Raw genomic sequence first — 82,402 nt, 5'->3', positions numbered from 1 at the left:
TATGCTCGTCGGTGTGCAGCGGCGTCGGGGTGAGGCGGATGCGCTCGGTGCCCTTGGCGACGGTCGGGTAATTGATGGGCTGTACGTAGATGCCGTAATGGGCCATCAGCATGTCGGTGACGAGCTTGCAGTGGACGGGATCGCCGACCAGCACCGGCACGATATGGCTCGGATTGTCCATCACCGGCAGGTCGCGGCCCTTCAGCTTGGCCTTCAGCGTGCGGGCGCGCTCCTGGTGGCGGGCGCGCTCGATCTGGCTGACCTTCAGATGCCGGATGCTGGCGAGCGCTCCGGCTGCCAGCGTCGGTGCAAGCGATGTCGTGAAGATGAAGCCCGGCGCGTAGGAGCGGATGGCGTCGCAGCAGGCGCGGCTGGCGGCGATATAGCCGCCCATGACGCCAAAGCCCTTGGCCAAAGTGCCGTTGATGATGTCGATGCGGTGCATGACGCCGTCGCGCTCGGCGATGCCGCCGCCGCGCGGCCCGTACATGCCGACGGCGTGGACCTCGTCGAGATAGGTCAGCGCGCCGTATTTCTCGGCGAGGTCGCAGATCGCCGCCATCGGGGCGATATGGCCGTCCATCGAATAGACGCTTTCGAACACGATCAGCTTCGGCGTCGATGCCGGATAGCTCGCCAGCAGCTCCTCGAGATGGCTGACGTCATTATGCCGCCAGATCCGCTTCTCGCCGCCGCCATGGCGGATGCCGGCGATCATCGAGGCGTGGTTCTTCTCGTCGGAGAAGATCACCGTGCCGGGGATGAGCTTGACGAGGGTCGAGAGCGTGGCATCGTTCGCCACGTAAGCGGAGGTGAACAGCAGCGCCGCTTCTTTGTCATGCAGGTCGGCGAGCTCGGCTTCGAGCTCGACATGATAATGGGTGGTGCCGGATATGTTGCGGGTGCCGCCCGAGCCCGCGCCGACTTCGTCGATGGCCTCATGCATCGCCGCGCGCACCAGCGGATGCTGGCTCATGCCGAGATAATCGTTCGAGCACCAGACCGTCACCGGGCGCGCCTGGCCGTCGGCGAACTGGTCGGCCTGCGGATAGGCGCCGCAGCGGCGCTTCAGATCGGCAAAGACCCTATAGCGGCCTTCGGCGTGGATCTGGCCAAGCCGGTCGTCGAAAATCCTGTTGTAGTCCATGCTCGCCTCCCTTCGGGCGTTTGCCGCGGCTGTGCGCTGGCCGTTCTTATGCTTGATCGTTTGCAGGTTCGGGGCGGATGCAGTGTCGCTGCGACGATGATGCCCATCGCCGGGGGGCGGAGCGTCGCTGTCAGGGGCGGGCTGGCGCGAGGAGAGCCCCCAATCCCATAGCCGCTCGGCCGGCAGCGGCAGCACCAAAAACCAATGTTCGAGCACGGCGAGCGCCATCAGCGCGGTGAGGAAACTGAATCCGGCCGCCTCCGCCTGCGTCGGCGCGGCCCAGGCCAGTTGCGCCACCCACATGGTGGCGAGCGTCGAGACAGTCACCGAAAAAGGGAAGAGCAGGTTCATCGGCTTCTTGTTGAGGAAGCTCTTCAGGAAGGCCATGTGCTCGGGCAAAAATTCCTCGGTGACGTTGCGCACGCCGAGAAAAACGTTCAGCCGCGCGCTCTCATGCATCCACCACAGGATGAGGAAGGTCCACAGGCCGATCTGGTTGGGCGCGCCCCAGGTCAGCACGAGGCAGAGGCCGAGCGAAAGGGCGATCGAAGTCTCGTGATAGAGATTGGCCTGCAGCGCGTGGCCGAAATGCGGCCAGCCGGAACAGCCCTCCCGGCACATCACCTTGCGCGGCCCGGTCAGGTAACCGGTGTAGAAGCTGATTTGCTGCCACGCCCAGATCAAGAGGCCGCAGGTGAAGGCGGCATAGGTGCCGCCGATGCTGCTGTCGTCGGAGGACTGGTCGAGGCCGTAGAAGGCCCCGGCGGTCACCGCCGCCGCGCCGATCATGCTCCATTTAAAGGTGCGGCGCGGCAGTCCGTCCAGATAGAGGATGGCCCCGGTCGAGAACCACCAGAGGAACAGCGCGTAAAAGGCAGGGAGGACATAGGCCGCCATGTGGATGCGATTTCCTTACCACGCCGGGACGAGCCGCGCCTTGGCGGGCAGCTCGTTGGTTTTGGTCGGTAGCAGATAGAGGCGGGCAAAAGTCGCCGCCGCGCGGACGACGAGGCCGGCGAACCGGATGCGGCCGACGATGCCGCCGCGCTCCTTGGCCGCGTTCATGCGCTCATTGGTGTCGCGCAGCCGATCGAGTCCGGCGCGGAAGGCGGGATGGTCGAGGTCGAGCATCAGCGGGAAGACCTGCCGCGAGATCTCGGACGTGATGCGGAAGACCTTGAAGCCGTAATCGGACGGGTCCATGCCGAGCGCCTTGTGGAATTCCGGCCGGGCATGGTCGCGCACATACATGGTGGCGAAGACGGCCAGCAGGAAAAACCGCACCCAGAGCTTGTTCAGCCCGGTCAGTACCTGCGGGTTGGCGCGCATCAAGAGCGCGAACGCCTCGCCGTGCCGGAACTCGTCATTGCACCAATTCTCGAACCATTTGAAGATCGGGTGGAAGCGCCGTTCGGGGTGCTGCTGGAAATGCCGGAAGATGGTGATGTAGCGCGCATAGCCGATCTTTTCCGAGAGATAGGTCGCGTAGAAGATGAATTTCGGCTTGAAGAAAGTGTATTTCTTGGTCTTGGTCAGATAGCCCAGATCCACGCCGATATCGAATTCCTTCAGCGCGTCATTGATGAAGCCGGCATGGCGGGCCTCGTCGCGGCTCATATATTTGAAAAGCTCGACGATATCGGGATTGCTGCCGCGCTTCTTCATCTCGGCATAGAGCACGCAACCGGAAAATTCCGCCGTCAGCGATGAGACCAGGAAATCGACGAATTCCTTGCGGAGGCCCTCCGGCAGGTCTTCGAGCCGGATGTGATCCCAATCCTTGGTCTGCTTGAAGTGGTTCTTATTCGGGTCGGAGCGCATCTCGGCGATCAGTTCGTCCCACTCGGCGCGCACGCCGCTGACGTCCATCCGGTCGAGTTCGTCAAAATCGGTGGTGTAGAAGCGCGGGCTCAGCATGGTGTCCTGCCGGGCCGCCTCGGTCGTGTCCTTGGACAGCGACAAATGCTCGATTGTCATAATTTCCTCCCCGAGGAGAAGCTGAACTCGCACAGTTCCATGAATTCCAGATCGCCCGTCGCGCGCGTCCAGAGGCGTTCGATGGCGCTCGCCCGGACGACGGTGGCGCGGCGGCGGATCACCGCCTTTTCGCCATAGGGCACGCGGATCGGATCGCCATGCACGCGGACTTCGTCGCCCGGCTCGATCTTGATGCCGCCATCCAGCTCGACATGGGCGTGCAGGCTGTCAAAGGTGTTCTCGACCTCGATGGTGCAGGGCACTTCGAAGGCGCTGCGGGTGAAAAGGCTCATTGCGGCTTGTTCCCTGACGTCGGCAAGAGGCCGGCGAAGACGGCCGAATTGGTGGAACCGAAGGCGCCCAAATGCAGCCGGCGGCCGGTGGCGAGATCTTCCAGCACGACGGCGCCATCGGCGAGGCGCATCAGGCGGAAGGGTTCGGCATCGCCGGCGCCGTTCAGCCGCCTCTCGCGCACGAGCGCGCGCAAGGTGCCGCGCAGAAATCCGTTGCTGCCGGGATCGACGGTCACGATGCGCCGCCCTTCCGGCACCGCGAAGACGCCGACGCCGCCGCCCGGCTCGTCGACGAAGCGCAGATCGCGGGTCGCAACCGCTCCGGCGACCGAAATCGCCCCGTTCTCGCCGCCGAACAGGCGCACGCCCGCGATCAGCGAAATGGTGAGAGCGACGAGCAATCCCGCCGCGATCAGGAACCCTTGCGGAACCTGCTCCGATTGGGCTCTGTCCTGGCCTGCGTTCATGGCTTCGTCTCCTATGCGATGCGCGCGATGCGCGGCTCGGCGCCCGCGTCGGAAGCGGGGCGCAGCGGCTTGACGTTGGCTGCGGGCGCGATTTCCTCGCGCGTCGCGGGCCGCGAGGCGTAGGTGGCGAGGGCGTGCGCCAGCAAGGCGGAGACGACGGCGGCATCGGGAATGCCGCGCAGCATCGGCTCCGGCCGGCTGACCCGCCAGGGGCGCGCATGCGGCCACAGCACCAGATAGGAGATCACCTCGCCCTTGCGCAGCGTCACCGGCAGATCGCCATAGCCGCCGGGATAGATCCGCGCCGCCGCCTGTTCCACGATCCGGTAGGGGATGTTGATCGCCATGGGCAGCGCGATGCCGATGCCGAGCACCAGCCGCTCGCTGGTGATGGTGTAGATCGTCGTGCGGGCCGTGGCATAGGCGAGCCCGCAGAGGATGCCGGTGCAGATCGCCGCCAGCAGCGACGTCCAGGCGACCGCGCCCGCCGTTTCGCTGAGCGGGCGGCCGTCATAGAGCGCGCTCGCGACATGCCAGACGATCAGCAGGCCGAGATAAGCGCCCACGAAGCCGGCATGGTAGACGCGCCGCGCGAGCACCCACCAATCCGGCTTGCCCTGCCAGAGCAGCACCTCGCCGTCGGGCAGTTTTTGCGGCAATCCGGGAACGGGCTCGAAATCGAAATCGCTCACAGCCAGGACTCCTGCCGCTGCGGCGTGGCGTAGAGATAGCCGCCGCCGTAATAGGCGCAGATGCGCTCCTCCTCATCCATGGTCACGAGGTCCGGCTCGGCCTGGCGCGGCACATTGGCGAATTGCGAGGCAAGGATGGAGGTGACGAAGACGGCGTTGTTCGCGCGGCTGATCTGCGAGGCGAAATTCACCGGCAGCAGGACGCGGTTGTCGAGGAGCGGGGCGGTCTCGTCGTCATTGTCGAAGCGGCGGCCGACGCCCGGCAGTTCGACCTCGAAATAGCGCAGGATGAAATCCGCCGTGTCGGCCCAGGCGTCGATGATTTTGCCGACCGGCTCGCCATCGGCGCCGTAGACGGTCATGCCGCGCGGATCGGCATCCTCGACATCGATCGAATATTCGGTGGCGATGCGCAGGGGCACGATGCGCGGGCGGCCCTCATAATTGACGTCGGGGCGATGGGAACGCGGCGTGTCGGCTCCCGGCCCGACGCCCGCCCGAATCGGATCGCCGACCGGCACGAAGGCATTGCCGGTGCCCGGCATCGCGGCTTCCAGGTTCACCACCTGGCGGTCCTTGGAGACGACCGGCACGGTGACGGTGGTGCCGTCCGATATCAGGAAGGTTTTCGGCCCCGGCATCCAGATGCCGTGATCCATCGGCGTGCCGTCGATCTCGGAGACCAGCGGATAGCCCTCGCGGCGGCTCTCGCGCTGGAGATAAATCAAGAGGCCGGCGAAGAAGATCCAAAACGCGTAGAGCACGAGTTGCGCGACGTCGATATGCTGCGTGATTGCGCCCGTTCCCATGAGCTTACCTCCCTTTTGCCTAGCTGGGCATGTCTGCCAGGCCAAACTTTCTTTGATAGGTGGATGACGATTGCTGGCGTGAGCCGACCAGCGGTCCGATCGCGATCAGCGTTGCGAAGAGCAGAATGATTTCGATGTTGTAGACGACGCCGTAGCCCGCCGCCGGCGTAGCGAGCCCTTCGCCGAGCGCGCCCGACCGGGCGAGCGCCGCCACCCCGTCGCGGATCAGGCCGCCGAGGGCGATGGCGAGACCGGCGGATGACGCTTGCACCGCGCCCCAGGCGCCGAGCGCCAGCCCGCTCTGGCCGCCTTGCGACAGCGCCATCGCGGCGGTCAGCGAGCAGACCGCGAACAAGCCGCCGCCGAAGCCGATCAGGGCGGTGCCGCAGCGGAAGAGCAGGGCGGTTTCCAACGGGCCCGCCAAAGTGATCAGCGCGAAGCCCGTTATGCCGATCACCGCGCCATAGCCCGCGAGCCGGTAGGGATCGAAGCCCTGGGTGAGTTTTCGCGCGGCATAGGCGAAACCGGCGAGGCTGCCGCCCGCCAGCAGCGCCGTGAGCGCGGTGGTCGCGCCGACCGTCAGATGCAGGATTTCGCCGCCATAGGGCTCGAGCAGAATGTCCTGCATGCTGAAAGCCGCGCTGCCGAGGCCGACCGCGACGAGCAGACGGCTGGCGCGTCCGCCGCGAGTGAACTCGTTCCAGGCATCGCGGAAGGCCGGGCGCTCTTCGTCGAACGCCGTGCGGGACGGGTCGCGCGGTTCCTGTTTCCAGAGGGCGACGATGTTGACCACCATGGTCAGCAGCGCCACGCCCTGGATGACCTGGATCAGCCGTTTCGGACTGAAATCCTGCAATAGCGCGCCGAGCACCAGGGCGCTGGCCACCATGCCGACCAGCAGCATCATATAGAGCAGCGCGACGACGCGCGGGCGCACATTGGCCGGCGCGAGGTCGGTGGCGAGGGCGAGGCCGGCGGTCTGAGTGGTGTGGACGCCAGCGCCGGTCAGCAGGAAGGCGAGGCCCGCGCCGATCATGCCGACCCAAGCCGGGCCGTGCGCATCGGGCGTCAGCACCAGCAGCGCGAAGGGCATGATGGCGAGGCCGCCGAATTGCAGGAGCGTGCCGAACCAGATGTAGGGCACCCGCCGCCAGCCGAGGAAGGAGCGGTGGTGGTCCGAGCGGAAGCCGATCAGGGCGCGGAAGGGGGCGAAGATCAGCGGCAGCCCGACCATCAGCGCGACGAGGCCCGCGGGCATGCCGACTTCGAGGATCATCACCCGGTTCAGCGTGCCGGTCAGCAGCACCATGGTCATGCCGACCGTGACCTGGAACAGCGACAGCCGCAGGATGCGGGACAGCGGCAGTTCGGCCGTCGCGGCGTCGGCGAACGGCAGCAATTGCGGCCCGAGCGCGCGCCAATAGGTCCAGAGCTGGGTGCGGGTTGCGCTCACCGGGGACGAAGCTCCATGGCTTGCGAGATGTAGAAGCCGCCCGAGACGCGCTCGCTGCGGGTCGCCTTCCAACTGCTCAGCGTGTCGTTGCGGATGATCGCGGTGCGCATCCCGATGTCGCTGACGGGCTCGATGGCCGGCGCGCGATCGGTGCGCGGAAAGAGCCGCCCGACCGCGTGCATGGTGGCGAGCAGGGGCGTGCGCGGGGCGAAGGTGAACAGGATCGAGCGCTCGGCGCGATCGGCGAAATCGGCGAGCACGGCGGCGATGTCGCCGGCCTTGTAGTGGATGAGCGAGTCCATGGCGACGATATGGTCGAAGCGGCCGAGCCGGGGATCGCGCATGTCGCCGACGATGAAATCGATGCGGCCGGTTCCGTGCTTGCCGCGCGAGATGTCGGTCGCGAAATCCACCAGCTTGGGCGACAGATCGACTGCGACGACCTCCGCGCCGCGCTGCGCCGCCTCGCGGGCGAAGGCGCCGGTGCCGCAGCCCGCATCGAGCAGGCGGGCCCCGCGCAGATCCTCCGGCAGCCATTTGAGCAGCGTCGCCCGCATCCGGTCGCGGCCGGCGCGGACGGTCGCGCGGATGCCGCTGACGGGGGCCTCCGAAGTCAGCCGCTTCCAGGCATCGACCGCCGTGTGATCGAAATAGGTCTCGAGCTGGTCGCGCCGTCGCTGGTAGGTGGCCTCGGGCATCAATCGAACCCCAGGAAGTCGAAAATTTCGCGGTCCTTCATGGCCGATCCGGTGAGCGGCTCTACGCCCGCCCAGAGCGCGGCGGCAAGGCGCATATATTCCTTCTGTACGGCTTCCAGCTCCGGCGACGGCTCCATCTCGAACAGCGTCGATTTCTTCAGCCGGCTGCGGCGGATGATGTCGAGGTCGGGGAAATGGGCGATGCGTTTTAAGCTGGTCGCCTCGCAGAAGCGGTCGATCTCGTCGGTATTGGCGCTGCGGTTGGCGATGATGCCGCCGAGCCGGACGTTGTAATTGCGCGCCTTGGCCGAGATCGCCGTGATGATGCGGTTCATGGCGAAGATGGAGTCGAAATCGTTGGCGGTGATGATCAGCGCCCGGTCGGCATGTTGCAGCGGCGCGGCGAAACCGCCGCAGACCACGTCGCCGAGCACATCGAAAATCACCACGTCGGTGTCTTCGAGGAGGTGATGCTCCTTGAGCAGCTTGACCGTCTGGCCGACGACATAGCCGCCGCAGCCGGTGCCGGCAGGCGGACCGCCCGCCTCGACGCACATGACGCCGTTATAGCCCTCGAAGACAAAGTCCTCGACGCGCAGCTCCTCGGTGTGGAACTCGACGGATTCGAGCACGTCGATGACTGTTGGGCAGAGTTTCTTCGTTAGCGTGAAGGTGGAGTCGTGCTTGGGGTCGCAGCCGATCTGCAGCACGCGCTTGCCGAGTTTCGAAAACGCCACCGACAGGTTCGAGGACGTCGTGCTCTTGCCGATGCCGCCCTTGCCGTAGACGGCGAACACCTTCGCCGTGCCCAGATTCACCTTCGGGTCCAGATGCACCTGGACGCTGCCTTCGCCGTCGGGCGGCAAGGTGGCGCAGCCTCCACAGCCGGATTTCAGATCGAGACTCATGCCGCTTCCTCCGCGTGGATGCCTTCAAGCCGGTCCTCGAGCTCATCGCCCGCTTCGCGCAGGGCGTTCAGCGTGTCGGCGTCGGGGGACCAGTAGTTCCGCTCATGCGCCTCGATCAGCCGGTTCGCCAGCTTGGCCGAGGCGGTGGGGTTGAGTTCGGCGAGACGCGCGCGCATGGCGTCGTCGAGCACAAAGGTTTCGCTGAGGCGCTGGTAGACCCAGGGCGCGACCTGGCCCGTGGTGGCCGACCAGCCCATGGTGTTGGTGACATGCGCCTCGATCTGGCGGACGCCCTCATAGCCGTGCTTGAGCATGCCCTCGTACCATTTCGGGTTCAGCATGCGCGTGCGGGCTTCGAGCGTGACCTGTTCGTTGAGGGTGCGCACCGCGCCCTCGCCGCGCGTCTGGTCGCCGATATAGACGGGGGCCGCCTTGCCGCCGCGCGCCCGGCCGACCGCCCGGCTGATGCCGCCGAGCGTGTCGAAATAATTGTCGATGGTGGTCACGCCGAGTTCGACCGAGTCGAGGTTCTGGTAGGACAGCTCGACACTTTTCAGCACGGCGTTGAACAGCGCGGGCTGCTCGACGGGCTTGCCCTTGAGGCCATAGGCGAAGCTTTTGCGCCGCGTGTAGGTCTCCGCGAGTTCGTCCTCGTCGTCCCAGCGCCCGCTTTCCAGCAGGTTGCCGACATTGGCGCCGTATGCTCCATCCGCATTGCCGAAGACGCGAAGGGCGGCGGTTTCCAGGTCGCAGTTGTGGGCGCGCTGATAGGCGAGCGCGTGCTTGCGGATGAAATTCTGCGCGTCCGGCTCGTCGGCGGAGGCGGCCATGAAACTGGCTTCGGCGAGCAGCTTGATCTGGAGCGGTAAGAGGTCGCGGAAGATGCCGGACATGGTGATGACGACATCGACGCGCGGGCGGCCGAGTTCGGCGAGCGGGGTGAGCGCCGCGCCGCAGAGGCGACCATAGGAGTCGAAGCGCGGCTTGGCGCCCATCAGCGCGAGCGCCTGGGCGAGCGGGCCGCCTTCGGATTTCAGGTTGTCGGTCCCCCAGAGCACCATGGCGATGGTTTCCGGGAAGGCGTTGCCGTCTTCCATGTGGCGGGCGATCAGCCGGTCGGCCTGGCGCGCGCCATCGGCGACGGCGTAGGCGCTCGGCAGGCGGAAGGGGTCGAAGCCGTGCAGATTGCGGCCGGTCGGCAGGATGTCGGGCGTGCGCAGCAGGTCGCCGCCGGGGGCCGGGCGGATATAGCGGCCGTCGAGGGCGCGCAGGACGCCGCCGGTCTCGTGGTCCTGGCAAAGCAGGCGGTCGGTGGTCGCGAGGGCGCGGAACATGGTGAGGTTGGCTTCCCCCGCGTCCATGCCGGCGGCGGTGAGGGCGGCTTCGGGTGTCTTGCCGCGTACCAGGGCGGCGACGGCCTCGGCGGCGGGTCGCGCGCCGTGCGAGCTTTCGGCGATGGAGAGCAGCGTGTCGATGCGCTCCTGTTCCGTGGGCACTTCGCCGACCACATGCAGGCCGTGCGGGATCAGCGTGTATTCCAGTTCGAGCACGGCGGCACTGAGCGCGGCGATTTCCGCGTCGCAATCGGTCCAGGCCGGTTCGGCGGGGGCGAGATCGACGGTCGCGGCCTGCGCCTGGATCAGCTCGGCGAGGGGCGCGCGCTCGGCGGACTCCTCCGGGCCGATGCCCCGCCAGCGCTCAATGCTGGCCTTCAGGTCGATCAGGCCGCGATAGAGCCCGGCATGGGCGACGGGCGGCGTCAGGTAGCTGACGAGGGTGGCCGCGCCGCGCCGCTTGGCGATCATGCCTTCGGACGGGTTGTTGGCGGCGTAGAGGTAGAAGTTCGGCAGGTCGCCGATCAGGCGGTCGGGCCAGCATTTGGCCGACATGCCGGATTGCTTGCCGGGCATGAATTCGAGCGCCCCATGCGTACCGAAATGCAGCAGGGCGTGGGCGCCAAAGTCTTCGCGCAGCCAGCGGTAGAAGGCGGAGAAGGCGTGGGTCGGCGAAAAGCCTTTTTCGAACAGCAGGCGCATCGGGTCGCCTTCATAGCCGAAGGCGGGCTGCACGCCGACGAAGACATTGCCGAAGCGCGCGCCGAGCACGTGGATGGTCGTGCCGTCGCTCTGCTGCTTGCCGGGAGCCGGTCCCCACTGGGTTTCGATCTCGCGCAGATGCGGCTCGCGGCGGACGTGGTCGTCGGCGGTGATGCGCGCCTCGACATTGGCCAGTGCGCCGAAGCGGGCGGCGTTGCCGTGGATGATGCGCTCGCGCAGGGCATCGACGCTGGGCGGCACATCGACTGCGTATCCGGCGCGTTTCATCGCGGCCAGCGTGTTGTGCAGCGAGGCGAAGACGGAGAGATAAGCGGCGGTGCCGGTGTTGCCCGCATTGGGCGGGAAGTTGAACAGCACGATGGCGACGCGGCGGTCGGCGAGGCGCGAGCGGCGCAGTGCAACCAGCTTTTCGACGCGGGCGACGAGTGTTCCGGCGCGCTCGGGGCATGAATGCATGTCGCGCGCCTTCGTCACCGGGAAGGTGCAGGCGCGGGCGCAGCCGGTGCAGGGCGCGTTGGTCCCGTCCGAGCGGCCGCCGAACACCATCGGGCCGGTGGCGCCGTCGAGTTCGGGGATCGAGACCATGATGGTGCTCTCGACCGGCAGCAGACCGCGATCAGAGGCGCCCCATTGCTGAAGCGTCTGGAACTCGATCGGGTGGGCGGCGAGATAGGGCACGTCGAGCCGGGCGAGGATGGCTTCGGCGGCTTTGCTGTCGTTGTAGGCCGGGCCGCCGACCAGCGAGAAGCCGGTCAGCGAGATCACCGCATCGACGTTCGAGCGGCCGTTCTTCATGAAGAATTTTTCGATGGCGGGGCGCGCGTCCAACCCGGCGGCGAAGGCGGGGATCACCCGCAGGCCGCGCGCTTCAAGCGCCGCGATGACGCCGTCATAATGCCCGGCATTTCCGGCCAGCACATAGGAGCGCAGGATCAGCAGGCCGACCGTCCCCTGGTTGCCCGCGACCGGCAGCTTTTCGAGCCGGTCGGCGATGCGGCCGGGCAGACGCGGATGATAGACGCCGACATCGGGATAATCGGTCGGGTCCTTCACCGTCAGCCGCCCGCGCAAGGCCCGCCGCTCGCCATCGGCATAGCGGTCGACCAGCATGCGGATCATGTTGGCGAGGTTTTCCTGAGAGCCCGCCAGCCAATATTGCAGCGTCAGGAAATAGGCGCGCACATCCTGCGCCGAGCCGGGGATATATTTTAAGATCTTCGGAACCCGCCTGAGCAGCGCCATCTGCTGCGCGCCGCCCGGCTGGCCCGGCTTGCCTTCCTTCGGCTTGGGCTTGAGCTTCTTCAGAAACGCCAGCGCGCCGCTCGACGAGCCGTCCATGGTGAAGGCGCCCATGCGGGTCATGCGCATGATCTCGCCCGCCGACATGCAGCACACCAGCGCGTCGCAATTATCGCGCCGGGCCTGGAGCGCCGGGGCGATGGCGCGGATATGGTCCTCCATGAACATCATGGTGGTGACGATGATGTCGGCCTCGGCGATGTCGGCATGGCAGCGCGCCAAAGCGGCGGCGTCCTCACCCCATTCGGAGGCGGCGTGCAAGGCGAGCGACAGGCCCGGCAATTCGGCGCGCAGGCCGTCGCGGGCGCGCTCGGCGGCGGAGGCCAGATGGGTGTCGATGGTAACGATGACGACGCGAACCGGCGCAGCCCTGCCGGCCGCGCGGGAGGACGTCGCCTCAGCGGCCGAAATGGGCTTTTGCATCGTAAAGCGTCTCCACGCTGATCGTTCCAAGGCCCTGTTCGCGGGCATAGCTTTCGGTGTTTCGGCGCGCCTTGCCGCGCACGAAGAAGGGGATTTTTTTCAGCTCGGTCTCGGCGTCCGGGTTCCAGACGATGATGGCGTCGGGCGTCGGGGCGGGGGCTTGCGGCGCGCGCTCGGCGGTGCCCTCGACCGAGGCGAGGTGCGATGCCTTGGCGTCGTCGTGAAATTCGGGGTCGTCGCGGAAGAGCACCAGCAAGTGTTCTTCCAGGCCCATCATCAGTGGGTGCACCCAGCTGTCGAAGATGACGTTCGCGCCCTCAAAACCCATTTGCGGCGAGTAGCGGGCCGGGAAATCCTGCACATGGACGGGAGCGGAGATCACGGCGCAGGCGATGCCGAGGCGCTTGGCAATGTGGCGCTCCATCTGCGTGCCGAGCACCATTTCCGGCTGCAATTCGACGATGCGCTGCTCGACTTCGAGATAGTCGTCGCTGATCAGCGCCTCGACGCCGTATTTTTCCGCAGCCGCGCGCACGTCGCGGGCGAATTCGCGGCTGTAGGTGCCCAGGCCCACGACGGCAAAGCCGAGTTCTTCGCTGGCGATGCGGGCGGCGGCGATGGCGTGGCTGGCGTCGCCGAAGATGAAGACGCGCTTGCCGGTGAGGTAGGAGGAGTCGACCGAGCGGGAGTACCAGGGCAGGCGCGACTGGGCTTCGAGCGCGTCGGCCTTGCCGATGCCGGCGACGCTGCAAACCTCTTCGATGAAGTCGCGCGTGGCGTTGACGCCGATCGGGATGGTCGTGACCATCGGCTGGCGGAATGTGCGCTTCAACCAGGTCGCGGCGGTGTGTGCGATCTCGGGATAGAGCACGACGTTGAAATCGGCCTCGCCGAGGCGGGCGATGTCGGAGGGCGTGGCGTCCAGCGGGGCGACGACGCGGACATCGACGCCGAGCTTTTCCAGCAGCCCGCGAATTTCGGTCACGTCATCGCGGTGGCGAAAGCCGAGCGCGGTCGGGCCGAGGATGTTGCAGCTCGGGCGGGCGCCGTCCGCGCGCGGGGCACGCTCGACGCCGGGAGCCGGCGCATTCGGTCCGGCGACGGTCCGCACGAGCTGGTAAAAGGTCTCCGCCGCGCCCCAGTTTTCCTTCTTCTGGTAGGCTGGCAATTCCAGCGCCACGACCGGGATCGGCAGCGCCAGCGCCTTGGCCAACCCGCCCGGATCGTCCTGGATCAGCTCCGCCGTGCAGGAGGAGCCGACCAGCATCACCTCGGGCTTGAAGCGCTCATAGGCGTCCTGCGCGGCGCGCTTGAACAGCTCGGCGGTGTCGCCGCCGAGGTCGCGCGCCTGGAATGTGGTGTACGTCACCGGCGGGCGGTGATTGCGCCGCTCGATCATCGTGAACAGCAAATCCGCATAGGTATCGCCCTGCGGCGCGTGCAGCACGTAATGCACGCCCTTCATGGCCGTCGCGATCCGCATCGCGCCGACATGCGGCGGGCCTTCATAGGTCCAGACGGTGAGTTGCATGGCCTAGACCCTCAGCCTTTGGCCGCGCACCAGCGGGCGTGCAAATAATTCGGCCAGATCGCCGGCCTGCTCAAAGCCGTGCACGGGCGAGAACACCAGCTCGATCGCCCATTTCGTGGTGATGCCCTCGGCCTCCAGCGGATTGGCGAGGCCAAGCCCGCAGACCACCAGATCAGGCTGGGCGGCGCGGCAGCGGTCGAGCTGCATTTCCACGTCCTGGCCCTCGCTGATGGTGACGCCCGGGGGCAGCATCGCGAGGTCCATGTCGACGAGCTGGCGGTTCAAATAGGGGGAGCCGACCTCGATCAGCTCCGCCCCGAGCTCGCGGTGGAGGAAGCGCGCGAGCGAAGGCTCCATCTGGGTGTCGGGGAAGAAGAAGATGCGCTTGCCCGCCAGCGTCTCGCGATAGTGCTGGAGCGCGCGCTGGGCGCGTTCGCGGCGCGGGGCGATGGCTTTGCGGAATTCGAGGTCCGGGATCCCCCAGGCGTCGGCGGCTGCTTTCAGCCAGAGCGCGGTGCCCTCCGCGCCGAAGGGGAAAGGCGCGGGCAGCAATTGCGCGCCGCGCTTGGCCAGCGCCTGCGCCGTCTCGCCGAGGAAGGGCTGCGCGAACAGCACCCGCGTGCCGCGCCCGACCGTCGGCAGGGCAAGGCTGCTGCGCGGCGGCAGGAATTGCACCGGGCCGATGCCGAGTTCCTCAAAAATGCGGCGGAACTGGTCTTCGACGATGTCGGGCAGGCACCCGGCGACCAGCAGCGAGCGCTCATCGGCGGGCGCGGTGTCCAGATGCTCGGTGAGCGCGGCGAGGCAGGTGTCCTCGCCCTGCGTAAAAGTCGTCTCGATGCCGCTGCCGCTGTAATTCACCACCCGAACTTGCGGCATGTGGATCTGCGACAGCCTGGAGGCCGCCCGCGACAGGTCCAGCTTGATGACCTCGGACGGGCATGACCCCACCAGGAACAGCATCCGGATGTCCGGCCGGCGCGCCAGCAATTGCCCGACGACGCGGTCCAGCTCGACATTCATGTCGGCGAGGCCGGCGAGGTCGCGCTCGTCGATGATGGCGGTGGCGAAGCGCGGCTCGGCGAAGATCATCACGCCGGCGGCGGATTGGATCAGATGCGCGCAGGTGCGCGACCCGACCACCAGGAAGAACGCATCCGGGATCTTCCGGTGCAGCCAGACGATGCTGGTCAGGCCGCAAAACACCTCGCGCTGGCCGCGCTGTCTCAGAATCTCCGGCTCGGGGCAGCCCGTCCCCTCGCGCGCGATCGCTCCTGCCCCCGATGCACTCATCCAGTCACCTCGGCGAAAGCGGCCCGATGGGCGGCTGCGGACTGATCGAGGCGGGCGGCGCGCAATTTCAGCAGAAACTGTGTCGCATTTATCACATAGGCCGCATAGGCGGCGAGGGCGAGCACCATCTGCTCGCGCGGGCTGAGGAAGCCGCCGAACAGCGCCGCGAGATAGGCCGTATGCAGTCCCAGCACCAGCATGCTGAAGACGTCTTCCCAGTAGAAGGCGGGGGCGAACAGATAGCGCCCGAACACCACCTTCTCCCAGATCGAGCCGGTGATCATGATGGTGTAGAGCACCAGCGTCTTGGCGACGATCGACCAGCTCGCCAGCGCCAGCCCTTCGCCCGTCGACAGATAGCGCAGCACCAGGGCAAGGCTGGCGAGAAACACCAGGAACTGAACCGGCGCCAGCACGCCCTGCACGAGCGTCCAGACCGTTGCATCGCGGCGGCGGCGCTCCTCGGCGGTGTAGAGCGGCGCCCTCCGCCCTGACGTGCTGCGATGCTTCATGGCTCCCCTCCCGCGCGCCAGCGAACTGGCGCGCGATTTGCCATGTCAGTCTAAGTGCGGGGAAAACCGACTGTCAACCATACCTGACAGTACGTATGTAAATAAATTTTGACATAGCGTGCCCTGTGCATATGATGGTTAAGAGCCAGCTCTCTTGTCCGTCTCCCGAGTTTTGAATTTGCCGGGCAATAATCTTCGTGCATAATTTGCATGGCTAAAGAGCGCAGCAATCAATGAGCGCTCAGAAAAATCTTCGAGGGAACGGCCTGAATGTGAGTTTTGACTCATGTTCTCCCATCCGAAAGAACGGGGGAGTGGTTTCCAATGGTGGGCTCTAGACAACCCCACATGGCCGGAGGCGCCGCGAAAAGCGGACCGGCTTCAGGGGGCGGAGCACTAGAAGACGAGATATGTTTCGACCGGCGCTATTTCCTCGCCGGTCAGGAGGTCCGCAAAGAGGACCAGCAGCTTCAGGAACGCCTCGAAAACGTCGTCGAAGGCGAGATCATTCCGCGGCTGATGCTGCTGCATCAGGATGCCGAGACGGCGGGCGCCGCCCATCGCAACGGCACGCGGCGAACGGATGTCGCCGATCATCTGGCGGATTTTACGCAGATCGTATTGACACAGGAGGCCGATGTCGCGGCGGCTTACGTCAATGCGCTGTTACACAGGGGCGTGAAGCTCGAGGCCGTCCTGTTGCAGCTAATGGCGCCGGCCGCGCGCCGGCTTGGCGAACTTTGGACAGCGGATGCGATCGACTTTGTTGACGTGACCGTCGCCACGTCGCGATTGCAGCAGGTATTGCATCGGTTTACCTTCGAATTCGAAAAGAGCGCTCACCTGCCGGCGCGGCGCGTGCTGCTGCTGCCGACGCCGAGCGAACAGCATACGTTCGGGCTGCTGATGGTGTCGGAGTTCTTCCGCCGCGAAGGCTGGCACGTCGTCGGCGCACCGGTTCTCGAACGCGATGAGTTGCGCGCGCTGGTCGCGGAGCAATGGTTTGCGCTGATTGGGTTTTCGTTGAGCTGCGAGCGCTTGCTTGACACTCTGCGTTCCACTATCAACGATGTGCGCAAATTTAGTAAAAATCTGTCCGTGCAGATCATCGTCGGCGGCAATATATTTTCGCGATCGCCGGAGCTGAGGCCGGCCGTCGGAGCCGATCTCGCCGTCGGTGATGTCCGGGAGGCCATAAAACTTGCCGAAAGCGCCTTGGAAAGTTCGGCGGGAAGACCAATGTGAGACGTCGATGATGGAAGGTCGGGTTCCGGCTTTGCGGCCGCTGCCGAATGGACAGCCGTGAGACACTTCAAAGCGCCCAAAAAAACCTTTGCCGATTTGGACGCCGGGACCGTCGCTCACCTCGTTTCCGCCTCATCCGACCTCACTCTGCTCATCGACAAGAAGGGCGTCATCCGCGATCTGGCCTTGCAGGGCGGCGACCTCCTCGAGCGCGAATGCGGCGAATGGGTCGGGCGGCCCTGGCTGGATGTCGTCACGGTCGAGAGCCGGGTCAAGGTGGAAGAGATGCTGGCGGAATCGCGGGCCAACACCGCTTCGCAATGGCGTCATGTCAACCACCTCGCCAAAGAGGGCGGCGACATTCCGATCCGCTATTCCGCCATCCGCGTCGGCGATGAGGGCAATGTGCTGGCAATGGGCCGCGACCTGCGCCCGATGGCCGCGATGCAGCAGAAGCTGGTCGCCGCCCAGGCACAGATGGAGCGCGAATATGCCAAACTCCGCCAGGCCGAGACGCGCTACCAGACGCTGTTCCAGCTCTCCGGCGAACCTGTCATCGTTCTCGACGCCGCCAGCCTGAAGATCGTTGACGCCAATCCGGCGGCAACCCAATTCATCGTCAACGGCTCCTCGCGCGTCGTCGGCCGCTCCTTCCTCGAACTGCTCGACCGCGCCAGCGCCCGCGACGCCGAAAAGCTGTTCGCTGAACTGCGCTCCGCCGTGCGCGGCCGCGAGATCGGCATCCGTCTCGCCAATTCGAAGAAGCAGTTCTCGCTGCAGGCCTCGCTGTTCCGCCAGGACAATGGCGTGCATTATCTGCTGCGCCTGTCGCCCCCCGGCGGCGATGACGAGATCGAGCACCTGCCCGTGAAATCCTCGCTGCAGGCGGTCATCGCCAACATGCCGGACGGCTTCGTGGTGATCGATGAGGCGGCCCGCATCCTGATGGCCAATGCCGCCTTTTTGGAACTGGCCCAACTCGTCACCGAAGAGCAGGCCAAAGGTGCCAACATCGACCGCTGGCTCGGCCGGGTCGATGTCGACATGGACGTTTTAATCGCCAATCTTCGCGCGCATGGCTCGGTCCGGCGCTTCGCCACCGTCGCACGCGGCGAATTCGGCGCGCGGGAGGAGGTGGAGCTGTCCGCCGTCGCCGTCACCGGCGGTGACGCGCCCTCCTGCTACGGCATCACCATACGCAAGGCGCAGGCGCCGCTGAGCGTCGCCAGTGAGCGCGCGCCGGCCGGCCCGCGCTCCTTCGAGGAGCTGAAGGACCTCGTCGGCCGGATGCCGCTGCGCGACCTCGTCCGCGAGACGACCGACATCATCGAGCAGATGTGCATCGAGGCGGCGCTGGAGCTGACGGGCGACAACCGCGCATCCGCCGCGGAAATGCTGGGGCTCAGCAGGCAAAGTTTTTACGTGAAGCTGCGCCGCCATGGGCTGGGCGAGCTGGACAGCCAGGAGAGTCACTGAGGCTTCAGGCTTTACGGGCCGCCAAAAGAAGCGCCCTCACTCCCTCGCGGGGGAGGGCAAGTGGCGCAGCCGGCAAAGCTGTGACTGCCATCCGGCACGGCTCCGCCCTCTCCCCTCGCGGGAGCGGGCGGACGCGCAGCGGCCGGTGAGGGGGAGTCACCGGCTCGACCTCTCCACAACATCCCCGCGCCCATCATCCCGATGTGTAAACTTTAGTTGACGCATCGAGACTGTCACTTTTATCATCGCCCCATTCGATTTGCCCGGATCAGGCGCTGCAATGGACCATACCGCTCTGACTGCTTCCCTGACCGGACGGCCCACGCCGGGCGCCGTGCTGGAGCTGTTGAAGCCGATCACCTGGTTCGCGCCGATGTGGGCCTATGGCTGCGGCATCGCCTCGTCGGGCGTTCCCGCCAGCGAGCGCTGGGCCGAGGTTCTGCTGGGCGTCATCCTCGCGGGACCGCTGGTCTGCGGCACCAGCCAGGCCGTCAACGACTGGTTCGACCGCCATGTCGACGCCATCAACGAGCCGAACCGGCCGATCCCCTCCGGGCGCATCCCCGGCCGATGGGGCCTGCACATTGCGCAGATCTGGACCGGACTTTCGCTCGCCGTCGCCGCCGTGCTCGGCTTGTGGGCCTTCATCGCCGCCATCATCGGTCTGGCGCTGGCCTGGGCTTACAGCGCGCCGCCCTTCCGCCTGAAGCTGAACGGATGGTGGGGCAATGCCGCCGTCGGCGGCTGCTACGAGGGCTTGCCCTGGTTCACCGGCGCGGCGATCATGGCGGGCGCGTTGCCGGACTGGCGCATCATCACGCTGGCCGTGCTCTATTCCATCGGCGCGCATGGCATCATGACTCTCAACGATTTCAAGTCCATCGAAGGCGATCAGCGCATGGGCGTGCGCAGCCTGCCGGTGCAACTCGGCGCGGCGAAGGCCGCCTATCTGGCCTGCGTGGTGATGGCCGTGCCGCAAATCGTCGTCGCGGGCCTGCTTTTGTCCTGGGGACGGCCTTGGCACGCGCTCGCAATCGTCGTTTCGTTGTTGGCGCAGCTCGGTCTGATGCGCTGGTTCGTGAAAAAACCGCGTGAGCGCGCGCCCATCTATAACGCCACCGGCACCACGCTCTATGTCACCGGAATGCTGATCAGCGCCTATGCGGTCAGCTCGGTCGCGACGGGGGCGGCATGACGCGCGGCCCGCTCGGATGGTTCGGCATCGTCAAGCTCGGCCTCGTGCAGACGGCGCTCGGCGCGGTGGTCGTGCTGACGACCTCGACCTTGAACCGGGTGATGGTGGTTGAATTGCAGCTTGCGGCGCTGCTGCCCGGCCTGCTGGTCGCGCTGCATTATGCCGTGCAGATCACCCGGCCGCGCATGGGCTACGGCTCCGATGTCGGCGGACGGCGCACCCCCTGGATCGTCGGCGGCATGGCGGTGCTGTCGCTCGGCGGCGTGCTGGCGGCGGGCGGCACCGTATTGATGGCGACGCATTTCGCCGCCGGACTGGCGCTCGCGACATTGGCCTTCGCCATGATCGGCGTCGGCGTCAGCGCGGCGGGCACGTCGCTGCTGGTGCTGCTGGCCAAGCGCGTCGCGCCGCGCCGGCGAGCCGCGGCCGCGACCATCGTCTGGGTGATGATGCTGGCCGGGTTCATCGTCACGGCAGGGGTTGCCGGGCATTTCCTCGATCCATTTTCCCCGGAGCGGCTGCTGACGATCTCGGCCACTGTTTCGGCCGCCGCCCTGGCGATTGCGCTGATCGCCGTCTGGGGCGTCGAGCCCCGGCACGGCCTGCCGTCCGACGAGCCGGAGACCAGCGCGGCGTCCCAAACCCCCTTCTTCGTCGCCTTGCGCCAGATCTGGGCCGAGCCCGACGCGCGCAACTTCACCCTCTTCATTTTCCTGTCCATGCTGGCCTATAGCGCCCAGGACCTCATCCTCGAGCCCTTCGCCGGCTCCGTCTTCGGCTATACGCCCGGCGAATCGACCCAGCTCGCGAGCGTGCAGCATAGCGGCGTCCTCGCCGGCATGGTGCTGATCGGCTTCATCGCCAGCGCCGTCGGCGGACGCTGGCTCGGCTCCTTGCGCAACTGGACGATCTTCGGCTGCCTCGCCTCCGCCGCAGCTCTCTTCGCTCTTGCCCTCGGCGGCCATGCCGCGCCGGACTGGCCGCTGCGCCTCTCCGTCGCCCTGCTCGGCTTTGCCAATGGCGCTTTCGCCGTCGCCGCCATCGGCTCGATGATGGCGCTCGCCAGCGCCGGCCGCGAAAAGCGCGAAGGCGTGCGGATGGGCCTGTGGGGCGCGGCTCAAGCAATCGCCTTCGGCCTCGGCGGCTTTCTCGGCGCGGCCTCGGTCGATCTCGTCCGCGCCCTGACCGGCGACCCGCTCACCGCCTATTCCACCGTCTTCGCCTGCGAGGCGGTGCTGTTCATCGCGGCGGCGTTCCTCGCCACCCGCACAGGCGAAACGCGTTCTGTAGCCGCGCCGCGCGTTTCATCGATTGGCGAGAACATGCTGCCGGCTGGCTTGAGGGAGCTCATGATGCAGAGACGGGATGTTTTCGACGTCGCGGTGATCGGCGGCGGGCCGGCCGGCGCGACCGCCGCCACGACGCTCGCGCGCCAGGGCCGCTCCGTGCTGTTGCTCGACCGGGCCGGGCGGATCAAACCCTGCGGCGGCGCCATCCCGCCCCGCCTCGTCAAGGATTTCGCCATTCCCGACAGCTTGATTTGCGCACGCATCTCCGCCGCCACCATGATCTCGCCCTCCGACATCCGCGTCGACATGCCGATCGATGCGGGCGGCTATGTCGGCATGGTCGACCGCGAGATTTTTGACGAATGGCTGCGCGACCGCGCCGCCCTCGCCGGAGCCGAGCGCCGCACCGGCAGCTTCACCCGCCTCACCCGCCAGAGCGACGGCACCGTGCTCGTCCAATATAAGGACGCCGAGGAATCCCGCAGCATCCGGGCGCGGGCGGTGATCGGCGCGGACGGCGCCAATTCCGCCGTCGGCCGCAGCGCGCTGCCGAAAGTGAAGAAATCGCCCTTCGTCTTCGCCTATCACGAGATCGTCGCCGTGCCGGAAACGCCCGCCGCGACCTATGACGGCTCACGCTGCGAGGTCTATTACCAGGGCAGGCTGTCGCCGGATTTCTACGCTTGGGTGTTTCCGCATGGCAAGACGGCCAGCGTCGGCGTCGGCAGCGCCAATAAGGGCTTTTCCCTGCGCGACGCAACCAAAGCCACCCGCGAAGCCGCCGGCCTTCGCGACGCCAAGACCCTCCGCCGCGAAGGTGCGCCGATCCCGTTGCGCCCGCTCAAGCGCTGGGACGATGGCCGCAATTTCGTCCTCGCGGGCGACGCGGCGGGCGTCGTCGCGCCGGCCTCGGGCGAGGGCATCTACTACGCCATGGTCTGCGGCGAGATGGCGGCGGATGCCGTCGGCAGCTTCCTGGAAACCGGCGATGCCCGCGCCTTGGCGACCGCCCGCAAGCGCTTCATGAAGGCGCATGGCCGCGTCTTCCTCATCCTCGGCATCATGCAATATTTCTGGTACCGCAGCGATAAACGGCGCGAGCGCTTCGTGAAAATCTGCCGCGACCCGGATGTGCAGCGGCTGACCTGGCAATCCTACATGCATAAGGAGTTGGTCCGCTCGGACCCGATGGCCCATATCCGCATCTTCTTCAAGGATTTGGCGCATCTGCTCGGCCTCGCGGCGCCGCGATGAGTAACGCCAGACCCATCGTGATCGCCTTGCTGGCGGCGCTGCTGGTCGCCACGGTCGGCGGCACCGTGACCGATATCGGCCCCTGGTATCAGAGCCTGCAAAAGCCAGCGTGGCAGCCGCCGGACTGGCTGTTTGGCCCCGCCTGGACGCTGATCTTCGCGCTCGCCGGCCTCTCCGCCGCGACCGCCTGGCGCGACGAGCCCACCCGTGAAGACCGCGAATGGCTGGTCGCGCTGTTCTCGCTGAACGGCTTCCTGAACGTCCTGTGGAGCCTGTTGTTCTTCCGAATGCGCCGTCCCGATTGGGCGCTGATCGAAGTCGGCGCGCTTTGGCTCTCGATCCTCGTCCTCATCTTGGTGCTCGCGCGCTATTCGAGGCCCGCCGCGCTGCTGCTCGTCCCCTATCTCGCCTGGGTTACATTTGCCAGCGCGCTGAACTGGCGCGTCGTCCAGCTCAACGCGCCGTTCTGAGGCCAGGCGATGGAACAGCTCTTCCTCTCCGGCCGCATCGTCGATCTCATCCTGGCGCTGATGCTTGCCGAATTTGCCGGGCTATGGATCTACACGCGCCGCAAGGGGCTCGGCATGGAAGCGCTCGGGCTCGTTGGCTATTTGCTCTCCGGCGCCTTCCTGCTGCTGGCCCTGCGCGTCGCGCTGACCGGCGGCAATTGGGTTTGGATCGCCGCTTTCCTCCTCGCCGCATTCGCCGTGCATCTCGCCGATTTGCGCGGCAGGCTGACGCGCTGACGGGGGATGACATGCGATCGCCCAGCCACTCCTACGCAAGTCATCCCCGCGCAAGCGGTGATCCAGTAAACACAGGAGATGCTGCGGAGTCCTGGATCCCTGTTTTCGCGGGGATAACGACAGAATTGCGCATCTGACCGCCTTAACGGAGCCGAACATGCCGGTCGCCTTTCCCTTCTCCGCCATCGTCGCGCAAGAGGATATGAAGCAGGCGCTGCTGATCGCCGCGGTGGATGCCAGCGTCGGCGGCGTGCTGGTGTTCGGCGACCGGGGCACCGGCAAGTCCACCGCCATTCGCGGCCTCGCGGCGCTGCTGCCGGAGATCGAGGTGACGCCCGGCTGCCCCTGCAATTGCGACCCGCGCGCCGACCGCTCGCTCTGTCTCGACGCCTGCCGCGCGCGGGCGGCGGAAGCGCCCGGCGCCGTCGCACGCGTCGCGGTGCCGGTCGTCGACCTGCCGCTCGGCGCGACCGAGGACCGCATCGTCGGCGCGCTCGATCTGGAGCGGGCCCTGACGCGCGGGGAAAAGGCGTTCGAACCCGGCCTGCTGGCCCGCGCCAATCGCGGCTTCCTTTATATTGACGAGGTTAATCTGCTCGACGACCATCTCGTCGACCTGCTGCTCGACGCCGCCGCCTCGGGCGAAAACGTCGTCGAGCGCGAGGGCCTTAGCGTCCGGCATCCGGCGCGCTTCGTCCTGGTCGGCAGCGGCAATCCGGAGGAGGGTGAGCTGCGCCCGCAATTGCTCGACCGCTTCGGCCTCTCCGTCGAAATCCTGACCCCGACCGACATGCCGACCCGCGTCGATGTCGTCCGCCGCCGCGACGATTACGAGCGCGACCCGGCAGCGTTCGCGGCGAAATGGGCCGGCCAGGACAGGCATTTGCGCGACGCCATCGCCTCCGCGCGCGACCGGTTGCCCTCCATCGAAGTGCCCGACGCCACGCTCGAGACGGCAGCGACCTTGTGCATGGCGCTCGGGACGGACGGGCTGCGGGGCGAGCTGTCGCTGATCCGGGCGGCGCGGGCGCTGGCCTGCCTGCAGGGCGGCGACGCGGTCGGCGCGGCGCATCTGAAACAGGTCGCGCCGTCGGCCTTGCGCCACCGCCTGCGCCGCGATCCGCTCGACGAGGCCGGATCGACCGCGCGCATCGACCGCGCCATCGCCGAGGTTTTCGTGTCGTGATCCAGGCGCCGAAATCTCCCGGAGAGATCGCGACGCTGGCTGCGCGCATTTTTGCCGTCGACCCCTGGGGCACAGGCATCTGCCTCCGCGCAGGTCCCGGCCCGGCGCGGGACGAATGGCTGGCGCTGTTGCGCGCGCTGCTGCCGGATCGCCCCTTTCGGAAAATGCCCCTCGGCATCACCGATGACCGCCTGCTCGGCGGCCTCGATCTGAGCGCAAGCCTCGCAGCGGGCCGTCTGGTCTCCGAGCGGGGCTTGCTCGCCGAATCCGACGGCGGCGCGCTCATCATCCCCTCGGCCGAGCGCCTGTCGCCGGAACATGCAGCCCGGATCGCCAGCGTGCATGATCGGGGCGAAGTGCCCTTGGAGCGCGACGGCCTGACCAAGCGCTTTTCCGCATGGTTCGGCCTCGTTTTGCTGGATGAAGGCCTTTGTGAAGACGAACAGGCGCCCGCTTCGCTGACCGAACGCATCGCGATGCAGGTCGATCTGACACCGATCCGCAGCGGTGAGTTGGGCGAGGCGGACGCGATCGCCGCCGCACGCGAATGCCTGCCGCGGGTCAGCGTTGAGACCGAGGCCATTGAAGCCATTTGCGGGGCCGCCACCGCGCTCGGCATCGTGTCGGTTCGCGCGCCTCTGCTGGCGCTGAAAGTGGCCAAGATCGCCGCCGCATTGGACGGCCGCGACGCGCTGAGCGGCGCCGATCTCGCCATTGCCGGGCAACTCGTCCTCGGCTGGCGCGCGACGAGGCTGCCGCAATCGGACGAGGAGCAGCCGGAAGAAGACCAGCAGCCCGACGCGCCCGGCGACCAGCCGGAGAGCGAGACGCAGTCGGAGGCCGAAGCGCTCAGTGAGATTGTCGTCGAGGCCGTCCGCGCTGCGCTGCCGCCGGATGTGCTGGCCCGGCTCGGCGCAAAGCGCGCGGCCATGCGTTCGAAATCCTCCGGGCAGGCCGGAGTGAAGCAGCGCTCGCTCACGCGTGGCAGACGGACGGGCATCATGCAAGGTGACCTGCGCCGGGGCGGCCGCCTCGACCTCGTCGCCACCTTGCGCGCGGCGGCGCCCTGGCAGCGCATCCGGTCGCAATCGCAAAGCGCCGAGCGCCCCGGCCTCTTGCAGATCCGCGCCTCCGATTTCCGCGTCATCCGCTTCGCGCGCAAATCCGAGACGCTGACCATCTTCGCCGTCGATGCCTCCGGCTCGCTGGCCCTCAACCGCATGGCGGAGGCCAAAGGCGCGGTCGAATCCCTGCTCGCCGAGTGCTATGTCCGGCGCGACCACGTCGCGATGCTGGTCTTCGGCGGCAAGACCTCCGACCTCATCCTGCCGCCGACGCGATCGCTGGTCCGCGCCAAGCGCAGTCTCATCGGCCTGCCCGCGGGCGGCGGCACGCCGCTGGCGTCTGGCATCGATGCCGCCATCGCCGTTGCCCAATCGGCACGGAAACGAGGCCAGACGCCGCTGATCGTCCTGCTCACCGATGGCCGTGCCAATGTCGCCCGCGACGGGCGGCCCGGCCGTCACATCGCGCATGACCACGCGCTCGCCTCGGCCCGCCTGCTGAAATCCACCGAGATCCGCAGCCTGCTCATCGACACCTCGCCGCGCCCCGACCCGCGCGCGGCCGAAATCGCCCATTCCATGGGGGCGTCCTATCTCGCGCTGCCTGCGCTGAACTCCGCCGCGCTGTCCTCGGCCGTCAAACAGGCGCGGGCGCGGTGAGCGGCAATGGCGACGGCGCGCTGGTCTGGGATCGCGACGGGCGCGATTGGCCGAACCGCGAGACGAGCCGCTTCGTCCAAGCCGCCGGATTGCGCTGGCATGTCCAGCAGGCGGGGAGCGGCCCGGTCATGCTGCTTGCCCACGGTACGGGCGCCTCGACGCATAGCTGGGCGGGGCTGCTGCCGCTTCTGGCCGAGCGCTTCACGGTGATCGCACCGGACCTCCCCGGCCACGGCTTCACCGACCCGCTACCATCGATGCAGATGTCGCTGCCGGGCATGGCGGCGGCCCTCGCGGGGCTCGTCGAGCGGCTCGGCGTTAAGCCGGATATTGTCGTAGGCCACTCCGCCGGCGCCGCAATCCTGGCGCAGATGATCCTCGACCGCCAGATCGCGCCGCGCCTGCTGATCTCGCTCAACGGCGCGCTGATACCCTATGGCGGCGCGGCCGGCCGCTTCATTTCGAGCATGGCCAAGGTGCTGTTCATCAATCCGGTCGCGCCGCGATTCTTCGCCTGGCGGGCGCGCGACCGCCGCACCGTCGAGCGCGTCATCGGCGGCACCGGCTCGACGATTTCGCCGGGGGGGCTGGCGATCTATCAGCGGCTGTTCCGCTCGCCGGTCCACGTCTCCGCCGCTCTCAATATGATGGCGCGCTGGAAGCTCTCACCGCTGGCGCAGGAGCTGCCGCGCCTGCCGTGCGCCGTGACGCTGGTCGCGGGCAGCCACGATCTCGCCGTCCCGCCCGATCAGGCGTTCAAGCTCGCCGAGACGATGCTTGCCGCGAAGGTGGAATTGCTGCGCGGCCTCGGCCATCTCGCGCACGAGGAAGACCCGGCGCGGGTTGCGGAGGTGATTTTTACGACCGTAGGCGGCCTGACGCCGGAGGCCAGTAGGCGTGTCCCATAAATCCCCTTTTTCGCAATCCACGCGAAGGCGGGGATCCAATACGCCGCGGCGCAAGTTGTTACGCAGAAAGCCAATTTCGAGTTTGTGAATACTGGATCCCCGCCTTCGCGGGGATTTCGTCTGTGGGGGGAGGGCCCCGGCTAAAACAGCCGGCGCGGCATCCGGTAGGGCAGCAGCGACTTCACCCAATTGGTGGCGAAGCGGTCCAGCGACAGGCTCTCATGCATAGCCGGGCCCTGATGCCCCAGGAGCCGCGTCGAGAGCACCGTGCGGGCGTAGAAAGGTGCGTCCTCCAGCGTGGCGCTGACCTTGACGCCGTCCTCACTATCCGCGCGGGTGCGGCGGCGCATCAGCCAGAGCGTCCTCGGCAGCCTCACCGGACGCGGCGGCTCGACCTCGTCCATCCGGCCGCTGCGATCCGTCTGCAATGCGAGGCTGTGAGAGACGCCATCCCGGTCGAGCACGTCGTAGAGAAGCGCAGCCCGCCGGCCCCGGTCGAAACTCGCGCGCGCCCAGTCCCAATGGCGGAAGCCGGCTTCGAGCGATTCGTCGCCGTCATTGCTGTCGAGATAGCCGTGGCCGCTCCAACTCAGCGACGGGCGTTCCAGCTCGACCTCGATGCGCGAGCAGGGCGCGATCGGCGACCAGCGGTGACGGGCCGCCGGGTCGAGCACGAAACGGCGGCCGGGCAGTGCGGAGGGATAGAGCCGCACCTTGCCCTTGACCCGGCGCGGGATCGGCGTCGTCAGCTCATCGAAGGAGACCGTCAGCGCATCGCCGTCCCAGGCCATCGAACTCGGGCCGATGCGGAGGGCGGAGGCGTCGCGCTCGATGCTGCCCCGGCCGCGCTCGGTCATCGCCCAGCGATGGCCGCGCCGCCCGTAGAGCGCCACGTTCAGTGCGCAGTGATTTTCCGGATCGCCCCGGCCCGACCAGGCGTAATAGGGCGAGAACACGCTGCCGATGAAGCCGATCAGCGTGATGCCGTGATGGCCGTCGTCGCTCAGGCCGTCGACATACCACCAGGCATAGCCACCGGGTGGAACCGCTTGCGCAAAGCCAGGTCCGTCCGCAAGGCTTCCGCCGCCAGCCGGCCCGACAAGGCCGCCATCGGCAGGCCGCTCCCCGGATGGGTGCTGCCGCCCGCGAAATAGAGGCCCGCGATCCGGCTGCGCGCCGGAGCTCTCCGGAACGACGCCTGCCAGCCGTGCGAGGCCGGGCCGTAGAGCGCGCCCCCGGTCGCCGGGAAGGCTTGGTGAAAATCCGCCGGGCTCGTCGTGACCGTCATCTCCGGCTGCCGCTCGATCTGAAGGCCACAGCGGCTGAGAGCTCCAAAAGTCGAAGCCGCGCATCTTGCTATCTCCCGTTCGTCGTAGGTGAGGCGGTCGCCGAGAGCCGGCGCGTTGACGATGCACAAGAGCCGCTCGGGCTCGCCGATGGGCGGCTGGTCGGCATCGCCGCGATCCTGGGCGCAGACATAGACGGTGGGCCGTAGCGGCACCCGCTGGTGGCGGTAAATGGCGGCAAATTCAGCCGGGTAGTCGTCGGAGAAGAGGACGGTGTGGCGCAGCAGCGGGAAGCCGGAGGCGCGCGCGGCCATGGCCCAGGTCATGGCCGAGAGCGATCTGCGGCGGGGCGGCACGATGCTGGCGGCCTTGCGCGCGCCGGGGCCGAATGCGCCGCTCGCCGCCGCGTTGACATCGGCGTTGCAGATGATGGCGTCGGCTTCGATGCGCTCGCCGGTCGCGAGGCGCACGGCCCGCGCCGCGCCGTCCTCGACCAGGATCTCCTCGACATGGGTGAGGGGGCGGATTTCGCAGCCTTGTCCGCGCGCGACCTCGACCAGCGCCTCGGCGATCTTGTGCATGCCGCCTTCGACCAGCCAGACGCCCTGCTGCTCGACATGGGCGATCAGCATCAGCGTGGCGGGCGCGTGGAAGGGCGAGGAACCGCAATAGGTCGAATAGCGGCCGAAAAGCTGGCGTAGGCGCGGGTCGCGGAAATAGGAGCCGAGCTTGCGCCAGAGCGAGCTGTAGGGCTGGATGCACCAGAGATTGCGCGGCGTCGCGGCGGCGACGCGGGTGACGAGGCCGGGCAGGCTCGGCTTGGCGCTCTGGATGAAGGGGGCATCGAGCGTTTCGTAGATGCGGCGGCCGTCGGCGACGAAGCGGCGATAGCCCTCCGCCTCGCGCGGACCGGCGAAAGTGGCGATGGCATCGGCGGAGCGGTCGATGTCGGCGAACAGGTCCAGGCGGCTGCCATCGGGCCAGCCATGCCGGGCGAGCGTCGTGGCGCGCTGTAAGGTGAGGTGATCGGAAAGCCGCGCACCGGCCTTGGCGAACAGCGCTTCGAAGACCGGGCGCATGGTGAAGACCGTAGGCCCCGCGTCGATGCTCGCGCCGCCGATATCGACGCGCCGCAATTTGCCGCCCGCCTGCGCCGCCCGCTCCAGCACCAGCACGTCCAGCCCATGCGCGGCGAGATCAATAGCCGCCGCCAGCCCGCCCAGCCCCGCGCCGATGATGATGACCCGGTCGCTGCGCATGTGCTGGGCATTCCTCCTGCTGGCGTGACGCGCAGAGCGTCAACTGTCCATTTTTGTTGACAGTATAAAATGTCTCAGAAAACTTACAATCAGATAACGGGCCGCGACGGCCCGGAGAGGCGGGCGATGGTTTTGGCCGGTCCTGAGGGGCATCCATTGACGACATCGCCGCGCCGGGCCTTCGCCCGGACGGACGATGCCGGGCGCTTGCGGGCGGCGGCGGAAGACGGGCCGGACCGGCGCACAGCCGTGCAGGCGCATTGGTTCGACCGGGTGCTGCGATGGCGCGACCGGCTGGTGGCAAGCCCACGCTTTCAGCGCTGGGCATCGAGCTTTCCGCCGACGCGCCGCATTGCCCGCCGGAATGCTGGCGCGCTGTTCGATCTCTGCGCGGGCTTTGTTTATTCACAGGTTTTGGCGGCCTGCGTGCGGCTGAAACTGTTCGACAGGCTCTGGGACGGTCCGCTGACGGCCGATGTGCTCGCGGGGCAATGCGACTTGCCGCCGGACGCCATGCGCCGTCTGTTGGCGGCGGCGGAGGCGCTGGGGCTGGTTGCCCAGCGCGCGGGTGGCCGCTATGGGCTCGCCATGCTCGGCGCGGCGCTGCACGGCAATCCCGGCATCGCCGCCATGGTCGAGCATCACGCCATGCTCTACGCCGACCTGCGCGACCCTGTGGCCCTGCTGCGCGGCGAGCATGAGCGCACCGAACTCTCCCGCTATTGGGGCTATGCCGCGAATGAATCGCCCGGCGGCCTCGATGATTCGCGCGTCGCGGGCTATACGGCGCTGATGTCGGCGTCGCAGGGCCTGATCGCCGACGACATCCTTTCCGCCTATGATTTCAGCCGCCATCGCTGCCTGCTCGATGTCGGCGGCGGCGACGGGGCGTTCCTGATCGCGGCCGCGGCGCGCGTGCCAGCGCTCCGGCTAAAACTGTTCGACCTGCCCGCCGTCGCCAAGTGCGCATCCGCCCGCTTCGCCGCCAGCGGCCTCGCCGGCCGGGCTGAAATCCACAGCGGCAGTTTCCTGTCCGATCCGCTGCCGGCGGGCGCCGATCTCATCACCCTCAACCGCATCCTGCTCGATCATGACGACGCGACCGTCCTCGCCCTGCTGCGCGCCGTTCGCCGCGCCATCCCGGAGGACGGCGTCCTGCTCGTCGCCGAAATCATGTCGGGCATTGGCGGCTCGCGCGCCGTCAGCGACGCCTATTTCGGATTCTATCTGCTGGCTATGGGTCGGGGCCGCCCGCGCAGCCTCGACGAAATCCGCGCGCTGCTCGGCCAAGCCGGCTTCGTCCGCATCCGCCCGCTCGCGACCCGGCGGCCGCTGCTCACAAATCTCGTTGCGGCGCGCCCAGGCTGAGACAAGGGGGGTGTGACAATTTGTATTGACAGTTTTGTGTGTCAAGTTAACCTTACACATACGCAAATTGATCGTTCGATCAGACGCGTGGGGGGCAGATGCAGAGCCTGGCCGTCATATTCGAGCAGCCCAACCAGATGGTTCTGGGCGAACTCGATCTGTCGCCGCCCAGCGACGGCGATATCGTCGTCGACATGGAGTGGACCGGCATCAGCACGGGCACCGAGCGGCTCTTGTGGAGCGGACGCATGCCTGCTTTCCCCGGCATGGGCTATCCGCTTGTCCCCGGCTATGAATCGGTCGGACGCATCATCGAGGCGGGGCCGAAATCGGGGCGCCGCGCGGGCGAGCGGGTCTTCGTGCCGGGCGCGAACTGCTACGGGCCGGTGCGCGGGCTGTTCGGTGGGGCGTCCTCGCGCGTTGTCGTCGATGGCGGCCGCGTCGTGCCGCTGGCCGATGAAATCGGCGAAAACGGAATTCTGCTGGCGCTGGCCGCAACGGCGCAGCACGCCATCGAAGCCGGGCGGCATGGCCTGCCCGATCTGATCGTCGGCCATGGCGTGCTCGGACGCCTGGTCGCGCGGCTCGCCCTGGCGGCGGGCGGCCATCCTGTCGTCTGGGAGACCAACGCGGCCCGGCGCGAGGGCGCGGTGAATTATCAGGTCATCGATCCGGCAAGTGACGAGCGCCGCGACTACCGGACCATCTGCGACGTCAGCGGCGACGGCGCGCTGCTCGACACGCTAATCGCGCGGCTGGCGCGCGGCGGTGAAATCGTGCTCGCCGGCTTCTACGAACAGCCTTTGTCCTTCGCCTTCCCGCCCGCCTTCATGCGCGAGGCGCGGCTTGCCGTTGCAGCCCAGTGGCAGCCGGCCGATCTCGTCCATGTCACGCGCCTGGCCGAGAGCGGTCGGCTGTCCCTCGACGGCCTGATTACCCACCGCTGCCTGGCGGCAGACGCACAGGGGGCCTACCGGACGGCCTTCGGCGATCCGGCCTGCTTGAAAATGATCCTCGATTGGAGACGCCCCTCATGACCACAATTTTCGACGTCACCCACCGCCGGGGCGGCGAGGATGCGCCGGAGGCTCATGAGCCGGCCGCCTCATCCTCGGAGGATGCCGACATCCGGCCCGCCAAGGAAACCCAGATCATCGCCATCTACGGCAAGGGCGGCATCGGCAAGAGTTTCACGCTCGCCAACCTCTCCTACATGATGGCGCAGCAGGGCAAGCGGGTCCTCCTCATCGGCTGCGACCCCAAGAGCGACACGACCTCCCTCCTTTTCGGCGGCCGCGCTTGCCCCACCATTATCGAGACCTCCTCGCGCAAAAAGCTGGAAGGCTCGCAGGTCGCCATCGGCGATGTCTGCTTCAAGCGCGACGGCGTCTTCGCCATGGAGCTGGGCGGCCCGGAAGTCGGGCGCGGCTGCGGCGGGCGCGGCATCATCCACGGCTTCGAACTGCTGGAAAAGCTCGGCTTCCACGAATGGGGCTTCGATTACGTGCTGCTCGATTTCCTCGGCGACGTGGTCTGCGGCGGCTTCGGCCTGCCGATCGCCCGCGACATGTGCCAGAAGGTCATCGTGGTCGGCTCGAACGACCTGCAATCGCTTTATGTCGCCAACAATGTCTGCTCGGCGGTCGACTACTTCCGCAAGATGGGCGGCAATGTCGGCGTCGCCGGCATGGTCATCAACAAGGATGACGGCACCGGCGAGGCGCAGGCGTTTTCCGCCGCGGTGGGCATCCCTGTGCTCGCCGCCATCCCGCAGCACGACGACATCCGCAAGAAGAGCGCCAATTACGAGATCATCGGCCGCCCTGGCACCGAATGGGCCTCGCTGTTCGAGGAACTCGGCACCAACGTCGCCGAAGCGCCGCCGGTGCGCCCCAAGCCCCTCAGCCAGGACGAGTTGCTCGGCCTGTTCAAGGGCGACGCGGTCGGGCGCGGCGTGGTGCTCCAGCCGGCGAGTTTTGAGGATATGTGCGGCGGCACGGTGGTGACCAAGCCGAGCCTCGAAGTCGTCTACGACACGGTTTGAGCCCGGAGCCGCCCCCTATGACATCCGCTTCCGACATCCTGCCCGAAACGCCCGAAGGCGCCGAGATCGTCTATGACGAGACTGCCGCCGTGGAGGTTCTGGGCGGCAGGCCGGAAGCCTCGGAGACCACCGTTTTGCAAGCATCCGGCGACGGCGTCGGCTGTCATGCGGGCCGGGCGGAAATGCGCAAGGCGGCGGAGTCGGCGGGTAATAGCGAAACCCTCACGCGCTATGCCGCCGACTATCCGATGGGGCCGCACGACCAGCCGCAAAGCATGTGCCCGGCCTTCGGCTCGCTCCGCGTCGGCCTTCGGATGCGGCGCACGGCGAGCGTGCTCTGCGGCTCGGCCTGCTGCGTCTATGGCCTGACCTTCACCTCACATTTCTACGGCGCCAAGCGGACGGTCGGCTACGTGCCCTTCAACTCCGAGACGCTGGTGACCGGCAAGCTGTTCGAGGATCTGCGCGAAGCCGTCTTCGGCCTCGCCGATCCGGAGCTTTACGACGCGATCGTCATCACCAACCTCTGCGTGCCGACCGCTTCCGGCGTGCCGCTGCGGCTGCTGCCGAACGAGATCAACGGCGTGCGGATCATCGGCATCGACGTGCCCGGCTTCGGCGTGCCGACCCATGCCGAGGCCAAGGACGTGCTCGCGGGCGCGATGCTGGCCTTTGCCCGCAATGAGGCCAGTCTCGGCCCGGTGGCCGCACCCCGCGGCGGCATCAGCGACAGGCCGACGGTAACGCTCGTCGGCGAGATGTTCCCGGCCGATCCGGTCGGCATCGGCATGATGCTGGAGCCGCTCGGCCTCGCCGCCGGCCCCGTCGTGCCGACGCGCGAATGGCGCGAATTGTACAGTGCGCTCGACTGCGCCGTGGTCGCCGCCATCCATCCGTTCTACACCGCCAGCTTCCGCGAATTCGAGGCGGCCGGGCGGCCCATCGTCGGCTCGGCCCCGGTCGGCGTCGACGGCACCGCTGCCTGGATCGATGCCATCAGCGCGGCCGCCGGTGTCGATGCCGCCAAGCGCGACGCGGCCAAGAACAGGTTCCTGCCCGCCATCGGTGCGGCGCTCGCCAAGATGCCGATCGCGGGCCGCATCACCCTCACCGGCTACGAGGGCTCCGAGCTGATCGTCGCGCGGCTGCTGATCGAGAGCGGTGCCGAGGTGCCCTATGTCGGCACGGCCTGCCCGCGCACCCAGTGGTCCGACGCCGACCGCGAATGGCTCGAGGCCAAGGGCGTGCACATCCAATACCGCGCCTCGCTGGAACAGGACCTCGCCGCACTCGCGGAGTTCAAGCCGGACCTTGCTATCGGCACCACCCCGGTCGTGCAGAAGGCCAAGGAGCAGGCGACCCCCGCGCTCTATTTCACCAACCTGATCTCCGCCCGTCCGCTGATGGGACCGGCCGGCGCGGGCTCGCTCGCCCAGGTCGTCAACGCCGCCATGGCGAACCGACACCGCTTCGCCGAGATGGACGCCTTCTTCGCCGGCACCGGCATCGGCGACAATGCCGGCATCTGGGAGGACACGCCAAAGCCGCAGACCAAATTCCGCGACAAGTACCAAAAGCGGATGGAAGCGCTCGCCAAGCAGCGCAAGGCCGAGGAGATGATCTGATGCTCGTCCTCGACCATGATCGCGCCGGCGGCTATTGGGGCTCGGTCTACGTCTTCACCGCCATCAAGGGGCTGCAGGTCATCATCGACGGCCCGGTGGGTTGCGAGAACCTGCCGGTCACCTCCGTCCTACACTACACCGACGCGCTACCGCCGCACGAGCTGCCGATCGTCGTCACCGGCCTCGGCGAGGAAGAGCTCGGCCAGCACGGCACCGAAGGCGCCATGCGCCGCGCCCACAAGACGCTCGACCCGCATCTGCCAAGCGTCGTCGTCACCGGCTCGATCGCGGAGATGATCGGCGGCGGCGTCACGCCGCCCGGCACCGGCATCCAGCGCTTCCTGCCGCGCACCATCGACGAGGACCAGTGGCAGAGCGCCGACCGCGCCATGTTCTGGCTCTGGAGCGAGTACGGCGCGAAAAAGATCCCGGCGCGCAAGCCCCGCAAGGACGGCGAAAAGCCCCGCGTCAACATCATCGGCCCGGCCTACGGGACCTTCAACATGCCGTCCGACCTCGCCGAAATCCGCCGCCTCGTCGAGGGCATCGGCGCCGAGGTGAACATGGTGTTCCCGCTCGGCAGCCACCTCGCCGACGTGCCGCGCCTCGTCGATGCCGACGCCAATATCTGCCTCTACCGCGAATTCGGCCGCGCGCTCTGCGAAGCGCTGGAGCGGCCCTACTGCCAAGCTCCCATCGGCCTGCATTCGACGACGAAATTCCTGCGCACCCTGGGCGAATTGCTTGGCATCGACCCCGAGCCGTTCATCGACAGGGAGAAGCACACCACCGTCAAGCCGCTCTGGGATCTCTGGCGGTCGGTGACGCAGGACTTTTTCTCAACCGCCAGCTTCGGCATCGTCGCCAACGAGACCTATGCGAGGGGCGTCCGGAATTTCCTCGAGACCGAGATGGGCCTCCCTTGCAGCTTCGCGGTTGCGCGGATCGCCGGCGGCAAGACCGACAACGCCGCCGTGCGCGCGAAAATCCACGAGACCAAGCCGCTGATCCTGTTCGGCAGCTACAATGAACGCATGTATGCGGCGGAGGCGGGCGGGCGCTCGATCTACATCCCCGCATCCTTCCCCGGCGCCATCATCCGCCGCCATACCGGCACGCCCTTCATGGGCTATTCCGGCGCCACCTATCTGGTGCAGGAGGTCTGCAACGCGCTGTTCGATGCGCTGTTCCACATCCTGCCGCTGGCCACCGACATGGACAAGGTCGAGGCCACCCCCGCCAAGCGCGAAAAGCAACTGCCCTGGCACGCCGACGCCCTCGCCGAGCTCGACCGGCTGGTCGAGGCCGAGCCGGTGCTGGTGCGCATCTCGGCGGCAAAGCGCCTGCGAGACGCCGCCGAGAGCGCGGCCAAGCTCGCGGGCGATGAAGAAGTCATGCCCGCCCATCTGAACCGTGCCGGACCGGCGGCGGCGAGGGCGGCGTAAGTCGCCGAGCGAACACGATAAAACTCGCCCGATCGAGTGGCGGGAGGGGAATTCAGGAGGAGGAGGACGCAGGCCATGTCACTGGCAGACCATCACGCCAACAGCTTGCAGCGCAAACGCCGGCGCCGGGAGGAGCGGGATTACCGCTGGGTCTTCTGGGCGGCGTTCCCCTTCTTCCTGGCGGTCACGCTGATCACCAGGCTGAACCCGTGGCACGCCAGACCGTCCGGGCACCGGCAATCGGTGTTCCGCGAGGCCTGGGTCGCGGCCAATTCGACCCTTCCGTTCGCCTTCATGCTGTAGGCGGCGCCTCTCTCGCCTGGTCGCTCCAGGTGAACGATACGGCGGGGAGAGCCTCGCCGCATCAGCCTCGCCGCGCAGGATCAGCGCGGTAACAGTCCGGGCCAATCATTGGAGAATGAGCCTATGGCTAATGGAAAAAGCCCCTATTCGGGGCTGACGGAAAATGAAGCGAAGGAGTTCCACGGCGTCTTCGTGACCAGCTTCATCATCTTCGTAATCGTCGCGATCATCGCGCACATCCTCGCCTGGATGTGGCGGCCCTGGATCCCGGGTCCGAACGGCTACGCGGAGCTGCATGACAATGTGACCGCGATCCTCTCGCTCATCTGCTGACCAGGGAAAGGAATTTTACGATGTGGAGAATCTGGCTTCTCTTCGATCCGCGCAGGACGTTGGTGGCGCTGTTCACCTTCCTGTTCGTCCTCGCGCTGATCATCCATTTCATCCTGCTCAGCACGACGCGGTTCAACTGGCTCGAAGGCGCGCCGGCGGTGCCGAAAGCGGCTTCGCTGACGATCACGCCGGACCTGCCGGGCGCCGACCGGATCGGCTAAGGCGGCATCCAAGCGCGAGGTGGACGCGGCGCTCACTACCGGGCGCCCGTCCGCAAAGATTTTCGTTGAATACGGCGCCGGGCTTTTTGCCGCGAGGATCGACCCATGGCCATGCTTAGCTTTGAAAAAAAATACCGAGTACGCGGAGGAACGCTCGTCGGCGGGGACCTGTTCGATTTTTGGGTCGGCCCGTTCTATGTCGGTTTCTTCGGCGTTACGACGATGTTCTTCTCGGTGCTCGGCACCGCGCTGATCCTTTACGGCGCGGCCATCGGGCCGACCTGGAACATCTGGCAGATTTCCATCGCGCCGCCTGACCTGAAATACGGGCTGGCGCTGGCGCCGCTGAAGGAAGGCGGGCTCTGGCAGATCATCACCGTCTGCGCCGTCGGCGCCTTCGTCTCATGGGCGCTGCGCGAGGTCGAGATCTGCCGCAAGCTCGGCATCGGCTATCATGTGCCCTTCGCCTTCGCCTTCGCGATCCTGGCCTATGTGTCGCTGGTCGTCGTCCGCCCGCTCCTGCTCGGCGCCTGGGGGCACGGCTTCCCCTACGGCATCATCAGCCATCTCGATTGGGTGTCGAACACCGGCTACCAATATCTGCATTTCCATTACAACCCGGCGCATATGATCGCCGTGACGTTCTTCTTCACCACCACGCTGGCGCTCGCCATGCATGGCGGGCTGGTGCTCTCGGCCGTCAATCCGCGCAAGGGCGAGGCGGTCAAGACACCCGACCACGAGAACGCCTTCTTCCGCGACACCATCGGCTATTCGATCGGTACGCTGGGCATCCACCGGCTCGGCCTCTTCCTTGCGATCAACGCATCGTTCTGGAGCGCGGTCTGCATCGTCATCAGCGGCCCGTTCTGGACCCGCGGCTGGCCGGAATGGTGGAACTGGTGGCTCAGCCTGCCGATCTGGTCCTAACGCTCGGGGATTATCATGGCCGAATATCAAAATATCTTCACCCGCGTGCAGGTCCGGACCATCCCGGAAATGGGCTCGCCCCGCGCGCCCGGCGACATCTTTGCCCGCACCGGCGAGCCTTTCTTCAACCGTTGGGCCGGCTGGGTCGGTGACGCGCAGGTCGGGCCGATCCATCTCGGCGTCTATGGCGTGATGTCGCTGATCTGCGGCTTCATCGCCATCGAGATCATCGGGCTCAACATGCTGGCCTCGGTGCATTGGGACCCGATCCAGTTCGTGCGGCAACTGCCCTGGCTGGCGCTGGAACCGCCGCCCGCCAAATACGGCATCAAGATCTTCCCGCCGCTGAACGAGGGCGGCTGGTGGCTGATGGCGGGGTTCTTCCTCACTTCATCGATCCTGCTGTGGTGGCTGAAGGTCTATAGCAACGCCCGCGCGCTCGGCATGGGCACGCATGTGGCCTGGGCCTTCGCCTCGGCGATCTTCCTCTATCTGTCGCTCGGCTTCATCCGGCCGCTCCTGATGGGAAGCTGGAGCGAGGCGGTGCCCTTCGGCATCTTCCCGCATCTGGACTGGACCGCCGCCTTCTCCATCCGCTACGGCAACCTGTTCTACAACCCGTTCCACATGCTCTCGATCGTCTTCCTCTACGGTTCCACGCTGCTCTTTGCCATGCACGGCGCGACCATCCTTGCCGTCGGCCAATATGGCGGCGAGCGTGAGATCGAGCAGATCGTCGACCGCGGCACCGCCTCGGAACGCGCGGCTTTGTTCTGGCGCTGGACCATGGGCTTCAACGCCTCGATGGAGTCCATTCACCGCTGGGCGTGGTGGTTCGCCGTGCTCTGCACGCTGACCGGCGGCATCGGCATCCTGCTCACCGGGACGGTGGTGGAGAATTGGTACCTCTGGGGCGTCAAGCACGGCTATGCGCCGAGCTACCCCGCGATCTATCCCCCGATCACCGACCCGGCCGTGTTGAATGGAGCCGCGCAATGAAGACAGCATTTAGAATCGCGGTCGCGCTCGGCGCCGTCTTTACGGTGTTCATGGTGATCGGTGTGTTCATCGCAGGCTGGGAGCGGCCGCCGATGGTCAGCAAACAGATCGGCTACCGCGGCCTCGGCATGGAGCAGATCACCAATCCGCGGCTGGCGGGTAAGACGCTCGCCTCCAACCAGGTGCCCGAGCTGATCGACCCGGCGCCTCCGGGCGGACGGCCGGCGCGCGAGGCCTATACCAATGTGCAGGTGCTCGGCGATCTGACCGAGGACCAGTTCAACCGCATCATGGTGGCGATCACCGCCTGGGTCTCGCCCGAGCAGGGCTGCGGCTATTGCCACAATCTGGAAAATCTGGCCGACGACGTGCCGCATAAGGTCGTCGCCCGCCGGATGTTCCAGATGACCAAGCACCTCAACCAGGACTGGACCACCCACGTCGCCCAGACCGGGGTCACCTGCTACACCTGCCATCGGGGCAAGCCGCTGCCCGCGGGGATCTGGTTCCCCGGCGACCGCGACGGGCCCGCCAAGGGCATGGCCGGTTATGATGGCGGCCAGAACCATCCGTCTCCTGCCGCTGCCCTCGCCTCGCTGCCCCTCGATCCGTTCACCGGCGTGCTTGACGGCACCGGCGAGGCCCGCGTCGTCGGCAAGACGGCGCTGCCCACGGGCAAGGGCATCGGCGCGTCGATCCAGAAGACGGAGCATACCTACGCGCTGATGATGCACATATCGAACGCGCTTGGCGTGAACTGCACCTATTGCCACAACAGCCGGGCCTTCCTGGCTTGGGACCAGAGCGTGCCGACCCGCGCGACCGCCTTTTACGGCATCCGCATGGTTCGTTATCTGAACAACAACTTCCTCACGCCGCTGCGGCCGGCCTATGAGCCGGCCCGGCTCGGACCGCAGGGGCAGGCGCCGCAATTGAACTGCGTCACCTGTCATCACGGCCAGCCAAAGCCGCTCGGGGGCGCGCAGATGCTGAAGGATTATCCCGAGCTGAACGCCGCAATCCTTACGCCGGTGCCAGGGGCGGGACCCGCGCCGGCGCCTGCCTCGCAATAGCGGGCGGGCCAGCACCGCCGCTGGGGCCAGCGGCGGTGCTGGTGATCGGTCAGGATGATTTGGCGGATTTGTCCCGGCCCGCCAGCCGGAGCGCCAGCAGCAAAGCCGCCAGCGCCGCAGCGATTGCGGCAAAGGCGCCGATGCTCGGCGGATGCGAGACGACTTCAGCCCAGCGGGGCTTGACGATTTCGCCGGTGTTGAACGCCTCGCCGCTATAGCGGCACAGGATCAGCGACGCGCCGTCACGCAGCATCTCCATGTCGATCTCCGCGACCAGAGCCTGGACGGCGCCGCTTGCGCGCGGCATCTCCCGCATGTGCAGCAGCAGCGCCTGCGTCGCCGCCAGATAGGCGTGGGCGCACTCGTTGAACGGGCTTTCCTCGTCGGCGACGCTGCCCGGCGCCAGGCCCCAGAGGCAATAGCTATATTGGATATTGGCAAAATTGCGCAGGCGCCGGAAGCGGTCGTCGGTGGGGGCCTGCCGGTCCGCGAGATTGAGGATCGCCGACCTGTAGCGCGCGATCACCGCCATTTGCCCATGCACGAGATTGGGGATGGGAAGCCCGGTCGCATATGCCGGCGCGCGGCTGGGATGGTGGGCCCTCGCCGGTGAGGAGGCCAGCAACGGCACGAGTGCGAGGGCCGCGAGAATGGCTCTGCCTGTTTCCATGTGCCTGCCGGCCGCTTGATCCTGAACGCCTTATCGGGCCTCGCCCTTATGTCCATAATGAGTCAGCCGGCAGAATAGGCAAGCGGCAATCAGCCCTGGTCAAGGATTGGAGCCCACTGCATTTTCAGTGTTTATCGCATGATAAACAAGCGCGACAAACCGTTGCCGATCCCGCGCCGCGCCATCCTTCCTGGTCACGGAAATCCGCCCTCGTCACACATTCCGACATTCGAAACAGGCCAGAATCATCATGTTTCGTTGACATGATCGAAAATCGGCCTGATTATCTAACGATAAATAAAGCATGCTGGTGCTCCGGAACGGTGGCTATCGGCGAACCGATCCGCCCGGCGCACGCCCAAAAATAAACAGCGATCCGGCATTCGCCGGCGAGCAATGGGGAGACGACGACCATGGCGACCAGACGGAACGTGCTCGCGCTCGCGGCCGCATTCACTGCCCTCAGCCTTTCCAGTTTCACCGCGCCGCGCGCCCAGGCCGATCCCGTCAAGATCCGCATCGGCTGGTCCACCATGCCGGGCCACATGATCCCGGTGCTCTACAGCAAGCCGGAAATCCTGAAGCATTACGGCAAGAGCTACACCGTCGAGCCGATCCGCTTCCGGGGCTCCTCGCCGCAAATCACCGCCATGGCCGCGAACGAGATCGACATGGCGGCCTTCAGCCCGCTGGTGCTGGCCCTCGCGGTCAACAACGCCCGGCTCGACGTCAAGGCGGTGGCCGACATCATCCAGGACGGCGTCGGCGAGTATCACAGCGAGACCTTCCTGGTGCGCGCCGATAGCGGCATCACCAAAGTCGAGGACATGAAGGGCAAGCGGATTGGCACCAACGCCATAGGCTCGGCCTCCGACACTGCCATCCGCGCCATGTTCCGCAACAAGAAGATGCAGGACAAGCGCGATTTCACCATGGTGGAGGTCGCCTTCCCGAACATCCCGGCCATGCTCGACGAGCGCAAGATCGACATGGGCACCGTGTTGCAGCCGATGTCGGACCAGTTGCTGGCGACCGGCAAATACAAGACGCTGTTCACCGCCAAGGAGGCGATGGGCCCGTCTCAGCTCGTCTTCCTCGCTGCCAACGGCAAATTCCTGAAGGACAACAAGACCGCGCTGATGGACTTCTTCGAGGACCATGTGCGCGCCGTGCGCTGGTTCACAGATCGGGCCAACCGGACCGAGGCTGTGAAGATCGTCGCCGACTTCATGCAGCAATCGCCCGACACGCTGCCGCATCTGTTCACCAAGAACGACTATTTCCGCGATCCTTACATGTTCCCGAACGTCAAGACGCTGCAGGACTCGATCGACGTCGCGGTCGAGCTGGCGCTGGCGCCGAAGGGCCTCAAGGTCGACCCCGATTACGTCGATCTCTCCTTCGTGCAGGAAGCCAAGAAGCGCATCGAGGCGAGCCCGAAATGATGATGGCCGCCAAAGCTCACCATATCGCCCAGGCCGCCAGCAGCATCTCGATCCACGACGTCTCGCACAGCTATGGCGGGCGCGGCGGCGGGCAGGTGATGCTGGCGCTCGACCGCATCAATCTCGATGTCGGCGACTGCGAATTCCATTGCCTGCTCGGCCCGTCCGGCTGCGGCAAGAGCACGCTGCTCTATCTGATCGGCGGCTTCATTCCGGTGCAGGCCGGCGTGATCGCCACGGCGAAGGGGCCGGTCAGCGGCCCCGGCCCGGACCGCAGCATCGTGTTCCAGAATTTTGCCCTCTTCCCCTGGAAGACGGTGAAGGACAACGTGCTCTACGGCCTGAAGAAAGCCGGTTTCGACGCGGGCGAGCGTGAGAAGCGCGCGCAGGACTATATCGACCTCGTGCATCTCACCGGGTTCGAGAACGCCTATCCCTCGCAGCTCTCCGGCGGCATGCAGCAGCGCGCCGCCATTGCCCGCACGCTCGCCGTCGATCCCGGCATCCTGCTGATGGACGAGCCTTTCGGCGCGCTCGACGCCCAGACCCGCCGCGTCATGCAGGAGGAGCTGCGGGCGATCTGGCGGCGCTCCCGCAAGACGGTGGTGTTCGTCACGCATGATGTGCATGAGGCTGTGTTCCTCGCCGACCGCATTTCGATCATGAGCGCACGGCCGGGCCGCATCGAGCATGTCATCGACGTCGATCTGCCAAAAGATCGCGGCGAGGAAATTTTGGAGGATCCGCGATTCATCCAGTTCAGCGAGCGGATATGGCGGCTGGTGCGTGAGCAGGCCGTCGCGGCGACCCGGGGGGCGCATTGATGGCGGATGCGGTTATCGCGCGGCACGAGACGGGCGGCGCCGGCGGCGGCGTCCATGCGGTGGTGAACACGGTGGTGCGCTTTTCGCCGCTGCTCCTGCTCTGCGCGCTCTGGGAATTCCTCGGCCTGTCAGGGCTGGTGTCGCAGCAAATGCTGCCGGGGCTCGGCGAGATCGCGCAAGCCTTCTTCCGCATGCTGTTCGAGGGCAATCTGCTCTACAACACCATGCGCTCGATCAGCCGCGCCGCGGCAGGGCTCGGCAGTGCGGTGATCGTCGGGATTCTGACTGGCCTGCTGATGGCGTCGTTCCGCCCGGTGCGCCTGCTGGTCAATCCGATCGTGCAGATCTTCTACCCGATGCCGAAATCCGCGCTGATCCCGGTGGTGATGATCTGGCTCGGCCTCGGCGACAGCTCGAAAATCCTGCTCATTTTCCTCGGCTGCCTGCTGCCGGTGATCGTCGGCACCTATAATGGCGCGCGGGGCGTCAACCCGTTCCTCCTATGGTCCGCCGCGAGTCTGGGCGCATCGCGCTCCGCCGTGCTGCGGGAAGTCGTGCTGCCGGCTGCGATGCCGGACATTTTGAGCGGCTGCCGGTCCGCGCTCGCCTTTTCCTTCATCCTGATGGTGAGTTCCGAATTCGTCATCGCGACCGACGGCGTCGGCTACATGATCTCCTCGCTCGGCGATGGCGGGCTCTATCCCGCGATGTTCGCGGCGATCTTCTTCGTTGCCGCCATCGGTTTCGCGGCCGACCGCGCCTATGCGGCTCTCGTCCGCCGGGTGCTGCGCTGGAGGGAGGCATGAGCGATATGGCCCAGGCGAGACCGCTTGCGGACGCAGTCAAACCTGGCGCGCCCCGGCAGCCTTGGACGATTTCGGCCAAGCTCGTCGATACGGCCGTGCAGGTCGCCGTCATCCTGGCGCTGGCCGCGGCCTGGGAATTCGGCGCACGTTACGGCGCCATCAATCCGTTCCTGCTGCCGCCTCTCAGCGTGGTGCTCGAGCGGCTTTGGAGCGACCTGATCTCGGGCGTCGTCCCGGTCGATCTCGGGCTGACGCTCTACCGCGCGCTGACCGGCTTCCTGATCGGCGCGGCGCTCGGCATCACCATCGGCATCCTGATGGCGCGCTCCGCGCTGGTGCGCTGGTTCTTCGACCCGCTGATCTCAATCGGCTTCCCGATGCCCAAGATCGCCTTCCTGCCGATCTTCATCCTCTGGTTCGACATTTACGACACCTCGAAAATCATCATGGTGGCGTTCTCCTGCTTCTACCCCATCGTCTCGGCGACTTACGCTGGCACCTCCGGCCTCGACAAATGGCCGATCTGGTCGGCACGCTCCTTCGGCGCCAGGGAGCGGGATCTGCTGTGGGAGGTCTATCTGCCGATGGCGATGCCGCAGATCCTTACCGGACTTCAGGTGGCGCTGCCGGTCGGCATGATCACGACCATCGTCACGGAAATGCTGATGGGCGGACGCGGCATCGGCGGCACGATGATCACGGCCGGGCGCTTTGCTGATTCGGTCGGCGTGTTCGCCGGGATCTTGGAGATCATCATCCTCGGGTTCGTCGTGGTGAAGGGGCTTGAAATGATCCGGCGGCGGTTGCTGGTGTGGCATCCGGAGAGTCAGAGATGAGGGGTGAACTCCACCACACCCGCAGACGAAATCCCCGCGAAAGCGGAGACCCAGTAAAGGACAAACTCGAACTGTGGCTTCTGCCTAGGCTGCGGCGTACTGGATCTCCGCCTGCGCGGGGATTACGAAGAAGGATGCGTTTAAACTGAGCGGGCTCCAGAGATTAGCGATGCGCATGACCGGGCGGGACGGGATCGCCATTCCCTATGGCGTCGAGCAGTGGCCGCTCGAGCGTCTTGCCGACGTCCGGGCAAAGCGCTTGGCCGGGCTGCCTCTCGCCGCGGCCCGCCCCGGCGCGATGCTCCGCATCAACGGCGATGCGCTCGACTTGCCCCCGCCGGTCCCATCCGAAGCCAACATGCCGATGACCATGCGCATTGCGGCCCATCTCAAGCGGCTCTGCGGCGGCTGGAACGTGAATGCCGCCCGCTTCATCGACCGCTATTTCGCCTTCCTCGATCACCAGATCGCCCATCACCGCGCTGAACTCGACGCGCGCCTCAAGCCATTCGACGGCCTTTTCCGCGCCGAGGATTTCATTTATTCGGCGCCGCTGCCCTTGCCGCACGCTTTGTTGGCAGCCCCTGACTTCGTGAAGGCCGACTTCGCCTTCTGGCTTGGCGACCGGATGGTCGCCGTCTTGCTCGCGCCGTCTCCGCTCACGCCCATAGCCGCACGCCGCCGCAAGGAACGGCTGACCGCCGCCGGGATAGCGCTGACCGAATGCACGGCGGCCGATCTCAACGACCCCAATTTCGCATGGTTCGCCGCTACGCTCGGCCCCGAGGCAAGCCGCTTCTGGCAGGGCGAGGCCCTGCCGGCCGCGCCATCAGCATCACCGCTTCCCGATTTCTGAGGCGCTGGAATTTCGAACATTTGGCTGTTGATTGAAAAGACGCACCGCACCATGATCCACCGCAACGCGCCCCGGCGCTTGCCACCACACATCGGAGCACCACGCCCGTGTCTCTACCGCATGCCGCCGCCCGTGAAGACGATGCCAGCACGCTCGGCGTCGAGATCTATTCGCGGCTGCGGCGCGATCTGATCGCAGGCCATTTGCAGCCGGGCGAAAGGCTCCGTTTCCGCCAGCTCAGCGCGAGCTACGGCGTCGGCATCGCGCCGCTGCGCGAGGCGCTGTCGCGGCTGGTCTCGGATCAACTCGTTCGCTTCGAAGGCCATCGCGGCTACACCGTGGCGCCGCTCTCCATGGCGGACCTCTACGACCTCTGCGCCCTGCGCACCGATCTGAGCTGCAAGGCGCTGCGGCAATCGATCGAGCGCGGCGACGACGATTGGGAAGCCGAAATCCTCGCGGCCCTGCACCGGCTCGAACGCAGCCCGCTGCCGCAATCGGTCGGCGAGCGCAAGGTCAGCGACGAATGGGAGCAGCGGCACGAGCGCTTCCATTTCAGTCTGATCTCGGCCTGCGACTCGCCCCGGCTTCTGCATTTCTGCGGCGCGCTGTCGGATCATTTCCAGCGCTATCGCCGCGCCGTCATTGTTGTCACCTCGGCCTCGGAGGAATTGCTGCAGCGCGTTCGCGAGCAGCACCGCGCCGTGGCGGAAGCCACCATTGCCCGCGACGCCGACCGGGCGACGCAGATCCTGGCCGAGCACTTCCAGGGCAGCGTCGAGGTGGTTGCCCGCAATTACGAGGCCATCTCGCGCGACCTCGCCAGCGGCCCGGTCCCGGTGCGCGGCTGACGCCAGACGGATGGTGCATTGACTCGCCGAAAATGTTCGAACATTCTCCAGATTAACGATCATAAAGCCGTTCAGCGCATGGAGCCGCCCGGTGCCATGTCTCAGCGCGGCGGCTCAGGAGGACACCGATGCCCAACGACCTCGACTCGGCGGGGAAGCCCGATCTCATTAGGAACATGCGCCTGATCGGCCATGATCCGCTCGCCGGCTTCGGCGGCATTGGCGAGGGCATGTCGCTGCAAGCCGCGCCGGACGGCCGCCGCATCATGTGGCTGGCGCATGAGGGACCGCCGAAGAATTTCACCGGCGTCGATGTCACCGATCCGCGCCGCCCGCGCGTCGTCGTGCAGACCGAGCTGCCGCATAATCGCGTGCGCTCGAACTCGCTGGAAACCACCGGCAATCTGATGGCGGTCGCGTACCAGACGCTTGAACCCGGCCTCACCCCAGCGGGCGTCGAGCTGTTCGACATCAGCGTGCCGGAGAACCCGCGCTCGGTGAGCGTCTTCGACTGCTCGGGACCGCATTCGCGCGGCGTGCATCAGGTCTGGTTCGTCGATGGCGACTATATTCATTGCGCGGGCGGCATCGCCGATTTCACGCCGCGCAACCCGCTCGACGATCAGATCTATCTCATCATCGACGTGCGCGATCCGGCCAAGCCGGTCGAGGCCGGGCGCTGGTGGATGCCGGGCACGGCCGAGGGTGACGAAGCGCCGGCCCCAACGCGGCTCGCCATCGACAGCGGCTTTCGCGGCCACAACACCAATGTCTATCCCGAGCGCCCCGACCGCTGCTATCTCGGCTATATCGACGGGGGCGGCTATGTCATGGACATTTCCGACAAGGCGCGCCCGAAAGTGATCTCGGCCTTCAATCCGAACCCGCCCTTCCCCGGCTTCACCCATACGGTCATGCCGCTGCTGAGCCGGGATCTGTTCGTCGTCACGCATGAATGCGTGCATGACAACGGCACGGACTGGCCGAAACTCACCTGGATCATCGACGCGCGCAAGGAGGACAATCTCGTGCCGCTGTCGGTCCTGCCGATGCCGGCCTTCGAGGAATATGGCCGCAAGGGCGGCCGCTTCGGCTGCCACAATCTGCATGAGAACCCGCCGCACGAGACCGCCTTGCGTTCCGACACGCTGCTGTTCTCGACGCTGTTCAATGGCGGCGTGCGGGTGCACGACACCAGCGATCCGCTGCAGCCGAAGGAGGTCGCGGCTTTTGTGCCCGCCGCGCCGCGCGGCTCCCGCGTCCCGGCGATCCAGATCAACGACGTCTATGTCGACGAGACCGGCATCGTCTACTGCGTCGACCGCCATGCCGGCGGGTTGTATGTGCTGGAGTTGGAGATTTAGGCTCGCTCTCGCACCGAAGCTTACGACGGCGAGGCGCATGTCGCCGCAGCCTGGCCCTCTCCCTTGGGGAGAGGGTGGCGCGCGTCAGCGTGCCGGGTGAGGGGTTGCGGACTCACGGCTGACGCACCAACCCCTCACCCTAGCCCTCTCCCCAGGGAGAGGGGACTAAGCTGCGTGCAGGGAGACGAATAAGGGACAACAGGCCATGACCATCCCGATCACGCTCATCACCGGGTTTCTCGGCAGCGGCAAGACTACGCTGCTGAACAACCTGCTGCGCGACCCCGGCATGGCCGACACGGCCGTCATCATCAATGAGTTCGGCGATGTCGCCATCGATCATCTGCTGGTCGAGAGCGCCATCGAGAACGCCGTCGTGCTGCAGGGCGGCTGCATCTGCTGCACCGTGCGCGGCGACCTCGTCGATACGCTGACCGACCTCACCGCCAAAGCCGCGCGCGGCGAACTGCCGCCCTTCTCGCGCATCGCCATCGAAACGACCGGCCTCGCCGACCCGACCGCCATCGCGCAGATTTTCGCGACCGAGCCGTCGCTTGCCTCGCAATTTACGCTGCGCGCCGTCGTCACCACGGTCGATGCGGCGAATGCGGCGGGCCAGCTCGACCAGTTCGACGAGGCCCGTCAGCAGGTCGCGCTGGCGGATGTGCTGATCCTGACGAAGGCCGATCTTGTCGAACCGGATGCCGTCGCCGCTCTTAGCGAGCGCCTCCGCCGGATCAATCCGGGCGCGGAAATCGTGCCCGTCCTCCACGGCGCGATCTCACCCGCCGATCTCTTCGACCGCGCGCCGGAAGCGCCCTCGGGCTCCGGCGAAGGCGCGTTGCGCTGGCTCAAGGCCGAGGCGTTTGACGGCTCCCGCGCCCATCACCATCACGGCGACGGCCACAGCCACCATGACGACGCCATCAAGGCGTTCGCCGTCACGCTCGATACGCCGATCGAGAGTGCCGCGCTGCGTCAGTGGCTGAACGCGGTATTGTCCCTTCGCGGCAAGGACCTGCTGCGGATGAAGGGCATCGTCAATGTGCGCGGGGCCGCTGGTCCGCTGGTGGTCCATGCGGTGCAGGCCATCGTGCATCCGCCGGTGCGCCTCGCCGCCTGGCCGAGCGCCGACCATTCCACGCGCATCGTCTTCATCACGCGCAACATCTCGCAAGCCGCGCTGCAGCGCAGCCTCGACCTGCTGGCACAGGGCGGCGCGTCCTGAACCGGTTTACACCGTTTCGTTCTTCGCCGCCGTCGGGCCGATCAGCGTAAAGGCGCTGACCGCCCCTGCCGCAGCCAGCGCCGCGCCGATCAATGCCGCCGTCCGAAAGCCCGCGAGGAAGGCCTCCGGAGACGCCTCCAGCGCAAAGACGAAACCCAACAGCGCCGTCGCGATCAGCCCGGCGATGCGCGCCACGGCGCTGTTGAACCCCGAGGCCGCGCCGACGTGGTCCGCATCGACCGAGCCGATCACCGTCGTGGTCAGCGGCGCGACGCTGATGCCCATGCCGATCCCGACAATGACCGTTGCCGGAAAAATCTGCGACCAGTAATCGATGCCGCTCTGGCCGATCCAGGCATATTGCAGAAGCCCGATGGCCACGATGGCGGAGCCGATGGCCAGCGGCAGGCGTCCGCCATAGCGGCCCGTCAACTGCCCCATCATCCGCGAGCCGCAGCCGATCAGGATCGGCAAGGGCAGCAGCGCCGCCCCCGCCGAGAGCGCGGGCCAGTTCTCGATTTTTATCAGCAGGAACGGCAGCAGCACGATGAGTCCGCCGAGGGCGCCGTAGAGGAAGAAGGTGAATAGGGTCAGGCCGATGAAGGCCGGGGTCGCGAACATGGCGAGCGGCATGATCGCCTGGTCGCCGCGCTTCCCCTCCAGCCAGATGAAGCCGGCCAGCAGGGCAAAGCCGGCCGCCGCCGCGCCCCACAATGGCGCCGTCGCGGCATCGGCCTCCGATGCCGAGGTCAGCGCCCAGGTGAGCAGGCCGAGCCCGGCGGTCGCCAATGCGGCGCCCGTCCAATCCAACGGGCGGGAACCGCGATGGTCTCTGCTCTCGAGGACATAGGCCCAGGCCAGATAGGCCGCCGCTGCCGCGATCGGGACGTTGAGCAGGAAGATCGTGCGCCAGCCGATGCCGTCGACCAGCCAGCCGCCGAGCAGCGGGCCGAGCGCCCCGGCCAGCGCGCCGACGGCCGCCCAACTGCCGATGGCGGCGCCGCGCGCCTCGCCGGTGAACGACGCGCCGAGAATGGCGAGGCTGTTCGGCATCAGCATCGCCGCGCCGAGCCCTTGCAGCCCGCGTCCGATCAGCAGCCAGTTCAGGCTCGGGGCGATCGCGCATAGGAGCGATGCGGTGGTGAAGATCGCGAGGCCGATCAGGAACAGGCGGCGGCGTCCGAAATGGTCCCCGGCCGCGCCGCCGAGCAGGATCAGCGCGCCGAGCGGCAGCAGATAGGCATTGATGGTCCAAGAGAGGCCGGACGGCCCCGCGCCGAGGTCGCGCGCCAGGGCGGGCAGGGCGACATTGATGACCGAGCCGTCGATGAAGGCGACGCTCGATCCGAGGATGGTTGCGGCGAGCGTGGCGCGCGGATGCGGATTGAAGCAGGGCTGCGTGCCCGCGGCCAACGCTTCGTCGCAAGGCGCGGGAAGGGCGGTGCTCATGAGGCGGGCGTTTCCGTTCGGTGGTGGTTGGTGTTCGTGGGGCCTAAAGGGCGGCGGCCCAGCCTATGTCGGTGCCGGTGAGGACGAAAGCAACTGGCGACCACTTAAGACGAAATCCCCGCGAAGGCGGGGATCCAGTAATAACAAACTCGAAATTAGCTTTCAGACCAACCGCTTAGGCTGCGGCGTGCTGGGTCCCCACCTTCGCGAGGATTACGAAAATGGCGGGACGGATATCAATGATAGCCCTCGCCTTCTCCTACCTTCCCGCCGAAGGTCCAGTACACGAAGATGGTGTAGCCGATGATGATCGGGAACATGATCAGCGCGCCCATCAGCATGAAAATCTGGGTGGCGGGGGCGGCGGCGGTGTCCCAGATCGTCAGCGAGGGCGGCACGAGATAAGGGAAGCTCGACACCACCAGTCCGAGAAAACCGAGCAGGAACAGCATGATCGTGCCGATGAAGGGCAGGGCCTCGCGGCCCGTCTCCAGCCAGCGCCAGGTGGCGAAGGCGACGAGCGCGGTCGCAGCGGGGATCCACCAGACGAAGAGGAAGTTGGGCAAGGTGAACCAGCGCTCGGCGATGCGGTCGATGGCGAGAGGCGTCCAGACGCTGACGATGGCCATGAAAATCAGCATCACGGCGAGCAGGGTCTTGGCATGGTCGCGGGCGCGATCCTCGATGGCGCCATCGGTCTTCATGATCAGCCACGTCGCGCCGAGTAGGGCGTAGCCGCAAACGAGGCTACAGCCGCAGAGCAAGGAGAAGGGCGTCAGCCAGTCGAATGTGCCGCCGGCGAAGGCGCCGTTCTCGACCTTGACGCCCTGGATCAGGCCGCCGAGGATCAGCCCCTGGCAGAAGGCCGCCAGGATCGAGCCGGCGGCGAAGGGCACGCTCCAGCGTTTCGCGGTGACGCCGAGCCAGCGGAATTCGAAGGCGACGCCCCGGAACACCAGCGACAGCAGCATGATGATGACCGGCAGATACATCGCCGGCAGGATGATCGAGTAGGCGCGGGGGAAGGCGACCAGCATCCCGGCGCCGCCGAAGACCAGCCAGGTCTCGTTGCCATCCCAGAAGGGGGCGACCGAGTTCATCATCAGGTCGCGCTCCTGCTCGGTCGCGGCGAAGGGGAACAGGATGCCGATGCCGAGATCGAAGCCGTCGAGAATGACATACATCGCCACGGCAAAGCCGATGATCCCGGCCCAGATGATCGGCAGATAGGCTTCCATCGCACGGCCTCATTGGCTTGGGGACTGAGATATCATCCGGCACCCCCGCGCGCCGACATCGAGGGCACCGGCGCCGCCCGTCCGGCCTGCTCGACCAGGGGATCGTCCGGACCGCGCGTGATCAGCCGGTTGATGTAGTAGATGCCCATGGCGAAGACGATGCTGTACACGATGACGAACAGCACCAGCGAGGTGGCGACGGCATTGACCGCGACCGGCGAGGCGGCGTCGCCGGTGCGCAGGATGCCGTAGGCGACCCAGGGCTGACGGCCGGTCTCGGTGACGACCCAGCCGCAGATCACCGCGACGAAGCCGGTCCACCAGGCATGTTTCAGCGGCCAGAGATACCAGCGGGTGTTGAACAGGTCGCCGCGCCGCCACAAGATCAGGCCGCACCACGCCGCCGCGATCATCAAAAGCCCGATGCCGACCATGATGCGGAAGGCGAAGAAGGGCGGCAGCACCGGCGGGCGGTCCTCCGGCGGTACGCTTTTCAGGCCGGGGAACAGGCCGTCCCAACTATGGGTCAGCAGCAGCGCGGCGCCGTTGGGGATGGTGATGGCGAAGCGGTTGCTTTCGGTTTTCTCGTCGGGCCAGGCGAACAGCACGAGGTCGCCGGGCTTGCTGCCGTCCCAATGCGCCTCGATGGCGGCGATCTTCAGCGGCTGGTGCTTGAGCGTGTTCAGGCCGTGCTGGTCGCCGATGAAGAGTTGGAGCGGTGCGACGATGGCGGCGAAGCCGACGCCCATGCGCAGCATGGTGCGGCCGTGATCGAGCTGCTGGCCGGAGAGCAGATAGCGCGCGCCGACGGCGAGCACGACGAAGGAGGTCGTCAGATAGGCGGCGGTCACCATATGGGCGAGGCGGTAGGGGAAGCTCGGATTGAAAATGATGGCGAGCCAGTCGACCGGAAAGGCGATGCCGTCGCGCATCTCGAAGCCGGCCGGGGTCTGCATCCAGCTATTCGCCGACAGGATCGTGAAAGAGGAGAGCAGCGTGCCCGTCGCGACGATGATCGCGGCCATGGTGTGCAGCCAGGGCGGCACCCGGTCCCAGCCGAACAGCAGCACGCCGAGGAAGGTCGCCTCGAGGAAGAAGGCGACCATCACCTCATAGCCGATCATCGGGCCGATGACATTGCCGGTGACCACCGAGAAGCGGCTCCAATTGGTACCGAACTGGTAGGAAAGCACGATCCCCGACACCACGCCCATGGCGAAGGAGACGGCGAAGATCTTGGTCCAGAAGCGGGCGAGGCTGCGGTAGCGCTCAAGGCCGGTGCGCATCCACATCACGCATAAGGTGGCGATATAGGCGGACAGGCCGATGGTGAAGGTGGGAAAGATAATGTGAAAGATGATGGTGAACGCGAACTGGATGCGCGCGAGCATGACAGGGTCGAGTTCCACCACAAGCTCCTCGACAAATAACGAACGCACGATCCGTATCCGGGCGGATCAAGGGCGGCCTCTGGAACACATAGCCCGGATTGCCTTACCCGGCGCTTTCACTGTGACGATCAATTCTCCGGACCGCTTCGCCGTTCTTGCGGCGCATGGTCCGATTTTGACGCAAAGGGGAAGGGCGAGGGAAGGCCGCCGACAGTGTGAAATCTGTGAACTGAAAATCTCTCCGTTGCCCCGGCGGTGGAGCCGGGACCTACTCGCATCGGCTCTCACCGCGGCAATTGCCAATCGGCCATTGGGTCCCGGCTCACCGCTTTGCGGTCTTCGGGACAAGGGGGGGCTTTGCCGGCGCCGCTCTAACTTTTCGGCGGCCAAAGCTCGGAATAGTTGGGGAAGCGCTTCAGAACCTTGTCGTAGCGGGTCGGCTCCATCAGGGGGAGCGCGTATTTCAGGACGAAATTCGCCGCCGGGCTCGTGTGCCTGACATAGAGGTCGAGCGGATCGAGCAGATAGCGCATATGCAGCTTGGGCTCGTAATTGACGGCGGTGTTGCGGTAATTCTGGTAGCGGTTGGCGATCGACCAGGCCATCACGTCGCGCACGACGATGAAATACAGGTTCAGATCGAAGGCGTATTCATAGTCGAAGCCGATATATTCCGAGACCACCGAATCGCCGTCGACCATGCACATGGCGAAGGCAACGATCTGCTCGCCGCGCCGCCAGACGAAGAAGCGCACCCGGTCGGGCATCCGGCGGCCGATGCCGCAGAGATAATCCTTGGTCAGCTTTTCGAAACGCAGCGCCGAGCGCTCATAGACGGCGAGATAGAGCGGATAGACCTGGTCGATGATGGGGGACACGTCGCGCAGGGCGCTCATCTCGAGCGAGGCCAGCCGCTTGGAGGCCTTGAACTTCTTCCGCAGGTTCGAGCGCATGTTCCCGCTCAGCACCTTCGTCATATATTCCTCGAAGCTGGAATATTCGATGCCGACGCGCGTCATCGGCAGGCTGGGCACGCGGGTATAGCCGTGCTCCAGCATGCATTGCAGGGCGCCGCGATCGGCCGCTGGGAATTCTTTCATGACGATCAGCTTGGCCCCGAGGCGCTTGGCATGCGCCGCCATGCCCTCGGCGAGGAGTTGGGCGACCCTGTCGCTGGGCAATTCGCTGCTGTCGAGATGACCCTCGCCCGCTGCGCAGCCGACCATCAGCGTGCGCATCAGCAGGAATCGCGGCCAGATCCGGCGGGTGAGATCGGCGAGTTTGCGCACCCACGGTCCGGTGCCGGCGAGCATGTCCTGGTCATGAATGAAGAAGGGCTGCACCGCGCGCACCGTGCCGCGCTCGTCCTGGACGGCGAAATAGCGGTAGTCGAATTCGGGGTGGAGCGTGTCCTCGACCAGCTCGAAATAGCGGTGGTCCTTGCGTTCATTGGCAAAGGCCCGCGCCCAATGCGGGTGTTGGACCAATTCTTCTCGTGTCAGGACTTCGAGATGGAAGTTTTGGGACGCCAAATCGTCCCGGGGGAGTATTGCATGATCTTGTAGCGTACTGAAAACAACATCGCTCATGGGAGACGCCTTCAATCCGTTTCACCCACTTCCCACAAGGCCGGAAGTATAACGGCTTCACTCTTTTGAAGGCAGACGAGCAAAAGTAGGAGTGCCAGCAAAAGCCCTTGCTTAGCCCCCGGCGCCTAGGATTGTTCCCGTGAAAACAAAGACGTGATCGCAATCATTCAATTTTCGGCGAATCAGTGCAGTGTCTGCAATCTCTGATTGGCCTCGTGGGAGGGGGCAGCGGTCATGCGCATACCCTTCCGGCATGACATCCAGCCATGCCAGCGCCACACCACGCCGCTGCCTAAGCCGCTGGAAGCCAGAAAATTCCCTTATCTGACGAACGAATCGAAGGCCTCTAGCTGTCCCGCTCGGCGATGAAGCGGGCGGCGGACTTGAGCCATTTGGCATTGTCGCCGAACGGCGCCAGGGCGGCTTCGGCTTCCGCAAGCAGCATCGCGAGGCGCTCTTTCGCCGCAGGGACGCCCAGCACGCTGACGAGCGTCGCCTTGCCGAGCGCGGCATCCTTGCCCGTCGCTTTGCCAACCGTCGCCGCGTCGCCCTCGACGTCGAGCAGGTCGTCGGCAATCTGGAAAGCCTGGCCGAGCACGGTGCCGAAGCGATGCAGGGCTTCGCGCTGTGCCGCCGGAGCCTGCGCCAGCATCGGGCCGGCGATACAGGCGAAATGCAGCAGCGCCCCGGTCTTCATGGCCTGAAGCGTGGCGATTTCCTCGGCCGTGAGCGGCAGCGGCTTGCCATCGCCGAAACGCCCTTCCGCGGCGAGGTCAAGCATCTGCCCGCCCGCCATGCCGCCGAGCCCGGCCGCGCGCGACAGCGCCCGCACCAGCTCGATCCGGACGCCCGCATCGGGATGGGCGTCGGGGCGCGCGAGGATATCGAAGGCAAAGGTCAGCAGGCCGTCGCCCGCCAGGATCGCGGTCGCTTCGTCGAAGGCGATATGGGCGGTGGGACGGCCCCGCCGCAGCGGATCATTGTCCATCGCGGGCAGGTCGTCATGCACCAGCGAATAGCAATGCACGCATTCCAGCGCCGCCCCGACCGTTAAGGCACGTTCGCGAGGAATGTTGAACAGCGCGGCTGTTTCGACTACCAAAAACGGGCGCAAGCGTTTTCCGCCATCCAAGCTTGCATAGCGCATGACCTCGAGCAGCCGCGCGGGACGGCTTCGTTCACCGTCAGCCGGCAGCGGCGACAGAAGGGTATCGAGCAGGAGGTTGATATCCGACGCCACCGCGTCCAGACGCGCAAGGAACACTGTGTCGGTCTTCGGACTTATCATTAGGGAGTGGCTTTCGTTGTGGAGAAGGGGCGGCTTTAGACAATAAGAACATTGCGGCAGGTCAGTCTGTGGCCAAATGTCAGCCCACGTCGATTTGGCTGATATCCCACATATTTAACGCGGATTGTTTGTCCTATATCTCAATCACCCATCTTAACTGGTCGTTCCCCGATCTTGCGCCATAACATGGCCGGGATCCTCGTCCAGCCGATTTTCTGCCGGATCGGCATCCTCCGCAAAATGGACAACGAATGGTGAAACACGATCTAGACTGCACCAAGAGTCAAACATGCTAACGGCAGCAATTTTACGAATAGTCGATTTCTGCACAAGATACACGTGGTACGTCATCGGTGCCGCCGTGTTGCTGACAATCCTGTCAGCCGGCTACACCGCCCGCCACTTTGCGATCGACACCGATGTCAGCAAGCTGATCTCCCCCGAGCTTCCCTGGCGCCAGCGTGAGCTGGCCTTCGCCGCGGCATTTCCGCACCGGGATGCAACGATCCTGGTCGTGATCGATGCGCCCACGCCGGAACTCGCGGAGCAGGCGACCAGCAATCTGGCGAGGCGCCTGTCGGAGCAGCCCGCGCTGTTCAAGTCGGTCCGCGAGCCGGGCGGCGGCCCGTTCTTCCAAGAAAACGGCTTGTTGTTCCAGAGCGTCGAAGAGGTCGGCCGGACCACGAACCTCCTGATGGGCGCAAGGCCCTTGCTCGGCACGCTTGCCGGCGATCCCAGCCTGCGCGGCGTCCTGGACGGTCTCGCCATCGGCATCGGCGGGGTGCAGGCCGGCCAGTTCAAGCTCGACGATCTCGCCCGCCCGATGACGATGCTCGCCGACACGCTGGACGCCAGCGTCGCGGGCCGCCCCGCCAGCTTCTCCTGGCGCGTTTTGATGAGCGGCAAGCCGGCGACCACAACCGAGCTGCGCCGCTTCATCGAAGTGCAGCCGGTCCTGGATTTCAACGCGCTGGAGCCCGGCGCCGCCGCTTCGGCCGCCATCCGCAAGGCGGCGTCCGACCTGAAACTGTCCCAGGATTTCGGCGCGCGCGTGCGCCTGACCGGGCAAGTCGCGATCGCCGATGAGGAATTCGCCTCCCTGAAGGAAGGCGCGTTCCTGAATACCACGCTGACCATCCTGGCGGTGCTGCTGATCCTCTGGCTCGCCCTGCGCTCGGCCAAGATCATCGTGGCGGTCTTCATCAGTCTCATTGTCGGACTGGCCGTCACGGCGGCGCTCGGATTGATGATGGTCGGCGCCCTGAATCTGATCTCGGTCGCCTTCGCCGTGCTGTTCATCGGCATCGGCGTCGATTTCGGCCTGCAATACAGCGTGCGCTACCGGGCCGAGCGGCACGATCATGACGACGTGCAGGTCGCCTTGCTCAGCGCCGCGCAAAAGGCGGGCGGCCCCTTGGCGCTTGCCGCCGCCGCGACCACCGCCGGCTTCTGGTCCTTCCTGCCGACCGATTATCGCGGACTGTCCGAGCTCGGGCTGATCGCCGGATCGGGCATGATCATCGCTTTCTTCACCAGCATCACGCTGCTGCCCGTGCTGCTCGACATCCTGAAGCCGCCGCCCGAACCCGATGCGGTCGGCTATCGCTGGCTGGCGCCGGTCGACCATTTCCTGGAGACGCATCGCCTGCCGGTGATTGTCGGCACCTTGGCGGTCGTCATCCTGGGATTGCCGCTGCTGTATTTCCTCCGCTTCGATTCCAATCCGCTCAACCTGCGCGACCCGAAGACCGAATCCATCTCGACCTATCTGGAGCTGCGCAACGATCCGACGACCAGCGGCAGTTCGATCGAGCTGCTCGCGCCGTCGCTGCCGCAGGCGGACGCCGCTGCCGCGCGCCTCGCCAAGCTGCCGGAGGTGGAGCGCACGATGACCTTGTCGAGCTTCATTCCCGAGGGACAGGACGAAAAGCTCGGTTTAATCCAGCGCGCCGCCGGGGCGCTCGATCCGGTGCTCAATCCGCCGCAGACCAAGCCGGCGCCGTCCGATGCCGAGACGGTGGCCGCCGCCAGGGCCATGTCCGACCGTCTGAAGCAGGTCGCGGGCGACGGCACTGGGCCGGGCGTGTCCGCCGCGAAAAGGCTTTCCGTCTCGCTGGCCCTCCTTGCGAGCGCCGACCAGGCCGCCCGCCGCCGGGCCGAGGCGGCGCTCATTCCGCCGCTCCATATCGCGCTTGGCGGCTTGCGGAACAGTTTGAAGGCGCAGCGAGTCACGCTGGAGACGCTGCCTGCCGCCCTTACCATGGACTGGACGACACCGGACGGGCGCGCGCGCGTCGATGCGGCGCCGAAGGGCGATCCGGCCGACAACGAAGTCCTGCGCCGTTTCGCCGAAGCCGTGCTCGCGGTCGAGCCCGACGCCACGGGGATGCCCGTCACCATCCTGGAGGCGGGACGCACCATCGTGAAGGCGTTCATCGAAGCCGGTGCCTGGGCCCTGCTCTCCATCACGGTCCTGCTGTGGATCGCCCTGCGGCGCTTCACCGACGTGATGCTGACGCTCGTGCCGCTGATCCTGGCCGGGGCGGTCACGCTGGAGCTCTGCGTGATTTTCGGCATGCCGCTCAACTTCGCCAATATCATCGCGCTGCCCTTGCTGCTGGGCATCGGCGTGGCCTTCAAGATCTACTACATCACCGCCTGGCGCAGCGGCAAAACCAACCTGCTGCAATCGACGCTGACCCGCGCGGTGATTTCCAGCGCGATGACGACGGCGACCGCCTTCGGCAGCCTCTGGCTTTCGAACCATCCGGGCACGTCGAGCATGGGGAAGCTGCTGGCCTTGTCGCTGGTCTGCACCATGGCGGCGGCGGTGCTGTTCCAGCCGGTTCTGATGGGCCCGCCCCGCGAGCACAAAAAAGGCAGCGATCAAGCCCTTTAGGGGCATTCATGCGAAATCCCCGCGAGGAGCGGGGATCAAGTCGCAGCAAGGAGATGAATTCGAGCTTGTCGATGCGATCCCCGCTTTCGCGGGGACCAGGCAGACGGTAAGTGCTCTGGAGCGGGATGAGGCAAAGTGGCACCGCTCGTCATCCCGCTCTAAATTAGAACGAGATCACCGTTCATGATTTGGATTGATCCAATTCAAAATCATCGTGATCTAGGGGCAGACGCCGTTATTGGTACCGGGTTTTGGCGGCGCAGGCTTGGGCGCGTCCTTCATCGAGGTCACGCGCGTCCAGTTTTCGCCGTCACAGAACAGTCCGCCGAGAATACAGCCCTCGATCCTGAGCACATCGGTTTTGACAAGGCTGATATTTGACGTATAGGTCTTGCCGTTCTGGGCATTATAGACTTCGCCTTCCCAGCGGTTCGGCTCGACCTTCTTCATTCTCAGGAGGATCGGCATCCCAATAATCGGACGGTTGCGCAGAGCCGGGTTCGGGTTATTTTGATCCGTGCCCGGAGTCTGCGCCCAGGCGATGACGCCCCAGAGCGCATCCGCACAAGGATTGATCCGAATTCGGGCCGTGCCGTCCTTTACGAGCCATTCGCCGGTCGGGTCCGCAGCAGCAAGGGCCGGGCTCGCCAGACAGACTAAAAGGATAAAAGCGGGGATAGGATTTTTCATCGCCTTCTCCCATATCTGTGTTGCACGTTCATGTTCTGTCATCGGGATATGGTTAGACTGCCCGCAGAACACGACCAGTTTGGGGACCATCGGCGGCGTCCAGACGCGGCAAATGGACATATGGGCGCGAGACTAGGCGAGGAAACATCCATTCATGCTCAGTGGTTAATTCCCTTTTCGCTGCTGCCAGGAGAAGCGCGTGAGCCAGAATAATATCGCGGAGTTGTTTAGGGAGCGGGAGGCCGAGCGCTATTCGCTGCACACCCGCCATCTCGACGAACAGATGGTCCGGGTGCTGAAGACCATCGGCTATGATGTCGGTTTCTGCCGCGGCAGCGGGCAATATCTGTACGACCGGAATGGCGAGCAATATCTCGACCTGCTGAGCGGCTTCGGCGTCTTCGCCATTGGCCGGAACCATCCGACCGTCCGCGACGCGTTGAAGACCGTGCTCGACAGCGACCTGCCCAATCTGGTGCAGATGGACGTGTCCGCCCTCGCTGGCATCCTCGCCGACCGGCTGCTGCGCCGCGTGCCTTATCTCGAAAAGGCGTTCTTCGCCAATTCCGGCACCGAGGCGGTTGAGGCGGCGCTGAAATTCGCCCGCGCGGCGACGAAACGGCCGGGCATCGTCTATTGCGGTCATGCCTTCCATGGTCTCTCCTATGGCGCTCTGTCGCTGAACGGCGACGATATTTTCCGCAACGGCTTCGGCCCGCTGCTGCCCGATTGCGTCGAGGTCCCGTTCAACGATCTGCCGGCGCTGGAGGAGGCTCTCCAGTCCCGCCAGGTCGCCGCCTTCGTCGTCGAGCCGATCCAAGGCAAGGGTGTGAACCTGCCGGATGAGGGCTATCTCCAAGGCGTCCAGGATCTCTGTCGTAAATATGGAACGCTCTTCGTCGCCGATGAGATCCAAACCGGCATCGGGCGCACCGGCCGTTTCCTCGCCGTCGAGCATTGGGGCGTCGAGCCTGACATGGTGCTGCTGGCCAAATCGCTGTCGGGCGGGCACATCCCGGTCGGCACGGTGCTGACGCGCAAATGGGTGTTCGACAAGGTCTTCAGCCGCATGGACCGCGCCGTGGTGCACGGCTCGACCTTCTCCAAGAACGACATGGCGATGGCGGCCGGCCTCGCGACGCTCGACGTCATCGAGTCCGAAGGGCTGATCGAGAACGCCGCCCGCATGGGCGACCGGTTGCTGGCGTCGTTCCAGGCCATGGCCGATCGCTACGAGCTGGTGAAGACGGTGCGCGGCAAGGGCCTGATGATCGGCGTCGAGTTCGGCGCGCCGCGCTCGTTCAAGCTGAAAATGTCTTGGAACGCGCTGGAGACCGTCAATAGCGGTCTGTTCTGCCAGCTCATCACCATCCCCCTGTTCAAGGAGCACAAGATCCTCTCCCAGGTTGCGGGGCACCGCATCCACACCATCAAGCTTTTGCCGCCGCTCATCATCAACGACGCCGATTGCGCCTGGATCGAGCGCGCCTTCGAGACCGCCATCGCCGACGCGCATCGCGTCCCCGGCGCGATCTGGTCGCTCGGCAAGACGCTGGCCGACCACGCCATGAAGGCGCGCGCGAGCGGCTAGATGGACCAGTACCAATGACAGTCAGCGTTGCATTCGCGTCGGCCGCGCTCGCGGCGTGGCTCTATTTGATCTTTGCGCGCGGCGGCTTTTGGCGCGCCGACATGCGCGAGGAGCGGGAGGCGTCTCCGGAACCGCAGGTTTGGCCGCGTGTTGTGGCCGTAGTTCCAGCGCGCAACGAGGCCGACGTGATTGCCGAGAGCCTTGGCTCGCTTCTGCAGCAAGACTACCCGGGATCCTTCGAAGTGATCCTGGTCGATGACCAAAGCACCGACGCCACGGCGGCAAATGCCCGTGCCGCTGCGGCACGCCTGCTGCGGCCGGAACGGCTGGTAGTGGTGGAAGGCGAGCCATTGCCGCAAGGCTGGGCCGGCAAGCTCTGGGCTATGAAACAGGGTGTGGACCACGCCGGCAGCCAGCCAAAGCGCCCCGACTATCTGCTCTTCACCGACGCCGATATCGCCTTTGCCCCGGACGCGCTGCGCCACCTCGTCTCCCACGCGGAGGCCCGCGACACGGTGCTGACATCCTGGATGGTGAAGCTGCGCTGCGAAAGCCTAGCCGAGCGCGGCCTCATCCCGGCCTTTGTCTTCTTCTTCCAGATGCTCTACCCCTTCGCCTGGGTCAACCGCCCGGACAACGAGACCGCCGCCGCCGCCGGTGGCTGCATGCTCGTCCGGCGCGATGCGCTGACGCAGGCGGGCGGCATCGAGGCGATCCGCAATGCCCTGATCGACGATTGCGCCCTCGGCGAGCGGCTGAAATCCGTCGGCCCGGTCTGGCTCGGTCTGACGGAGCGCGCGCACAGCCTGCGGCCCTATCCTGACGTCGGCGACATCAGGCGCATGGTCGCCCGCTCGGCCTATGACCAGCTCGGCTATTCGCCGCTGGTGCTGGCGGGTGTCGCCCTGGCGATGACGCTGATTTTCTTGTTGCCCCCACTATATGCTGTGTTCGGAACCGGCCTCGCCCAATCATTCGGCGCGTTGGCGTGGGTGCTGATGGCCTTCGCCTTTCAGCCGATTCTGCGTTTTTACCGCCTGTCGCCCCTCTGGGGACTGGCGCTGCCGGCCATTGCGGCGCTTTACCTGATGTTCACCTTGGATTCCGCCTATCAATATATGCGCGGACGCGGGGGGCTGTGGAAGGGTCGCGTCCAGGCCAGAAGGATCGAGGGGCAATGACGAACACTGCCGGCCAAGGCCCGAGCAAGACGCACCGCGAGGAAAATTTCCCGGTTGCCTCGCGCCTCATCAACGAGCGCCATCGGGCGACGATCCTCGCCTTCTACCGCTTCGCGCGGGCGGCGGACGATGTCGCGGACAACCCGTCCTTGTCCGAAAGCGAGAAATTCGCCCTGCTGGACAGCCTCGAGCACACGCTGACCGGCAAGAGCGAGATCGCCGCCGAAGCCTTGCCGCTGCGCGCCGCCATCGCCGAGCGCGGGCTGTCAACGCGCCACCCGCTCGATCTGCTGACCGCCTTCCGCATGGATGTCACCAAGCGCCGCTACCGCGATTGGGACGATCTCATCGGCTATTGCACCGTCTCGGCCATGCCGGTCGGCCGCTTCGTGCTGGACGTGCATGGCGAAAGCCGCGACACCTGGGCGGCGTCCGACCCGCTTTGCGCGGCGCTTCAGATCATCAACCACCTGCAGGATTGCGGGCAGGATTACCGGCGCCTCGACCGCGTCTATATCCCGCTCGACGCCTTCGCCCGCCACGGCGCCGAGGTCACCGATCTCGGAGCAGCCAAAGCGACGCCGGGCCTGCTCGCATGCGTGGGCGATCTGGCGGACCGGACCTCGGCGCTCCTCGATGATGCACGTCCCTTATATGCCGAGGTCGCGGATTTGCGTCTCGGACTTGAAATCGCAGTGATCCAGAAACTGGCCATAACGCTGAGGCGGATGCTCACACAGCGCGATCCGTTAAGTGAAAAGGTGCATCTTTCAAAGGCGGGTGTCGGCGGAATAGGTGCCCTCGCGATCAGCGAGGGACTGATCCGGCGCTTCGTAAAGGCCCGCTTTGCCTATCGAAAGGCCCAAGACGCATGACGATCCAGCAAAGCTACGATGAACCGATGATCGAGCCCGCCGCCAAGCGCGCCTCGGGTAGTTCGTTCTACGCCGCCATGCGGATCATGCCGCCCGGCCAGCGCGAGGCGATGTTCGAGATCTACTCCTTCTGCCGCGCGGTGGACGACGTCGCCGACGACGAAGGCCCGCGCGACGGGCGGCTGGAGCAGATCGCGCTCTGGCGCAACGATATCAACGCGCTCTATGCAGGCGTCGCCGCGCCCCGCGTTGCCGGGCTCGTCGTGCCGATGCGCGATTTCCGGCTGGAGCGGAAGGATTTCCTGGCTGTCATCGACGGCATGGAGATGGACATCCTCGCCGATATCCGCGCGCCCAGCTTCGAGACGCTGGACCTCTATTGCGACCGCGTCGCCAGCGCCGTCGGGCGGCTCTCCGTCAAGGTGTTCGGCCTCGAACGCGCCGATGGTCTGACGCTTGCCCATCATCTCGGGCGCGCGCTGCAACTGACCAACATCCTGCGCGACGTCGATGAGGATGCGAGCATGGGACGCCTCTATCTCGCCCGAGAATGGCTCGACGCCGCCGGCATCGACAGCAGCGACCCGGCGACCGTCATCGAAAGCCCTGCGCTCGGCGAAGCCTGCAAGCCTGCCCTCGCGATCATCGAGCGCCATTTCGCCGCCGCCGATGCCGTCATGAACCGCTATCCGCGCCGCATTGTGCGCACGCCGCGCCTGATGTCCGAAGCCTATAAGGTGGTGCTGCAAAAGCTGATCGCGCGCGGCTGGTCTTTGCCCCGGGAGCGCGTGCGCATCAGCCGGCCCTATCTGTTGTGGCTCGTGCTGAGGCACGCCCTCGTCTGATGTCGAAGCCCGTCATTCACATCATCGGCGCCGGATTGGCCGGGCTTGCCGCCGCCGTCCGGCTGAAGGATGCCGGGGCCGATATCGCCCTGCACGAGGCGACCAGCCAGGCCGGCGGGCGCTGCCGCTCCTATCATGACGCGACGCTCGGCATCACCATCGACAATGGCAACCACGTCATCCTGTCGGGCAACCACACCGCGCTCGCCTATCTGGATCTGATCGGCGGACGCGACCGGCTGACCACCCCTGAAGGCGCCATCTTCCCCTTCGTCGACCTCGCGACGGGCGAGCGCTGGACGCTGCGCCCCAATGACGGCCGCCTGCCCTGGTGGGTTTTCGACACAGGCCGCCGGGTGCCAGGAACGCGGGCCCGCGATTATTTCGGCGCGGCGCCGCTGATGTGGGCCGGCCGCGATAAGACCATCGCCGATGTGATGCGTTGCAGTGGCCGGCTCTATGACCGGCTCTGGCACCCTCTGCTGCTCGCCGCGCTCAACACCGATCCCGCCGAATCCTCGGCCAGCCTCGCCGCCGCGACCATGCGCGAGACGCTGGCGAAGGGCGGCAGGGCTTGCCGACCGTTGATCGCCTCGGACGGCCTGTCGAGCGCCTTTGTCGAGCCCGCGCTTCGCTATCTGGAAGCCCAGGGCGTTCGAGTGCAATATGGCCACCGCCTGCGCGCCCTCGGCCTCGATGAGCGCCGCGTCGCAAAACTCGATTTCGGCGAGGACAGCGTGCCGCTCGCGCCGGGCGACGGCGTCGTTCTCGCGGTCCCGGCTCTGGTGGCGCTGACGCTGGTGCCCGGCTTGCAGGCTCCCTCGCAATTCCGCTCTATCGTTAACGGTCACTTCCGTATCGCGCCGCCCCCGGGCCTCGCGCCGATGACGGGGATCGTCAACGGGACGGTGGAATGGATCTTTGCCTTCCGTGATCGATTATCCATCACAATTAGCGGTGCGGACCGGCTGCTTGATACGCCGCGCGAAACCCTCGCTCGCAACTTGTGGAAAGAAGTGTCTGTAATCACAGGACTTGCCGAGGATTTGCCACCGTGGCAGATCATTAGGGAACGCAGAGCGACCTTCGCGGCGCTGCCGGGCGAGGATGCCAAGCGGCCGGCGACCGATACGGCTTGGGACAATCTCGTGCTTGCAGGCGACTGGACGGCGACCGGCCTGCCCGCAACCATCGAAGGCGCGATCAGATCGGGCAACAAGGCAGCAGATTCGGTTAGAAAAAAACAATACGGACTGTCGAGGGACTATGACCGCACGACCGAGCATCGACCTGTCATCGGCACGGCCGCATAAGCGGACGGCCGATAGGCTCGACGACCACATCGATGCCGCGACCAAGGCGCTGCTCAAATGGCAGCAGCAGGACGGGCACTGGGTCTTCGAGCTCGAGGCGGACGCCACCATTCCGGCTGAATATGTCTTGATGCGGCATTATCTCGGCGAGCCGGTCGATGCGCCGCTCGAGGCCAAGATCGCCGTCTATCTGCGCCGCATCCAGGGCGCGCATGGCGGCTGGCCGCTGTTCCAGGACGGCGATTTCAACATGAGCGCCAGCGTGAAAGCCTATTTCGCGCTGAAGATGATCGGCGATGCGCCGGATGCGGAGCATATGCGGCGCGCCCGCGAGGCCATCCTCGCCCGTGGCGGTGCGGCGGACAGCAATGTGTTCACCCGCGTGCTGCTGGCGCTCTACGGCGTCGTGCCGTGGCGGGCGGTGCCGGTGATGCCGGTCGAGATCATGCACCTGCCCCGCTGGTTCCCGTTCCATCTGTCGAAGATCTCCTATTGGGCGCGCACCGTGATCGTGCCGCTGCTGGTGCTGCAGGCGCTGAAGCCGAAGGCGCGCAATCCGAAGGGCGTCACCATCGACGAACTCTTCCTGCAGCCGCCGCAGAGCGTCGGCGCGCCCTCGAAGGCCCCGCATCAGAAATGGTTCTGGTTCCTGCTGTTCCGGGGCATCGACATGGGGCTGCGGGTCGCCGAGCCATGGATGCCGGCGGCGCCGCGCAAGGGCGCCATCGACAAGGCGGTCGCCTTCGTCCGGGAACGCATCAACGGCGAGGACGGGCTCGGCGCGATTTTCCCGGCGATGGCCAACAGCGTGCTGATGTTCGACGTGCTGGGCTTTCCCAAGGATCACCCCGATGTCGTGGCCGCGCGCAACTCCGTCGACAAGCTGCTGGTGGTGAAAGAGGACGAGGCCTATTGCCAGCCCTGCGTCTCGCCGGTCTGGGATACGGCGCTCGCCTGCCAGACGCTGCTGGAAGTCGGCGGCGACGAGGCGGTCAAGAAGGCGGCACGCGGGCTCGACTGGCTGAAGCCGTTGCAGGTGCTCGACGTCGCCGGCGATTGGACGGAGCGGCGCCCGGATGTCCGGCCGGGCGGCTGGGCCTTCCAATATGCCAATCCGCATTATCCTGATCTCGATGACACCGCCGTCGTCGTCATGGCGATGGACCGGGCGGCCGGCCGCCTGGAGGCCGATCCGCAGCGTTTCCGCGAGCCGATCGACCGGGGCCGCGAATGGGTGGTTGGCCTGCAGAGCGGCAATGGCGGCTGGGGCGCGTTCGACGCCGACAACAGCTACGAATATCTCAACAACATCCCCTTCTCCGATCACGGCGCCCTGCTCGATCCGCCGACCGCCGATGTGACGGCACGCTGCCTATCCATGCTCGCCCAGCTCGGCGAGACGCCCGCGAACAGCCCGGAGGCGGCAAGGGCCGTCGAGTATCTTCGCGGCACGCAGGAGCCGGACGGTAGCTGGTACGGCCGCTGGGGCATGAACTATATCTACGGCACCTGGTCGGTGCTGTGCGCGCTGAATGCCGCCGGCGTCGATCACGCCTTGCCGGAGGTGCGCAAGGCGGCGGAATGGTTCGTGTCGATCCAGAATGCCGATGGCGGCTGGGGCGAGGACGGCACCAGCTACAAGCTCGACTATCGCGGCTATGAACCGGCGCCCAGCACTGCATCGCAGACGGCATGGGCTCTGCTCGGCCTGATGGCGGCCGGCATGGCGGACGATCCTTCAGTCGAGCGCGGCATTGCCTATCTGCAACGCACGCAAGCCGCTGATGGCCTCTGGCCGGAGGAGCGCTTCACCGCGACCGGCTTCCCGCGCGTCTTCTATCTGCGCTATCACGGCTATCCAAAGTTCTTCCCGCTTTGGGCAATGGCGCGCTACCGCAACATCAAGGCCGGCAACGCCCCGTCCGTCGCGTTCGGCATGTGATGGCCAAGCCTGAGCGCCGGCCCGTCATCGTCGTGACCGGCCTCGCCTTCGAGGCCCGCATCGCGGCCGGGGAGGGCGTCGTGGTTGTCCACGGACGGGACGAGCGCCAGATGATCGCCGACCTGGAGCGCGCGGTCGCGGCGGGCGCCAGCGGTATCGTCAGCTTTGGCACGGCGGGGGGACTGGCGCCGCATCTGGCGCCGGGCGATTGGGTCACGGCGGAGGCGGTCATCACCGAGACGGAGCGCTGGCCGACGGACCCGGCCTGGTCGGCTGAGTTGCTGCATAGGCTGTCCGACGCAACGCACGCGGCCATGGTCAGCGTCGATACGCCAGTCGGGGGAGCACCCGCAAAACTCGCCCTGCACGCCCGCACAGCAGCGGCGGCGGTCGACATGGAATCCCATATCGCGGCCCGCGTCGCCATCGCGCACGGCCTGCCTTTCGCCGTCTGCCGCGTCGTCATCGACCCGGCCCACCGCACGCTTCCGCACGCGGCGCTGGTCTCGATGCGGCCCGATGGCGGCGTCAACCTGCCGGCCCTGCTCGGATCGCTGGCGCGGCGGCCAAGCCAGCTTCCGGTGCTGCTGCGGCTGGCGATGGATGCGCGCGCCGCGCGGTCCGCGCTACTCCGCGGCCGTCGGCTGCTTGGGACGGGCTTTGCTTTCCCGGACTTCCCGGAGCTTTAGCTCGACATGGCGTGAGAAGACGAATTGCGCCGGGCGCTGCTTGTCGAGCGGGATTTCCGGTGCCATCGGACCTTCGGTGCGAATGCCGCGCAGAGCGACGCCGAGAGCCTTCAGCGGATGGGCGATCACGTCCTTCACCGCCGTCGCCTCATAGCCGCTATGGACCATGCAGTCGGCGCATTTCTCGTAATTGCCGGTGCCGTAGCTATCCCAGTCGGTCTCTTCCATCAGCTCCTTGTAGCTCTTGGCATAGCCTTCGCCGAGCAAATAGCAGGGACGCTGCCAGCCGAACACCGTGCGCGTCGGGTTGCCCCAGGGCGTGCAGTGATAGGTTTGGTTGCCGGCCAGGAAATCGAGGAACAGGCTCGACTGGCTGAACGACCAGTTCTTGCCGCCATTGCCCCGGCTGAACAGATCGCGGAAGAGGTGCTTGGTCTTCTCGCGGTTGAGGAAGTGCTGCTGGTCCGGCGCGCGCTCATAAGCGTAACCGGGCGAGACCGTGATGCCGTCGACGCCGAGGCCCTTCACCGTGTCGAAGAAGGCCGCGACCCGCTCGGGGTCCATATTGTTGAACAGCGTGCAGTTGATGTTGACGCGGAAGCCGCGTTCCTTGGCGGCCTTGATCGCCGACACCGCCCGGTCATAGACGCCGGTCTGGCACACCGATTTGTCGTGCATCTCCTTGTCGCCGTCCAGATGCACCGACCAGACGAAGAAGGGGCTCGGCTCATATTGGTCGAGCTTCTTTTCCATCAGCAGCGCATTGGTGCAGAGATAGACGAATTTGCGCCGCGCGATCAGACCCTTGACGACTTCGGGCAGTTCCTTGTGCAAGAGCGGTTCGCCGCCCGCGATCGAGACGACAGGTGCGCCGCATTCATCGGCGGCTTTCAGGCAGTCGGCCAGCGGCAGGCGCTGGTTGAGGATTTCGTTCGGATAGTCGATCTTGCCGCAGCCGGCACAGGCGAGGTTGCAACGGAACAGGGGCTCGAGCATGAGCACCAACGGATAGCGTTTGCGGCGCGCCAAATGCTGCTTGACGATGTAAGCGCCGACAAATGCCTTCTGTAGAAGGGGGATTCCCAATCTAGGCTCCTTTATTTTTCAAACTTATGCCACCGATTGCGACATTGACCATATCAAGCTTGCGTCAGTTCTGACGGTAACCGGAACTGGATGTTTTCTTCGCGGCCCGCCAGCGTGGAAACTTCGACCGGGGCAATTCGCCGCAACGCCTCGATCACGTCTTCGACCAGAACTTCAGGCGCCGATGCGCCCGCCGTAATCCCGACTGACTGTGCATCCCTAACCCAGTCGGGGTCAAGTTCGCTTCCATTTGCAATGAGATAGCTCGGAATGCCTGCCTCGGCGCCGACTTCGCGCAGGCGGTTCGAGTTGGAACTGTTCTTGGCGCCGACCACCAGGATCACATCGACGACCTGACTGAGCTCGCGCACCGCCGTTTGCCGGTTCTGGGTGGCGTAGCAGATGTCCCGGATCTCGGGACCGATAATATCGGTAAAGCGCCGCTGCAACGCCTCGATGACGCCGCGCGTATCGTCGACGCTGAGCGTGGTCTGCGTCACATAGGCGGCCGGGGCATCCGGCGGGATGTCGAGCAGATCCACATCGGCCTCGGTCTGCACCAGATGCACCTTGCCTGGGATTTGCCCAATGGTTCCCTCGACTTCCGGATGGCCGGCATGGCCGATCAGGATCAGCGCCCGGCCTTGCGCGATGTAGCGCTTGCCCTGGTTGTGGACCTTGGTGACCAGCGGGCAGGTGGCGTCGAGCACCGGCAGGTCGCGCGCGGCGGCCTCGTCCTGGACGGCGCGGGCGACACCATGTGCGCTGAAGATGGTCACGGCATTGGCCGGGATCTCGGAAATCTCGTCGACGAAGCGGGCGCCCTTGGCTTTCAGGGATTCGACGACATGCTGGTTATGCACGATCTCATGGCGCACATAAACAGGAGCCTGGTACTTCTCGAGTGCCCGCTCGACGATCTCGATCGCACGGACGACGCCCGCACAAAATCCCCGAGGCTGAGCAAGAATAACGCGCATAATCAAAATCCATTAGCTGGGCCAAAGGCCCAGCTTCCCAAGATAAACCCGTCTTATACCGTCAAACCCGGATTGCAAACCGAATGTTAAGTCACCCGCCCGCGATCCTGCACTTTTCGAGCCTTATGAGCAAATAGGGCGGATACGGCCCTTTGCCCCGAACGGCCGTTTTTCACAACTCTTCCACGCCGGCGCATCCAGTCTTTCCCCAGAGCATCGATGACAGCGGCGTTGATGCCGGCGACGTCGAGCCCGGCGCAGGCATACATGCGCTCGGTTTCGTCCTGGTCGATGAAGATGTCCGGCAGGACGAGGATCCTGAGCTTCAGCCCGCGGTCGAGCAGGCCCTTTTCCGCCAGGAAATGCAGCACATGCGCGCCGAAACCGCCGACCGAGCCTTCCTCGATCGTCACGATCGCCTCGTGCTCGCGGGCCAGCCGGGTGATCAGCTCGTGGTCGAGCGGCTTGGCGAAGCGCGCATCGGCGACGGTCGTTGATATGCCCTGCGCCTCCAGGGCGTCGGCGGCGGCGAGACATTCGCCGAGCCGGGTGCCGAGCGAGAGCAGCGCCACACGGCTGCCTTCGCGGATGATCCGGCCTTTGCCGATCTCGAGCGGCATTCCGATTTCCGGAAGGACGCCGCCGACCCCTTCGCCGCGGGGATAGCGGAATGCGATGGGGCCTTCGTCATAGGCGGCGGCGGTCGCGACCATATGCACCAGATCCGTCTCGTCGGCGGCGGCCATCACCACCATGCTCGGCAGGCAGCCGAGATAGGCGATGTCGAACGAACCGGCATGGGTGGGACCGTCGGCCCCTACGAGGCCGGCGCGGTCGATGGCGAAGCGCACGGGCAGTTTCTGAATCGCCACGTCATGCACGATCTGGTCGTAGGCGCGCTGCAGGAAGGTCGAGTAGATCGCCGCGAACGGCTTGTAGCCTTCCGCCGCCAGGCCCGCCGCGAAGGTGACGGCGTGCTGCTCGGCGATGCCGACATCGAACATGCGGTCCGGATAGGCGCGGCCGAAAATATCCAGCCCGGTGCCGGACGGCATGGCCGCCGTCACCGCGACGATGCGCGGGTCCTTCGCTGCTTCCTTGACCAGGCTTTCGGCGAAAACCTTCGTATAGGAGGGGGCCTTGGCCTTCGCCTTGATCTGGGCGCCGGTCGAGACGTCGAAGGCGGTGACGCCGTGATATTTGTCGGCGGAATTTTCGGCGGGCACGTAGCCCTTACCCTTTTGCGTCACGACGTGGACGAGGATCGGGCCGTTCCTGGCATCGCGCACATTCTTCAGCACGGGCAGCAGATGGTCGAGATTATGCCCGTCGATCGGTCCGACATAATAGAAGCCCAGCTCCTCGAACAGTGTGCCGCCGGACCAGAAATTGCGCGTATATTCCTCGGCGCGCACCGCCCGCTCCTCCCAGCCCTTGGGCAGGCGCTTGGCGAGCTGCTTGGCGATGTCGCGGATATAGAGATAAGGGCCGCTCGAGGTCAGCCGCGCCAGATAGGCGCTGAAGGCGCCGACGGGGCGGGCGATCGACATGTTGTTGTCGTTGAGGATGACGATCAGGCGCTTGCCCATTTCGCCGGCATTGTTCAGCGCCTCATAAGCCATGCCAGCGCTCATCGCGCCGTCGCCGATGACGCAGACCACATTGTGGTTCTGCCCTTCGAGATCGCGGGCCACCGCCATGCCGAGCCCGGCGGAAATCGACGTCGAGGCGTGCGCCGCGCCGAACGGATCGTATTCGCTCTCGGCGCGCTTGGTGAAGCCCGAGAGACCACCACCTTGGCGCAGCGTACGGATCCGGTCGCGGCGGCCGGTTAGAATCTTGTGCGGATAGGCTTGATGGCCGACGTCCCAAATCAGCTTGTCGTTAGGCGTGTCGAACACATAATGCAGCGCCACCGTCAGTTCGACGACGCCGAGGCCGGCGCCGAGATGGCCCCCGGTTACCGCGACTGCACTGATCATTTCGGTCCGCAACTCTTCCGCGAGTTGCTTCAAGTCGCTTTCCTTCAGAGCGCGAAGATCCGCCGGCTCCTGGATTGAATCGAGCATCAGGAACTCCCCAGTCACAACGCGGGCCAGGACAGCCACGTAGCGCCCCATCCAACGATGATAGTGTTATAACAATCGGACTTAGCCGCCGGTTCCCGGATTTTGGGAGGATGGGCAACGGATACGGTGTTTTTCTCTCCGCAGCCGATATCTCTAACTAAACCCAAGAAAAACGGTCAAAGTTTCATGTCCATTTTGACAATTTTACCAAGCGGTCTCACCGAGATCGCGCATTCGATTATATTATGGGCAATGCTTTAACGAAGCGTGCAGTCCGATGGCCGACTGTTTCTTGGCTTTGTTCATAAGCGCCCGCGCCAATACGATAAGTGGGGCAGGCTTTCTGGCTGGATGGAGCGGCGGGCGGCGCCTCCCATCCACCAATCTGTGCCGTTTTTCCGCAATGCCTCCAGGGGGACCGGTGTTAGGGAATGAGACGCTGGCTAACTGCCCAATGAATAGCCAGCCTTCGTTTGAAAACATGGGCATGGGCGCGCGGATTGGCAATGTCACCCGTCAGCATTGATACGCTGGGTTGATCGGCCGGATGCGCCCCTGAGACGCGCGACACGGCAGGTGTACGCTCGGGCTTGATTATTGCGGGCCGCACATCAGCGGCATGCCGGGGGCCGACGGTGTGCGGTGGATTGTCCGCAAAGCGCGGCGAGATCATCAACGAAGCTCAGTATAGGCTGACCCTTCTAATCAGCGCGAGACGATCCGCCGATCGGTCAAGGCCATGGAGTTCGCAGTCCTCTTTCTCGTGTTCACGATCGCCTTGTGTTTGGCCTTCTGGGGCCGCGAGCGCGTCGCCCTCTGGGTATTCTCCATCGGCATGGTCGGTATCGCCGCCCTCTATCGGCACCATGCGACCGACGTCCTGACCTTATCGTTCTGACCCGGGATCGCGGTGCCATGACACGCAGCTTCGCCATCAGCATGAATGCCCTGGCGCTCTACGCCATCGCGGCCATCCTGCTGGCGGCGTTCTATTTTCAGCTCGCTCTCGGCGAGCTGCCGTGTCCGCTCTGCCTGTTGCAGCGGGTCGCCTTCGCCGCTCTCGCCTTCGGCCCGATCCTGACTTTGCGCCATGGGCCGTGCCCCCGCCATTACGGGCTGGTCATCATCGCCGCCCTCTTCGGCGCGACGATCGCGGCGCGGCAGGTCTTCCTGCATATTCTGCCGGGCGACCCGGGCTATGGATCTTCGCTCCTCGGCCTGCATTATTACAGTTGGGCTTTCCTCTGCTTCGCCGCAGCCATCCTTGCCGCCGCGGTCATGCTGCTTTTCGATCGGCAATTCGAACCCGCGCCCTCGGCCCCTATTTTGCGCCCGATCGAGAAGATGGCGGTGTGGCTGGTGATCGGCGTCACGCTGCTAAATTGCGCCAGCGTGCTGGTGGAATGCGGCTTTGCCGCCTGTCCGGACAATCCGGTTGCCTATCGATTGCTGTCCGAGCCGTCTGAGCCTTCGTGGCGCGCTGTTCGGCCCCAGATTATGATTGTAACGCGAACGGCCGTGCCTACATGGTTGATTGGTCCTAAAACGGCCAGCAGGAGCGATCAGGAGGCGACGATGAAAACGCTGTTCGTCATGGTGAAATGCGATTTGGGCGCCGCGGATTCCGTCGGCAACATCATCGTCGACAAGAGCCCGGCGCAAGCGGAGGTCTATTCGACCACCGGCCGATACGATCTCCTCGTCAAAGCCAGCTTCAACGATGTCGATGAAATCGCCGCCTATGTTCAGACTTTCATCCATGGCATTCCGGGCGTGAAGGACACCTACACGTTCGTCTCCTTCCGCGCTTATGGCGATTTCACCGTCTTTTAAGGGCGCCGCTGCCTGGACATCGCCACGGGTCGCCGCTATTGGGTTGGCTCAAAGGGTTCAACCAGGGCAGGGATTGTCATGATATTCGGCCGCTTCTGGCTCACCGCGCTGGCGGCGGCATTGTCGCTGCCTCTGCTGCTATCACCGGCCTCCGCCGAGACGGTTACGCCGGCCGAGCAGACGGCCATTCTTAGCCTGCATAACAGCTACCGCGCACAGCATTGCGTGCCCGCGCTGACCTGGTCGGCCGAACTGGCGGCGGCGGCGCAGCGCTGGGCGGAGAAATGCTGGATCGCGCACGACAAAAGCCGGGGTCATATCGGCGAGAATATCGCCTGGGGCGGCGATCGCACCGCCAGCAGCGCCGTCGATGCCTGGTACAAGGAGGTCGACGTCTACGATTACGGCAAGCCCGGTTTTGCCGCCTCGACCGCCCATTTCACGCAGATGGTGTGGAAGGAAACCAAGCAGATCGGCTGCGGGGTCGCCCAATGCTATTTCGGAGCCATCCGGCTTTGGGTTTGCCGTTACGGTCCGACGGGGAACTGGGCCGGCAAATATCCGCAGAACGTGCCAAAGCGCTGCAAATAGGCGGCCCCCAGGGAACGGCTGCGTCCATTCAAAAAAACCCAGCTTCGAGCCCTGCCGCCATCAGCGTCCCCAATTCGCGGCACTCATCGACAAACGTCTCGCGGAAATCGCCTCGGCAGATCAGCGGCTCGCTCACCGCGCGCCAGCGCAGGCCGGTCACGATGGCTTCAACCCCGCGCCGGGTGCCGGTGCCGTCATGGCCGGCACGGACGCACAGGGCGTAGGGCAGGCCCTGGGTCCGCTCCAGGCAGGGATAGTAGCTGCGGTCGAAGAAATCCTTCAGAGCGCCGCTCATGCCGCCGAGATTTTCCGGGGTGAAAAGAAGGATCGCCTGTGCCGCGAGAACATCGGTGGGGCCGGCGTCGAAAGGGGAGAGGCAACGGGCCGAAATCCCATCATACCGCGCCCCCTCCGCCACGGCATCGCGCAGGCGAACGGTGTTCGCGGAAGGCGCGTGGGCGACGATGAGCAGAGTCTTTTCGGTCATCGGCGCCGGATCACGCGGGGCTCGGCATCAATCAAGGCGGGTGGGATTGTCGTCCCTAGCTGGAGGCGGCGGTGCTGCGGCTCTTGCGCGGCTTAGCCGCAGGCTTTTCAGCCACCTTGGCCGCTTCGGCGGCTTCCTTGGCTAAGCGCAGTGCCCGGAGCTTGGCAGTCTTCAGCTGAATTGCCGCGCGCTTGCCATCCTGGGCGTTCATCGATTTGACAGCGTCGGCCCGGCGTTTTTCCGCCTTGTCGGTGCGCTGCTGGGCTCTGCGCCGAATTTCATCAGTCGATATGCCTCGTGACGACATGGTCTACTCCTATGCATCCCTACCGAAAATTCAGGCCCCCCAACGACGACACCGGACGAAATGCCGCGCCGACACCATGAAAACCACGCCGCTTCCCCGACTTGAGGGCGGCACTCCTGCGTGCGCGCAGCCGAACGCTGCCCTTAATATAGGGTTTATTTGCTAAAATTCCACCAAGCTCTTGTGCTCACACAACAAAAGGCCCAGAGCCCGGCCCAGCCCGCGAAAGATGGTTAAATTGCGGCATAGACCATTTGGGCGAAGCTTCAGCGCGCGGTCCTGCCCCGGCTGCCACCGCTGGCGCGCGGACGCTGAGCGGGTTTGTGCGGACGGGCCGGGGGCGCGTCGTCGAGCAGGGCTGCGGCGGCTTCCCGTCCTTCGTCCAGCGTTTGCGCCGTCTCGCGGGCCATCTCCTGGCCTGCATTGGCGATCTGCATGACGCCGTCTTCGTAATCGCGCGCCGTCTTCTCGATCAGCTCGGCATGGACTACGACGACTTCCTTGGGCGATTTCGGCGCCGCCAGCCGGTCGGGAAGGCCGGCATAATGCCGGATCTGCTTCTGCCAGAGTTCGAAACCGATCTTGTTGAGCTCCAGCGCATATTTGAAGGCGAGGGCGCTGAGCTTAGCCGCCATGTCCAGGGCGGCGCGCTGGGCCTCCACCATGGTCTCACCCGGCATATCGGGCGGCAGGGGCTGCTTCGCTGGCATGACAACTCACTCCTGTAATGGATTACGGAAAACCGTCTCCGTGCGCGGATGTTCCGCGCTCGCCATATCCGCCGGCATTAGCAGCAGCGGCCCGGCTTGGTCCGGCCGACGCCCGTGGCGATCTCGGCGAAGGTTTGCTGGCCCGCCTTACCCGTCGCCACCCGCAAAAAGCGAATAGGAAAGCAGATGGCGTCCACATTGGCGGGGCTCAGCTCCGGCGGCCGCATCGTGTCGACGCTGACCTCGGCTTCCGCATTATACAATGCAGTTTCGATTTCTGCCTGCGTCATCAGGCCCTTGCGCTTCATTGCTTCAAGCAGGGAGGCAAGAGCCAGCAGCATCCCTTGCAATTGCAGATTTGCCGTGTTCATGGGGTCCGCCAATCAGGTTCGGCGCGGGTGCGGCGCCTTCCGGCTGCCGTCACGCCGGGTCAATGCGATAGACGCGGCATCTCTCGAACGGTGGGCGGGAGCAAATGTTCCGTTTCCGCCCTATTCGGGCGGCGCTGTCACGGTCCTGGCGATGAGGATCGCGCAGTGTGTTGGTGTCAGACCCCGAACACCCGCTTCACCCGTCGCCGTCAGCGCGGAAGCGATCGGCTCAAGCCCCGCGCAAGTTGCTTCTGCTCTACTGACGCCAGCATCATCCCCATGATCGACATCTCGAAGCGGTCCCCCCTTTCGAAGCATCGCCAGGCGTAAGCCAGGCTTTTGACTGGGAGGACCGTGATTTTCTGTGCCCTCGCTCGTGAGAAGAAAGCATGTATCGGTTCTCTTACGCCGAAGTCTTCGACGCCAACCCGCCGACCGCGCGCCAGCGCGAGCGGATCGCCATCGAACATTCCATCGAGCGGCTGCGGGCCGCGATGGCCGAAGGCAGCGGCTCGCCGGAAGCGATCGAGGCCGCCCATCTGGTGCGCGAATTGTGGACGCTGCGCATCGACGATCTGGCCCGGCCGGGCCATGACCTGGCCAGGCCTGAGAGCGCCGAGCTGATCGCGGTCGGCCGCTGGATCGTGCAGGAAGCGGAGGCGGTGGGGATCGGCCGTCCGGCCAATTTCCAGGCCCTGATCGAGGTTTCGCAGCTCATCGCACGGGGCATGGAGCAGCGCGAGCCATAAACAAAAACCGCGCCGGGATGAACCGGCGCGGCTGATTTGCAATCTCGATCGGTCTGGCCGAGCCTAAGTCTGCGGCGCCGGCTCCAATCCGCCCGTATCCGGCTCGGGAGCGGGACGGCCCTTGCCCGAAGCCGGGACGGCGGAGGACGGGCGCCCGCCCTTGTCGTCCTTGGCGGTGAATTCGCGCTGCGGCGGCTTGCCCTTCAGCAGATCGATGATCTCGACGCCCGACAGCGTCTCATATTCGAGCAGGCCCTTGGCGAGCGTATGCAGCTCGTCGATATTCTCCTCGATGATGCGGCGGGCATTGGCATAGCCGGTATCGACGATGCTGTGGATCTCCTGGTCGACCAGCTTCTGCGTGTCGTCCGAGAGGTTCTGCGTCCGCGTCACCGAATGGCCGAGGAACACCTCTTCCTCATTGTCGCCATAGGCGAGCGGCCCGAGCTTGTCCGACATGCCGAACTGCGTGACCATCGCGCGGGCGAGCGTCGTCGCCATCTTGATGTCCATCGAGGCGCCCGACGTCACTTTCTCGTAGCCGAAGACCATCTCCTCCGCGACCCGGCCGCCCATGGCGACGCAGATGTCGGCCTTGAGCTTTTCGCGGGTGTAGGAGAGCTGGTCGCGCTCCGGCAGACGCATCACCATGCCGAGCGCGCGTCCGCGCGGGATGATGGTCGCCTTGTGCACGGGATCGGAACCGATCACCTTCATGGCAACCAGGGCATGGCCGCCTTCATGATAGGCGGTGAGGCGCTTTTCCTCGTCGGTCATGGCCATGGAGCGGCGTTCCGCGCCCATCATGACCTTGTCCTTGGCGTCCTCGAACTCGGCTTGCGTGACGATCCGCTTGGAGCGCCGCGCGGCCAGCAGAGCCGCCTCGTTGACGATATTGGCGAGGTCGGCACCGGAGAAGCCCGGCGTGCCGCGCGCGATGGTGCGCAGATCGACATCGGGAGCCAGCGGCACCTTGCGCACATGCACCTTCAGGATGCGCTCGCGGCCGACGACATCCGGGCGGGGTACCACCACCTGACGGTCGAAGCGGCCGGGACGCAAGAGCGCCGGGTCGAGAACATCCGGGCGGTTGGTCGCCGCGACGAGGATGATGCCCTCATTCGACTCGAAGCCGTCCATCTCGACCAGAAGCTGGTTCAAGGTCTGCTCGCGCTCGTCATTGCCGCCACCGAGACCGGCGCCGCGATGACGGCCCACGGCGTCGATTTCGTCGATGAAGATGATGCAAGGCGCGTTCTTCTTGGCCTGATCGAACATGTCGCGGACACGGCTTGCGCCGACGCCGACGAACATTTCCACGAAGTCGGAACCCGAAATGGTGAAGAACGGCACGTTCGCTTCTCCGGCGATGGCGCGGGCGAGCAGCGTCTTACCGGTGCCGGGAGGTCCGACCAGCAGTGCGCCGCGCGGGATACGTCCGCCGAGGCGCTGGAATTTTTGGGGATCGCGCAGGAACTCCACGATCTCCTGCAGATCGTCCTTGGCTTCGTCGACGCCGGCGACATCGTCAAAGGTGACGCGGCCCTGGCGTTCGGTCAAAAGCTTGGCCTTGGACTTGCCGAAACCCATGGCGCGGCCGCCGCCCGACTGCATCTGGCGCATGAAGAACACCCAGACGGCGATCAGCAGCAGCATCGGGAACCAGGAGACCAGCACGCTGACGATGGAGGGGACATCGTCCTCATTCGGCTTCACGGAGATGCCGACGCCTTTGGTGTGCAGCCGCTCGACCAGTTGCGGGTCGTTGGGCGCGACGGTCTGGAAGGTGCGGCCATCGGCGAATTTGCCGCTGAGGTTGTTCCCCGCGATGACCACCGAACGGATATTTTGGCTCTCAACCTCGCCCAGGAACTGGGAATAGGTGATCTCATTGGCCCGCGCGCGCTGCCCCGGATTCTGGAACAGGTTGAACAGCGCGACCAGGAGAAGACCGATGATGATCCAGATCGCGAAATTACGGAAATTGGAGTTCATGATTTCCTTCTACGCATGAGACCCGGGAGTTTGCGGGGGCTGGAGCCATCGGCTTACACTAACTCAAGTTCCGGATCGATGTCTGCACAATCTAAATAAGCGGCGCTAAGGGGTTTTCCAAGACAGGAGGTAAGGCGTCGTTAATCCGTGTGTGATGAGGCCTGCCGCAAGCTTATATGGGTGCGCGACAAGATAGGTTTAACAGGTGGTATGGCGGAACGGACGCGCGAACAAGATCGGCGCGTTTTGGAAGCGTGCAGAGGCGTCCGGCAGCCAGTTTGCAGGCTGGCGCGGCTGGAATTGGGCGAAGGGGGCGAAGCGGAGGGCCTCGCCCGTCCACAGCGAAGGCAGGGTTTCGGCGGCGATCGCGGGAATGGCCGGGAAGCTGCCGCCTGCGGTCTTTACGGAGCCGATGCCGGCGCGGCCGATCGGGCGGATGGTGAGCGCGGCATCGGAGGCGGGGGCGATGACCTCGAAACGGCCGTCCCAGAGCACCGGCCGGCCGGGCGTCGCGGCGATGTTTTGCGGTTCCATTCGGCCGAATTCCCGCGCGACCATCAAGTTCCGGCCACGCGGGCGGAGGTGACAGCCGCCGAGTGTCGCCATGGGGGTGCCTGCTGCTTGGAGTTCGCGCCAGCAGGCTTCGATCTTGGCAAGCTGCGGCGCCCGCGCCGCGCCGCCGAAAGCGTGCATCATGCGGGCGATGGATCGCAAGGCGATCTCTTCGGGCGTCGCCTGAAGCGCCGCGAGCGGGATCTCGCCGAAGCCGGCATCGTGCAGAGTGAGATTGGCCGCCAGGAAATCGGCGGTCGCCGTCTCCAAGGCATCGCGGGCGCGTCCAAGGCGCCGGGCCGACAGCGCCAGCTTGCCGCGCGACAGGCCGAGCATGTCCCCAGCCTTCAGCAGACGGCGGACGCGAACCCGCTCGAACCGGTCATCGGCATTGCTGGGATCTTCGATCCAGGGGAGTCTTCTTTCCCGGAGGAAGGCTTCCAGTCTCGCGCGGGAGATGCCGAGCAAAGGGCGCAGCAGCGCAAGCCCCCCGCGCCGCGATGCGGCCGCCATGCCTGCCAGACCGTCCACGCCGCTGCCGCGCGCCAGCCGCATGAGCAGCGTTTCGGCCTGATCGTCGGCTGTGTGGGCGGTGGCGAAGGCTTCGATCCCGTGTTCGCGGCAATAGTTGGTCAGCAGGGCGTAGCGCGCCGCGCGCGCTGCCGCTTGCAGCCCGGTCTTGGGCTTGTCGCCATCCCAGCCCAGGGTCGCGTGGGTAAAGCCAGCGCTCGCGGCCTGCTGCGCGACCCAATCCGCCTCGGCGGCGGATGCGGCGCGGAGCCGGTGATCGACGGTCAGCACGGTGATTGTCGGAGAAGTCTCGCGCGGCAGATCGAGCCAGGCGCGGGTCAGGTGCATCAAAGCGATGCTGTCGGCGCCGCCGGAGACCGCGAGCGCGAGATGCGGGTAAAATCGGAAGCCGCCGAAAAGCGCCTGTAATTCATCGTGGCCGAAGGGCGGCGGCCTTTCGGCGCCAGGGTCGTCATCAGCGGCGGTCATCTCGGATCAGCATTGGGCGCGGCTCTTTTCCTTCTCTGCGCGTTGCAGGACCGGCGTCGCGCTCGGGAAGCGGCGGGCCAGTTCGGCGAAGGACGAGCAGGCGGCCTGGTTCTCGCCGAGCCGCTTCAGCGAAATGCCCAGCTTGAGCAGGCTTTCGGCGGCCTTCTCGTTCTGCGGATAGTTGGTCGAGCTCTTCAGGAAGCTGTCGGCGGCCTTGCGGTATTCGCCGCTGGTGAAAGCGGCCTCGCCGAGCCAGAAATAGGCCGAGCCGGCCAGCGGGTCGTTCGAATTGGTCCGCACGAATTCCTCGAAGCCGTCCGAGGCGGCGCGGTAATTGCGCTGCACCAGGGCGTTATAGGCGCGGTCGTATAGGGCTTGCGCCTGCGGCGTCGAGCGGGCGGCGGTGCGCACCGGCTGGCTGCTGCCGCTGCTTGCGGGCGCGGCGCTGGTCGCGGGCGGCGGGCTGGATGCGGCCGGCTCGTCGTCCGAGCCGCCGAACAGGCTGCTCAGGCCGCCGCGGCTTTTGCTGCCGCTGCTCTTGCCGCCGCCATTGCCGGACGTGTCGGGTTCGACGGTCGTGCCGAAGCCGCCGGCGCTTTCATTGCCGGTGATGTTGCGCTGGCCGCTGAAGCCGGCGCTGCCGCCACTGCTGCCGCCCGAGCGCGGCCGGTTCGCCGTGCTGTCGCCGCCGACGCTGAAGCCGGTGCCCTGCTCGGTATCGACCTCGTCCGGATCGGCCTGGGCCGCGCTGTTGGAGCCACGGCCGGGAGCAAGGCTGCCCGAGCGCCGCTCGATCTGGTCCAGCCGGCGCAGGATCTCGCCCATCTGCGAGGACAGGGTGCGCACCTGCGCCTCGAGATCGGAGGTGTCACCGCCGCCGAAGCTGCCGCCCGGACCGGTCTGCGGTCCGCCGCCGGCGCCGCCCTGAGACATGGTGGCCACCGTGCCGAGCTGGGCATTCAGATCGACGATCTGTTCCTCCAGGCGCTGCAGCCGCTTGTCGGTATCGGCATCCTGGGCGCGCGCGCCGGCCAGGGGGAGTGCGGCTCCGAGCAGCAGGAGCGCGCCAAAGAGCAGGGACGACCTTCGCATTGCGTTCTCACATTTACGCTTCGAGAATGGGATTGAGGTCGTTCTTAGCAAAGATGACCGTCCGGGGCCAGTCCCGCCGTCCCGCATCCCCGGGATTTCACAATTGCCCCGAGGGAACGGGCGGATGAGCTTGGCCAGGTGGGGAGATTTTGGTGGGGTCGGTGGCAAGATTGAGATCGATCGTGCAGCGCATTTGACTGCCTCGCCTTCCCCCCGGGCGTCGTGCCGGACACCGCGAAGCGGTGAGCCCGGACCCATTGGCCGCCCCGCAATTGCCGAGGCAATATGAGGGGAGGGTAGGCCCCGGCTCTAACGGCCGCGGCGACGGTTAATACCCTGCGCCGCCCCCTTGGCTGACCACGGTCACGACCCGGCGGTTCTGCGACCAGCAGGAAATATTGGCGCAGACCGCAACCGGGCGCTCCTTGCCGTAAGACACGGTCTTGATCCGGTCCGGGCTGATGCCGCGGGCGGCGAGGAAATGCTTGGCATTGGCGGCGCGCTGCGCGCCAAGGCCGATATTGTATTCGCGGGTGCCGCGCTCGTCGGCATGGCCTTCCAGGATGACTCGATATTGCGTGTACTGATTGAGCCAGGCCGCCTGGGCGGCGAGGATCTGCTGGGCTTCGGGGCTCAGCTCGACCTGATCGGTGGTGAAATAGACGGTGTCGCCGATCCGTGCGGAAAACTCGCGGGCGGAGCCCGGCACGATCGGGCCGCTATCGCCTTCGGAACTGGTCTGGGCGGGGCTCAGCCCGGCCATCGGCTGGCCTCTCGAACAGGCCGCCAGCAGCAGCAGAACGGCAAGGCCGGCAATCGTCCGCGTGACCGCAAAACGGGACATGGTGCGCTCCTCAACTCAGGGAAAACCCGAGCTAGGAAAGTGCGGCCCGTCTGGTTAATGAATGGTTATGGAAATGGGGATGCTGCAAGTTTGTGGTGCAAAAGGCGCAGGCGCCTCAACTTGCGGAGGCAGCAGCGAGCAGGGCAGGTCTCCCCCATGATGAAGAACGCCGTGGACACCAGCGAAAGATACCGGCGCACGGCGTTTTCAAAGACCTGAAGCCCCGCTTCGCTACAAAGCGATTTAGCGGACGACGGCGACGGAAACGTCGGCAGCGCCGAGCTTCAGCGGCTCGCCGCCAACTTCCTTACGGCATGCGCCGAGCGATGCGGCAGCAGCAATGATCGTCGCAACGACGATGACGCCCTTCAAACCCTGCATGGTCTTCTCTCCTCTGGTTAAGCGGCCC

The 82,402-nt window shown here is 65.8% G+C and carries 74 protein-coding genes and 2 pseudogenes; 41 read left to right on the top strand and 35 right to left on the bottom strand.

From position 1 onward, the window contains the following. From hemA to bchF, 14 genes and pseudogenes are all read right to left on the bottom strand, one after another. Positions 1–1,147: 5-aminolevulinate synthase (gene hemA / locus BLEFHOIH_RS27380; RefSeq protein ID WP_170937299.1), on the bottom strand; the 1,147-nt coding region annotated here is incomplete at its 3' end. 198 nt (positions 1,148–1,345) lie between these two features. Then, positions 1,346–2,044: pseudogene (gene puhE, locus BLEFHOIH_RS27375) on the bottom strand (putative photosynthetic complex assembly protein PuhE); the annotation flags it as partial. Between the two features lie 15 nt (positions 2,045–2,059). After that, positions 2,060–3,124, bottom strand: coding sequence for a magnesium-protoporphyrin IX monomethyl ester (oxidative) cyclase (gene acsF, locus BLEFHOIH_RS20695; RefSeq protein ID WP_088347931.1), 1,065 nt, complete (start codon positions 3,122–3,124; stop codon positions 2,060–2,062). Next, on the bottom strand, positions 3,121–3,417 hold the full coding sequence (locus BLEFHOIH_RS20690; RefSeq protein ID WP_088347930.1) for a hypothetical protein: 297 nt from the start codon (positions 3,415–3,417) through the stop codon (positions 3,121–3,123). The genes acsF and BLEFHOIH_RS20690 overlap by 4 nt, the downstream gene beginning before the upstream one ends. Beyond that, positions 3,414–3,884 (bottom strand): photosynthetic complex assembly protein PuhC, encoded by a 471-nt coding sequence (gene puhC, locus BLEFHOIH_RS20685; protein ID WP_088347929.1) that lies wholly within the window; start codon positions 3,882–3,884, stop codon positions 3,414–3,416. The genes BLEFHOIH_RS20690 and puhC overlap by 4 nt, the downstream gene beginning before the upstream one ends. Before the next feature lie 11 nt (positions 3,885–3,895). Next, entirely contained in the window at positions 3,896–4,576 is a 681-nt protein-coding gene (gene puhB, locus BLEFHOIH_RS20680; protein ID WP_170937291.1) for a photosynthetic complex putative assembly protein PuhB, read from the bottom strand. Then, positions 4,573–5,385, bottom strand: coding sequence for a photosynthetic reaction center subunit H (gene puhA, locus BLEFHOIH_RS20675; protein WP_088347927.1), 813 nt, complete (start codon positions 5,383–5,385; stop codon positions 4,573–4,575). Before puhA ends, puhB begins: the two co-directional genes overlap by 4 nt. Positions 5,386–5,404: 19 nt before the next feature. Further along, positions 5,405–6,838, bottom strand: a complete 1,434-nt coding sequence (locus tag BLEFHOIH_RS20670; RefSeq protein WP_170937290.1) for a BCD family MFS transporter — start codon at positions 6,836–6,838, stop codon at positions 5,405–5,407. Then, positions 6,835–7,536 carry a magnesium protoporphyrin IX methyltransferase gene (bchM, locus tag BLEFHOIH_RS20665; protein WP_088347925.1) on the bottom strand — a complete coding sequence of 234 codons (702 nt, stop codon included), beginning with the start codon at positions 7,534–7,536 and terminating at the stop codon, positions 6,835–6,837. The genes BLEFHOIH_RS20670 and bchM overlap by 4 nt, the downstream gene beginning before the upstream one ends. After that, complete coding sequence (bchL, locus tag BLEFHOIH_RS20660; RefSeq protein WP_088347924.1) at positions 7,536–8,444, bottom strand: ferredoxin:protochlorophyllide reductase (ATP-dependent) iron-sulfur ATP-binding protein; 909 nt, start codon at positions 8,442–8,444, stop codon at positions 7,536–7,538. The genes bchM and bchL overlap by 1 nt, the downstream gene beginning before the upstream one ends. Then, positions 8,441–12,223: a magnesium chelatase subunit H gene (locus BLEFHOIH_RS20655; RefSeq protein ID WP_088347923.1), complete on the bottom strand. Its 3,783-nt coding sequence runs from the start codon at positions 12,221–12,223 to the stop codon at positions 8,441–8,443. The genes bchL and BLEFHOIH_RS20655 overlap by 4 nt, the downstream gene beginning before the upstream one ends. Then, complete coding sequence (gene bchB, locus BLEFHOIH_RS20650) at positions 12,198–13,754, bottom strand: ferredoxin:protochlorophyllide reductase (ATP-dependent) subunit B (RefSeq protein WP_088347922.1); 1,557 nt, start codon at positions 13,752–13,754, stop codon at positions 12,198–12,200. The genes BLEFHOIH_RS20655 and bchB overlap by 26 nt, the downstream gene beginning before the upstream one ends. A gap of 3 nt (positions 13,755–13,757) precedes the next feature. Then, positions 13,758–15,047 (bottom strand): ferredoxin:protochlorophyllide reductase (ATP-dependent) subunit N, encoded by a 1,290-nt coding sequence (locus BLEFHOIH_RS20645; protein ID WP_088347921.1) that lies wholly within the window; start codon positions 15,045–15,047, stop codon positions 13,758–13,760. Then, positions 15,044–15,559 carry a 2-vinyl bacteriochlorophyllide hydratase gene (gene bchF, locus BLEFHOIH_RS20640; protein ID WP_088347920.1) on the bottom strand — a complete coding sequence of 172 codons (516 nt, stop codon included), beginning with the start codon at positions 15,557–15,559 and terminating at the stop codon, positions 15,044–15,046. Before bchF ends, BLEFHOIH_RS20645 begins: the two co-directional genes overlap by 4 nt. Before the next feature lie 348 nt (positions 15,560–15,907). On the opposite strand from bchF, the gene BLEFHOIH_RS20635 reads away from it, so the two are divergent. The 10 genes and pseudogenes from BLEFHOIH_RS20635 to bchO all read left to right on the top strand — a co-directional run bounded on the left by BLEFHOIH_RS20635 (position 15,908) and on the right by bchO (position 26,582). Then, complete coding sequence (locus BLEFHOIH_RS20635; RefSeq protein WP_170937289.1) at positions 15,908–16,804, top strand: cobalamin B12-binding domain-containing protein; 897 nt, start codon at positions 15,908–15,910, stop codon at positions 16,802–16,804. Positions 16,805–16,861: 57 nt separating this feature from the next. Continuing rightward, a complete protein-coding gene (gene ppsR, locus BLEFHOIH_RS20630; protein ID WP_088347918.1) occupies positions 16,862–18,280 on the top strand; it encodes a transcriptional regulator PpsR in 1,419 nt (472 codons plus the stop codon). Between the two features lie 280 nt (positions 18,281–18,560). Then, the gene (gene chlG, locus BLEFHOIH_RS20625; RefSeq protein ID WP_088347917.1) at positions 18,561–19,475 is read left to right on the top strand and encodes a chlorophyll synthase ChlG; all 915 of its coding nucleotides are present in this window, start codon (positions 18,561–18,563) and stop codon (positions 19,473–19,475) included. Then, a pseudogene (locus BLEFHOIH_RS20620) lies at positions 19,472–20,743 on the top strand (BCD family MFS transporter); the annotation flags it as partial. The gene chlG and the pseudogene BLEFHOIH_RS20620, both read left to right, overlap by 4 nt. Positions 20,744–20,824: 81 nt before the next feature. Then, positions 20,825–22,018 carry a geranylgeranyl diphosphate reductase gene (locus tag BLEFHOIH_RS20615; protein WP_088347949.1) on the top strand — a complete coding sequence of 398 codons (1,194 nt, stop codon included), beginning with the start codon at positions 20,825–20,827 and terminating at the stop codon, positions 22,016–22,018. After that, positions 22,015–22,488, top strand: a complete 474-nt coding sequence (locus BLEFHOIH_RS20610; RefSeq protein WP_088347916.1) for a TspO/MBR family protein — start codon at positions 22,015–22,017, stop codon at positions 22,486–22,488. The genes BLEFHOIH_RS20615 and BLEFHOIH_RS20610 overlap by 4 nt, the downstream gene beginning before the upstream one ends. Positions 22,489–22,497: 9 nt before the next feature. Beyond that, complete coding sequence (locus BLEFHOIH_RS20605; RefSeq protein ID WP_088347915.1) at positions 22,498–22,764, top strand: hypothetical protein; 267 nt, start codon at positions 22,498–22,500, stop codon at positions 22,762–22,764. 157 nt (positions 22,765–22,921) lie between these two features. After that, on the top strand, positions 22,922–23,950 hold the full coding sequence (bchI, locus tag BLEFHOIH_RS27050) for a magnesium chelatase ATPase subunit I (protein WP_088347914.1): 1,029 nt from the start codon (positions 22,922–22,924) through the stop codon (positions 23,948–23,950). Beyond that, complete coding sequence (locus BLEFHOIH_RS20595; RefSeq protein ID WP_245297109.1) at positions 23,947–25,674, top strand: magnesium chelatase subunit D; 1,728 nt, start codon at positions 23,947–23,949, stop codon at positions 25,672–25,674. Before bchI ends, BLEFHOIH_RS20595 begins: the two co-directional genes overlap by 4 nt. After that, positions 25,671–26,582 carry an alpha/beta fold hydrolase BchO gene (bchO, locus tag BLEFHOIH_RS20590; RefSeq protein ID WP_245297108.1) on the top strand — a complete coding sequence of 304 codons (912 nt, stop codon included), beginning with the start codon at positions 25,671–25,673 and terminating at the stop codon, positions 26,580–26,582. Before BLEFHOIH_RS20595 ends, bchO begins: the two co-directional genes overlap by 4 nt. A gap of 140 nt (positions 26,583–26,722) precedes the next feature. Here the strand turns inward: bchO and BLEFHOIH_RS20585 are convergent, their stop codons facing one another. Together BLEFHOIH_RS20585 and crtD are read right to left on the bottom strand one after the other, a co-directional pair. Then, on the bottom strand, positions 26,723–27,538 hold the full coding sequence (locus BLEFHOIH_RS20585; protein WP_348626061.1) for a hypothetical protein: 816 nt from the start codon (positions 27,536–27,538) through the stop codon (positions 26,723–26,725). A 47-nt stretch (positions 27,539–27,585) separates the two neighbouring features. Beyond that, positions 27,586–29,127 carry a 1-hydroxycarotenoid 3,4-desaturase CrtD gene (gene crtD / locus BLEFHOIH_RS20580; RefSeq protein WP_088347912.1) on the bottom strand — a complete coding sequence of 514 codons (1,542 nt, stop codon included), beginning with the start codon at positions 29,125–29,127 and terminating at the stop codon, positions 27,586–27,588. A gap of 249 nt (positions 29,128–29,376) precedes the next feature. Here crtD and BLEFHOIH_RS20575 point away from each other — a divergent pair, with 249 nt between their 5' ends. From BLEFHOIH_RS20575 to pufC, 11 genes are all read left to right on the top strand, one after another. Next, positions 29,377–30,495 carry an acetylserotonin O-methyltransferase gene (locus tag BLEFHOIH_RS20575; protein WP_245297122.1) on the top strand — a complete coding sequence of 373 codons (1,119 nt, stop codon included), beginning with the start codon at positions 29,377–29,379 and terminating at the stop codon, positions 30,493–30,495. Between the two features lie 98 nt (positions 30,496–30,593). Beyond that, positions 30,594–31,532: a chlorophyll synthesis pathway protein BchC gene (bchC, locus tag BLEFHOIH_RS20570; protein ID WP_088347910.1), complete on the top strand. Its 939-nt coding sequence runs from the start codon at positions 30,594–30,596 to the stop codon at positions 31,530–31,532. After that, the gene (locus BLEFHOIH_RS20565; RefSeq protein ID WP_088347909.1) at positions 31,529–32,539 is read left to right on the top strand and encodes a chlorophyllide a reductase iron protein subunit X; all 1,011 of its coding nucleotides are present in this window, start codon (positions 31,529–31,531) and stop codon (positions 32,537–32,539) included. Before bchC ends, BLEFHOIH_RS20565 begins: the two co-directional genes overlap by 4 nt. A 17-nt stretch (positions 32,540–32,556) precedes the next feature. Further along, positions 32,557–34,164 carry a chlorophyllide a reductase subunit Y gene (bchY, locus tag BLEFHOIH_RS20560; protein ID WP_088347908.1) on the top strand — a complete coding sequence of 536 codons (1,608 nt, stop codon included), beginning with the start codon at positions 32,557–32,559 and terminating at the stop codon, positions 34,162–34,164. Continuing rightward, entirely contained in the window at positions 34,164–35,609 is a 1,446-nt protein-coding gene (gene bchZ / locus BLEFHOIH_RS20555) for a chlorophyllide a reductase subunit Z (protein ID WP_088347907.1), read from the top strand. The genes bchY and bchZ overlap by 1 nt, the downstream gene beginning before the upstream one ends. A gap of 75 nt (positions 35,610–35,684) precedes the next feature. Continuing rightward, positions 35,685–35,912: a hypothetical protein gene (locus BLEFHOIH_RS20550; RefSeq protein WP_088347906.1), complete on the top strand. Its 228-nt coding sequence runs from the start codon at positions 35,685–35,687 to the stop codon at positions 35,910–35,912. Positions 35,913–36,035: 123 nt separating this feature from the next. After that, positions 36,036–36,245 (top strand): light-harvesting antenna LH1, beta subunit, encoded by a 210-nt coding sequence (pufB, locus tag BLEFHOIH_RS20545; RefSeq protein ID WP_088347905.1) that lies wholly within the window; start codon positions 36,036–36,038, stop codon positions 36,243–36,245. Between the two features lie 20 nt (positions 36,246–36,265). Further along, positions 36,266–36,466 (top strand): light-harvesting antenna LH1, alpha subunit, encoded by a 201-nt coding sequence (pufA, locus tag BLEFHOIH_RS20540; RefSeq protein ID WP_088347904.1) that lies wholly within the window; start codon positions 36,266–36,268, stop codon positions 36,464–36,466. 105 nt (positions 36,467–36,571) lie between these two features. Beyond that, positions 36,572–37,396: a photosynthetic reaction center subunit L gene (gene pufL / locus BLEFHOIH_RS20535; RefSeq protein ID WP_088347903.1), complete on the top strand. Its 825-nt coding sequence runs from the start codon at positions 36,572–36,574 to the stop codon at positions 37,394–37,396. A 15-nt stretch (positions 37,397–37,411) separates the two neighbouring features. After that, positions 37,412–38,395: a photosynthetic reaction center subunit M gene (gene pufM / locus BLEFHOIH_RS20530; protein WP_088347902.1), complete on the top strand. Its 984-nt coding sequence runs from the start codon at positions 37,412–37,414 to the stop codon at positions 38,393–38,395. Beyond that, positions 38,392–39,468, top strand: a complete 1,077-nt coding sequence (pufC, locus tag BLEFHOIH_RS20525; RefSeq protein ID WP_088347901.1) for a photosynthetic reaction center cytochrome PufC — start codon at positions 38,392–38,394, stop codon at positions 39,466–39,468. The genes pufM and pufC overlap by 4 nt, the downstream gene beginning before the upstream one ends. Before the next feature lie 49 nt (positions 39,469–39,517). On the opposite strand, the gene BLEFHOIH_RS20520 is transcribed toward pufC, so the two are convergent. Beyond that, entirely contained in the window at positions 39,518–40,138 is a 621-nt protein-coding gene (locus BLEFHOIH_RS20520) for a hypothetical protein (RefSeq protein ID WP_088347900.1), read from the bottom strand. A 413-nt stretch (positions 40,139–40,551) separates the two neighbouring features. Here BLEFHOIH_RS20520 and BLEFHOIH_RS20515 point away from each other — a divergent pair, with 413 nt between their 5' ends. The 8 genes from BLEFHOIH_RS20515 (at position 40,552) to BLEFHOIH_RS20480 (ending at position 48,348) form a co-directional block, all read left to right on the top strand. Then, positions 40,552–41,583 (top strand): ABC transporter substrate-binding protein, encoded by a 1,032-nt coding sequence (locus BLEFHOIH_RS20515; protein WP_088347899.1) that lies wholly within the window; start codon positions 40,552–40,554, stop codon positions 41,581–41,583. Then, positions 41,580–42,407, top strand: a complete 828-nt coding sequence (locus BLEFHOIH_RS20510) for an ABC transporter ATP-binding protein (RefSeq protein WP_210191643.1) — start codon at positions 41,580–41,582, stop codon at positions 42,405–42,407. The genes BLEFHOIH_RS20515 and BLEFHOIH_RS20510 overlap by 4 nt, the downstream gene beginning before the upstream one ends. Continuing rightward, on the top strand, positions 42,407–43,213 hold the full coding sequence (locus BLEFHOIH_RS20505) for an ABC transporter permease (RefSeq protein ID WP_088347897.1): 807 nt from the start codon (positions 42,407–42,409) through the stop codon (positions 43,211–43,213). The genes BLEFHOIH_RS20510 and BLEFHOIH_RS20505 overlap by 1 nt, the downstream gene beginning before the upstream one ends. Beyond that, the gene (locus BLEFHOIH_RS20500; protein WP_088347896.1) at positions 43,210–44,049 is read left to right on the top strand and encodes an ABC transporter permease; all 840 of its coding nucleotides are present in this window, start codon (positions 43,210–43,212) and stop codon (positions 44,047–44,049) included. The genes BLEFHOIH_RS20505 and BLEFHOIH_RS20500 overlap by 4 nt, the downstream gene beginning before the upstream one ends. Positions 44,050–44,224: 175 nt before the next feature. Continuing rightward, positions 44,225–44,905: a hypothetical protein gene (locus BLEFHOIH_RS20495; RefSeq protein ID WP_125461836.1), complete on the top strand. Its 681-nt coding sequence runs from the start codon at positions 44,225–44,227 to the stop codon at positions 44,903–44,905. Positions 44,906–45,012: 107 nt separating this feature from the next. After that, positions 45,013–45,756 (top strand): FCD domain-containing protein, encoded by a 744-nt coding sequence (locus BLEFHOIH_RS20490; RefSeq protein WP_088347894.1) that lies wholly within the window; start codon positions 45,013–45,015, stop codon positions 45,754–45,756. A 128-nt stretch (positions 45,757–45,884) separates the two neighbouring features. Then, on the top strand, positions 45,885–47,120 hold the full coding sequence (locus BLEFHOIH_RS20485) for a hypothetical protein (protein WP_088347893.1): 1,236 nt from the start codon (positions 45,885–45,887) through the stop codon (positions 47,118–47,120). A 205-nt stretch (positions 47,121–47,325) separates the two neighbouring features. Beyond that, complete coding sequence (locus tag BLEFHOIH_RS20480) at positions 47,326–48,348, top strand: GTP-binding protein (RefSeq protein ID WP_088347892.1); 1,023 nt, start codon at positions 47,326–47,328, stop codon at positions 48,346–48,348. Positions 48,349–48,354: 6 nt separating this feature from the next. Here the strand turns inward: BLEFHOIH_RS20480 and BLEFHOIH_RS20475 are convergent, their stop codons facing one another. The 5 genes from BLEFHOIH_RS20475 to BLEFHOIH_RS20455 all read right to left on the bottom strand — a co-directional run bounded on the left by BLEFHOIH_RS20475 (position 48,355) and on the right by BLEFHOIH_RS20455 (position 55,243). After that, positions 48,355–49,797 carry an MFS transporter gene (locus tag BLEFHOIH_RS20475; RefSeq protein WP_088347891.1) on the bottom strand — a complete coding sequence of 481 codons (1,443 nt, stop codon included), beginning with the start codon at positions 49,795–49,797 and terminating at the stop codon, positions 48,355–48,357. 236 nt (positions 49,798–50,033) lie between these two features. Continuing rightward, positions 50,034–51,035: a cytochrome d ubiquinol oxidase subunit II gene (cydB, locus tag BLEFHOIH_RS20470; protein ID WP_088347890.1), complete on the bottom strand. Its 1,002-nt coding sequence runs from the start codon at positions 51,033–51,035 to the stop codon at positions 50,034–50,036. A 32-nt stretch (positions 51,036–51,067) separates the two neighbouring features. Continuing rightward, a complete protein-coding gene (locus BLEFHOIH_RS20465; protein ID WP_088347889.1) occupies positions 51,068–52,444 on the bottom strand; it encodes a cytochrome ubiquinol oxidase subunit I in 1,377 nt (458 codons plus the stop codon). A gap of 353 nt (positions 52,445–52,797) precedes the next feature. Next, positions 52,798–53,913 carry a GNAT family N-acetyltransferase gene (locus BLEFHOIH_RS20460; RefSeq protein ID WP_245297107.1) on the bottom strand — a complete coding sequence of 372 codons (1,116 nt, stop codon included), beginning with the start codon at positions 53,911–53,913 and terminating at the stop codon, positions 52,798–52,800. A gap of 448 nt (positions 53,914–54,361) precedes the next feature. Then, positions 54,362–55,243, bottom strand: a complete 882-nt coding sequence (locus tag BLEFHOIH_RS20455; protein ID WP_245297121.1) for a polyprenyl synthetase family protein — start codon at positions 55,241–55,243, stop codon at positions 54,362–54,364. Between the two features lie 349 nt (positions 55,244–55,592). On the opposite strand from BLEFHOIH_RS20455, the gene BLEFHOIH_RS20450 reads away from it, so the two are divergent. Continuing rightward, complete coding sequence (locus BLEFHOIH_RS20450) at positions 55,593–58,202, top strand: MMPL family transporter (protein ID WP_088347886.1); 2,610 nt, start codon at positions 55,593–55,595, stop codon at positions 58,200–58,202. 219 nt (positions 58,203–58,421) lie between these two features. Here BLEFHOIH_RS20450 and BLEFHOIH_RS20445 read toward each other — a convergent pair whose 3' ends face one another. Beyond that, on the bottom strand, positions 58,422–58,982 hold the full coding sequence (locus BLEFHOIH_RS20445; protein WP_245297106.1) for a DUF2147 domain-containing protein: 561 nt from the start codon (positions 58,980–58,982) through the stop codon (positions 58,422–58,424). A 109-nt stretch (positions 58,983–59,091) separates the two neighbouring features. Between BLEFHOIH_RS20445 and BLEFHOIH_RS20440 the strand changes: the two genes are divergently transcribed. From BLEFHOIH_RS20440 to BLEFHOIH_RS20410, 7 genes are read left to right on the top strand one after another with little or no spacing between them, the layout of a single operon-like run. Further along, on the top strand, positions 59,092–60,483 hold the full coding sequence (locus BLEFHOIH_RS20440) for an aspartate aminotransferase family protein (protein ID WP_245297105.1): 1,392 nt from the start codon (positions 59,092–59,094) through the stop codon (positions 60,481–60,483). A 14-nt stretch (positions 60,484–60,497) separates the two neighbouring features. After that, positions 60,498–61,664 (top strand): glycosyltransferase, encoded by a 1,167-nt coding sequence (locus BLEFHOIH_RS20435; protein WP_088347884.1) that lies wholly within the window; start codon positions 60,498–60,500, stop codon positions 61,662–61,664. Then, positions 61,661–62,539, top strand: a complete 879-nt coding sequence (hpnC, locus tag BLEFHOIH_RS20430; protein WP_088347883.1) for a squalene synthase HpnC — start codon at positions 61,661–61,663, stop codon at positions 62,537–62,539. The genes BLEFHOIH_RS20435 and hpnC overlap by 4 nt, the downstream gene beginning before the upstream one ends. Continuing rightward, complete coding sequence (hpnD, locus tag BLEFHOIH_RS20425) at positions 62,536–63,384, top strand: presqualene diphosphate synthase HpnD (RefSeq protein ID WP_088347882.1); 849 nt, start codon at positions 62,536–62,538, stop codon at positions 63,382–63,384. The genes hpnC and hpnD overlap by 4 nt, the downstream gene beginning before the upstream one ends. Then, positions 63,384–64,697, top strand: a complete 1,314-nt coding sequence (gene hpnE / locus BLEFHOIH_RS20420; RefSeq protein WP_088347881.1) for a hydroxysqualene dehydroxylase HpnE — start codon at positions 63,384–63,386, stop codon at positions 64,695–64,697. The genes hpnD and hpnE overlap by 1 nt, the downstream gene beginning before the upstream one ends. Next, positions 64,651–66,639, top strand: coding sequence for a squalene--hopene cyclase (shc, locus tag BLEFHOIH_RS20415; protein WP_088347880.1), 1,989 nt, complete (start codon positions 64,651–64,653; stop codon positions 66,637–66,639). Before hpnE ends, shc begins: the two co-directional genes overlap by 47 nt. Then, positions 66,639–67,328, top strand: coding sequence for a phosphorylase (locus BLEFHOIH_RS20410; protein WP_088347879.1), 690 nt, complete (start codon positions 66,639–66,641; stop codon positions 67,326–67,328). The genes shc and BLEFHOIH_RS20410 overlap by 1 nt, the downstream gene beginning before the upstream one ends. Here the strand turns inward: BLEFHOIH_RS20410 and hpnH are convergent. The 3 genes from hpnH to dxs form a co-directional block, all read right to left on the bottom strand. Further along, positions 67,266–68,414 carry an adenosyl-hopene transferase HpnH gene (gene hpnH / locus BLEFHOIH_RS20405; RefSeq protein ID WP_088347878.1) on the bottom strand — a complete coding sequence of 383 codons (1,149 nt, stop codon included), beginning with the start codon at positions 68,412–68,414 and terminating at the stop codon, positions 67,266–67,268. The genes BLEFHOIH_RS20410 and hpnH overlap by 63 nt on opposite strands. A 53-nt stretch (positions 68,415–68,467) precedes the next feature. Further along, positions 68,468–69,394 carry a 4-hydroxy-3-methylbut-2-enyl diphosphate reductase gene (gene ispH, locus BLEFHOIH_RS20400; protein WP_088347877.1) on the bottom strand — a complete coding sequence of 309 codons (927 nt, stop codon included), beginning with the start codon at positions 69,392–69,394 and terminating at the stop codon, positions 68,468–68,470. A gap of 86 nt (positions 69,395–69,480) precedes the next feature. Continuing rightward, the gene (gene dxs / locus BLEFHOIH_RS20395) at positions 69,481–71,463 is read right to left on the bottom strand and encodes a 1-deoxy-D-xylulose-5-phosphate synthase (RefSeq protein WP_088347945.1); all 1,983 of its coding nucleotides are present in this window, start codon (positions 71,461–71,463) and stop codon (positions 69,481–69,483) included. 739 nt (positions 71,464–72,202) lie between these two features. On the opposite strand from dxs, the gene BLEFHOIH_RS26870 reads away from it, so the two are divergent. The 3 genes from BLEFHOIH_RS26870 (at position 72,203) to BLEFHOIH_RS20385 (ending at position 73,887) form a co-directional block, all read left to right on the top strand. After that, positions 72,203–72,361, top strand: coding sequence for a DUF5993 family protein (locus BLEFHOIH_RS26870; RefSeq protein WP_170937288.1), 159 nt, complete (start codon positions 72,203–72,205; stop codon positions 72,359–72,361). Positions 72,362–72,378: 17 nt separating this feature from the next. Continuing rightward, a complete protein-coding gene (locus BLEFHOIH_RS20390; protein ID WP_088347876.1) occupies positions 72,379–73,296 on the top strand; it encodes a disulfide bond formation protein B in 918 nt (305 codons plus the stop codon). Positions 73,297–73,374: 78 nt separating this feature from the next. Beyond that, entirely contained in the window at positions 73,375–73,887 is a 513-nt protein-coding gene (locus BLEFHOIH_RS20385; protein ID WP_088347875.1) for a CAP family protein, read from the top strand. 28 nt (positions 73,888–73,915) lie between these two features. Here the strand turns inward: BLEFHOIH_RS20385 and BLEFHOIH_RS20380 are convergent, their stop codons facing one another. The 4 genes from BLEFHOIH_RS20380 to BLEFHOIH_RS20370 form a co-directional block, all read right to left on the bottom strand. Continuing rightward, positions 73,916–74,374: a flavodoxin gene (locus tag BLEFHOIH_RS20380; RefSeq protein ID WP_088347874.1), complete on the bottom strand. Its 459-nt coding sequence runs from the start codon at positions 74,372–74,374 to the stop codon at positions 73,916–73,918. 55 nt (positions 74,375–74,429) lie between these two features. After that, a complete protein-coding gene (locus BLEFHOIH_RS26410; RefSeq protein WP_125461835.1) occupies positions 74,430–74,681 on the bottom strand; it encodes a hypothetical protein in 252 nt (83 codons plus the stop codon). A gap of 266 nt (positions 74,682–74,947) precedes the next feature. Then, positions 74,948–75,391 carry a phasin family protein gene (locus BLEFHOIH_RS20375; RefSeq protein ID WP_088347873.1) on the bottom strand — a complete coding sequence of 148 codons (444 nt, stop codon included), beginning with the start codon at positions 75,389–75,391 and terminating at the stop codon, positions 74,948–74,950. A gap of 77 nt (positions 75,392–75,468) precedes the next feature. Continuing rightward, positions 75,469–75,762 carry a hypothetical protein gene (locus tag BLEFHOIH_RS20370; protein ID WP_088347872.1) on the bottom strand — a complete coding sequence of 98 codons (294 nt, stop codon included), beginning with the start codon at positions 75,760–75,762 and terminating at the stop codon, positions 75,469–75,471. A 389-nt stretch (positions 75,763–76,151) separates the two neighbouring features. On the opposite strand from BLEFHOIH_RS20370, the gene BLEFHOIH_RS20365 reads away from it, so the two are divergent. Next, positions 76,152–76,511 carry a flagellar biosynthesis regulator FlaF gene (locus BLEFHOIH_RS20365; protein ID WP_088347871.1) on the top strand — a complete coding sequence of 120 codons (360 nt, stop codon included), beginning with the start codon at positions 76,152–76,154 and terminating at the stop codon, positions 76,509–76,511. Positions 76,512–76,574: 63 nt separating this feature from the next. Here the strand turns inward: BLEFHOIH_RS20365 and ftsH are convergent, their stop codons facing one another. From ftsH to BLEFHOIH_RS26865, 5 genes are all read right to left on the bottom strand, one after another. After that, entirely contained in the window at positions 76,575–78,506 is a 1,932-nt protein-coding gene (gene ftsH, locus BLEFHOIH_RS20360) for an ATP-dependent zinc metalloprotease FtsH (protein ID WP_088347870.1), read from the bottom strand. A gap of 198 nt (positions 78,507–78,704) precedes the next feature. After that, positions 78,705–80,057: a tRNA lysidine(34) synthetase TilS gene (tilS, locus tag BLEFHOIH_RS20355; RefSeq protein ID WP_088347869.1), complete on the bottom strand. Its 1,353-nt coding sequence runs from the start codon at positions 80,055–80,057 to the stop codon at positions 78,705–78,707. Positions 80,058–80,063: 6 nt separating this feature from the next. Further along, positions 80,064–81,149, bottom strand: a complete 1,086-nt coding sequence (gene ybgF, locus BLEFHOIH_RS20350; protein WP_170937287.1) for a tol-pal system protein YbgF — start codon at positions 81,147–81,149, stop codon at positions 80,064–80,066. 328 nt (positions 81,150–81,477) lie between these two features. Continuing rightward, positions 81,478–81,993: a peptidoglycan-associated lipoprotein Pal gene (gene pal / locus BLEFHOIH_RS20345; protein ID WP_088347867.1), complete on the bottom strand. Its 516-nt coding sequence runs from the start codon at positions 81,991–81,993 to the stop codon at positions 81,478–81,480. Between the two features lie 243 nt (positions 81,994–82,236). Then, the gene (locus tag BLEFHOIH_RS26865; RefSeq protein WP_170937286.1) at positions 82,237–82,374 is read right to left on the bottom strand and encodes a hypothetical protein; all 138 of its coding nucleotides are present in this window, start codon (positions 82,372–82,374) and stop codon (positions 82,237–82,239) included. Positions 82,375–82,402: the final 28 nt, after the last annotated feature.

The sequence above is a fragment of the Rhodomicrobium sp. R_RK_3 genome (genome assembly GCF_002198715.1).
Taxonomy (GTDB): Bacteria; Pseudomonadota; Alphaproteobacteria; order Rhizobiales; family Rhodomicrobiaceae; genus R-RK-3.
This window is presented reverse-complemented; position numbering and strand designations above follow the sequence as displayed.

What these genes read in the sequence shown, in the direction of transcription:
- acsF (WP_088347931.1), bottom strand. Translation starts at nt 3,124, where the DNA reads ATGACAATCGAGCATTTGTCGCTGTCCAAGGACACGACCGAGGCGGCC.
- BLEFHOIH_RS20690 (WP_088347930.1), bottom strand. Translation starts at nt 3,417, where the DNA reads ATGAGCCTTTTCACCCGCAGCGCCTTCGAAGTGCCCTGCACCATCGAG.
- puhC (WP_088347929.1), bottom strand. Translation starts at nt 3,884, where the DNA reads ATGAACGCAGGCCAGGACAGAGCCCAATCGGAGCAGGTTCCGCAAGGG.
- puhA (WP_088347927.1), bottom strand. Translation starts at nt 5,385, where the DNA reads ATGGGAACGGGCGCAATCACGCAGCATATCGACGTCGCGCAACTCGTG.
- bchM (WP_088347925.1), bottom strand. Translation starts at nt 7,536, where the DNA reads ATGCCCGAGGCCACCTACCAGCGACGGCGCGACCAGCTCGAGACCTAT.
- bchL (WP_088347924.1), bottom strand. Translation starts at nt 8,444, where the DNA reads ATGAGTCTCGATCTGAAATCCGGCTGTGGAGGCTGCGCCACCTTGCCG.
- BLEFHOIH_RS20655 (WP_088347923.1), bottom strand. Translation starts at nt 12,223, where the DNA reads ATGCAAAAGCCCATTTCGGCCGCTGAGGCGACGTCCTCCCGCGCGGCC.
- bchB (WP_088347922.1), bottom strand. Translation starts at nt 13,754, where the DNA reads ATGCAACTCACCGTCTGGACCTATGAAGGCCCGCCGCATGTCGGCGCG.
- BLEFHOIH_RS20645 (WP_088347921.1), bottom strand. Translation starts at nt 15,047, where the DNA reads ATGAGTGCATCGGGGGCAGGAGCGATCGCGCGCGAGGGGACGGGCTGC.
- bchF (WP_088347920.1), bottom strand. Translation starts at nt 15,559, where the DNA reads ATGAAGCATCGCAGCACGTCAGGGCGGAGGGCGCCGCTCTACACCGCC.
- BLEFHOIH_RS20635 (WP_170937289.1), top strand. Translation starts at nt 15,908, where the DNA reads ATGGCCGGAGGCGCCGCGAAAAGCGGACCGGCTTCAGGGGGCGGAGCA.
- chlG (WP_088347917.1), top strand. Translation starts at nt 18,561, where the DNA reads ATGGACCATACCGCTCTGACTGCTTCCCTGACCGGACGGCCCACGCCG.
- BLEFHOIH_RS20615 (WP_088347949.1), top strand. Translation starts at nt 20,825, where the DNA reads ATGATGCAGAGACGGGATGTTTTCGACGTCGCGGTGATCGGCGGCGGG.
- BLEFHOIH_RS20610 (WP_088347916.1), top strand. Translation starts at nt 22,015, where the DNA reads ATGAGTAACGCCAGACCCATCGTGATCGCCTTGCTGGCGGCGCTGCTG.
- BLEFHOIH_RS20605 (WP_088347915.1), top strand. Translation starts at nt 22,498, where the DNA reads ATGGAACAGCTCTTCCTCTCCGGCCGCATCGTCGATCTCATCCTGGCG.
- bchI (WP_088347914.1), top strand. Translation starts at nt 22,922, where the DNA reads ATGCCGGTCGCCTTTCCCTTCTCCGCCATCGTCGCGCAAGAGGATATG.
- crtD (WP_088347912.1), bottom strand. Translation starts at nt 29,127, where the DNA reads ATGCGCAGCGACCGGGTCATCATCATCGGCGCGGGGCTGGGCGGGCTG.
- bchC (WP_088347910.1), top strand. Translation starts at nt 30,594, where the DNA reads ATGCAGAGCCTGGCCGTCATATTCGAGCAGCCCAACCAGATGGTTCTG.
- BLEFHOIH_RS20565 (WP_088347909.1), top strand. Translation starts at nt 31,529, where the DNA reads ATGACCACAATTTTCGACGTCACCCACCGCCGGGGCGGCGAGGATGCG.
- bchY (WP_088347908.1), top strand. Translation starts at nt 32,557, where the DNA reads ATGACATCCGCTTCCGACATCCTGCCCGAAACGCCCGAAGGCGCCGAG.
- bchZ (WP_088347907.1), top strand. Translation starts at nt 34,164, where the DNA reads ATGCTCGTCCTCGACCATGATCGCGCCGGCGGCTATTGGGGCTCGGTC.
- BLEFHOIH_RS20550 (WP_088347906.1), top strand. Translation starts at nt 35,685, where the DNA reads ATGTCACTGGCAGACCATCACGCCAACAGCTTGCAGCGCAAACGCCGG.
- pufB (WP_088347905.1), top strand. Translation starts at nt 36,036, where the DNA reads ATGGCTAATGGAAAAAGCCCCTATTCGGGGCTGACGGAAAATGAAGCG.
- pufA (WP_088347904.1), top strand. Translation starts at nt 36,266, where the DNA reads ATGTGGAGAATCTGGCTTCTCTTCGATCCGCGCAGGACGTTGGTGGCG.
- pufL (WP_088347903.1), top strand. Translation starts at nt 36,572, where the DNA reads ATGGCCATGCTTAGCTTTGAAAAAAAATACCGAGTACGCGGAGGAACG.
- pufM (WP_088347902.1), top strand. Translation starts at nt 37,412, where the DNA reads ATGGCCGAATATCAAAATATCTTCACCCGCGTGCAGGTCCGGACCATC.
- pufC (WP_088347901.1), top strand. Translation starts at nt 38,392, where the DNA reads ATGAAGACAGCATTTAGAATCGCGGTCGCGCTCGGCGCCGTCTTTACG.
- BLEFHOIH_RS20520 (WP_088347900.1), bottom strand. Translation starts at nt 40,138, where the DNA reads ATGGAAACAGGCAGAGCCATTCTCGCGGCCCTCGCACTCGTGCCGTTG.
- BLEFHOIH_RS20515 (WP_088347899.1), top strand. Translation starts at nt 40,552, where the DNA reads ATGGCGACCAGACGGAACGTGCTCGCGCTCGCGGCCGCATTCACTGCC.
- BLEFHOIH_RS20510 (WP_210191643.1), top strand. Translation starts at nt 41,580, where the DNA reads ATGATGATGGCCGCCAAAGCTCACCATATCGCCCAGGCCGCCAGCAGC.
- BLEFHOIH_RS20505 (WP_088347897.1), top strand. Translation starts at nt 42,407, where the DNA reads ATGGCGGATGCGGTTATCGCGCGGCACGAGACGGGCGGCGCCGGCGGC.
- BLEFHOIH_RS20500 (WP_088347896.1), top strand. Translation starts at nt 43,210, where the DNA reads ATGAGCGATATGGCCCAGGCGAGACCGCTTGCGGACGCAGTCAAACCT.
- BLEFHOIH_RS20495 (WP_125461836.1), top strand. Translation starts at nt 44,225, where the DNA reads ATGACCGGGCGGGACGGGATCGCCATTCCCTATGGCGTCGAGCAGTGG.
- BLEFHOIH_RS20485 (WP_088347893.1), top strand. Translation starts at nt 45,885, where the DNA reads ATGCCCAACGACCTCGACTCGGCGGGGAAGCCCGATCTCATTAGGAAC.
- BLEFHOIH_RS20480 (WP_088347892.1), top strand. Translation starts at nt 47,326, where the DNA reads ATGACCATCCCGATCACGCTCATCACCGGGTTTCTCGGCAGCGGCAAG.
- BLEFHOIH_RS20475 (WP_088347891.1), bottom strand. Translation starts at nt 49,797, where the DNA reads ATGAGCACCGCCCTTCCCGCGCCTTGCGACGAAGCGTTGGCCGCGGGC.
- cydB (WP_088347890.1), bottom strand. Translation starts at nt 51,035, where the DNA reads ATGGAAGCCTATCTGCCGATCATCTGGGCCGGGATCATCGGCTTTGCC.
- BLEFHOIH_RS20450 (WP_088347886.1), top strand. Translation starts at nt 55,593, where the DNA reads ATGCTAACGGCAGCAATTTTACGAATAGTCGATTTCTGCACAAGATAC.
- BLEFHOIH_RS20445 (WP_245297106.1), bottom strand. Translation starts at nt 58,982, where the DNA reads ATGGTCCCCAAACTGGTCGTGTTCTGCGGGCAGTCTAACCATATCCCG.
- BLEFHOIH_RS20435 (WP_088347884.1), top strand. Translation starts at nt 60,498, where the DNA reads ATGACAGTCAGCGTTGCATTCGCGTCGGCCGCGCTCGCGGCGTGGCTC.
- hpnC (WP_088347883.1), top strand. Translation starts at nt 61,661, where the DNA reads ATGACGAACACTGCCGGCCAAGGCCCGAGCAAGACGCACCGCGAGGAA.
- hpnD (WP_088347882.1), top strand. Translation starts at nt 62,536, where the DNA reads ATGACGATCCAGCAAAGCTACGATGAACCGATGATCGAGCCCGCCGCC.
- hpnE (WP_088347881.1), top strand. Translation starts at nt 63,384, where the DNA reads ATGTCGAAGCCCGTCATTCACATCATCGGCGCCGGATTGGCCGGGCTT.
- shc (WP_088347880.1), top strand. Translation starts at nt 64,651, where the DNA reads ATGACCGCACGACCGAGCATCGACCTGTCATCGGCACGGCCGCATAAG.
- BLEFHOIH_RS20410 (WP_088347879.1), top strand. Translation starts at nt 66,639, where the DNA reads ATGGCCAAGCCTGAGCGCCGGCCCGTCATCGTCGTGACCGGCCTCGCC.
- ispH (WP_088347877.1), bottom strand. Translation starts at nt 69,394, where the DNA reads ATGCGCGTTATTCTTGCTCAGCCTCGGGGATTTTGTGCGGGCGTCGTC.
- dxs (WP_088347945.1), bottom strand. Translation starts at nt 71,463, where the DNA reads ATGCTCGATTCAATCCAGGAGCCGGCGGATCTTCGCGCTCTGAAGGAA.
- BLEFHOIH_RS26870 (WP_170937288.1), top strand. Translation starts at nt 72,203, where the DNA reads ATGGAGTTCGCAGTCCTCTTTCTCGTGTTCACGATCGCCTTGTGTTTG.
- BLEFHOIH_RS20390 (WP_088347876.1), top strand. Translation starts at nt 72,379, where the DNA reads ATGACACGCAGCTTCGCCATCAGCATGAATGCCCTGGCGCTCTACGCC.
- BLEFHOIH_RS20385 (WP_088347875.1), top strand. Translation starts at nt 73,375, where the DNA reads ATGATATTCGGCCGCTTCTGGCTCACCGCGCTGGCGGCGGCATTGTCG.
- BLEFHOIH_RS20380 (WP_088347874.1), bottom strand. Translation starts at nt 74,374, where the DNA reads ATGACCGAAAAGACTCTGCTCATCGTCGCCCACGCGCCTTCCGCGAAC.
- BLEFHOIH_RS26410 (WP_125461835.1), bottom strand. Translation starts at nt 74,681, where the DNA reads ATGTCGTCACGAGGCATATCGACTGATGAAATTCGGCGCAGAGCCCAG.
- BLEFHOIH_RS20375 (WP_088347873.1), bottom strand. Translation starts at nt 75,391, where the DNA reads ATGCCAGCGAAGCAGCCCCTGCCGCCCGATATGCCGGGTGAGACCATG.
- BLEFHOIH_RS20370 (WP_088347872.1), bottom strand. Translation starts at nt 75,762, where the DNA reads ATGAACACGGCAAATCTGCAATTGCAAGGGATGCTGCTGGCTCTTGCC.
- BLEFHOIH_RS20365 (WP_088347871.1), top strand. Translation starts at nt 76,152, where the DNA reads ATGTATCGGTTCTCTTACGCCGAAGTCTTCGACGCCAACCCGCCGACC.
- ftsH (WP_088347870.1), bottom strand. Translation starts at nt 78,506, where the DNA reads ATGAACTCCAATTTCCGTAATTTCGCGATCTGGATCATCATCGGTCTT.
- tilS (WP_088347869.1), bottom strand. Translation starts at nt 80,057, where the DNA reads ATGACCGCCGCTGATGACGACCCTGGCGCCGAAAGGCCGCCGCCCTTC.
- ybgF (WP_170937287.1), bottom strand. Translation starts at nt 81,149, where the DNA reads ATGCGAAGGTCGTCCCTGCTCTTTGGCGCGCTCCTGCTGCTCGGAGCC.
- pal (WP_088347867.1), bottom strand. Translation starts at nt 81,993, where the DNA reads ATGTCCCGTTTTGCGGTCACGCGGACGATTGCCGGCCTTGCCGTTCTG.
- BLEFHOIH_RS26865 (WP_170937286.1), bottom strand. Translation starts at nt 82,374, where the DNA reads ATGCAGGGTTTGAAGGGCGTCATCGTCGTTGCGACGATCATTGCTGCT.